This is a genomic window from Desulfoferrobacter suflitae, assembly GCF_022603395.1.
Lineage (GTDB): Bacteria > Desulfobacterota > Syntrophobacteria > Syntrophobacterales > Syntrophobacteraceae > Desulfoferrobacter > Desulfoferrobacter suflitae.
Genome location: NZ_JAIBKA010000003.1, coordinates 115,343 through 230,685 on the forward strand (window position 1 = coordinate 115,343; position 115,343 = coordinate 230,685).

93 protein-coding genes and 1 tRNA gene (2 of these 94 running past the window's edge) are annotated in these 115,343 nt (G+C 56.2%); 46 read left to right on the forward strand and 48 right to left on the reverse strand.

All coding sequences use genetic code 11. The annotated features are described in order from the left end of the window. Positions 1 to 4,605: the 5' portion of an Ig-like domain-containing alpha-2-macroglobulin family protein gene (locus tag K1V27_RS05995; RefSeq protein ID WP_258928681.1), read on the reverse strand. The gene continues 1,389 nt to the left of window position 1, outside the view; only the first 4,605 of its 5,994 coding nucleotides appear in the window; its start codon is at positions 4,603 to 4,605; its stop codon lies beyond the left edge, outside the window. A gap of 350 nt (positions 4,606 to 4,955) precedes the next feature. On the opposite strand from K1V27_RS05995, the gene K1V27_RS06000 reads away from it, so the two are divergent. The 3 genes from K1V27_RS06000 (at position 4,956) to K1V27_RS06010 (ending at position 9,895) form a co-directional block, all read left to right on the forward strand. Beyond that, complete coding sequence (locus tag K1V27_RS06000) at positions 4,956 to 7,031, forward strand: NAD(+) synthase (RefSeq protein WP_258928682.1); 2,076 nt, start codon at positions 4,956 to 4,958, stop codon at positions 7,029 to 7,031. Positions 7,032 to 7,159: 128 nt separating this feature from the next. Further along, positions 7,160 to 8,209 (forward strand): hypothetical protein, encoded by a 1,050-nt coding sequence (locus K1V27_RS06005; RefSeq protein ID WP_258928684.1) that lies wholly within the window; start codon positions 7,160 to 7,162, stop codon positions 8,207 to 8,209. Positions 8,210 to 8,242: 33 nt separating this feature from the next. Next, entirely contained in the window at positions 8,243 to 9,895 is a 1,653-nt protein-coding gene (locus K1V27_RS06010; RefSeq protein ID WP_258928686.1) for a SagB/ThcOx family dehydrogenase, read from the forward strand. A gap of 30 nt (positions 9,896 to 9,925) precedes the next feature. Here the strand turns inward: K1V27_RS06010 and K1V27_RS06015 are convergent, their stop codons facing one another. Next, positions 9,926 to 10,474 carry a hypothetical protein gene (locus K1V27_RS06015; protein ID WP_258928687.1) on the reverse strand — a complete coding sequence of 183 codons (549 nt, stop codon included), beginning with the start codon at positions 10,472 to 10,474 and terminating at the stop codon, positions 9,926 to 9,928. Between the two features lie 483 nt (positions 10,475 to 10,957). Here K1V27_RS06015 and fusA point away from each other — a divergent pair, with 483 nt between their 5' ends. The 3 genes from fusA to K1V27_RS06030 all read left to right on the forward strand — a co-directional run bounded on the left by fusA (position 10,958) and on the right by K1V27_RS06030 (position 14,245). Beyond that, positions 10,958 to 13,036 carry an elongation factor G gene (gene fusA, locus K1V27_RS06020; RefSeq protein WP_258928688.1) on the forward strand — a complete coding sequence of 693 codons (2,079 nt, stop codon included), beginning with the start codon at positions 10,958 to 10,960 and terminating at the stop codon, positions 13,034 to 13,036. 226 nt (positions 13,037 to 13,262) lie between these two features. Then, entirely contained in the window at positions 13,263 to 13,697 is a 435-nt protein-coding gene (locus K1V27_RS06025; RefSeq protein WP_258928689.1) for a hypothetical protein, read from the forward strand. Between the two features lie 2 nt (positions 13,698 to 13,699). Further along, on the forward strand, positions 13,700 to 14,245 hold the full coding sequence (locus K1V27_RS06030; protein WP_258928690.1) for a MogA/MoaB family molybdenum cofactor biosynthesis protein: 546 nt from the start codon (positions 13,700 to 13,702) through the stop codon (positions 14,243 to 14,245). 81 nt (positions 14,246 to 14,326) lie between these two features. On the opposite strand, the gene K1V27_RS06035 is transcribed toward K1V27_RS06030, so the two are convergent. Genes K1V27_RS06035 through K1V27_RS06050 form a run of 4 tightly spaced genes read right to left on the reverse strand, consistent with a single transcriptional unit; the run spans position 14,327 to position 17,629 of the window. Beyond that, the gene (locus tag K1V27_RS06035) at positions 14,327 to 14,731 is read right to left on the reverse strand and encodes a hypothetical protein (RefSeq protein WP_258928691.1); all 405 of its coding nucleotides are present in this window, start codon (positions 14,729 to 14,731) and stop codon (positions 14,327 to 14,329) included. 29 nt (positions 14,732 to 14,760) lie between these two features. Continuing rightward, positions 14,761 to 15,237 carry a Mut7-C RNAse domain-containing protein gene (locus tag K1V27_RS06040; RefSeq protein ID WP_258928692.1) on the reverse strand — a complete coding sequence of 159 codons (477 nt, stop codon included), beginning with the start codon at positions 15,235 to 15,237 and terminating at the stop codon, positions 14,761 to 14,763. Positions 15,238 to 15,239: 2 nt separating this feature from the next. Then, complete coding sequence (locus K1V27_RS06045) at positions 15,240 to 16,019, reverse strand: lipoprotein insertase outer membrane protein LolB (protein ID WP_258928693.1); 780 nt, start codon at positions 16,017 to 16,019, stop codon at positions 15,240 to 15,242. Next, positions 16,016 to 17,629, reverse strand: a complete 1,614-nt coding sequence (locus K1V27_RS06050) for a tetratricopeptide repeat protein (RefSeq protein WP_258928694.1) — start codon at positions 17,627 to 17,629, stop codon at positions 16,016 to 16,018. Before K1V27_RS06050 ends, K1V27_RS06045 begins: the two co-directional genes overlap by 4 nt. Before the next feature lie 282 nt (positions 17,630 to 17,911). Here K1V27_RS06050 and amrB point away from each other — a divergent pair, with 282 nt between their 5' ends. Continuing rightward, the gene (gene amrB / locus K1V27_RS06055; protein ID WP_258928695.1) at positions 17,912 to 19,141 is read left to right on the forward strand and encodes an AmmeMemoRadiSam system protein B; all 1,230 of its coding nucleotides are present in this window, start codon (positions 17,912 to 17,914) and stop codon (positions 19,139 to 19,141) included. A 72-nt stretch (positions 19,142 to 19,213) separates the two neighbouring features. On the opposite strand, the gene K1V27_RS06060 is transcribed toward amrB, so the two are convergent. The 3 genes from K1V27_RS06060 to efp form a co-directional block, all read right to left on the reverse strand. Continuing rightward, positions 19,214 to 20,413: an HD domain-containing protein gene (locus K1V27_RS06060; RefSeq protein ID WP_258928696.1), complete on the reverse strand. Its 1,200-nt coding sequence runs from the start codon at positions 20,411 to 20,413 to the stop codon at positions 19,214 to 19,216. Positions 20,414 to 20,557: 144 nt separating this feature from the next. Then, a complete protein-coding gene (gene epmA, locus K1V27_RS06065; protein WP_258928697.1) occupies positions 20,558 to 21,481 on the reverse strand; it encodes an EF-P lysine aminoacylase EpmA in 924 nt (307 codons plus the stop codon). A gap of 7 nt (positions 21,482 to 21,488) precedes the next feature. Further along, positions 21,489 to 22,049 (reverse strand): elongation factor P, encoded by a 561-nt coding sequence (efp, locus tag K1V27_RS06070; RefSeq protein WP_353740540.1) that lies wholly within the window; start codon positions 22,047 to 22,049, stop codon positions 21,489 to 21,491. 196 nt (positions 22,050 to 22,245) lie between these two features. Between efp and eno the strand changes: the two genes are divergently transcribed. Beyond that, positions 22,246 to 23,538 (forward strand): phosphopyruvate hydratase, encoded by a 1,293-nt coding sequence (gene eno, locus K1V27_RS06075; RefSeq protein ID WP_258928700.1) that lies wholly within the window; start codon positions 22,246 to 22,248, stop codon positions 23,536 to 23,538. Positions 23,539 to 23,577: 39 nt separating this feature from the next. Next, positions 23,578 to 24,999: a hypothetical protein gene (locus K1V27_RS06080; protein ID WP_258928701.1), complete on the forward strand. Its 1,422-nt coding sequence runs from the start codon at positions 23,578 to 23,580 to the stop codon at positions 24,997 to 24,999. 51 nt (positions 25,000 to 25,050) lie between these two features. On the opposite strand, the gene K1V27_RS06085 is transcribed toward K1V27_RS06080, so the two are convergent. The 8 genes from K1V27_RS06085 to K1V27_RS06120 form a co-directional block, all read right to left on the reverse strand. Beyond that, complete coding sequence (locus K1V27_RS06085; RefSeq protein ID WP_258928702.1) at positions 25,051 to 25,506, reverse strand: DNA polymerase III subunit chi; 456 nt, start codon at positions 25,504 to 25,506, stop codon at positions 25,051 to 25,053. A gap of 72 nt (positions 25,507 to 25,578) precedes the next feature. Next, complete coding sequence (locus K1V27_RS06090; protein ID WP_258928703.1) at positions 25,579 to 26,280, reverse strand: Bax inhibitor-1/YccA family protein; 702 nt, start codon at positions 26,278 to 26,280, stop codon at positions 25,579 to 25,581. 90 nt (positions 26,281 to 26,370) lie between these two features. Continuing rightward, positions 26,371 to 26,712 (reverse strand): Mth938-like domain-containing protein, encoded by a 342-nt coding sequence (locus tag K1V27_RS06095; protein WP_258928705.1) that lies wholly within the window; start codon positions 26,710 to 26,712, stop codon positions 26,371 to 26,373. A 64-nt stretch (positions 26,713 to 26,776) separates the two neighbouring features. Further along, positions 26,777 to 30,265, reverse strand: a complete 3,489-nt coding sequence (dnaE, locus tag K1V27_RS06100; RefSeq protein ID WP_258928707.1) for a DNA polymerase III subunit alpha — start codon at positions 30,263 to 30,265, stop codon at positions 26,777 to 26,779. Then, complete coding sequence (locus tag K1V27_RS06105) at positions 30,262 to 32,349, reverse strand: peptidase U32 family protein (RefSeq protein WP_258928709.1); 2,088 nt, start codon at positions 32,347 to 32,349, stop codon at positions 30,262 to 30,264. Before K1V27_RS06105 ends, dnaE begins: the two co-directional genes overlap by 4 nt. An 11-nt stretch (positions 32,350 to 32,360) precedes the next feature. Then, on the reverse strand, positions 32,361 to 33,659 hold the full coding sequence (purB, locus tag K1V27_RS06110; protein WP_258928710.1) for an adenylosuccinate lyase: 1,299 nt from the start codon (positions 33,657 to 33,659) through the stop codon (positions 32,361 to 32,363). Between the two features lie 77 nt (positions 33,660 to 33,736). Beyond that, positions 33,737 to 34,399, reverse strand: a complete 663-nt coding sequence (locus tag K1V27_RS06115) for a potassium channel family protein (protein WP_258928711.1) — start codon at positions 34,397 to 34,399, stop codon at positions 33,737 to 33,739. Positions 34,400 to 34,411: 12 nt separating this feature from the next. Then, positions 34,412 to 35,779: a TrkH family potassium uptake protein gene (locus K1V27_RS06120; RefSeq protein WP_258928712.1), complete on the reverse strand. Its 1,368-nt coding sequence runs from the start codon at positions 35,777 to 35,779 to the stop codon at positions 34,412 to 34,414. Between the two features lie 184 nt (positions 35,780 to 35,963). Here K1V27_RS06120 and K1V27_RS06125 point away from each other — a divergent pair, with 184 nt between their 5' ends. From K1V27_RS06125 to K1V27_RS06140, 4 genes are all read left to right on the forward strand, one after another. Further along, complete coding sequence (locus tag K1V27_RS06125) at positions 35,964 to 36,845, forward strand: deoxyribonuclease IV (protein ID WP_258928713.1); 882 nt, start codon at positions 35,964 to 35,966, stop codon at positions 36,843 to 36,845. Position 36,846: 1 nt separating this feature from the next. After that, positions 36,847 to 37,281 (forward strand): hypothetical protein, encoded by a 435-nt coding sequence (locus tag K1V27_RS06130; RefSeq protein ID WP_258928714.1) that lies wholly within the window; start codon positions 36,847 to 36,849, stop codon positions 37,279 to 37,281. A 145-nt stretch (positions 37,282 to 37,426) separates the two neighbouring features. Next, complete coding sequence (locus tag K1V27_RS06135; protein WP_258928715.1) at positions 37,427 to 38,980, forward strand: acyl-CoA carboxylase subunit beta; 1,554 nt, start codon at positions 37,427 to 37,429, stop codon at positions 38,978 to 38,980. Positions 38,981 to 39,311: 331 nt separating this feature from the next. Beyond that, complete coding sequence (locus K1V27_RS06140) at positions 39,312 to 40,484, forward strand: M20 metallopeptidase family protein (RefSeq protein ID WP_258928717.1); 1,173 nt, start codon at positions 39,312 to 39,314, stop codon at positions 40,482 to 40,484. Positions 40,485 to 40,511: 27 nt separating this feature from the next. Here K1V27_RS06140 and K1V27_RS06145 read toward each other — a convergent pair whose 3' ends face one another. The 3 genes from K1V27_RS06145 to selB all read right to left on the reverse strand — a co-directional run bounded on the left by K1V27_RS06145 (position 40,512) and on the right by selB (position 43,554). Further along, entirely contained in the window at positions 40,512 to 40,988 is a 477-nt protein-coding gene (locus K1V27_RS06145; RefSeq protein WP_258928718.1) for a DUF1285 domain-containing protein, read from the reverse strand. A gap of 45 nt (positions 40,989 to 41,033) precedes the next feature. Continuing rightward, a complete protein-coding gene (locus K1V27_RS06150; protein ID WP_258928719.1) occupies positions 41,034 to 41,324 on the reverse strand; it encodes a Dabb family protein in 291 nt (96 codons plus the stop codon). A 304-nt stretch (positions 41,325 to 41,628) separates the two neighbouring features. Continuing rightward, entirely contained in the window at positions 41,629 to 43,554 is a 1,926-nt protein-coding gene (gene selB / locus K1V27_RS06155) for a selenocysteine-specific translation elongation factor (RefSeq protein ID WP_258928720.1), read from the reverse strand. 271 nt (positions 43,555 to 43,825) lie between these two features. On the opposite strand from selB, the gene K1V27_RS06160 reads away from it, so the two are divergent. The 3 genes from K1V27_RS06160 to K1V27_RS06170 all read left to right on the forward strand — a co-directional run bounded on the left by K1V27_RS06160 (position 43,826) and on the right by K1V27_RS06170 (position 46,468). Beyond that, complete coding sequence (locus K1V27_RS06160) at positions 43,826 to 44,380, forward strand: hypothetical protein (protein WP_258928721.1); 555 nt, start codon at positions 43,826 to 43,828, stop codon at positions 44,378 to 44,380. 81 nt (positions 44,381 to 44,461) lie between these two features. Beyond that, a complete protein-coding gene (locus K1V27_RS06165; RefSeq protein WP_258928722.1) occupies positions 44,462 to 45,001 on the forward strand; it encodes a NapC/NirT family cytochrome c in 540 nt (179 codons plus the stop codon). A 30-nt stretch (positions 45,002 to 45,031) separates the two neighbouring features. Then, positions 45,032 to 46,468, forward strand: a complete 1,437-nt coding sequence (locus K1V27_RS06170) for a multiheme c-type cytochrome (RefSeq protein ID WP_258928724.1) — start codon at positions 45,032 to 45,034, stop codon at positions 46,466 to 46,468. A 69-nt stretch (positions 46,469 to 46,537) separates the two neighbouring features. Here K1V27_RS06170 and K1V27_RS06175 read toward each other — a convergent pair whose 3' ends face one another. The 5 genes from K1V27_RS06175 to glgX all read right to left on the reverse strand — a co-directional run bounded on the left by K1V27_RS06175 (position 46,538) and on the right by glgX (position 54,236). Further along, positions 46,538 to 46,852 (reverse strand): YkgJ family cysteine cluster protein, encoded by a 315-nt coding sequence (locus K1V27_RS06175; protein WP_258928726.1) that lies wholly within the window; start codon positions 46,850 to 46,852, stop codon positions 46,538 to 46,540. Positions 46,853 to 46,863: 11 nt separating this feature from the next. Continuing rightward, positions 46,864 to 47,331, reverse strand: a complete 468-nt coding sequence (locus K1V27_RS06180) for a ferritin family protein (protein WP_258928727.1) — start codon at positions 47,329 to 47,331, stop codon at positions 46,864 to 46,866. Between the two features lie 30 nt (positions 47,332 to 47,361). Then, positions 47,362 to 50,160: a malto-oligosyltrehalose synthase gene (treY, locus tag K1V27_RS06185; protein ID WP_258928729.1), complete on the reverse strand. Its 2,799-nt coding sequence runs from the start codon at positions 50,158 to 50,160 to the stop codon at positions 47,362 to 47,364. Next, a complete protein-coding gene (gene treZ, locus K1V27_RS06190; RefSeq protein ID WP_258928731.1) occupies positions 50,157 to 52,016 on the reverse strand; it encodes a malto-oligosyltrehalose trehalohydrolase in 1,860 nt (619 codons plus the stop codon). The genes treY and treZ overlap by 4 nt, the downstream gene beginning before the upstream one ends. Positions 52,017 to 52,082: 66 nt before the next feature. Beyond that, a complete protein-coding gene (gene glgX / locus K1V27_RS06195) occupies positions 52,083 to 54,236 on the reverse strand; it encodes a glycogen debranching protein GlgX (RefSeq protein ID WP_258928732.1) in 2,154 nt (717 codons plus the stop codon). A 174-nt stretch (positions 54,237 to 54,410) separates the two neighbouring features. Here glgX and K1V27_RS06200 point away from each other — a divergent pair, with 174 nt between their 5' ends. Beyond that, entirely contained in the window at positions 54,411 to 55,118 is a 708-nt protein-coding gene (locus K1V27_RS06200; protein WP_258928733.1) for an endonuclease/exonuclease/phosphatase family protein, read from the forward strand. A 76-nt stretch (positions 55,119 to 55,194) separates the two neighbouring features. Here K1V27_RS06200 and K1V27_RS06205 read toward each other — a convergent pair whose 3' ends face one another. From K1V27_RS06205 to K1V27_RS06220, 4 genes are all read right to left on the reverse strand, one after another. Next, the gene (locus K1V27_RS06205; RefSeq protein WP_353740541.1) at positions 55,195 to 56,271 is read right to left on the reverse strand and encodes an ABC transporter ATP-binding protein; all 1,077 of its coding nucleotides are present in this window, start codon (positions 56,269 to 56,271) and stop codon (positions 55,195 to 55,197) included. A gap of 248 nt (positions 56,272 to 56,519) precedes the next feature. Then, entirely contained in the window at positions 56,520 to 57,683 is a 1,164-nt protein-coding gene (locus tag K1V27_RS06210) for an extracellular solute-binding protein (RefSeq protein ID WP_258928735.1), read from the reverse strand. A gap of 20 nt (positions 57,684 to 57,703) precedes the next feature. Further along, entirely contained in the window at positions 57,704 to 58,504 is an 801-nt protein-coding gene (locus K1V27_RS06215; protein ID WP_258928736.1) for an ABC transporter permease, read from the reverse strand. A 9-nt stretch (positions 58,505 to 58,513) separates the two neighbouring features. Then, complete coding sequence (locus K1V27_RS06220) at positions 58,514 to 59,374, reverse strand: ABC transporter permease (RefSeq protein ID WP_258928737.1); 861 nt, start codon at positions 59,372 to 59,374, stop codon at positions 58,514 to 58,516. A 457-nt stretch (positions 59,375 to 59,831) separates the two neighbouring features. Here K1V27_RS06220 and K1V27_RS06225 point away from each other — a divergent pair, with 457 nt between their 5' ends. Continuing rightward, positions 59,832 to 62,300, forward strand: a complete 2,469-nt coding sequence (locus K1V27_RS06225) for a radical SAM protein (RefSeq protein ID WP_258928738.1) — start codon at positions 59,832 to 59,834, stop codon at positions 62,298 to 62,300. A gap of 101 nt (positions 62,301 to 62,401) precedes the next feature. On the opposite strand, the gene K1V27_RS06230 is transcribed toward K1V27_RS06225, so the two are convergent. The 4 genes from K1V27_RS06230 to K1V27_RS06245 form a co-directional block, all read right to left on the reverse strand. After that, positions 62,402 to 62,578, reverse strand: a complete 177-nt coding sequence (locus K1V27_RS06230; RefSeq protein WP_258928739.1) for a YqaE/Pmp3 family membrane protein — start codon at positions 62,576 to 62,578, stop codon at positions 62,402 to 62,404. A gap of 24 nt (positions 62,579 to 62,602) precedes the next feature. Then, a complete protein-coding gene (locus K1V27_RS06235; protein ID WP_258928740.1) occupies positions 62,603 to 63,142 on the reverse strand; it encodes a DOMON-like domain-containing protein in 540 nt (179 codons plus the stop codon). Then, positions 63,139 to 64,248, reverse strand: a complete 1,110-nt coding sequence (locus K1V27_RS06240; protein WP_258928741.1) for a phosphotransferase enzyme family protein — start codon at positions 64,246 to 64,248, stop codon at positions 63,139 to 63,141. Before K1V27_RS06240 ends, K1V27_RS06235 begins: the two co-directional genes overlap by 4 nt. Positions 64,249 to 64,318: 70 nt before the next feature. After that, a complete protein-coding gene (locus tag K1V27_RS06245; protein ID WP_258928742.1) occupies positions 64,319 to 66,130 on the reverse strand; it encodes an S-layer homology domain-containing protein in 1,812 nt (603 codons plus the stop codon). A gap of 255 nt (positions 66,131 to 66,385) precedes the next feature. Here K1V27_RS06245 and K1V27_RS06250 point away from each other — a divergent pair, with 255 nt between their 5' ends. Then, positions 66,386 to 67,282, forward strand: coding sequence for a YitT family protein (locus tag K1V27_RS06250; RefSeq protein ID WP_258928743.1), 897 nt, complete (start codon positions 66,386 to 66,388; stop codon positions 67,280 to 67,282). A gap of 284 nt (positions 67,283 to 67,566) precedes the next feature. Here the strand turns inward: K1V27_RS06250 and K1V27_RS06255 are convergent, their stop codons facing one another. From K1V27_RS06255 to K1V27_RS06280, 6 genes are all read right to left on the reverse strand, one after another. Further along, positions 67,567 to 68,916 (reverse strand): Ni/Fe hydrogenase subunit alpha, encoded by a 1,350-nt coding sequence (locus tag K1V27_RS06255; protein ID WP_258928744.1) that lies wholly within the window; start codon positions 68,914 to 68,916, stop codon positions 67,567 to 67,569. Positions 68,917 to 68,919: 3 nt separating this feature from the next. Then, positions 68,920 to 69,858, reverse strand: a complete 939-nt coding sequence (locus K1V27_RS06260) for an NADH-quinone oxidoreductase subunit B family protein (RefSeq protein ID WP_258928745.1) — start codon at positions 69,856 to 69,858, stop codon at positions 68,920 to 68,922. Positions 69,859 to 69,975: 117 nt separating this feature from the next. Continuing rightward, the gene (locus K1V27_RS06265) at positions 69,976 to 71,097 is read right to left on the reverse strand and encodes a Coenzyme F420 hydrogenase/dehydrogenase, beta subunit C-terminal domain (protein ID WP_258928747.1); all 1,122 of its coding nucleotides are present in this window, start codon (positions 71,095 to 71,097) and stop codon (positions 69,976 to 69,978) included. Between the two features lie 18 nt (positions 71,098 to 71,115). After that, the gene (locus K1V27_RS06270) at positions 71,116 to 71,547 is read right to left on the reverse strand and encodes a hydrogenase iron-sulfur subunit (RefSeq protein WP_258928748.1); all 432 of its coding nucleotides are present in this window, start codon (positions 71,545 to 71,547) and stop codon (positions 71,116 to 71,118) included. A 59-nt stretch (positions 71,548 to 71,606) separates the two neighbouring features. Beyond that, positions 71,607 to 74,654, reverse strand: a complete 3,048-nt coding sequence (locus K1V27_RS06275) for a CoB--CoM heterodisulfide reductase iron-sulfur subunit A family protein (RefSeq protein ID WP_258928749.1) — start codon at positions 74,652 to 74,654, stop codon at positions 71,607 to 71,609. Positions 74,655 to 74,737: 83 nt separating this feature from the next. Then, on the reverse strand, positions 74,738 to 75,268 hold the full coding sequence (locus K1V27_RS06280) for a hydrogenase maturation protease (RefSeq protein WP_258928750.1): 531 nt from the start codon (positions 75,266 to 75,268) through the stop codon (positions 74,738 to 74,740). 749 nt (positions 75,269 to 76,017) lie between these two features. On the opposite strand from K1V27_RS06280, the gene K1V27_RS06285 reads away from it, so the two are divergent. The 3 genes from K1V27_RS06285 to K1V27_RS06295 are packed head-to-tail and all read left to right on the forward strand — an operon-like array spanning position 76,018 to position 79,108. After that, positions 76,018 to 77,565 (forward strand): SGNH/GDSL hydrolase family protein, encoded by a 1,548-nt coding sequence (locus tag K1V27_RS06285; RefSeq protein WP_258928751.1) that lies wholly within the window; start codon positions 76,018 to 76,020, stop codon positions 77,563 to 77,565. Continuing rightward, positions 77,562 to 78,545 (forward strand): queuosine salvage family protein, encoded by a 984-nt coding sequence (locus K1V27_RS06290; protein WP_258928752.1) that lies wholly within the window; start codon positions 77,562 to 77,564, stop codon positions 78,543 to 78,545. The genes K1V27_RS06285 and K1V27_RS06290 overlap by 4 nt, the downstream gene beginning before the upstream one ends. Positions 78,546 to 78,595: 50 nt before the next feature. Continuing rightward, positions 78,596 to 79,108: a DUF3592 domain-containing protein gene (locus K1V27_RS06295; protein WP_258928753.1), complete on the forward strand. Its 513-nt coding sequence runs from the start codon at positions 78,596 to 78,598 to the stop codon at positions 79,106 to 79,108. On the opposite strand, the gene K1V27_RS06300 is transcribed toward K1V27_RS06295, so the two are convergent. Next, positions 79,066 to 79,623: a M48 metallopeptidase family protein gene (locus K1V27_RS06300; protein WP_258928754.1), complete on the reverse strand. Its 558-nt coding sequence runs from the start codon at positions 79,621 to 79,623 to the stop codon at positions 79,066 to 79,068. The genes K1V27_RS06295 and K1V27_RS06300 overlap by 43 nt on opposite strands. A 315-nt stretch (positions 79,624 to 79,938) precedes the next feature. Here K1V27_RS06300 and K1V27_RS06305 point away from each other — a divergent pair, with 315 nt between their 5' ends. The 22 genes from K1V27_RS06305 to K1V27_RS06410 all read left to right on the forward strand — a co-directional run bounded on the left by K1V27_RS06305 (position 79,939) and on the right by K1V27_RS06410 (position 100,049). Then, positions 79,939 to 80,883, forward strand: coding sequence for a tyrosine recombinase XerC (locus K1V27_RS06305; RefSeq protein WP_258928755.1), 945 nt, complete (start codon positions 79,939 to 79,941; stop codon positions 80,881 to 80,883). Positions 80,884 to 80,943: 60 nt separating this feature from the next. Next, the gene (hslV, locus tag K1V27_RS06310) at positions 80,944 to 81,483 is read left to right on the forward strand and encodes an ATP-dependent protease subunit HslV (protein WP_258928756.1); all 540 of its coding nucleotides are present in this window, start codon (positions 80,944 to 80,946) and stop codon (positions 81,481 to 81,483) included. Positions 81,484 to 81,487: 4 nt separating this feature from the next. After that, positions 81,488 to 82,870: an ATP-dependent protease ATPase subunit HslU gene (gene hslU / locus K1V27_RS06315; RefSeq protein WP_258928757.1), complete on the forward strand. Its 1,383-nt coding sequence runs from the start codon at positions 81,488 to 81,490 to the stop codon at positions 82,868 to 82,870. A gap of 50 nt (positions 82,871 to 82,920) precedes the next feature. Next, a complete protein-coding gene (gene argB / locus K1V27_RS06320; protein ID WP_258928758.1) occupies positions 82,921 to 83,796 on the forward strand; it encodes an acetylglutamate kinase in 876 nt (291 codons plus the stop codon). A 33-nt stretch (positions 83,797 to 83,829) separates the two neighbouring features. Then, the gene (locus tag K1V27_RS06325) at positions 83,830 to 85,023 is read left to right on the forward strand and encodes an aspartate aminotransferase family protein (RefSeq protein WP_258928759.1); all 1,194 of its coding nucleotides are present in this window, start codon (positions 83,830 to 83,832) and stop codon (positions 85,021 to 85,023) included. Beyond that, positions 85,020 to 85,940 (forward strand): ornithine carbamoyltransferase, encoded by a 921-nt coding sequence (gene argF / locus K1V27_RS06330; protein WP_258928761.1) that lies wholly within the window; start codon positions 85,020 to 85,022, stop codon positions 85,938 to 85,940. The genes K1V27_RS06325 and argF overlap by 4 nt, the downstream gene beginning before the upstream one ends. Before the next feature lie 26 nt (positions 85,941 to 85,966). Next, complete coding sequence (locus tag K1V27_RS06335; RefSeq protein WP_258928763.1) at positions 85,967 to 87,163, forward strand: argininosuccinate synthase; 1,197 nt, start codon at positions 85,967 to 85,969, stop codon at positions 87,161 to 87,163. Positions 87,164 to 87,188: 25 nt separating this feature from the next. Then, positions 87,189 to 88,619, forward strand: a complete 1,431-nt coding sequence (gene argH, locus K1V27_RS06340; RefSeq protein WP_353740542.1) for an argininosuccinate lyase — start codon at positions 87,189 to 87,191, stop codon at positions 88,617 to 88,619. A 36-nt stretch (positions 88,620 to 88,655) separates the two neighbouring features. Next, positions 88,656 to 89,744 (forward strand): fibronectin type III domain-containing protein, encoded by a 1,089-nt coding sequence (locus K1V27_RS06345; RefSeq protein ID WP_258928765.1) that lies wholly within the window; start codon positions 88,656 to 88,658, stop codon positions 89,742 to 89,744. Between the two features lie 134 nt (positions 89,745 to 89,878). Continuing rightward, positions 89,879 to 91,132, forward strand: coding sequence for a diaminopimelate decarboxylase (gene lysA / locus K1V27_RS06350; RefSeq protein WP_258928766.1), 1,254 nt, complete (start codon positions 89,879 to 89,881; stop codon positions 91,130 to 91,132). Between the two features lie 66 nt (positions 91,133 to 91,198). Beyond that, on the forward strand, positions 91,199 to 92,068 hold the full coding sequence (dapF, locus tag K1V27_RS06355; protein WP_258928767.1) for a diaminopimelate epimerase: 870 nt from the start codon (positions 91,199 to 91,201) through the stop codon (positions 92,066 to 92,068). Positions 92,069 to 92,079: 11 nt separating this feature from the next. Further along, positions 92,080 to 92,955 carry a 4-hydroxy-tetrahydrodipicolinate synthase gene (dapA, locus tag K1V27_RS06360; RefSeq protein WP_258928768.1) on the forward strand — a complete coding sequence of 292 codons (876 nt, stop codon included), beginning with the start codon at positions 92,080 to 92,082 and terminating at the stop codon, positions 92,953 to 92,955. A gap of 32 nt (positions 92,956 to 92,987) precedes the next feature. Beyond that, positions 92,988 to 93,797 (forward strand): 4-hydroxy-tetrahydrodipicolinate reductase, encoded by an 810-nt coding sequence (dapB, locus tag K1V27_RS06365; RefSeq protein ID WP_258928769.1) that lies wholly within the window; start codon positions 92,988 to 92,990, stop codon positions 93,795 to 93,797. A 71-nt stretch (positions 93,798 to 93,868) separates the two neighbouring features. After that, a complete protein-coding gene (locus K1V27_RS06370; protein ID WP_258928770.1) occupies positions 93,869 to 95,035 on the forward strand; it encodes an LL-diaminopimelate aminotransferase in 1,167 nt (388 codons plus the stop codon). Between the two features lie 4 nt (positions 95,036 to 95,039). Next, positions 95,040 to 95,534 (forward strand): 2-amino-4-hydroxy-6-hydroxymethyldihydropteridine diphosphokinase, encoded by a 495-nt coding sequence (gene folK / locus K1V27_RS06375; RefSeq protein ID WP_258928771.1) that lies wholly within the window; start codon positions 95,040 to 95,042, stop codon positions 95,532 to 95,534. Beyond that, a complete protein-coding gene (locus tag K1V27_RS06380) occupies positions 95,531 to 95,791 on the forward strand; it encodes an eL24 family ribosomal protein (RefSeq protein ID WP_258928772.1) in 261 nt (86 codons plus the stop codon). Before folK ends, K1V27_RS06380 begins: the two co-directional genes overlap by 4 nt. A 32-nt stretch (positions 95,792 to 95,823) precedes the next feature. Next, the gene (gene fsa / locus K1V27_RS06385; RefSeq protein WP_258928773.1) at positions 95,824 to 96,489 is read left to right on the forward strand and encodes a fructose-6-phosphate aldolase; all 666 of its coding nucleotides are present in this window, start codon (positions 95,824 to 95,826) and stop codon (positions 96,487 to 96,489) included. 36 nt (positions 96,490 to 96,525) lie between these two features. Next, positions 96,526 to 97,176, forward strand: a complete 651-nt coding sequence (locus tag K1V27_RS06390; RefSeq protein ID WP_258928774.1) for a lytic transglycosylase domain-containing protein — start codon at positions 96,526 to 96,528, stop codon at positions 97,174 to 97,176. 61 nt (positions 97,177 to 97,237) lie between these two features. Continuing rightward, positions 97,238 to 97,822, forward strand: coding sequence for a CDP-diacylglycerol--glycerol-3-phosphate 3-phosphatidyltransferase (pgsA, locus tag K1V27_RS06395; protein ID WP_258928775.1), 585 nt, complete (start codon positions 97,238 to 97,240; stop codon positions 97,820 to 97,822). 77 nt (positions 97,823 to 97,899) lie between these two features. Further along, complete coding sequence (locus K1V27_RS06400; protein WP_258928776.1) at positions 97,900 to 98,994, forward strand: putative NPN-dependent ornithine cyclodeaminase; 1,095 nt, start codon at positions 97,900 to 97,902, stop codon at positions 98,992 to 98,994. Between the two features lie 181 nt (positions 98,995 to 99,175). Further along, complete coding sequence (gene hisB, locus K1V27_RS06405; protein WP_258928777.1) at positions 99,176 to 99,769, forward strand: imidazoleglycerol-phosphate dehydratase HisB; 594 nt, start codon at positions 99,176 to 99,178, stop codon at positions 99,767 to 99,769. A 203-nt stretch (positions 99,770 to 99,972) separates the two neighbouring features. After that, positions 99,973 to 100,049: transfer RNA gene (locus K1V27_RS06410), tRNA-Met, on the forward strand. A 424-nt stretch (positions 100,050 to 100,473) separates the two neighbouring features. Here the strand turns inward: K1V27_RS06410 and K1V27_RS06415 are convergent. The 3 genes from K1V27_RS06415 to K1V27_RS06425 form a co-directional block, all read right to left on the reverse strand. Next, positions 100,474 to 103,356, reverse strand: coding sequence for a PAS domain S-box protein (locus K1V27_RS06415; RefSeq protein WP_258928778.1), 2,883 nt, complete (start codon positions 103,354 to 103,356; stop codon positions 100,474 to 100,476). A gap of 504 nt (positions 103,357 to 103,860) precedes the next feature. Further along, entirely contained in the window at positions 103,861 to 104,577 is a 717-nt protein-coding gene (locus K1V27_RS06420) for a response regulator transcription factor (RefSeq protein WP_258928779.1), read from the reverse strand. Then, on the reverse strand, positions 104,574 to 105,560 hold the full coding sequence (locus K1V27_RS06425; protein WP_258928781.1) for a sensor histidine kinase: 987 nt from the start codon (positions 105,558 to 105,560) through the stop codon (positions 104,574 to 104,576). The genes K1V27_RS06420 and K1V27_RS06425 overlap by 4 nt, the downstream gene beginning before the upstream one ends. A gap of 184 nt (positions 105,561 to 105,744) precedes the next feature. Between K1V27_RS06425 and K1V27_RS06430 the strand changes: the two genes are divergently transcribed. Beyond that, on the forward strand, positions 105,745 to 107,544 hold the full coding sequence (locus K1V27_RS06430) for a B12-binding domain-containing radical SAM protein (protein ID WP_258928782.1): 1,800 nt from the start codon (positions 105,745 to 105,747) through the stop codon (positions 107,542 to 107,544). Between the two features lie 399 nt (positions 107,545 to 107,943). Then, positions 107,944 to 108,192, forward strand: coding sequence for a hypothetical protein (locus K1V27_RS06435; RefSeq protein WP_258928783.1), 249 nt, complete (start codon positions 107,944 to 107,946; stop codon positions 108,190 to 108,192). On the opposite strand, the gene K1V27_RS06440 is transcribed toward K1V27_RS06435, so the two are convergent. The 5 genes from K1V27_RS06440 to acd all read right to left on the reverse strand — a co-directional run. Then, complete coding sequence (locus tag K1V27_RS06440) at positions 108,189 to 111,413, reverse strand: efflux RND transporter permease subunit (protein WP_258928784.1); 3,225 nt, start codon at positions 111,411 to 111,413, stop codon at positions 108,189 to 108,191. The genes K1V27_RS06435 and K1V27_RS06440 overlap by 4 nt on opposite strands. Further along, positions 111,406 to 112,569, reverse strand: coding sequence for an efflux RND transporter periplasmic adaptor subunit (locus K1V27_RS06445; protein ID WP_258928785.1), 1,164 nt, complete (start codon positions 112,567 to 112,569; stop codon positions 111,406 to 111,408). Before K1V27_RS06445 ends, K1V27_RS06440 begins: the two co-directional genes overlap by 8 nt. 20 nt (positions 112,570 to 112,589) lie before the next feature. Further along, complete coding sequence (locus K1V27_RS06450; RefSeq protein WP_258928786.1) at positions 112,590 to 114,047, reverse strand: TolC family protein; 1,458 nt, start codon at positions 114,045 to 114,047, stop codon at positions 112,590 to 112,592. Between the two features lie 146 nt (positions 114,048 to 114,193). Beyond that, positions 114,194 to 114,442, reverse strand: a complete 249-nt coding sequence (locus tag K1V27_RS06455) for a hypothetical protein (protein WP_258928788.1) — start codon at positions 114,440 to 114,442, stop codon at positions 114,194 to 114,196. A 105-nt stretch (positions 114,443 to 114,547) separates the two neighbouring features. Beyond that, positions 114,548 to 115,343 carry the 3' portion of a glutaryl-CoA dehydrogenase Acd gene (gene acd / locus K1V27_RS06460; protein ID WP_258928789.1) on the reverse strand. 362 nt of this gene lie beyond the right edge of the window, so the window shows 796 of its 1,158 coding nt (coding positions 363-1,158); its start codon lies off the right edge, out of view; the stop codon is at positions 114,548 to 114,550.

Here is a 115,343-nt window from a genome sequence, read left to right on the forward strand (position 1 = left end):
CTGCGGCGGGGCGTAGCCGTCCTGGCGCAGCCGGTTGAAGGCGAGAGCGGTGAAGGCACTGAGATAAGGACTGACGTACTCGTCTTTCGGCAGATAGAAGGTCATGCCGCCATTGGGAGCTTGATATCCGACGGCCAGGGCAAGGGTCTGTTCGACGATCTGCGCACTTTCTTCCCAGCTGAATCGGCCTTCGAGGTACGCTTTGAGTTTTTGATAGACGGCGGCGGCCAGCCCCCGGGAGAGTTTTTGCTCCCAGCAGTCGTAGGGATATTGGCGGAGAAATTCGAAGGTTCCTTCCAATCCTCCAATGATGGACGGTGCGACGGTTACTGCCAGAGTTCCCGATTCGGGCTGCATGCCTCGGGGAAAAGCCACCGCCTCGAGCGCTTCGGCACCCGTGGTCGACCCGTAAAACGCTGCGGTCAAAGGGGATTTCAGCCGATCCACGCGCAGCGTGGTTTTCAGACCGTCCCGATCGGTGTCGTCGGCCGCTTGCACCGTGAAGGTGATTTCCCCGTGAGAGGTGGTTGCCAGGGGCAGAAACACCGTGGTCCGTTGATAGGGCTTCAAAGTCACCCGCTGTGACCGGGTCACCGGCGACGGCCCGGCTGCGGGCGGGGATTGCTCCGCCGCGTCGCTGCGTACCGGGCCCTCGGCCTGCAGGGTGATTTCCAGGGTGCGGGTCGCATCCATGCGATTCATGATGGAAAAGCCGGCGTCGAAGCGGTCTCCTGCCGTGACCTGGTTGGGCAGGGCCGGGCGGATTTCTGTCGACTGGTTCACCGTGAAGACGGCGTCTCCGAGTCCCATCAGGTCTTCGGGGGAGACGGCCAAAACCAACACCCGCCAGCCTGTCAAATTGTCCGGTGCGGTGAAGTGAATTTGCGTTTTCCCCTCGTCATCCAGTGCCAGGGAGGGGTTCCAGTAGCTCACGAATTTGAAAAATGAGCGCATGCTGAGATCGGGTCCGCCTCCGCCCCCCGGACTGGCCCCTTTCTTCTCGAGTTTGGCCCGCCCGACCAGCTGCATGATGAGATTGTAGTTGGTCATATCCAGCGGATCGAGGCTGTAGAACCCCTGGTAGGGATCGAAAGTCTTTCTGCCTTGCGCCAGCAGATCGAATACCGCTTCATCCAAAACCGTGACGGCAAGTTCGATGGGCGGATCAGGGCCGGTCGCGACGGGCTGCAGCGGCTGCGCTCGTATGGCGACGGTCACCGAGTCGCCCGGCTTGTACGTCGCTTTTTGCGGCTCGACGCGAACGGCGATCTGCTTGTACGGATCCTGCACGGGAACCTGCACATAGCCCATGGCAAAGGTCGGCTTGCCCAGATCCTCATGCTCGTTTTCCGCCACTCGTTCGATCCGGGGGGCCATGACCAGCACGGATAGATAAAAACCCGGCAGGTAATCGGGCACCACCGGAACTTCAATGAACTCCGCGCTGCCGGCAAACGTCTGCACCCAGCTTTGCAGCACCCCGAAACGTTCCACCGTGATCAGTGCGCGGCTGCCCGGGAACGGATTCTGGGCCAGAAAGCGGGCCGTCTCCCCCACTTTGTAGAAATCCTTTTCCGGGTAGACGTTCATCATGTTGCCGGGGCTGGTCTGCCACAGGACGTGGCCGCTGCCCACCGCCCAGCGCTCGATGCTGGTCGTGTGCGGGCGGTTCAGGGTGTCGTCAATGCGTGCGGTGATTTTGAAAGTGCCGGCCCGATCGGGCGTGAACTCACAGGCCACCGGTTCAGGTGTCGATTTCAGTTCCAGCTGCTGCACGTCGACCCACTCCTGCACGTATTGCGTCACATACGCATCGCCCGCTTCCTTGACCCGCGCTGCTTTGGTTTGCTGCCTCTGTACTTTGACGGCGACGGGAACTTCGGCCACAGCCTGGCCGTTCTCATCCACCACCACGACCAGAATTCCGGCCGGCTTTCCCTGCTGCAGCACCCAGTCCTGCTGCAGCACTCCGACATAGCGGTCGCGCCCCTGGTAGGCCGCCTCAGCGCGATTGGCCACGGATTTGCCGCGATCGTCCCGCACCGCGCTTTCCACGGTCATACGTCCGTACAGCACCGGGCTCTCGACCACCTTGAACCGGGTGGCAAAGGTCCCGTGTTCATCCAGCCGGCCCTCCGTCTGGAAAATGGTTTGAGACGGCGGAGTGCGGTTTTCCCCCGGCTGCAGGACATCGAATTGATAGCCCTTGAGCCCGGGGTCTTCGGGGTGCAGGGAAGCGGCCTCCAGGGTGGCGACCAGGCGCACGGCTGCGTTGGCATAGGGGCCTCCCGCGTGGAGGGCGGCCCGGGTGGTCACAGCGACCAGGTCGTCTACGGCAAATTGCTTACCGTTCAGGTCCGTACTCACCCGGAAGGAGGCAGGGGTGAAGTCGCTCACCAATACCCGCATCGGCTCCCAGGTTTCTTCGCTAAACGAAGCCCCAAGCCGGAACCGGTACCATCCCACCGCGCCGTTGCCGGGCAGGGAGAACTCGCCGTCGCAGGCGCCGAATTCCGAGAGGGTAAAATCCTTGCGCTCGAAAACCACCTTGTCCATCGGGTCGAACACCTGGAGGGTGTAGACGTCCGGAGTGCCTGCTTCGACTCCCGGCGGCAGCACAAAGCGGCGATTGTTCTGATCGCGCACGTAGACTTTGTATTGCACCACATCGCCGACCTTGTAGATGCCCTGGGCGGTGGTTCCCCAGGTTCGGATGTGGCCGAAACGGGAGCGTATCCAGTCGGGAATGTATTCCCGGTTGGCCCCTTGCGCGTCCACTCTGAACTCGTAGGTCAAGGGCAACAAAGCCAGGTCGGCGTCCTTGCGGCAGCGCACAAAAAGCCGGGGAGCGCCGGTCTCATAGGCCCACAGCAGCTCCAATCGAGGATCGACCTTGTTCAGGCCGCCGATGGTGGCCAGCCCTTCCCGGTCGGTTGTGCCTTCAGAGAGAACTTCCTGATTGGCGGAAAAGTCGTCGAAGGTGTCGCGGCACAGTTGCACGGTCACACCGGCAACGGGTTGTCCCGATTGCAGATCGGTGACCCAGACCGTGGTGTTGTAGTGCCCCAGCTTGGCATGGACGGCGAAGGGGGTCACCTGGGCGAAAAACCAGCCGTCGGAAGGTTCTCGATGGGGGGTCGGGGGGGTGGGCGAGAGCACGCCGGTCACAACCCCGGACGGTGTTCCGAGCAGTCCGCGAATCCCCAAAGGTACCCTGGCGGGAGCGTCCAGCGCCCCGGGCATCGATAGAGTACTGGCCTGAGGGGATGATTTGCCCGTGGCCGTCACACTATGGTATTGCACCTGCATTTCCCGGAGGTTGGTCACGGCCAGGGGCAGTTCGCTGTCCAAACCTTTTTCCAGGACGCCCAGGGGCTTGAACAGAAAATAATCGGGCGGCATATGGTCGGTTTTGAAGGTCACGTCCAGGGCGCCGTGCAACGGTCGATCGAATTCATCCCTGAAGGCCCCGTGCGCCGCTTTGATGCGATAGCTGGTGAACGGTTTAATGGGCTCGGGCAGAGGGATCGCGTAGCTGTCACTTTTCTGGTGGGGTGCTGACAGTCCTGAGTACGAGTAAACATTCTCCCACGGATCGGAATCCGTATCGGCGGCGACCAGGTCAGGGGCTATGCTGATGCCTCCCTGGACCTGTTCCTTGAGGACAGGACTGGCAAAGAGCAGCGCAATTTCTTGTGTGGGATTGCACTTGTATCGAGAAGCGGCCGTCGCATTGGGAGGGATGGTGATGGTTTTACCGGCGTTGGTTTCACAGCGGATTCCGGTGAAGGCGAATTGCGGGAATGTGTGGAAAGATTCCAGGGGGCGCTTTTCGGCTCCTGGTTCGGATCCTTCAAGGGGTGCGATGCCCGGTTCGACGCGCAGGGATACCGGGCGGTCCGCAGGCAGTTCCTGCGCGGGGGTGACCAGCCAGACGGAGCCTTTTCGGTAACCGGAAGATTTCACGTAGTCGGGATCCTCTGTGAGCCGCACGGCGACTCTCCTTTTTTCATTCACCGTGAAATACAGGTGTTCAGCAACGGAGTTTTCCCGGACCGGCTGGTCGAAGCGGATTGCGATTTGCGGGGCGCCGGGGGAGAGCCAGGTCTTGAACCAGGTGCTTGATACCCGGGGACGCTGGGTGATGAAAACGTGGGTGTAGTCGCTCCCCAGGGTGGCGCCGTCTGCGGCCTGGAGGCCGGGGCGGACGGTGACCTGGTAGCGGGTCGCGGGCTTGAGGGCATCTGTTTCATTCAGCCGGCAGGCCAGGGCTGCCGAGTTGAGCCAGCGCCACTGGCAGTTGAGAGAAGGCTCGACGGTTACGGGAATTTCCGAAGCATCGCGCTCCATCCGTCCAAGGGGAACCACGGGCCGGTTGAATTCGATCACGATCTGACGGCCCGGCGGGACGTCTTCACCCGACGGGCTGATGCGCACAATCTGCAGCGGTTCGGCGGATCGGGGCCATGCCCGGGAGCTGGATTGTGCAGAGGCAAGAGCCGACCACCCCAGCAATACCGTGCAAATCCACACGCCCCACAGCAGCAAGCGCGGTCTTAACCCAGAACTGCCTGAACACCTTGTCATGCCATGTGCGCCTTCCATTCGGCCCTCCTTAAGCAATCCATAAGCCATGCTCGGTTATCCATGAACACAACTTTAAGCGGAATGCAGCCGCCGTTCCATACATTTTTTGCATGTGTGCAGTATTTCCGCTACCCGGACCTGTCGCCCGCTCAGATGATTTCACGCAATAGCTTTTAAGGGAGCAAACGTTCATTTGTGTGACCGCAGCCACTGATGGGTTTCGCTCCGCTTCACCCGTTCTGCATTCAGGGCCAATCGCGCACGGGGTCATGGGCAGGGGTGACGAACAAGCTTCTAGGTCTGGATTTTTGTGTTCAGCTATGGGAAACTGGGCACTGAGATTAACCTGGGAGGAAGCAGCAGTGGAGATGGCAGGCACAGACCGGGAGTTCTTCAATCTTTACAACCACAATTTCGTGCGTGTCTCGGTGGCCGTGCCGCAGGTGCGCGTGGCCGACCCCGACTACAATGCGCTGCAAACCGTTGCTCTAATGGAGCAGGCGGCGACGCAGAAATCCATTCTGACGGTATTTCCCGAACTGGGTCTATCGGCCTATTCCTGCGAGGATCTGTTCCATCAGCAGGCTTTGCTGGACGGCTGCCGGCTCGGCCTCCAGCGGATTGTGGACGCATCCCGCAGGATGAACACCATTGCCGTAGTCGGTCTTCCGCTTCAGGTCGACAGCCTGCTGTTCAACTGTGCGGTGGTGCTCTATCAGGGGAACATCCTCGGTGTGGCGCCGAAGACCTATTTGCCCAATTACCGTGAATTTTACGAACTGCGACAGTTTACGCCGGGAGATTTCATTGGCGAGCGGCACATCGAACTGTGCGGTCGGTCTAATATCCCCTTCGGGACGAAGCTGTTGTTCCAGGTCGAGGAACAACCGCTGCTCACTTTCTTTGTGGAAATATGCGAGGATCTCTGGGCGCCCGTCCCGCCTTCCTGCTATGCGGCCATGGCGGGAGCCGCGGTGCTCATCAATCAGTCCGCCTCGCCGGTGACCATCGGCAAATTCCAATACCGCCGGCAGCTGGCGGGGGGCCAATCGAGCCGGTGTCTGGCGGCCTATCTTTACAGTGAAGCGGGATTTGGCGAATCCACGACCGACCTGGCCTGGGACGGGCAGGGGATGATCTATGAAAACGGGACCCTTTTGCAGGAAACCGAGCGGTACAACTATGGCTCTCAGATTGTCAGCGCTGATCTCGATCTGGACCGGCTGCGGCAGGATCGCATGCGCCAGAACAGCTTTGCCCAGGCGGTGGCGCGCCATCGCCAAGTTTTGGCCGATTATCGAACCATCCGTTTTTCGGTGGATCTTCCTGCTGCCGGTCGGCTGCCGCTGCAGCGCATTTACGAGCGGTTCCCCTACGTTCCCAGTAATCCGGAAACGCGCGATGAGCGCTGCCGTGAAGTGTATGAAATTCAAGTGCAGGGTCTGGTCAAGCGGCTGCAGGCCATCAGCGCGGATAAGGTGGTCATCGGCGTATCCGGCGGTCTGGATTCCACGCAGGCACTTATGGTCTGCGCTCGAGCCATGGACCTCATGGGACTGCCGCGCAGCCACATTATCGCCTGCACCTTGCCGGGATTTGCCACCAGCGAGCGCACCCTGAGCCAGGCTCGCCGCTTGATCAGGGCCGTCGGGTGCAGCGCATTTGAAATGGACATCCGCCCCAGCTGCATGCAGATGCTGCAGGATATCGGACATCCCTATGCCGAAGGCAAAGCGGTATACGACATCACCTTCGAAAATGTGCAGGCGGGTGAAAGGACCAGTCATCTGTTCCGGCTGGCCAACCTGCATAACGCCCCGGTGGTGGGCACCAGCGATCTGAGTGAACTGGCGCTGGGGTGGAGCACTTACGGGGTGGGGGATCACATGGCCCACTACCATGTGAACGCCAGTGTTCCCAAGACTCTTATTCAATACCTGATCCGCTGGGTTGCCGGGGGAAATCAACTGGGCAGCGAGGCGAGCGCCGTGCTGAACGAGGTCCTCGAGACGGAAATCAGCCCGGAGCTCATTCCGGGCGAAGCGCCGGGGGATCAACCCGCACAGCGCTCGGAAGCAGTGGTCGGTCCTTATGAGCTGCAGGACTTCGTCCTCTATTACACCGTGCGCTTCGGTTATCTGCCGTCGAAGACGGCCTTTCTTGCCTGGCACGCCTGGCACGACAAGACGTCCGGCAATTGGCCCGACATTCCCGAGGCAAAACGGAACGAGTACGGGATCGCCGCCATAAAACAATGGCTGCGGGTGTTTGTTGAGCGGTTTTTCAAGCAAAGCCAGTACAAGCGCAGCGCCATTCCCAACGCGCCCAAGGTGGGTTCCGGCGGGTCTTTGTCGCCGCGCGGGGACTACCGCGCTCCAAGCGACAGCGAAGCGGCCGTGTGGCTGACCCAGGTGCAGCGTATTCCCGACGGCGAGGCCGAGTAGCAGCCGGGATGGAGCTGATCAAAAAAGCGGTTGAGAGAACATATTGACGGATTCAGGCTGTTTTTGCCGGCTCTCAAAGTGGAGCCGGAAAACCGGCAAAAACGGTAAAAAATGCAGGAGTGACCATCATGGGTGAAATTGGTTTCGAACGCCGACAGCAGACGGCACGTTTTCACAATCCCCTGAAAGGCGGAGAAGTGGATGAACAGGAAATCGAAGTGCGTGTCGATCCGCTGATGCGGCACCAGAGTATTTTCAACGCGGCGCTTTCGGACAAAACCTCCATCCTGTTTCCTCCCACCGATAAAGAATATCTGGAACAACGCGCGGAGGAGACAAAGCCCCAGTGTTTCCTGTGTGACGGCAAGTGGCGGCAGATGACCCCGCACTATCCGCAAACGATTCTCCCTGAAGGACGGTTGGTCAAAAATGATGTGGTGCTGTTTCCCAATCTGTTCCCTCTCGCCGCACACCACGCCGTGGTCATGTTGGGAGATGAGCATTTCCGTCCGTTGAATGAGTTTCCTGCAAGTATGATCGCAGACGCCCTGAGCGTATCTTTGCAATTCATACAGAGGTGTTACCGGGCTGATCCCGGCGCCGTGCATTTCACCATCAATGCCAACTATCTCTTTCCGGCGGGTTCCAGTGTGCTGCATCCGCACCTGCAGATCCTCGGTTCCCCCTTCGCGGGGACGCATGAGCGGACATTGCTGGAAAACAGCCGTCGCTACTTCGAGGAGCAGGGGAGTTGCTACTGGCTGGATCTGGCCGCAACCGAAAAGCGTATGCAGGACCGCTGGCTGGGGGAGTTGCAGGGCACCTGCTGGTTCACCGCATACGCCCCTTTGGGAGTGAATGAAGTCAACGCCATCACGCCCGATGCGCGCACTTTTCTTGACTGGGGCGATGCTGAAATCAACGGCATGGCCCAGGGCATGGCAAAAACCCTGGATACCTATTTCCATCTCGACTTCTCGACATTCAATTTTTCCTGCTACAGTGCTCCGTTGCCCGGAGAAAATCCGGGATTTCGCTGTCTTCTGCGTCTCATCAACCGCCAGAACGTGGCACCCCACTACCGTGCCGATGATTATTACTTCCAGAAGCTGCTGGGCAATGAGATCATCATTCATACTCCGGAGCACCTGGCATCGGTTCTGCGGAAACAGTTTTAAACCTGCCTGAAACTCGGTAAGTGGCCGGAGTTGATGGCCACACTTGAACAGGGTGGCGTAGTGGATCAACCAGCGTATATGCATCCCATTGCTTATCATGAGCGCACCAAGCACAATTTCGGGCGGTTTGCCAAATCGCCGGGTTATATGGACTGGCAAAACCAGCCCAATCCATTTCGCAGTTATGCGGGGTGCGACAGTTTGCCGCTCAAGTTTTTGCAGGAAGATCCTGCAGCCGACTATCGCGATTTGTATCACAGGAAAAACAACCGGCCTCAGCCGTTTTCCATGGATAATGTTGCCGCTTTGCTGGAATTGTCCCTGGGATTGTCCGCCTGGAAGAGTGCCGCCGGCAATCGTTGGTCCCTGCGAATGAATCCTTCCAGCGGCAATCTGCACCCGACCGAATGTCATCTTATCCTGCCGCCGACTTCATCATCGGAGTCGGGACTATTTCATTACAATGCGTTCACGCACTCTTTGGAATTGCGGGCGAGAGTACCCGCCGAGGTTTGGCGGAGAGTCATCCAACATTTCGGGACCGAAGGCTTTCTAATGGCGTTGACCAGCATTTTCTGGCGTGAGTCGTGGAAATACGGAGAGCGTGCTTTTCGCTACTGTAATCACGATGTGGGGCACGCTTTGGCGGCTGTCAGCTTCGCCGCCAACCTGCAGGGCTGGCAGGTCAAGTACTTGAACGCTGTTGCGGACGAGCAAACGGCGACGCTGCTGGGGTTTGACAGGGTCGCGTGGGTGGCCCAGGAAGAGGAGTGTCCGGAGCTTCTCTGCTTTGTCTGCAGCAGCGAGATCGAGGCCGTCCCGCGAGACCTTTCCAGCGACATTGTGACGGGGTTTTCCCATCTTTCCGTCACGGGGAAGCCCAACATTTTGAGTGGGGAAAGAGTTTCCTGGCCAATCATTGAGACGGTCGCCCGTGCCACCCAAAAACCTGCAACGGATGCAACGGTCATCGACTTTGGCCCGCGCGATGCCTGCCGGGAGGTGGTTTCGTCGCTCGGAGCGGCGAGAATCATCCGTCAGAGAAGAAGTGCACTGGCCTTCGCGGGGGAGAAGTCACTGGCGCGGGAACGGTTTTTTGCCCTGCTGGACAGGACTGTTGCGCGCAACCGCCACACGCCGTTTGACGTGGAACTGAGTGCTCCATCCGTGCACTTGATGATTTTTGTCCACAACGTTGAAGGTCTGGAACAGGGCCTGTATTTTTTTGTGCGCAACCCAGCCGATGCCGAGCCCATCCGCTCACTGGCGCGCAAGGAATTCTTGTGGCGGCAGGTGGAGCAAGGCTTGCCGCTCTACCTGCTGCAGACCGGCGATTTCCGGCGGCTCGCCGCAAGAATCAGTTGCGACCAGGAAATAGCCGGCTACGGGGTGTTTTCCCTGGGAATGATCGCCAGGTTCAGGCGCATAATTCGAGAAAACCCCTACCGATATCGGCAGCTTTTCTGGGAAAGCGGGATGCTCGGGCAAATTCTTTACCTGGAAGCGGAAGCGCACGGTTTGCGCGGAACCGGCATCGGTTGCTTCTATGACGACCCGGTCCATGAGATTTTGGGACTGAGCGACAATTCCTATCAGAGCCTCTATCATTTTACCGTGGGCGATCCCATCGAAGACCGTCGCTTGACCACGCATCCTCCCTACATGCATCTGCAGGATCGTCGCTGATGCCCGAGGGGTTAACATGCCGATAAGGGCTCAGGGATTGCATCGTTCTCCCCTGGCCTTCAAAAAGACCCGGGCAAACTGCTGCAGCAACTCGTCGAGGATTTCCCTGATGGCGGTGGGGACGGTTCTGCTGGAACCGTGGCCGAGCACTTCCTCCGACCAAATGTTTGGGTTTTGGAAACTGCCCGCATCGCAGCGCACATGATAGGCCATCGGGTAATCTTCGCCAATCACCCAGACGCGGAAGGTGATGAGGCCTATTTTTTTGTCTCTCAGAGCAATTGCCTCGGCCAGCCTGGAAGCGTCCTGCGACAAGTCCTGGTAGCGAATATTGCAGAAGTGTTCGGTGAATTTTTCGTCCAGGAAGCGTGTCAAAGACTGCTCGCTCAGACCGATCCGTTCCGCATCCCCGACGAGGGCCAGGGATATCAGTCCAAAGCTTTGAATATCTTTAAATAATCCATAGAAAAGATCGAATTCTTCTTCGGTTAAATCCATGGAAACTTTGCTTTGTGCAAGGGCGGGCGGTGTAAGGAAGAGGGGCACAAGCAACAAACCTACCATCCAGATGACTTTCATATAAATCCTCAAAAAACATCAGTAAATGCTGCCGCGAACCAGGAGCCGTGAATGGAAGCCTTCTGTGGAAACCTGTCTGCAGGCTTAGATTCTTGCCGACAATATATCACTAATCATTGTCGGAAGAAATGTCAGAATAGTGGAAAAAACGACGCCTCTTCCACCGGCTCTGTCCTGCGACGGGTATAATCCGGTGCGTAAATTTTCTTGACTTTTGTTTCGTGCTTCCATTAGCTTACACCTTTGTATTTTTCCAGGGCTCAATCGTACCGATTCCCGTCTTGCGGGGTGCCAGCGCATCTTTGGAGAAATACTCACACAAGCATCTGAAATGTGCATTAACGCACGTTTGCTCCATTACGCTCGAATACCGCTAATCATGTTTGAGGAGCTTGTTCGAGAACCCCCTCAAGGGGGAGAGGAATCTGCCGTTTCCGGACAACCTCCTGCTGCCGGACAGCAACGCGAGAAAGGACAGGGAATATGAAAGAGGACGTCGCAAGGGTTCGAACTTTCGCAATCATTTCTCATGGAGGTGCAGGCAAGACCTCTTTGGCTGAGTGCATGTTATTCAATGCAGGGACCACAACCCGCCTCGGCAAAGTGGATGACGGCACGTCCATTCTGGATTACGAGCCCGAGGAAGTGAAACGCAAGATCACCATAAGCACAGCCTTTAATACCTTTGCCTGGAAGAAACATAAATTGACTCTCATTGATACGCCGGGGGATTTCAATTTCATTTCCGAAACGAAGACCTCACTGCAAGGGGCTGACGCAGTTGTCGTGCTGATCGACGCCATCGACGGGGTACGCGTCCAGACCGAAAAAGTCTGGGAATTTGCCGACGAATTAGACCTTCCTCGCATCATATTTATCAGTAAAATGGATCGCGAACGGGCCGACTTTGAGAAAACGGTGGCGGACATCCAAGCCAATTTTGGAGCAGCCTGCGTGCCGGTGCAAGTTCCTGTCGGAGCGGCAGAAAATTTCAAAGGCGTGGTCGACGTTCTGACTCAGAAAGCATACCTCTTCACCCAGGGAGAGAGCGGCAAGTTTGAGGTCCAGGAGGCACCGGCGGATCTTCAGGGTCGGCTGGATCAGTATCGAGAGAGCTTGATCGAGAATGTGGCTGAGTCCAGAGACGAACTGCTGGAGAAATACCTGGAAGAAGGCGAACTGAGTGCTGAAGAGGTGAGAGAGGGATTTCGCGACGCCGTGGTGAGCGGTAAGGTTGTTCCTGTCGTCTGTGGCTCGGGGACGCTCAATGTGGGGATTCAGCTCCTGATGGATCTCATTGTGGAAAGCATGCCGTCGCCCGTGGATCGCGGAGCCAGGAAGGCGAAAGTGCCCGGCACCGATGAAGAGGTGGCGCGCGAACCCGATCCGGGAGCGCCCTTCAGTGCCTTGGTGATAAAGACCATCAGCGACCCCTATGCCGGTCGTCTATCGGTCATGCGCGTTTTTTCCGGCAGCCTGGAAACCGATTCCACCGTTTATAACTCTTCCAAAGAAATTAAGGAACGCTTCGGACAACTGCTGCAGCTCAAGGGCAAAACCCAGGAAAGCATTGAAAGTGCCGGCCCGGGTGACATTGTGGCCGTGGCCAAACTGAAGGAAACGGTTACCGAGGATACCTTGTGCGATGAAAAAAACCCCGTCGTTTATCCTACAGTGGAGCTTCCTCCCGCCATTTACTCGCTGGCCGTTGAACCCAAGAGCAAAGGCGATGAAGAAAAGATATTTTCCTCTCTGTCGCGTCTCATGGAAGAGGATTTGACGCTCAAGCTGGAACGTAATGAAGAGACCAAGGAAATGATTCTGTCCGGCATGGGAGAAATCCACATCGAAACGATTGTAGACAAATTGAAGAGAAAATTCGGCGTGGAGGTCAACCTGAGGCTGCCTAAAGTGCCATACAAGGAAACCATCAAGGGCAAGACGCGCCTGCAAGGCAAATACAAAAAACAATCGGGCGGGCGCGGTCAATACGGTGACTGCTGGATAGAAATGGAGCCGCTGCAGCGCGGGGAGGGCTTCCAATTTGTCGACCGGATCGTTGGAGGAGTAATTCCGCGGCAGTACATTCCGGCTGTGGAAAAAGGCATCATCGAGGCTTCCATGGAAGGGGGACTGGCCGGCTACCCGGTGGTGGACTTCAAGGTGGATCTGGTGGATGGATCCTATCATCCCGTGGATTCTTCCGAAATGGCGTTTAAGATTGCCGGCTCCATGGCCTTCAAGAAGGCTGTGATGGAGGCCAAGCCCACTTTGCTGGAACCGGTCATGCAGCTGGAAATCACGGTTCCCGACGATTGTATGGGAGATGTCATAGGCGATCTGAATTCCCGCCGTGGCCGCGTTCTGGGCATGGACACCCAGGGCAAGAAACAGATCATTCGTGCCAACGTACCGCTGGCGGAAGTGTTGAAGTACGCGCCGGACTTGCGTTCCATGACCGCCGGGCGAGGCATGTACACCATGAAATTTTCTCATTACGAGGAAGTTCCCGGGCCATTGCAGGAGAAGATCATCGAGGCGGCCAGGGAGGAGTCGGCGTAAGTGCGCCGGCCGGTCGGTGCGCGCAGCAATTCGTTTCATGTAACATCGAGGGCGGCCCGTGTGAGTCTCTTGCCCGCTTGCCGCGCAGCCCCCTCGATGAACACCAACCTTTGAATGAGACCGCCGGGCGGGATTGCCGATGACAATCCCGCCCTTTGTGCTTGTGCCTCAAGCTGGCATGGATGGCGGTAATAGTCTCCAGGAGGCTGCCTGGTCAGGAACGGCAATGGATCAAATAGAATTGAAGGAACCGGAAGAAACGCTATTCCAGAAAGTCCAGAGAATGTCCACCGCCGAAAAGGTTCGTTTTGCTTCCCGCGGTGATAAGGAAGTGCGCAGCCTCTTGATCAGAGATGGGGAGCGCACCATACAAATGGCTGTTGTCAACAATCCCCGCATATCCGACGGGGAAATCGTCTCCATTGCACATTCCCGGAACATTCATGAGGATGTGTTGCGCAAAATCGCAGCCAGCAGGGAATGGATCAAGCTCTATCCGGTGAGGGTCGCGCTTGTGCAGAATCCCAAAACGCCCATGACCATCGCCCTCAGGCTGCTGCAAACACTTATGCAGAAAGATTTAAGGGCCATCGGCAAGAGCAAGAACGTACCCAATGCCATTGCCCGTGCGGCCCTGCGGTCACTGAACAGGAGCGAGTGACTATGACGTTCTCCAACTCCGCACCCTCGATCCTGGAGCAGGGTCGGTCAGCGTTTGCGCGGTCGGTGGCCATCATTACGGTGAGCGACAAGGGCGCTGCAGGGCAGAGGCATGATGTTTCCGGCGAGGTTTTGGCCGAACGTTTGGCTGCCGCAGGCTATGACGTGCGGCATCGGGCCGTGGTGCCGGATGAGATGGAAGGAATAGCGCAGGAGCTGCGCAAGTATACGGATGAAAAACGGGTGGCACTGATTGTAACGACCGGAGGAACCGGGGTGTCCCCTCGAGATGTCACTCCTGAGGCCACGCTTATGGTGGTGACCCGCACCGTGCCCGGCATGGCTGAGGCCATGCGGGCCGCAAGCACGGCCAAGACTCCTCACGCCATGCTGTCACGAGCCGTTGCGGGAATTCGAGGCGCCACGCTCATCATCAATTTGCCCGGCAGTCCCAAAGGGGCGTTGGAAAACCTTACCGTACTGCTGCCCGCGATACCGCATGCGTTGGATAAGATCCAGGGTGACCCCGCGGAATGCGCATCGCACTGAACCAAACCTCGAAATCGGAATGTGGCCATTCCTGTTTCGCGTCCATCCCCGCGGGGCCGCACCGGTCGAGAAGCCTTCCGGCTACTCCACTTCTTCAGGCTGCTCGGAGCCAAGTGCCGCTCTCTTGGCTGAGTAGTTTTCTTTGATCTCGGCTTTTTTGCTCAAGTAATTGTTCCGGATGTTTTCGATGGACTCGTCCACCTGAAACACTCCGGATTCAGTCTCCTCAATGATTTTGAGCTCCTGCTGCACTGCCGGCATGTTTTTCCAGTCGGATGTGTCCCCTTGCTTGTAGAGCGAATAGATTTCCGCACCCAATCCACTGTAAGCCTTTTCCATTTTTTTCTGAGCACCGGCTCGTTTCATCTTTTGCAACTGCACATTGACCAGCTTGAGTGTCCATTGAACTGCGGTGTATCCGTACTGCATTACAAAGTAGCCGGATTTTTTCAGCAGTGCACCAGCCTGTCCTAAAATTCCACCCATGTTTCACTCTCCTTCCGTTGGATCCAATCCTAGAGAACCCATCCCAGTGTGTCGTTCAGCCGCTTCAACATGCGCTCTGGATGACTGCCCGGCCAATAGATTCTGCGGCAGCCCGGGCACTGAAAAAAGGTGCTTTGTGTCTCGAAAACATAATCAGGCACCAATCCAAAAGCATGTTCATGTGGAAGTTCTTCCAGCAAGTCGTTGCACAGGGTACAGCGCTTCAGGAAGCGAACCTCATCGGCTGTTATGGAAACCTGGGATACCACCTCTTGCAGCTGCTGCATCGGATCATTGGCAGCGATGCACAAGACTCCGGGGTAGTTGCCCCAGCGTCGATTCCTGGTAACCACGCAAAACCTTCGTGCGAGGTAGAATTCCAATTGAGCCGGCCGCGTCAAATGAATGTTACATGTATCGAAGCCGAGAGCACGCAGCCATTTTGCCATCTTTCCCAGCATGACATCAACCACAAAGCGCCTTTCGGGTTCTGCTATCGGCTGCATCGTCAGTAATCGAGCTTTACTTTGCGCACGCCGCTCGGAAAAGGCAGTTTGAACAGCGCGGGTTGTATCTGGCGGTTGGTTTGCATATGCGAGATGTCTGCTTCCATTTGCCAGTCCGACGAGAGAAACCGGATCTTGCCGGGTGTGTGTGCATGACCTATATCGACCGCGGGCGTGTAGGTTATGCTGTAGTCCCCTCGACGACTCTTAACCGTGATCGTTTGCAGCGCCGCCGGTTGCGCCAGAAACTGCCAGACCATCTGCACGCCGTCTGCGGGCAGGTATGCGTCAGCGGACCAGCCGGAGGGGGTGCGCTGTATTCGCCAAGCATCCAGTTGATACGGCGAAACGGATGCCGTCAAGCTGTAGCCGAAAAGCTGCAGCGGGATGGAAACTCCCAGAAAATGGCGGACCAGGTTTTCCGCCCGCTGGGCAACGTAGACCACCTTTTCAGAAGGGATCCACAGGCGCGACTCCCTTTCGTTGGCGGTCAGAACCCCGGCGGTTTGCCCCCATGTGGTGTAGGCTTCGAGTCTGAACTGGTTCGGCAGGCGGGACACAACCACCGACTGAAAGCGAAATTTGCCTTTTGCGCTTTCACCCTTGATCATGAGCCTGGCCTGGTAGTCTTTCCATTGCGCCGAGCGGAAGCGCAGTTTGGACAGCAGTTCCTGGGTCGAGATGGGAGCGGGTTTTTCGATCACTTCCGGGCGGCGGGCGCAGCCGCCATTCCAGACCGTCAGCATGGCAACAACGAAAAATACGCAGAATAAAGATTTCATGGAATGGCATTCAATTTTTTCTGGACTTCGTCCGGTTCACTGTGTTCGAATTTGAGTGCTTTTTCATAGGCTTCCCTGGCCTTATCCTTCTCGTTCAGCCGTAAATATATATCCCCCAGGTGCTCCTGGATCACGGGGTCCTGGGGCACCCGCTGGACGGCATCGAGCATGATTTCCAGTGCTTCCCGATAGCGCCCCTGCTTGAAGTAAACCCAGGCGAGGCTGTCCATGATGTAACCGTCATCCGGTTCCGCTTCGAGTGCCTTCAGCACCAGTTCTTCAGCCTCCCGCAGATTGATTCCCAGCTCTGCATAGGTGTAGCCCATGTAGTTCAAGGCGCTGGCGTTGCGCGGCTCAATCGTTAGAATCTCCTGCATCTGCTCCATGGCCTCTTGCTTGCGATCCATTTTGTCCAGGATGATGCCTTTGCGAAACAGCAGGTCGACATCCTGGGGAGCCTTTTCGAGCCCCTGTTCGACTACTTCGATGGCCCTGTCGAACTCCTGCTGCTCTTCGTAAATGATGGCCAGGTAAAGGTAATAGTCGGAGATTTCGGGCTGTTTTTCGATGGCCGCCGTCAGGACTTCGATGCTGCCCGCATAATCTTTGGCCCGGGCGAAGGTGAGCGCCAGACGGATCTGGGTCGCACTCCACAAGGGGCTGTTGCGTGGAATAAGTCGGAAGTTGAGAATTGCCTGCTTTATTTCCCCGCGTTCTTCGTAAGTCGAGGCGAGATAATACAGGGCCTGGTCATACTGGGGCTGTTCCTTCAGAAGGTAAGTGAAGTCCTCGATGGCATCGTCATATTTTTTTTGCTGAAAATGGATGATTCCGATTTTGAGACGGCTTTCCAGGTCTTTCCTGTTGACCTTGACGAGTTGCCCGAACTGTTCCAGGGCTTCGTCCAGCCTGCCCTCGCGCATGTACAGATTGCCCAGCCTGGTGTGTGCCTGCACACTGGTGGGGTTGAAAATCAATATTTCCAGATAGGTCTCTTCGGCTTCCATCGTTCGGTCGGACACTTCATAGATGTAGGCAAGATCCAGCAGTGCGTTTTCAAATGCGGGATCCAGATCGAGCGCCTCCCTGTAGACCGCCTCCGCCTGATCGTAGTATTTCATGTCCAGAAAGACGCGCCCCTTGTAGTAGAGGGCCACCGGATTGTCGGGCAGAAGATCCTGAAGGCGATTAAACATTTCGATGGCTTCGGTGAACCGGCCTTTTTGAGCGTACAGGGTGCCCAGCAGGAGGTAGACGTTTTCATTGGACGGGTTGAGCTGAATGACTCGATTATACGAAGCGATGGCTTTGTCGTTCCGCCCGAGCTCTGCATAGAGCTGTCCCATGAGCATGTAGGCGGCTTCATACCGGGCATCGATGCGCGTAGCCTTTTCCACCAGGCTCAGGGCCTGTTCAATCTTGCCCTGGCGTACGTAGAGGGATGACAGTTCGGTCAGGAGTTGCGGTGATTCGGGATCATCCTGTAAAGCGCGGGCGTATGCCTCGATGGCCTCTTCGATCTGGTTGACGCGCAAATAATGTTGCGCTAACAGATATTCGTAATATACTTCGGCGCGTGGTAACGGTGGTGTAGCTACGTTCAACTTCACGGGATTGTTGTCCGCGGTAGCGCAGCTGCTCAGGATCAGCAGTAAACAGAGTAGGGAGCATCGCAAGCTTTGGCAGCACATGGTCGTCCTTGTAGAGCATAAGGAACAAAGAATATTAAAAAAACGCCGAGTATAGAATCTTGCTCACCTAGCATATTTGCTGGGTTCAGTCAATTATTTCGCATTTTTCGATAAGGGCTTCAAACACTATATTTCAAACAATGCAATAAATTTTTTCAGCTACTGCGTGAGTGCCATCGACAGGGTTGGAGAGAGGGTTCAGTGAGAGACTACCCAAAGTTGCGTTATGGTCTGGAAGCTTTTCCCGTAGAGCATGAAGGGCAGAAAATGGTTCTGCTGCGGGATCGCATTGGCTTTTCACCAGCCCCGCTGCTGGTTTCCCCGATCCTGGCGGAATTGCTGCTGCGCATGGATGGAAACAATTCCCTGCGCGACCTGCAGACGCATTATATGCGCAGGACCGGTGAGCTTCTTTTTTCCGAAAAGATCGAAGCCGTGCTGGATATGCTGGATAAGCATTTTTTCCTTGAAAATGAGCGATTTTTGCAGCGCGCCGGTGAGGAGGTCGGGCGTTACCTGCAGGATCCGGTACGTAGAATGCAATACGCAGGAAAAAGCTATCCGGCTGATGCGCACGAGCTGATGCAACAACTGCAGGGCTTTTTCAGCTGTGCCTGCGGTGGGCCGGGTACGCCTGCGGTCGGCACGGATGAACGCAGTCTGGTTGGTTTGGTGGCGCCGCACATCGACCTGCAGGCGGGTGGTCCGTGTTTCGCCCATGCCTACAAGGCACTGCTGGAAGCGAAAACGCCACCCACCACCTGGGTCATTCTCGGGACCGGCCACGAACCCATTGAGAACTTCTTTGCCGTGACGCCCAAGGATTTCGAAACGCCTCTTGGGATGGTCAAACATGATGCGGACTTTTGCGCTGCATTGACAAGACTGGCTCCATGCGACCTGAGGGCGGGCGAATACAGCCATCACAGAGAGCATGCCATAGAATTTCAGGCGGTTTTTCTGGCATTCAGTCAGCCGGGGGCAAGCATCGTTCCGCTGCTCTGTTCATTTTCCCTGGAGGACTGGGATTCGCGCCAGGAATATATTGACTCGACAGCGAACCTGCTGAAAGAACTTGCGGTGGCCCGGGCAGGCCGAGTCGGCTTCATTGCCAGTGTGGATTTGGCCCACATCGGCCCGCGCTACGGTGATCGATTTCGGCCCCATGAGGGGACCCTGGCCCAGCACCTGAGGGCGGATCTGGAGTTGCTTAAATGTCTTGAAGCATGCGATGCCCGGCAGTTCATTCAAATTCTTCGGCGGGAGAGAAATCAGAGGCGGATTTGCGGGCTGGCTCCATTATATGTTCTGGCCAGGATTCTTGCCGGCCGTGCCATGGGGAAGCTGCTGGATCACAGCCATGTGACCGTGGATCAGGATAATTCCCTGGTCACTTTTGCCGGCATGGCATTTTACGCAACGGAGGCGTAGGAGCTGGTCCGAGGAGTCATCCTCTCACCCCAACCCTCTCGTTCGAGGGAGAGGGTTGCGGCAGGCAGGCTCCTAGCGAAAATCCGCATACAAGGAACCGATGGAAATGCCCGCGACGGTTTTCCCCTGATACCGCTCCTGCAGGTTGTTCATGGCCTCTTCCAGCTGTCTTGAGGTGATCCCTGAACTGGCCGACACGTACGCTTCCAGGTACGCTGCCAGATCGTCTGCCAGGCGGATGTATTCCCCGTCGATTGGATCGTACCGGTCGGCGTTGTAGCCCTGGTTGATGGCTTCACTGCCGATGCTTTGGATCGCGCCGTCCAGGCGCACCCTGCTTTGGAATTCGTCGCGTGTGAAATACTTCATCTCGTCGCGCCAGCTTGCCTCGATCAAGGGAAAGATCTCTTGCTCGGCCAGCTCTTCCTCAATTTTACTGATCACTTCAGGCATCCCCTGAACCGAGCGTTTGATGGGCGAGAGGATATCGCGCGTGACCACTTCCGGCAAATCGTGGAATAGAGCTCCAAAAAAATCATTGTAGACGCGTTTCGGGCAGGGTGCGGCCTCCTGGCAAAACATATAGCTGAAAATAGCCACCAGCAGCATGTGACCAAGCACCGAGGTTCTGGGTACACGCGGTATTTGTCCCCAGCGGATTTGAAAGCGCAGCTGACCGCACAGGTCAATAAAATCGGAAACTTTTTCCTTGCAAATGATACGGCGCATACCGGCGAGATCCAGGTAAGGCTCGATGCTGTTGTGCATGCTCTTGTCGATCTCTTTCATCTGGTAGCCGTTGGGATGTGCCTCGCGCAGCACCTGAAACTCCCAGAAGCTGGAAAAAAGATGGGCCGCTTCCAGGATCTTACGGGTGAGGTCGGTCTCCTCTTCGGCATGGAACAGGTAGTCCCTCAGGCCCTCCTTGAATGCTCCCGGCAGGGTTGCCAGAAATGTCATGAGCTGATTGTAGACCCATACGTTGAATTCATTGAAGACCTCCGGGTGAGACAATCTTATCTTCCGGTAGACGGGTGATTTGATGTCGGAGGTGATCACGCGTCGCAGGAGCTCAAAAATCCCGCCCTCGATGATCTTTCCCCAGGCCACAGGCCGGCCCTTGCTTTCCTCATATTTGCCAAGGCAATAGGCAATGATCATCTTGTGGGCGTGTTTATCCATCTCCGTCAATTCGACGGGGCGCAGCTTGTCGTTCCAGCGCTGAATGGAAAATGCCTCAAAAATTTTCAGTGCCAATGATTTGCGCAGCATGCAACTCCCTCTTCCCCATGGGTGTGTTATAAAATGCCGGTGTGATGTCAATCCGGTTCACTTCCCGCCCCGTCTCCCAGCCGCTGGCGTGTGGCCCCAAAACCTCTAACTGGAAGCTTATCCGGGAATGGAAACCGGCGGCGGTCAGGCCAGCTCGGGGGGGAAGGCCACCACGTGGTCCAAGTGATCGGCACCGCTCAGCAGCATGATCAGCCGATCGACTCCCAGTGCAACCCCGGCGCAAGGCGGCAGGAATTCAAGGCTTTTCAGGAACCGTTCGGGCAGCGGATAAACGGGATGGCCGGCGCAGCGGCGCTGTTCCATGCTCTGCAGGAACCGCCGGCGCTGTTCCCGGGCATCGACGAGCTCGCTGAAGCCGTTGGCCAGTTCGATCCCCGCCCAGTACAGTTCAAATCTTTCGGCCACCGTGGGGTCGTTGGGCTTGGAGCGAGCCAGAGCCGCCTGATAAATCGGGTAGTCGTACAGGATGCAGGGTTGTGGAAAACCAAGCTGAGGTTCCACCTTGTCGACCAGGTCCACATCGAACCGATCCGGCTCATGGCTCGCCGCCGGGTCCCAGCCGGCAAATCGCAGAAAAGCCTCGCGCACGCTGTAGTGTTGCCAATCCGTGTCCACCCGCAGGGGTCTATTGTTATAGTGCAGATTGGCGCAGCGATCGATCGCCGCACAGACATGCCTGAGCAGGTTATGGCAATCTTTCATGAGTGCGTGGTAGTCGCTTTCCAGTCGATACCATTCCAGCATGATGAATTCGGGATGGTGCAACCTGCCCCTCTCGCCTTTGCGGAAAGCGGGAGCCATCTGAAATATTCGTTCATATCCGGAGGCGAGCAAACGCTTCATGTATAATTCCGGACTGGTGCTTAAAAACCAGCCGTCCGCCGGAACGGCGTCGATGTGCGGTTCGGGAGCCGGGGCCGGGGTACGCAGTGGGGTTTGGATTTCGATAAAATCGTCATCCAGGAAAAAGGCGCGTATCGCCTGCAGGGCGGCGCTGCGCAGTTCCAGGAACGGCCGTTTGCCGGCAAGCATGGTGCGTTCCGCCATGGGCCGGTTATTTCACCCTTTCCACATACGAGCCGCTGCGCGTATCGACTTTGAGCAGTTCCCCTTCTTCGATAAAAAGCGGCACCTGAATGACAAAGCCGGTTTCCAGGGTCACCGGCTTGGTGGCACCCGCGGCGGTGTCGCCCTTGATGCCGGGGTCGGCCTGAACCACTTTGAGTTCAACAAAATTCGGCAGACTGATGCCGATGGGTCTGCCCTGAAACAGGAGCATGTCGACGACCAGATTTTCCGTGAGATAATTGATGGCATCGCCGACGTGCTCTTCCAGCAACTCGATCTGTTCGTAGCTGCTGGTATTCATGAAGGTGTAGCGGCTGCCGTCTTTGTACAGGAACTCCATCGACTGTTCTTCGAGATCGGCGGCGTTGAACTTGTCTCCTGAGCGGTAGGTGCGATCAAATTGCGCTCCTGTAATCATGTTCTTGAGACGGCAGCGATACAATGCCTGTCCCTTACCCGGCTTGGAAAATTCAAAATCCACTACCAGGTAGGGTTCTCCATCAATTTCCAGTTTCAAACCTTTGCGCAAATCACTTGCTGTCAGCACCGCTCCCATACATTATCCTTTCTTTCAGATTGATTAACCCAATCAAAAATTCTATTGTAATGAAATAAACGGCCAACGGTCAACATCCTTCAGCCCTTGCGCGAGGGCAGGTGCCGTGCTTGCAGGCGGCAAAAATGGTGGACAGTCTGTATTGGGAACCGGTGTTTGGGGGAAGTCTAAAAAGGAGGCAGGCTAGATGAGCGAGATTATTTCAGTGCGCGCCAGGGAGGTTCTGGATTCGCGCGGCAATCCAACGGTAGAGGCTGACGTTTATTTGGATACCGGCTTCAAGGGCAGCGCCATCGTACCTTCCGGAGCCTCAACCGGATCGCGCGAGGCGCTCGAACTGCGCGACGGAGATTCGAAGCGCTATCTGGGTAAAGGTGTGCTGCAGGCAGTGAACAACATCAACGACATCATCGCACCGCAGATTCTGGGATTCGACGTGCGGGACCAGGTCGCCCTGGACCGATTTCTCATCGGCCTGGACGGTACCGACAACAAGGCTCGACTGGGTGCCAACGCCATCCTCGCCGTGAGCATGGCGGCCGCCAGGGCGGCTGCCAGTGAAGCCGATTTGCCGTTGTACCGCTACCTCGGAGGCGTTGCCGCGTGCGTCCTGCCGGTCCCCATGATGAATGTGTTAAATGGCGGGGCTCATGCCGACAACAATGTCGATATTCAGGAATTCATGATTGTTCCGGCCGGTGCCGGCTCTTTTCGGGACGCGTTGCGGATGGGTGCGGAAACCTTTCATCACTTGAAAAAAGTTTTGAAGTCAAAAGGTCTCAACACTTCTGTGGGTGACGAAGGGGGCTTCGCCCCCAGTCTCGGTTCCAACGAGGAGGCGCTGGAAGCCCTCATGCAGGGCATCGAGGCGGCGGGATACAGACCGGGAGAGGACATCCATATCGCACTGGATGCTGCAGCCAGCGAGTTTTTCACCGAGGGAGACTACACCCTGGGGGCCGAGGAAAAACCCAGAAAAAGCCCGGCAGAGCTGATCGATCTCTATGAATCATGGACTACCCGGTATCCGTTGATTTCACTGGAAGATGGCATGGCTGAAGGGGATTGGGACGGATGGAAGGCCTTGACCGAGCGACTGGGGAAAAAGGTGCAAATTGTGGGTGACGACCTGTTTGTTACCAATACCAAAATCTTGGCTGAGGGAATCGCCAAAGGCGTAGCCAACAGTATCCTCATCAAGCTCAACCAGATCGGAACCGTCAGCGAGACCATGGAAGCCATCAATATGGCGTTCAAGGCGGGGTATACCGCGGTGGTGTCGCACCGTTCGGGAGAAACCGAGGATACCACCATAGCGGATTTGGCGGTGGCGGCTGGAACAGGGCAGATCAAGACGGGTTCTCTGTCGAGGACAGACCGGGTTGCCAAATACAATCAATTGCTGCGGATTGAGGAGGAGCTCGGGGATGCGGCGCAATATGCGGGTTTGAAAGCATTCAAAGGCGGAGCCCGAGATTAACCCGATACGAGACGATCCAGAAATTTGAGGGGGATGTATATGACGGAACTGGAAAGGCTTATCGACCGCATCATTGACCGAGTAAACATCAATCTTCGCGAGCCGGCCTTTGACGTCGGTCCGTATGTGAGGGGCCTGATTCCTCTCGAACAGTTTGCCAGGTTCTACGCTTTTTACGGGCTCACGCTCCATCATCCGCTGCATTTTCATTTCAAGCACTCCAGCCTGGCCGGGAGTTACTTTCTCGGGAAATGCATTGTCGATCATTCGGTCCTCTATAAGAGTGACATTCGCGGAGATGAACTGAAAGCCCAGGGCGAAATCTTTCCCTTTCAGGGACTGGAAATTCCTCTGCACGACGATGAGGTGATTCGCATCAAGGACAGTATTCTGATCAAGAACCTGGTGCACAACAACTCGCATGACCCGGAAAGCCCCGAGGAATTCCTCATTCAGAACACGGTATCCATGCATTACGCCAATATCCATGGGGCTCCCGTCGAAGGCAGCTTCCTCGGTCCCTTCAGTACGGTGGACCTGACGACGGTGCACGATTGCGTGATCGGCGCCTACGCCTATGTTCAGGTGGGCGAGCTGGCTCACCGCCTGATCGAGCCTGGCCGGGTCTGGATTCGTGCAGGCGATGCCTTTGACTTCAGCTACCTGTTTCCTCCTGAAGTGTTGAAGCGCTACGTCCATATGGAGGTTGGCAAGGCCCCTCAGGGAATCTTCATGGACTTTGTGGAGAGGCGCAAGAATGATTTTGAAAAAGTCTTTCAAGTGGTTCAATCGGAGGCCCCTATTGCCGTACCCAGGGGGGCGTCCCTCAGCAGGTATGCGGTGGTGAAGGGCGATTCCCAGGTGAGTGAAAATGTGCTGGTGGCCCAAAGGGCTTACCTGGAAGATGCCTTTTTGGGCAGAGGCTCCAACGCCCAGGAAAACTGCTATATTGTCGCATCGCGGTTGGAAGGGGAAAACATCACGGCGCATGGAGGCAAGATCATCCATAGCTGTCTGGGAAACAAGGTATTCGTCGGCTTCAATTCGTTCTTGCGCGGTAACTCCGGGTGTGATTTACGGATCGGCAGTGGGAGCATTGTGATGCCTCATACCATTATCGATCTTGAAGAGCCGTTGGAAGTGCCCGCGGGGCATCTGCTGTGGGGGCATATTCGCAAGCGGTCGGATCTGGCTGAACACAGCATCTCGCTAGAGCAACTGGCCCGTTGCGACGGCGAGCTGCAAATCGGGACGATGCGCTTCAAAGGGAACGGTTCAGAGTTTGTGCACACCTTTCAGCACAGGCTGGAACATATCCTCGAGGCAAACGGCGCCTATTTTGACGGGGAGGAGAACAGGGGACATGCGCAGAAGGGACGCAACATTTCCTTCAATATCATTCAGCCGCATCCCGAGGGTCCCCTCAAAGGGATTTATCCCACCATCGATATTTCCCCGTAGAGAGCGGGTTTCACGCACTGGCGCGGGAGTTGACCCGGCGCACGGGGTGCGTCACATGGGTTCTGCACCGGAAGAGTAGGGGACGTGCTGCAGCTGAACCCCCTGCTCTTTTGCTGCTTGCCATAGGAGGCGGCTTTCCTGGCGCTTTTCCTGATCGTCCAGCAGAACAAAATGAATTACCGTCCGGTACCTTGTCATGCAGTTCAGGTCCGCCGGTCCATCCAGTATGAGCACATCGTCATACCGCTCGAGGGGTAGGCATGCCGTGGTGATGACCACCGGTTCCGCAATGTCCTGCGCTGCCGCATGAGTAATGATGCGGTGGGGCACAAAACTCCCCTGGGAGAAGGTCCAGAGAAGCTCATCGAGGGTTTGAGCCGCCATGGTTGAATCGGTCAGAACGTGTACTTTACGCCCCGCTTCACAGAAGCGCTCGACCCATCGGCATAGCAGGGTGCGCTTCTCCTTTGAGCGGGTTTCCACGAACAGGATCTGGGCGGTTTCCATGGGTCACACAGAATTTTCCAGCCGAGGGCATGGGGTAATCAGGCGAGATGCCGACTCAAACCGCAGGCGCCGTCATTCTCTGCGGCCGCCAAACAATCTGAGCAGCAGCAGGAACAGGTTGATGAAATCCAGATAGAGCCGCAGTGCGCCGATGACGGCTCCTTTGCGCTCCATTTCTGCATTGCCGAAGCCCTGGTAGGCCATCTCCTTGATTTTTTGCGTGTCGTAAGCGGTCAATCCAACGAAAACGAGGACACCGCCGATGGTAACCACCCAGTAAATGGACTCACTGTGCAAGAAAAGGTTGACTACCGAGGCGAGGATGATCCCGATCAACCCCATGAACAGAAAGCTTCTCCAGGAGGTCAAATCGCGCTTGGTGCTATAGCCGTAAATGCTCATGGCGGCAAAAGTCCCCGCGGTGATAAAAAAGGTGCTGGCAATGGAGGCCTGCGTGTAGGCGAGGAATATGGCGGATAGGGTTAGTCCGTTGAGGGCCGAATAGATGAAAAACATGAGCGCGGCGGTGGAAGCCTGAAGGCGGTTGATGGCGGCGCTTAGCGCTATCACCAATCCCAGTTCGACAGCGATCAGTCCAAAAAACACCATGGGGGTTGCAAAAATGAGTTGCAGCATGGATTGGCTGGAGGCTGTGAACATGGCCACAAGTGCGGTGGTGGCGAGGCCGATTCCCATCCAGTTATACACCCGGCGGATGAACTCACTCTGGAGTTCTGCCGTGCGTTCTCTTTGGTAGTAAACTTCATTGTTCATTTGAGTGATCCCTTCTTCAATGTATACACCTGATGTGGCCCTTTACCGGAATATATACTGGTTGAGGATAAAAGGGTACCTTTTTGCCTGTCAGCACGTCAAATGGAAAGCCCCGGCAACGTCTTTCCCTTCCGCCCATAGTCTGTTGAAGGTCTCAACGGCAACGGCAGTGGGCTGTTCAATGAGCTCTATACCGGCTTGTGCCAGAGCTGAGCGCAAGGGATCCTCCACCCGCATGCGTCCCGGCTTTCCCGTACCCACCACCAGGACTTCCGGGCGGGCGGCAAAAATGTCGTCCATATCGAACACTGCAACACTATGGCCTTGGCTCCGCCACCAATGTGCAATCACTTTTCCCCGGATCATCTTAAGATCGTCCCTGTATTGCTTGCCGCCCACGACCATGCTGCCGAATTGATAATTGTCAATCATCGCTGTCGACCTCCTTGAGCTTCAGCAAAGCACCACGCACACAAAATATGACTGCTCCACAATTCTACCGGCGGCAAGTCTTGTGAATCGCTTCGACGGAATGGACGCCGAAGTGCTGGTTCATTTCCTCGAAAAACGCCGGGGTTGGGTTGACCTGCAGCTTCGAGCTGAGGGCGATGACCGCCTCGGCTTTGTCCTTCACATTGAGATGCAGGAAGGTTTTGCACTCGCCCGAATGGGTGATCAACAAGTGGCGCAACCGTGTCAAACCATCACGATCGAGGTTTTCCGCCTTCAGGTGTATGCGCAAAGCCTCTACACTATGGATTTGGGCGTCTTCAATGGTGACGATCTGATCGGCGATGACCTTGGTTCCTTTTTCGTCATGCTGCACTTTACCGATGACAACGCGTGGTTCGTCGCCTTCGAGCAAGGGCCTGGCCTGCATGAAAACGTTGGCGAAAGCCACCACTTCCACAATCCCCTGTTTGTCCTCGAGGGACAGAAACGCCATCCGATCACCCTTTTTTGTAGTGATTTCCTTGATGACACCCAGCATGCCGCACAGCACCACCTCAACTCCCTCATTCTTCTCCTTGATGGATTGCGTATCCGCCGAGCACAGGGTGGCAATCTGGCTCTGGTAGAAGTCCAGGGGATGTCCGGAGATATAGAACCCCAGCGCCTCTTTTTCGAACTGCAAGGTGGTGCGATTGTCCCAATCGGGAACGTCGGGAAGCGAGGGGGAGGGCACCTTCTTTTGCATTCGCAGCAGGTCGAACATATTCATTTGCCCCGATTGACGATCGCGTTGCACCATTTGGGCCTTTTCCAGAGCATCATCCAGAGCCGCCAGCACCTGCGCCCGATTGGCATGAAGCGAATCGAAGGCGCCGCATTTTATGAGTTGTTCGAGCACCCGGCGATTCACTCTGGCGATGTCCACCCGTCGACAAAATTCATAGATCGACTGAAAAGCGCCCTGTTCTTCACGGCTGTTGAGAATCACTTCGATGGCGGCCTCGCCCACGTTCTTTACGGCCCCCATGCCAAACCTGATCCTGCCCGCGGTTACGGTGAAGTCCTTGCTGCTGGCGTTGACGTCCGGCGGCAGAATTTCAATCGCTTTCTCACGGCACTGGTTGATGAGTTTGACCACCTGATCGGTGTTATTGAGGAAGCTGTTGAGCAAGGCCGCCATGAATTCGACCGGATAGTGTGCCTTGAGGTAGGCGGTCTGGTAGGCGATCAGGGCGTAGGCGGCGCTGTGTGACTTGTTGAAGCCGTAGCCTGCGAACTTTTCCATCAAATCGAAGATGTGATTGGCTTTGGCCAGATCGAGTTTGTTCTCTCTGGCCCCGGCAAGAAAGCGGTCTCTTTGCTGCGCCATGACTTCGGGGATCTTCTTGCCCATGGCACGGCGCAGGATATCGGCTTCTCCCAGGGTGTAGTTGGCCAGCACACTGGCAATTTTCATCACCTGTTCCTGGTACAGAATGACTCCGTAGGTGGGTGCAAGAATCGGCTTCAAGGTCTCCAGTTCATAGGTGATCTCGATTTGGCCATGTTTGCCCTGGATGTAGTTTTCCACCATGCCGCTTTCCAGGGGACCGGGACGGTACAGGGCCACCAGGGCAACGATATCGGCGAAGTTTTCCGGGCGCAAGCGCACCAGGATATCCCGCATGCCTGAGCTCTCCAGCTGGAATACTCCCGTGGTGTCCGCCCGGCAGAGCAGGGCGTAGGTGTCGGGATCATCCAGCGGAATGTCTTCGATGACGATCTCGACCCCGTGATTTTTGCGGATGAGTTGTACCGCATTGTTGATGACGGTCAGATTGCGCAGCCCGAGAAAATCGAATTTGATGAGACCCGCCTTTTCCACGTACTTCATGGAATATTGGGTGACCACTTCGCCGTCCTGGCCTCGGTACAGCGGCATATAGTCCACGATGGGCTTGTCCCCGATGACGACCCCCGCAGCATGGGTCGAGGCATGGCGGGTCAGGCCTTCCAGGGCAAAGGCGATCTCGAACAGTTCCTTGACCTGGGGATTTTCGCGCTGCTGATCGGACAGTCGCGGTTCCAGTTGAAAGGCCTTTTGCAGAGTCATACCCGGAGCGGACGGGATCAGTTTGGCGATGCGGTCGACATCGTTGTAGGGCATTGCAAGAGCGCGGCCGACATCGCGTATGACCGCTCTCGCCTGCATGGTCCCGAAGGTGGTGATTTGTGCCACGCGATCCTTGCCGTACTTTTCCGCCACGTAACGCAACACTTCCTCGCGCCCGTTCACGCAAAAATCGACGTCAATATCGGGCAGACTGACTCGCTCCACATTGAGGAAGCGTTCGAAGATGAGGCCATGTTCGATGGGGTCCAGATCGGTGATCCCCATGGCATAAGCGACCAGGCTGCCTGCTGCGGAACCGCGCCCGGGCCCTACCGGTATGCCCCTGTTCTTACCGTAATTGATGAAATCGGCAACAATCAGAAAATAGGCGGCGAAGCCCATTTGCCGAATGACTTGAATTTCGTAACGCAGTCGATCTTCGTATTCCGCTTCCTGATCGAATCCCGGCCTGCGTCTTCGAATCTGTTTCAATCTTTTGGCAAATCCGTCCCGGGCCGTTTTCTCGAAGGTTTCCTGCACGTCCTCACCCGGCGCCAAAGGAAAAATGGGAAAATGGTTCTTGCCGATCTCCAGCTCAAGATGACACCGATCGGCAATGACGCAGGTGTTTTTCAGGGCCTGCGGCACATGGGAAAATTCCTTGGTCATTTCGTCGGGCGATTTGAAGTAGAGCTGATCCGTTTGGAACTTCATGCGCTTGTCGTCCACAACGGTCTTGCCGGTTTGGATGCAGAGCAGAATTTCGTGGGCTCTCGAGTCGCTGCGCCGCAAGTAATGACAGTCGTTGGTGGCGACAAGGGGCAGGTCCAGTTCTTGCCCCATGCGAATGAGCGCATCGTTCACCAGGGCCTGCTCGGGAATGCCGTTCGCTTGAATCTCGAGAAAAAAATTATTCGCACCGAAGATCTGGGCATACTCGAGAGCAACTCTTTTGGCGGCCTCTTCCTGACGACGCAGCAGTAATGTTTGAATTTCCCCTTTGAGACAGCTGGAGAGGCCGATGAGCCCCGCGTGATGTTGCTTCAAAAGCTCTTTGTCGATGCGCGGCTTATAGTAAAAGCCTTCCAGATAGGCCAGGGTGACCAGTTTCAGAAGGTTTTGGTAGCCGGTCAAATTTTCCGCCAACAGCAGCAGGTGATAGTTGCGGTCCTCCTCGGCAGCGCCACCGTTTTCTGTCTTACTTTGCCGGTCGAAGCGACTCTTGGGGGCCAGGTAGACCTCACAGCCGATGATGGGTCTGATGCCCGCCTTATTGGCTTTCTCGTAAAATTCCAGGGCGCCGAACATGGTCCCGTGGTCCGTCACTGCTACCGCGGGCATCTTGTAGCTGCGTGCCGTGTCGAGCAGATCCTGCAGTCGTATGGCGCCGTCCAGCAGGCTGTACTGGCTGTGGACGTGCAAGTGGACAAATGAAGTCATGATTCTGCCTCTGCTTTAGATTGCGGCACGGGCTGCTTATCAAAGTTGAACAGCGAGTAGGGGCGGTCGGCTCTCTGCCGCTTGAAGCCGCTCAGAATTCGCTCAAAAGGATGAGCCTGGTCGCTCGGGCCGTCGCTCAGGTCGAGCATGAACGAGCGGAACCCATAGGCGCGCAGCAGTGAGATCTTTTCCATCCAGTTGATGGGGCTCTCGGGATAAATGAAAGAGAACTCCGAGCTCTTGCGATAGAAGTAAGCTTCTTTGCGTGGCGTCACGAAAGCTTTGCCTTCCAGCAGCTTCGGAGTGAGTCTCGATGAAAAAACCGGAGGCCAGGCATACACGATTACACTGGGTATCGCGCCGACTTTTTCCCGACCCAGGTGCTGCAGTTCTGTTCGCGTGATTTCCAGGGACAGGACCGCCTGCCGGCATCCTGCTTCCAACATCTCCGCCAGCGCCGCCGAATTCCTCACATTAAACCGGTGGCCGGCGATCAGTCGGATCCTTTCAGCGGCGCGGAAAAAATCAAAGTGACCCCAGTTGTTCAGCTCCCAATTGACAAAGCCCTTACTCCGATACCATTCAGTCGCCGCTCGATAGTAATCCATTTCCCGCTCGGCGATGAGTGGCGGCAGGGCCCATACCAGGCGCTTTTTTTGCGCTGTCATGAGCCTTTTGCGCGCCAGTTTCTCCAGGTTCGAGCGGCTGGCGGTGTAGAATATCCAGTCGGCGGGGGACTGAAATGCCTTGGCGAGATCGCTCGGCCGGTCCACTTTGATGATCAGCGTATCGGTTGCGGGAGGCTTTGCCGAAAGGGCGGGAAACTCCTGCAAGACTTTGGGATAACCCGGGAATTTGCTGCGGTAGGAGGCGACGCGGCGTCTCTGTTTTTTTACTTCGGCCCAGCCTTTACCCGTCGAGGACGGCTTTGAACCGACCCGAAAGAGCCGTTCGCGCGGCTGAAAGCTTCCTTTGACAGGGATCAGCAGGGTGCTTCCTGCCTGTCCACGGGTCAACGGGTTTCCTTCGGCCGACAGCATGTGAGTTACGGTGAACGCCGTCTTTTCCTTCCCTTCCGACGATTCCGGCCGCAGTCGATCGCCTGCCTCTATGTCGTGGCGCAGGACCACAGCCAACCTGCCGTTCTCGACCGCCTTCACCGTTCCCACCCAAAGGCCGCTTGAGCCGGAACGATGCGGCGTTAAGACCGCCTCACTGTTGTGCTTTTGCAGAAAACCCGATGTCAGGCGCCTGGCAGGTGATTGCGCCAATAGTTCCTGAGCTTCGGCAATGGCCTCAGCCTCTCTTTCTCTGGGTGCGTCCAACACCCTGCGGTAGGCTCTCACCACCTGCCCGATGTAAGCCGCCGGTTTCATTCTTCCTTCAATCTTGAACGCGGCCAGCCGCATTTGCTTTAACCGGGGAAGCAATGGGAGAGCACACAGATCATTGCAGGACAGAAAGAAACCTTGCTTTCGGCCCTGCCGGAAGCGCAATCGGCAGGGTTGCACACAGCGTCCCTGCAAACCGCTGTGCCCGCCTCTAAAACTGCTGGCGAGACACAGCCCGGAAAACGAATAACAGAGGGCGCCGTGCACGAAGACCTCGAGCTCTACCCGGGTTCCTGCGGCAATCTTCTCGATTTCCTCGAGGTTGAGTTCGCGGGCGAGAACCACGCGCCTAGCCCCCAGTTTTTCCAACTGGTTGACTCCGGCATGATTGTGAACGGTGGTCAGGGTGCTGGCATGGACTCGCAGGTTCGGGAAATAATGCCGGATCAAGTAGAAGAGGCCGGGGTCCTGCACGATCACCGCATCCACCGCCAGATCCGCCAGGGCCTGCAGCAGATCCAGGGTCTCGGGCACCTCCGAGGCGGTGATCAGGCTGTTTAGCGCTATGTGTACCTTGATGTGCTGCCGGTGCGCGTAGGGCAGCAGCGAGGCCAGTTCCGGCAGGGTAAAATTGGTCGCCGAGGCCCTGGCACTCCATTGCTTCAGCCCCAGGTAGACGGCGTCCGCGCCGTTTTCCAGCGCTGCGAAAAAACTCTCGATGTGGCCAACCGGGGCCAGAAGTTCAATGCTCATGAGTTGCTTGGTTACTCTTGTTCAAAGACTCTCTGAAAAATGCCGTCCACATGCTTGAGGTGATAATTCAGGTCAAAAACAGCGGCAATCTCTTCGGCACTCAGATGCTGCGTCACTTCGTCGTCCTGCTTGAGCCGCTCCTGCAACTCTCCTCCCTCCTGCCAGACCCGCATGGCGTTTCGCTGCACGAGCCGGTAGGCCTCTTCCCTCGAAAGGCCCTTGCGTGTCAAGGTTAACATGACCTGCTGAGAGAAGAAAAGACCTCCGGTCAGGGCAAGGTTGCGGCGCATGTTGTCGGGGTAGACCGTGAGCTTATCCAGCACGCGGGTCAGCCGAGCCAGCATGTAATCGAGGAGGATGGTGGAGTCCGGCGCAATGATGCGCTCCACCGACGAGTGACTGATATCCCTTTCATGCCAGAGCGCCACGTTTTCCATAGCTGCCAGGGCGTTTCCGCGCAGAACGCGTGCCAGCCCCGACAGATTTTCCGACGCGATGGGGTTGCGCTTGTGCGGCATGGCGGAAGATCCCTTCTGGCCTGCAGCGAAGAATTCCTCCGCCTCTCTCACCTCCGTTCGTTGCAGGTGCCGAATTTCCACGGCGATCTTTTCAATGGTGCAGCCGGTCAAAGCAATGCTGTTAAAAAACTCCGCGTGACGATCTCTCTGGATGATCTGGTTGCTGATAGGTGCCGGTTTGAGAGAAAGTCTTCGGCACACCTGCTGTTCAACAGCCGGATCTATATTGGCATAGGTGCCGACGGCTCCGGAAATCTTACCCACTCGCACTGTTTCTCTCGCGTGCTGCAGCCTTTTCCGGTTGCGCCGCATCTCGGCGTACCAATTGGCGAATTTCAGGCCGAAGGTGATGGGTTCGGCATGAATACCATGAGAGCGCCCGATCATGACGCTGTCTTTGAGTTCGTGGGCGCGTCGCTTGAGTACCCGCAAGAGTTCGTCCATATCGTCCAGCAGGATGTCCGATGCCTGGACCAGCAGCAGCGCCATGGCCGTATCGAGCATATCCGACGAGGTCATGCCCTGGTGAATATGGCGGGCAGCGGGGCCCACATATTCACCCACGTTGGTGAGAAACGCGATGACATCGTGGTGGGTGACCTGTTCTATTTGATTGATTCGATTCACATCAAAGCCGGCTTTCGACTTGATTTGGCTGAGATCCTCCGGGGGAATGACACCTCGTTCTGCGAGAACCTCGCATACGGCTATTTCCACTTCAAGCCATTTGCGGTAGCGGTTTTCCAGAGTCCATATTTGCCCCATTTGCGGGCGCGTGTAACGCTCAATCATGTTCTATTCCTCAGTCTGGATTGCTGAAAACATTGAAACGGCCACCTTGTCAACCAGTGGATTGACACCATTTACACTCATTCTTCAAATTCTTCGGAAAGCTTTTCCATCGCCTGGTTGGTGCCCAGCAACAGCAGCACGTGGTTCTCATTGATCTTGAAATCCGCCTTGGGAATGAAGGTAAAGGCGTTGTCATGGATGTGCTTAACGGCGATGATCTGGAGGCTGAATTGGTTAATGAGATCCAGTTCACGCAGCGTTTTGTTGAGAAACCCTCTGGGCGGGGTCAGTTCAAAAATGCCGTGATCCCCGATGGAAGGGAGGTATTCCAGCATATTCGGGTTTTCGATGTGGCGCGCCAAACTGATGGCCAGATCCTTTTCCGGAAAGAGAATTTCATCAGCTCCCATGCGGCTCAGAATCTGACCGTGTTCCTCGCTCAGCGCCTTGGCATAGACTCGATCCACCCCCATCTGTTTGAGGTGAAATGTGACCAGGATGCTCGCCAGCATGTTCGTTCCGATGGTCACTACCGCCAGATCCACATGGTCGATCCCCAATGCCATTAAAGTATCTTTGTCGGTTGCATCCGCTATGACCGCTTCGTTGAGGTCGTTTTTGACTTTGTGCACGACCTCCTGGTGAAGATCCAAACCGATCACGTCGAAGCCCTTGGAATACAGTTCCTTGGCCAGGTAATAGCCGAAATTCCCCAGTCCTATGACTGCAATCTGGCGCATCCCTCAATCCTCTCATCCGATCATCAAACGTTCTTCGGCGTAAAGAAACCTGGCCCTGGACGGGGCCGGCCGGATGGCCATGGCGATTACCAGGGGTCCCAGTCGACCAATGTACATGATGAGGATCAGTATGAACTTACCCCAGCCGGAAAGGTGCGGCGTGACCCCCATACTCAACCCGACGGTGCCAAAGGCCGAGGTGGCTTCAAAAAGCATTTCCATAAACAACCCCCTGGTTTCCTTGAAAGGGGTGTCTCCCGTCTCGGTAATGAGCAGGCAGGCGGTTCCCAACAGGACAATCATCACCGAAATGACAAAAATGGCAAATGCGCGATTGATGGTTCCCGAAGATATGGCCCTCTTGAACACGTGCACCTGGCCGGAACCGCTGATGCGGGCTCTGCTCAGCGCCAGCAGTACCCCCATGCTGCTGGTCTTGATGCCGCCTCCGGTGGAGCCCGGCGAGGCGCCGATAAACATGAGCATCATGGTGCCCAACAGTGTGATGTTATTCATGGCGCTGAAGTCAAGCGTGTTGAATCCGGCGGTACGGGGCGTAGCCGATTGAAACACGGCCGCGAGCCATTTTTCATCGGTCGAGAGGTCTCTCAGCGTGTCGTTCCATTCGCTGACCAAAAAAAAGATTGTCCCTCCAATGAGCAGGACTGTTGTCATGAGGATGACCATCTTGGTGTGCAACGAAAGCTGATTCCAGAAGTGACTGAATGTCGAGGCTTTGCTGAGGGTGCGGACAATTTCGTGAAGCACCATGAATCCTATCCCGCCCACAACGATGAGGACCAGCAGGGTAGAGTTCACCAGCACATCGCCCCGGTAGTGCATGAAGGAATCGGGAAACAGAGCGAAGCCGGCGTTACAGAAGGCGCTCACCGCGTGAAACAAAGCGTAATAGAAGGCGGTCGGGACATCAAACTGCTGCACGAATCGCATGAAAAGGAGGCCTGTGGCCGCCGCTTCAAAGCTCAAGGTGAAAAGCAGCACACGTCCGAGCAGGGTGTTCAAATCCGCCTGAGGGCTGTGGGTGAAGACGTCTTGAATGACAAAACGCGAGCGAAAAGTGATGGATCCTCCAAAAAGTAAAATCAGCACAGTCGAGAAGGTCATGATGCCCAGTCCTCCCAGCTGGATCAGCCCGAGAATTGTGAGCTGGCCCCAGGTGGAAAACTGTGTTCCAATATCAACCACCGACAATCCCGTTACGCACGTGGCCGATGTCGCCATGAACAACGCATCAATGGGAGAGAGGCGGGAGCCGTTTTGAGTTGGGAATATCAGCAGCAGAGCAGTCCCTGCCAGGATCAGAAACAAGAAGCTCAAAATCGGATAGAATGAGGGTGAAACCTTTTGCACATAGCGCATCGGTGATTAAATCCATGAAAGTTTTGGGCCTGGTCGCGAATTGTGAGAGTCGGATTCTAGCAAAAAAGGTGAGGCAATAAAAGCAAACTGGTGGCGCGGGAGAAAAGTGAAAAATTGAAGTGACCGGAAAGGGTTACCGCCCAATGAGCGGGTGAATTCGAGCAGCGTTTTACAAGGAGGTATTGTGCCGCGGTTAGGTGCCCACATGTCGATTGCCGGGGGGCTGCATCTGGCCTTTGACAGGATGCAGGAAGTGCAGGGCGAGGCGCTCCAGATCTTCACCAAAAACGAGAGACAATGGAAGGCTCCGCAGCTTGGCAGTTCCGAGGTGCAACTGTTTACTGAGAAATGGGCCGCGGTCGGGCGCCCGCCGGTGGCCGCCCATGACAGCTACCTGATCAATCTGGCGGCGCTCGATCCAACCAAGCTCGAGAAATCAATTGCCGCCTTCTGTGACGAACTGCAGCGTGCCGAGGCCCTCGGAATACCTTTTCTCATCTCTCATCCGGGTTCCCATCTGGGGCAAGGCGTTGAAGCGGGTCTGCAGAGTTTTGTCACCCATTTGGACCGCGCCGTCCAGCTTTCCAGGACCTCCACGGTTATGATTCTGATCGAGACAACAGCCGGGCAGGGCACCAATCTTGGTTCGAGCTTCGAGGAGATTGCATACATCTTGGACCGCTCCAGCCATAAGGAGCGCCTCGGGGTTTGCTACGACACCTGCCACACCTTTGCCGCCGGCTACGATCTGCGCACCAGAGAGGATTACGACAAAACACTGTCTCACTTTGATGCAGTGATCGGGCTGCAGCATCTCAAGTTTTTTCATTTGAACGACAGCAAGCAGGGACTGGGATCGCGGGTGGATCGTCACGAACACATTGGCCGCGGCTTTATCGGCCTGGAAGGGTTCCGACTGCTGCTGAACGATGCGCGGTTCAAGTGCCATCCGATGGTTCTGGAAACGCCCAAGGGAAAGGAGCTTAAAGAAGACAAGGAGAATCTGGCAACCTTGCGTTCTCTGGTTGTCAGTGATTACGCTTGTAGCTACAAGGAGGAACAATAAGATGAAAAATAAATGGGTGCTGCGCATTGATGACAGGCTATCCACTGCCAGTCCCTATGGGATCAACCTGGGATTGCAGGAAAGTGAATCAGACAAATCCATTCACCTGATCGGTCCTTGTGAGACACTCGATGATTTTCAGAAAGAAATCGCCCACCTCATTCTTGAATTGAATGAATTGTCGCAGCAGGCGAAACAAAAATTGGAATCCTTTGCTCGGCAACCGGGGGCTCAGCCAGCGGTTGATGCGGCACAAATATGGAAAGAGCTGGAAGCGTGCGGGACGGATCATGAAATGTTCGCGCTCTTCAATTCCTATGAGCCGGTTCAGAGGCAGGAAGTAGCGGAATATGTCTTCACTCACGTCAATATGTTCAAAGGGCGGGGCCCGGTATTTTCCGAACACTATGATGCGGCTTCCCATCTGTTGGACTAGAAAAACTTGCCGAGCCTGCTTGCCGCCTTCCTGGGAAAGCGCTTGACAACCCATGCTTAACCATTAGAATGGCCCAGATAATTCTACGAAGTGAGCAAACCGGGGGAATCTCTCAATTGCATAGATACGGATAGGAGAAGCGGAAATGGGAAGGGTTGCCGACAAGATCAAGGAACTGCGCGAGCGCGAAGCGAAAATTAAGGAAATGGGCGGCGCCAAAGGGGTGGCCACTCAGCACGAACGAGGAAAATTGACGGCCCGGGAGCGGTTGGATCACTTTTTTGACCCTGGTAGCTTTCGTGAACTGGACATGTTTGTGAAACACCGAGGCACTCTGTTTGGGTTGGACAAGGTGGATATTCCCGCCGATGGCGTGATCACCGGTTACGGAACGGTGAACGGCCGCCAGGTTTTTGCCTTTTCTCAGGATTTTACGGCGCGTGCCGGAACCCTGGGAGAACAGCATGCCAAGAAAATATGCAAGGTCATGGACCTCGCCCTGAAGGCGGGCAAGCCTTTTGTCGGCTTAAATGATTCCGGCGGGGCCCGCATCCAGGAGGGTGTGGATGCGTTGTCCGGTTACGGGCAGGTTTTTTATCGAAACGCCATTTCATCGGGGGTAATCCCGCAGATATCCGCCATTTTGGGTCCATGTGCCGGCGGTGCCGTCTACTCGCCGGCCATGACCGATTTTGTTCTGATGGTCAAGAACACCAGCTACATGTTCATCACCGGTCCGGACGTCATCAAGTCTGTACTGGGCGAAGTGGTTACCCAGGAAGAGCTGGGCGGTGCCATGACGCATGCTTCCAAAAGCGGTGTCGCCCATTTTGCCTGTGAAAACGATGCGGACGCCATCGAACATATCAAACGGCTGTTGAGTTTTTTGCCGGACAACAACATGGAAGATCCGCCCATCGTTCCCACCGATGATGACCCGAGGCGCATGGACGCGGCCCTTGACAGCATCATCCCGGATAATCCCATGGGGGCCTACGACATCAAGGATGTCATTCGATCCATCGCAGATCAGGGCGACTTCTTCGAAGTTCACGAAAATTATGCGATGAACATGGTGGTCGGCTTCATGCGACTCAACGGCAGAAGCATCGGGGTCATCGCCAACCAGCCCAAGGTTCTGGCAGGCTGTCTGGATACCGATTCGTCCGATAAGGCGACGCGCTTCATTCGCTTCTGTGATGCCTTCAATGTTCCGATGCTGACCGTCGCCGACGTACCCGGCTACCTGCCCGGCAAACAGCAGGAATGGGGCGGCATCATTCGGCATGGTGCCAAACTGTTGTGGTGTTATTCGGAAGCGACGGTGCCCAAGGTCACCCTCATTGTGCGCAAGGACTACGGCGGTTCTTACCTGGCCATGTGTTCCTCGGACCTTCGGGCGGACTTGACGCTGGCCTGGCCCAGTGCAGAAATTGCGGTCATGGGAGCGGAGGGGGCGGCCAATATTATTTTCCGCAAGGAGATCAAGGAGGCCGATGACCCCGTAGCGAAACGCAAAGAGAAGATCGAAGAGTACCGGGATTTGCTGTACAATCCCTACATTGCCGCGTCGCGCGGTTATATCGATGGCGTCATCGTTCCCAGTGAAACGCGTCCGCGTTTGATTGAAGCCTTCGAAATCCTGGCCAGCAAACGCGTTGCCCTGCCGCCCAAGAAACACGGCAATATCCCCATGTAGCGGGGGAGCTGCAAGGGAAAAAGTGTCAGCCCGACCTCATCGGATGTGAGCTCGGGCTTTTTTATTGTGCGCAACTGAAGGAGCTGCGCTGCCACCGTGCGGGAGTAGCGGGCAGCAACGACCTGCGGGATGGTGTCGGCGGACGTTCACCTGGGATAGCGCATTTTGAGATATAGCTTCCAAGATCATCTTTTGGGTGTGGGTTGGGGTTGAATCACGCGTGTCCCGTGACGAAACCCAACGCCTGTTTTGCCGGGTTTGGTACCTCAACCCAGCCTGCCTGGAGCCAAAAATATTTTCTTGAACGCTACAGTTTCTGAGGGTGCAGGGGATGATCGATTGTTTGTCAGAAGCTTTTCACGATTGGCTGGTCGAGCTTCGCCGCCATTTTCATCAATACCCGGAGGCGGCTTACCAGGAACGGCGGACGGCAGCCAGGATTGCGCAAGTTTTGGATAGCCTCCATGTGGGCTATACCAAAGACATTGCCGGGACCGGCATCGTGGCGTCCATGACGGCAAAGCAGTCGGGGCCTACACTTGCACTGCGCGGAGATATGGATGCATTGCCCCTGGTTGAGGCCAACGAGGTACCCTACAAATCGAAGAATCCCGGCTTGATGCACGCCTGCGGGCATGATGGACACATCACCATGCTCCTTGGAACCCTGCGCTGGTTGCTGGAAAGCGGGTGGCCGGAGACGGGACGAGGGAAAATCATATTCTTGTTCCAGCCGGCGGAGGAGAGCGGAGCGGGCGCAAAGGCCATGCTTGAATCGGGTATCCTGGATGCGCAGGAGATCTCCGCGATTTTCGCGGCGCACATGCACCCTGAACTTCCCACGGGAACGGTGGGGTTGACTTATGGAGTGGGCAATGCGGCTTCTACCGGTGTACGCATACGCCTGACGGGGCGTGGGGGCCATGGCGCGCATCCGCATCTGTGCGCCGATCCCATCGTGGCGGGAGCCTACCTGGTTGCACAACTGCAAAGTATCATCAGCCGCAATGTTTCTCCCCTGCAGAGTGCGGTGCTCAGCGTGGGCTGTTTTCAAGCCGGCACGGCGGCCAACATCATTCCGCAGGAGGCGTTGCTGGAAGGCACTCTGCGCACGCTGAACGATGCGGTATACCGTGTTGTGGAGACTCGCTTGAAGGCAATGGTGTCCGGAATGCAATCCTCCCATGGAGTGGCGGGGGAGTTGACCCTGACGCCGGGCTATCCCTTGCTGATCAACGATGATCGGCTGGTGGCATATTGCATCGAGCAGGCACGCAAATCACTGGGGGAATCGGCGGTGAAGATCGAGTCAGCGCGCATGGGAGCGGAAGATTTCGCCTACTTTTTGCAAAAATATCCCGGAGTCTTGATCCGCCTGGGGTGTCACGACCCGCAGCTGGGCTACCAGTACGGTTTGCATTCACCCCGCTTTGACTTTGATGAAAGAGCTCTGGACGTGGGAGTGCGCCTGTTCGCCAGGTTCCTGACCGGGTGGAGCGCATAACGGTCGGACTGACACGAGCTGAGGGGGTCATGGTTCGGGCCGGACGGGGTAGCGCCGGCGGTCAATCATGAAGTAGAAGCCGGCCCCCTCATCGTCGCTCTGAAGATACCGGGTGAGTTCATAGTAGGCCACCTTGCCGAAGCGGGCCTTGAGCCGGCGCCGCGTTGCCAGGCAGTACAGGGCATCATTGCCGGCAACGCTCAGGGTGTCCGCTGCAAGTGTTTCACGCCGTCCGTCTTCCAGTTCGATTTCGACCGAGGTGAGATTTCCCGAATCGTTGCCGGTTACATGCACGTAGCGGATCCACAAGGGAGCATCCGCCACTCGAACCGGGTGCACCTCACCTTCACAGCGCAGGAAATATTGCTTCCCCGCTCGATACAGCGAGCGACTGAGCTGGCGAAACAACTGCCTGTCGGTCACCGGGTTTCCTTCGCAAAACCAGTTGCCGTGCGCATCTATGTAGTAGTCATAAAGGTGTTGTTGGTCTGAACCATTGATCATGACAGGAACACGAAAGGGCAGCTTCACCGATTTCTAACGAACGGTTCACACCAGGTAATCAACCGCCCGAATGTCTTCAACCAGTTTTTTCACTTTCTCCAGCACGAGCATGTGCTCGGGGTGAAGCTGGTAGCCCTTGAGAGCGTCCAAGTCCTCGAAAGCAGAGACCAGGGCGAAGTCGTAGGATCTGTCAGTTTTTACGATGTCTCGTCCGAATTCATAGCCTTTGATCTCTGGAATCACGTCCGGCAGCGCACCGAGGGACTTTTCCAAATCCACGATATCGGCTTCCTGTGTGGTTGGCTTGAACTTCATGAACACTATGTGTTTCAGCATGAATCACTCCTTCTTAACCCGTTGCAAACGTCCTTATGTCATTCCGGCGAATCCCGGCTCGGGATCGCAAGCAAGTGCCGAAATCTCGAAAATCACTTGCATTCCCACCCCAGCCCTGTGCGACGGAAGGTATCTGTTGCCCACACATGGTTCCGCGGCATTCGGGGATCACTTTCTCTCCCCCCCCTCACGGGGTCGGGTTGTAGACAAGGTGTAGGTTGGGTAGAGCGCAGCGAAACCCAACATGGGCTGTGCGGAATAACGCTGTCGTTGGGTTTCGGCCGCTTGATTGCGCGGCGCGGCACTAGGCGGCCCGGGTGTCCCGCAGCCGGCGCACATCCCCCACCCGTACGGTCACCTTTTGCGTGTCGAAATATTCCAGCAGAGGAATGGTGTATTTGCGACTCGCCTGAGTAATCTCCTTGAACTGAGGGGCCGAGAGTTCTTCATTTTCCTTGAAAAATTCCATCAGCCGTCGCTTGAGGCTATCCAGTGCAGCCCTGTGAAAGTACAGATCTTCTTTGACCTTTATCAAAATCCCCTGCGAGAACATCCACTCGAGTACGTCCTGGTGCTGTCGGGGCGTGCCCGGCAGCCTGGCGGTGACCTCCCTGAAAAAAGGAGGCTGCAGCCCGGCCTGCAAATATTCACTTTCGACCCTTTGGCGGATAACCTCCTCATCTTTGGTCAGATCAATCTTGTGAGTCGCCAAACGCACCCATTCCATTTCCTGCACGAGCTGCTCATCTTCTGCCAGCTGGCGCAACAGAAAGTTATACAGTTTGACGTCCACCGGCCTGGGCAGCTGCGCCGCCAATTCCTCTTTGGGCATGCCGGTTTTTAAAGGGAAGCGCTGGTGATAATCGGCCAGACTCTCGAGGATGATATTCCTCAATTTCTCCATCACATCGGGGTGGATCAAGCGCCTGTTTTCCTTGTCGTACAGAATGGCTTTCTTTTGACTGATAAACTGCTGCAGGGTCTTCTCGAATGGCTTGGTGGCCACATTTACCCGGATTCGCAGTTCCTGTTCGCTCACTCCGCCCCAGCCTGCGTCCAGAATGTGCCACAGGATGATGCTCGGCTCATCCCCTTCCAGAAGGGTCGCCAGAGTCTTGGCCGCTGCGCGCTTATCGTGCCCCTTATGTTTGTGGGGCAGCGGATGCAGAATGCTTCCTCCGCCGATCGTCAGCACGGGGGAATAGGAGCGGATGACGAAACGGTCCCCCCGCAAGACGGCGATCGGTTCATCGAGGCGGATTTGGGCGAAGGATTTTTCCCCCGGCTTGAGCTCATCCTCGTTCAAAAGCACCAGCGTGGCCAGATTTTCCGAGGTGCCGGTATGAAAGCGAATTTTGGCCCGATTCTTGAGCACTCGGGGTGCGCTCGACAACAACTCCAGATGCACATCCACCATGTGGCTCGGGACCAGAGCCCCCGGTGTGGCCACCACATGACCCCGCTGGATGAGAGCGCGCTCGGTGCTCTGCAGGTTAACGGCAGTGCGCTGGCCCGGCAATACTTCTTCTACTTCCTCATTGTGCACCTGAATGCCGCGCACCTTGGTTTTGTGTCCCGAGGGGTAAACGATGACCGGGGCGCCGATGTGGAGTCTGCCCGAAATGCTGGTACCGGTCACAACGGTGCCGAAGCCGCGCATGCTGAAAACCCGGTCGACGGGCAGGCGAAAGGGGCCGTCGGCATTTCGTGGCTCGATGCTTTCCACCAGCCGGGTCAACACCCCCTTGAACTCTTCCATGCCTTCTCCGGTGGCGGCGGACAGCGGAACAATGGGCGCGCCTTCCAGGAACGTGCCGGTTAAGAATTCGGCCACGTCCTCCTTGACCATTTCGATCCATTCGGGGTCATCCACCAGATCGATTTTGGTCAGGGCCACCAGCCCCTTTTTGACCCGCAAAAGCTGGCATATTTCCATGTGTTCCCTGGTTTGCGGCATGACCCCTTCATCGGCCGCAATGATCAAAGCCACCATGTCGATGCCGGTGGCTCCAGCCACCATGTGGCGAACGAATCGTTCGTGGCCCGGTACATCGACTATGCCCAGACGGTCGCCGTTAGGGAGGTCGACATAAGCAAAGCCCAATTCGATGGTGATGCCCCTTAATTTTTCTTCCTTCAAACGATCGGTATCGATTCCCGTCATGGCACGAATGAGGGATGTTTTGCCATGATCGATGTGGCCGGCCGTACCCAGAATCACCTGTTTCATCGGTTTGCCTTCTCCGTACGCGGTGGTGTTAGCGCTGCGCTTATCTGCCATTGCGCAACTTAGCAGAACGCGCCCCCATTATTCAAGCGCATCCTTGTTCCACCCGGCAAGGGTCAGCCGCAATGATTCTTTTTCATATGCGCCTGCCTTATGCCGCAGCAACTTTATTGCATGTATCGAAAAACTCACCTATACTGTAGCCTCTCAGATCCTGTTTTCCATAGCCATTCAGCCGAACGACCAAGTCCCGTCAGCAAGTCAAAGGGGAAGCATGAGTGAAGCCATTGACCTCAAACAGGAATTCATCGCAGCGAAATCCAGGGAGATCATAATCGCATTTGCCGGGTTCAGCTTCAATTTTGCCGCTGCCGGCCAGTGGAGGGAAGGGCTTCTTGCCGTGTCGTCGCGCGAACGCAACGACGGGTCAGGCTACATCACCCTGACTTTCATGATTGATGCAGAGGGCGATCCGGCCGCCCATCGAAGCATTGTTCAGTCCTTCGACGCCCTCAAAAAGAAGGGGTTCAGCAACAGCCTCGGGAATGAGTTCCAGACTATGATCGAAGCGGAGGTTGATTTCGAGCGCAGCCAGAACTGGTTTATGGATTCGTTCACGTTCTATTTTGACCGCGTGCAGGAAATCAGAAAATATCATGTTGAAGGGAAGCTGATTCCAACCTTTGAAAGGTTTTTGCCGATCCGCATGGATCCCGTTGAATGGCTTCCCTCAGGTGCTTCCGTTGCGGTTTCCGGAAAAAAAAGCATGGCGGGTGAAGCTACCGTGAAGGGGTTCAAACGATTTCTCCAGGGTCTCTTTGGTAGATAGAGCCTTATTCCGGCCGCTCTCCCGGGCACATGTCCTGGGAGAGGCGGTAGCGGCAACGATTCGTCAAGTGGAGAAGACGCCATGAAAAAATACCTGTACGGCGCGATTCTGGTGGTGCTGGGCATTGTCATTGCCTTTCCCTTGTTCAGCATGACCTACTACACGATGGTGCGTACCTCGACCCCGCATTTTTGCGCCAGTTGCCACGAGATACAACCGGCCTACAACGACTGGAAGGTGTCCACCCACACCAACAACGCGCGCGGAGTTGTGGTTGACTGCATGGACTGCCATTTGCCGGCCCCACACGACACGTTCAATTTCTTTTTTGCCAAGACCTGGCATGGAGCCAAAGACGTCTACGCTCATTTTACCGAAGGGCCGGAAGGCTATGATCGGGCGAAGAACCGCGCCGCGGCTTACCGGAACATCAAAAACGACCAGTGTCAGAAATGCCATCGCAATATTCTATACATTCCTGCCAAGCGAGGCGCCATGCTGGCCCATCGCAGCGTCTTGTACCCGAGGCCCGGCTATGACAAGCAGTGTACGGACTGTCACCGCAATCTGGTGCATGTCCGAAGACCATTTTACAGCTATCTGCAGTGTTCCCAGCAATGACGAGGTTCATAAAAAAGGAGGAGGTGTCCGATGAAAAGGCGTTTTGTTCAATGGTTGGCGGCAGGGTCGATAATCATGCTCCTTTTCATGGGCCATGCGGCCGTGGCTCAGGAAGAACGGCAGAATGAACCGCAGGCGAAGGTGGAAAGCAATTTTGCCAAGACCAAGGAATTTCGCATGGAGCGAGGTATGAGCCCGCAGGCCCGGGCCTGTATCGAGTGTCATAAAGTGGAATCACCAGGACTTTTTGTTGACTGGGCCATGAGCCGGCACGCCTCGGCCAACATCACCTGTCTGGACTGCCATATAGCGGAGGATTTTGATCCGGATGTGAGCAAGAAGCACTACAAACAATATGAGCGCTCGGACAACCAGTGGGGGACGGCGGAATACCGCGTTGCAGTGGCGGGAGTGGTCACCCCGAAGGATTGTTCCCGTTGCCATCCGGACGAAGTCAAGCAGTACAGCAGGAGCAAGCATGCCAACACCATACAGATCATGTGGACCATCGATCCCTGGTTGAATCAGGGATTGAACAATGGCATCGAGCGCACCACCGGCTGTTTCAAATGTCACGGGACGGTCCTCAAAATGAATGAACAGGGGGAGCTCGACCCGTCCGTCTGGCCCAATGTGGGGGTCGGTCGAGCCAACCTGGACGGCAGCCTGGGCAGCTGCACCAGTTGCCACACCCGGCATCGCTTTTCCATCATGGACGCGCGCAAGCCGGAAGCTTGCGGCCAGTGTCATTTGGGTCCGGACCATCCGCAGATTGAAATTTATACCGAGTCGAAACACGGCGATATTTATGCCGCCTTCGGCGACCAGTACCACTGGAATGTGGCTCCAGGATTGTGGACCCCCGGAGTGGACTATCGCGGCCCTACCTGTGCCTCCTGCCACATGTCCGGAGCCGGACCCGTCCTCGGCACGCACGATGTGACCGAGCGCCTCTCCTGGGAAACCCAGGCACCGCTGACCGTTCGTCCCCAGGACTTTGCAGCGTTTCCGGCCGCCACCAATTGGGAGGTGGAGCGCAACAAGATGCAGGCCATCTGCAACCAGTGCCACAGCGACACCTGGACCAAAGACCATTACGCGAATCTGGATGAAGCGGTGATCCACTACAACGAGGCTTATTTCAAGCCCGCCAAGCAGACGCTGGATGAACTGTATGCAAAGAAGCTGCTTTCAGAGCCAGCGTTTTTTGATGAAAAGCTGGAGTGGGAATACTACGAACTGTGGCACCACGAAGGCCGCAGGGCACGCATGGGCGTGGCCATGATGGCTCCGGACTATGCCTGGTGGCATGGTTTTTACGAATGTAAAAAGCGCTTCGTGGAATTTATGGAAGGGGCGCATGAATTGCTGCAGTCAAACAAGCCCGCCTACAAGTACCCGAACTTTCCGGGAGCAGGCGGCGACACAGCCAAACCCGAACGGATATTTGCCGCACCAAAGCAGTAGTGATGCCGGCAACCAGGGTGGCAGTCCCGTGTCCGGGGGTTGCCGCCCTGATTTGCAACCGGCTGAAGCTTATTCATCCCGCTTTCTGCCGCCGGCGCAAATCATGCCCGGGCCGGGATAGCCCCGGCAGATCCAGGGGCGCACCGGATAGATCCTGCAGGCGGCCCTGCCGTGGTCATAGGTTAGAAAGGGGCAGGGCGTTACCGCGAATTCCGGGTGTTCGATTTCACCCGAGTAGCCGTTCACTCTGTAGCCATGGGCTTGCAGAAAGACGTCCAGCTCCATTTCTAGTTGTTGCGCGGCCAACACCGGATCCAGCTCAGACCAGGGAATTCCAATCTGTTTGCAGCAGCGCCCGCATCTTCGACAGTCAAAACGGGTCATGGTGTGTGATCTCAACCCCCAAGAGATGCCAGACGTTTTTTGAGGGATGCCAGGTGCTCCCGCTCTTCGGCGAGGATTTCGTGCACATGCTCGACGGTTATTGGATCATCGATGAAGCCGAGCAGGATTTCATAAAAGTCGATGCTGTCTTCTTCCAGCCCGATTCCTACCCGAATCAATTCCCGCTCGTCGCCAACGGCGTCGAATTGCACTTCTTCCAGGGAGAAGCCGCGATCCTTGACCAAACTCTGCAGTATCTCCTCTCCCATTTGCGCAGCCCACTGCTGACCCTTGGCCGTTTTGAGGGAGGACTTGATCTCGAGAAAGAACTTCTTGTGCTGCGCCTCTTCTTCGGCCAGCCATTGCCACAGTTCTTTCAAATCCGGTTTGAGGGCACTGTCTGAAGCTTGCCGGTAGAACTGCTGCCCATTTTCCTCGATCTGCACCGCCATCCCAAGAATTTCACCCGCTGTGAACATAACTCCCCCCCTCCATTTTTCAGTTCTGTGCTATGGCTTTTCGGTGCTGCCCAGCAGCAACGCGACGGGAAATCGCTGCAAAGCGTCGCCCACCGGCAAAATGCCGTCGTTAATGGTCAAGTCAAAGGACGCGATGGAGTCCTTCCAAGTCACGGGAGCATTCTCCGGAAAAGTGAGCCACGTTTCCTTCCAGATTTCTCTGCCGGTCGGATACAAACCTTGCTCCACCAACCCGGTGCAGTAACGCGGAGCTATGACGATGGCCCAAGATGTCCCTGCGTTGCGGGCAAAGGCAATGACATGGTCCTGGAACTCGCCTCGAGCCGGCAATGGAATGTATGCTCCTTTCTCAAACAGTGATGCATATTCCCGGCGCATTTGCAACGCACGGTATGTGAGAAACAGCTTGATCTTGCCGTCCTGCGGAGCCTGTTTGAGTGTTTCCAGGTAGCGTGGGTTTGCTTGGTCGTGCCGAATTTGCTTAAGAAAATTGCTGCATTTTTTGAAATCAACCGGCTGTCGATTGTCGGGGTCGACCAGGGTCAACGACCATAATTCGGTTCCCTGATAAAAGTCGGGAACACCGGGCATGGTGATTTTCAAAATGGTCTGTGACAGGGAATTGAGCATGCCGTAGTGGGCGACTTTCTGTTGAAAGGGCAAAAAGTCCAGAAGAAATTCATTTGCTTCGGTATGTTCCAGAACTCTATCGATAAACGCCAGGTAAGCCCCTTCATAATCGCTGTCCGGTTTCAACCAGCCCGTATGGACCTTGGCCTCACGAATCGCCTTGATAATGTAATCCTTGATTCGCTGCACAAAGGCTGAATGGTCGCGGGATTCGAACGGGTAGGCGCCGACCAAAGTCTGATAAAAGAAGTACTCGTCGTTGGCGTCGGGCACGGCGCGCCGCTTTATCCTTTTCTTTTTGCTGCGGTTCATGGAACGCCAGGCCTTAATCCGAGCCTCCCACTCTCTGGGTAATTCAGACAGCACGTGGATGCGTGCGCGTACATCTTCGCTTCTTTTGGTGTCGTGCGTCGAGCCGGCGGTCATGCTGTGAGGCCAATATTCGCCGCGATGCAGGTTGAACTGGTGAAACTGCTCGAGGGAAACCCCGAAATCGACCGGTTCAGCACCGACTTCGTTCAGCGAAATCAATCGGTTATAAACATACAGGGTGGTGTCCTCAAATCCCTTGGCCATCAATGGACCGGTGAACTGCTGAAAGCGCATTACAAAATGCAATCGTTCTTTTTGTTGTTCGGGGTCGAGGGAGTCCGGGAATTGCAATAAAAGAAACTTGCAAAGATAGTCCAGTTCGATGACCAGATCGGGACTTTTGGACTTGGCGCGAGCCACGGCTTCAACGATGACCCGCCGATCCGCGTCGCTAAAAGAATCAGGGCCGGCATAGGTGCGGTAGACTGGAAAATGCGCCAGCACTTCTCGAATGGCGCGCTTCAGGCCATACAGGGTGATGTCCCATCCTTCGCGATCTCTGCTCGAAATCCGCTTCATGAGATGGGCCAGATTATCCACATCGCCCGTCATATAACGTTCGATGATGAGCTGTTTCTTGCTGTACACCAGGTCGTCGTAATCAGCTTTAATTCCGGTAAAAGCGGCATAAATCTTGTCTATATCCTTCTTGTGCAGGGCCCTGCAAAAGATGCCGTTGATGACATTGAGGGCATCGTAACCTGAAGTGCCTTCTGTCTGCCAGTTCAGGGGCAGTTCTTCGGTGCAGCCCAAAATTTTCTCGACCGTGACATAGACGCCCCCGGTCTTTTCCTGCAGGCGCTGCAGATATTGTTTTGGGTCGTATAATCCGTCGATATGGTCGATGCGCAACCCGGTGAAGATGCCATCTCTGACGAATCGCGCAATCAGCTCATGACATTCATGGAACACCGCTTCCTCTTCTATACGCACGGATATGAGCTCGTTGATGTTGAAAAACCTGCGATAGTTGACTTCTTCGCCGGCCACTTTCCAGAAGGAGAGTCGAAAGTATTGATCGAACAGCAGTTCGTCCAGGAGATTGGAGGAGGTTGATTCTCTTCTGCCATTCAATTCATCCAGGTTCCTGTCGATGAATCGCTTGATTTCTCGATCTCCCTCGTAGAGTTCCCACAACATGCACTTGGCGAATTTTCGCTGGTCGTAGCGTTTGCCCGGCAGGTCCTGCCCGGGAAAAGTTTGCAGAACGTAGAGCATGCCTATAAATTTGAGATAGTTGGGGTGGTCGTTGCCGAGGCGCTTTTTGAGCCGATCGAGATTGAGGGAGAGTATTTTGGCGTAGGATTCCATCCTGACAGGGAATTCCCATCCGTAGTAATGCACGACGAAGCCGGAATCGCTGTATTCGACCTGGATTTCGCGCTCCTGGATGCATTCCCCGTAGGATCTTCCGAGGAACGGTGCCAGGAGCCTCCCCTGCATCGTTTCATAGGCATGCTCCCAGTCGATGTCGAAGAACTTGTAATAGGTGGAAGCCTTGCCGATTTCCAGGACGTCCATGAGCATGCGGTTGTCATGATCAAAGGCCATGTGATTGGGAATGATGTCCTGCAGCCATCCCATGCCGCGCTTTTTCACTTCCTGGGCCAGGGCGAAAAAATCGGATTCACTGCCCAGTTCCGGATTCAGTCGGGTGGGATCGACGACATCATAGCCATGCATGCTTCCCCGGCGTGCCTTAAAGATGGGGGAAGCATATACATCGGAGATGCCCAGGTCGGCCAGATAGCCGACGATCCGCTGTGCATCGCGAAAACCAAAGGTCGGATTGAACTGGAGCCGATACGTCGAGGTGGGAATTCTCATGGAAAGTCCTCTTGCCTGCCGCACACAACGGCGCTTTGCTTCCTCAGGGTTATGCTTTGATCCGCCCGCAATCGATCCGGCAGCAGAGTTCCCGGTCCTTGCCAGCGCTCCTCGGCGGAATCAAGCAGTCGCGACCACGTTCCGGAGGGCAGTTCATGGGCTCTCAAGATGACATCGCGGGGTGCGAAGTTGAACAGGCAGAGCACATTGCTTTCGCCCCACCAGCGCTTGAGCAGGATAACATCCTTGCTTGCTATGGCGTGCACTTCCATATGTGTTCTTTCGAGCGCCGAGAAGGCGGGCGATTCTCTGCGCATTTGCAGCAGAGCGCTGTGAAAATCGAGCAGTACTTTGTGTCTTCCCTGGTTGCGCTGATTCCAGTTGAGTTTGGATTGAAGAAAAGTCTCTACGTCGGCCGGATCGGGAGGCTCGATATTCCAGCCAAAAGCCTGGAATTCTTCCTTGCGGCCGTGCCTCACCGCATCGACAAGAGCTGGATCCTGGTGGCTGACAAAATAGAGAAAAGGGGCTTCTTCACCATATTCCTGTCCCATGAAGAGCAGCGGAATATAAGGCGACAGGAGCAGAACGGCTGCGGCCAGTTTCTGTGCTTCAAAGGAAATCAGGACCGCAAGCCGTTCACCGAGCATGCGGTTGCCGACCTGGTCATGATTCTGAGACGCGACCACAAATTGTTCCGGAGGCAGATCGAGCGAGCGGTTACCGTGGCGTCTTTTACGGTACGGGGAATGTTGGCCGGAATAGACGAAGCCTTCGGCCAATGCCTTCACCAACTCCTGAATACTACCGAAGTCTTTGTAATAGCCATCCTTTTCGCCGGTGATCAGAGCATGCAACGAGTGGTGAAAATCATCACACCACTGAGCGTCCAGCCCGCATCCGAAAACCTCCCGCGGGCGGATCAAACGGCTGTCGTTCAAATCACTTTCGGCGATGAGGTAGCGCTGCCAACCGTCGTTCATCCGCAATTCTGCAACGGCTTCGGCCAGTTCCTGCAGGAAGGGCACGGCGCTTTGGTCATAGATGGCATGCACGGCATCCAGTCGCAGAGCATCCACATGGTAGTGTTTGAACCAGAGGAGGGCGTTTTGAATGAAATAGTTGCGGACTTCATCACTGTATGCGCCATCGAAGTTCAGGGCTTCGCCCCATGGAGTCCGGTATTTTTTGGTGAAATACGGCCCAAAATCGCGCAGGTAGTTGCCTTCCGGTCCCAGATGGTTATACACGACATCGAGAATGACCGCCATGCCGTGCTTGTGGCATGCATTGATCAGTCGTTTGAACCCGTGCGGCCCGCCGTAGGAATTCTGTACGGCAAACGGGTAGACCCCGTCGTATCCCCAGTTTCTTTCGCCCGGAAACTGGGCCACGGGCATGATTTCGAGGACGTTGATGCCGCTCCGCTGCAATTCGCCAAGGCGGGGGATTATTGCCTCGAAGGTGCCCTCCGGTGTGAAAGTGCCCACATGCAGTTCGTAGATCACATGGTCGCACAGCGGGATACCGGTCCAGTGCTGGTCTTCCCAGGGAAAATCATGATCCACCACGGCGGATGCGTTGTGCACGCCTTGCGGCTGAAACTGAGAAGCCGGGTCAGGCCGCTGCTTGTCCCCATCGAGGCGGAAGAAGTATCGGCTGTCTGGCGGAATGTTGTCGACGAGAGCCGAATGATATCCGGAGTCCTCTTGGGCCAGGGAAACCAGTTTTGTTTCGCCTGTTTCCTGAAAAAAAATCTGCACCTCCACTCGCGGCACAAACGGCGCCCACACCCGAAAGCGGCACAGTCCTTTTTCCTGGTAGACGGCTCCAAGATCAATGCTGGCGTTCATCATTGCCCTTTCCTGCACGCCACAAGCGTGCATGAAGTCAAGAGACCCTTGGCAGTTGGCAACTGTCCTCTATTCTTCCTCTTCCTCCTCGGCGTGCTTGAAGCGGAACAGTGCCAGGGAGCGTGACACCAGATCATAGGTGCCATGGATGGCAATGCTCTGGTGCTTTCTTTTACCGGTCGAAGAGCGTGTGTCCATCACCAGTTCCCATTGGCCTTCATAGCCGAAGTGCTCGGGCAGAGTGAAGGGCACCGGTTCATGGTAGGCGTTCAGCATCAACAACAGAGAGTCGTCGGAAATTGCATTGCCGCGTTCGTCCACCTCGTCGATGGCTTCTTCGTTTCCTGCCAGGATCATTGCCAGGCAACGGGCATGTGGGTTGTTCCAGTCGTCTTCCGTCATTTCCTTGCCATCTGGCCTTAACCAACGAAGATCTTTATGTTTATCACCACGCATGAGACGTCCGCGGAAAAAATTCCGCCGGCGCAGAACCGGGTGTTTGCGCCGCAATTGAATGACAAATCGAGTGAATTCAAGAAGTTTGCTGCGCGCCCGGTTAAGATCCCAATCGAGCCATGACAGCTCATTGTCCTGGCAGTAGGTGTTGTTGTTGCCGTTTTTGGTGTGTCCGAATTCGTCCCCCGAGTGCAACATGGGAACCCCTTGCGAGAACAACAGGGAAGCCAGAAAATTGCGCTGCTGACGCGCCCTCAGTGCCAGCACTTTCGCATCATTGGTGGGGCCTTCGACGCCGCAGTTCCAACTCAAATTGTTGTCCGTGCCGTCGCGGTTTCCTTCATTATTCGCCTCGTTGTGTTTTTCGTTGTAGCTCACCAGATCCTGCAGGGTAAAGCCGTCGTGGCAGGTGATGAAATTAATGCTGGCGTACGGGCGCCGGCCGGTACGGGCATACAGATCGCTGCTTCCGGTGAGGCGGTAAGCCACGTTGCCCAACTGGGCGTCGTCGCCTTTCCAGAAGGATCGCAGGGTGTCTCGGTACTCACCGTTCCACTCGGTCCAGAGCACCGGGAAATTGCCCACCTGGTAACCTCCTTCTCCCAGATCCCAGGGTTCCGCAATCAGTTTGACCTGCGAGAGCAGCGGGTCCTGGTGGATGATATCAAAGAAGGCCCCGAGTCGGTCCACTTCGTGCAACTCACGTGCCAGCGTGGCCGCCAGATCGAAGCGGAACCCGTCCACGTGCATTTCCAGAACCCAGTAGCGCAGGCTGTCCATGATCAGTTGCAGGACACGCGGATGCGTCATGTCCAAAGTATTGCCCGTGCCGGTGTAATCCATGTAGTGGTGCGGGTCGCCTTCGACAAGCCGGTAGTAAGCGGTATTGTCGATGCCGCGGAAGGAGAGGGTCGGGCCCAGGTGATTGCCCTCGCCGGTGTGGTTGTAGACCACATCGAGTATGACCTCGATTCCTTCGCGGTGCAGCGTTTTGACCATGATCTTGAATTCTTCCAGTTGCTGACCGCGGTCGCCGGTGCTCGAGTACTCGCCATGTGGAGCGAAAAATCCTATGGAGTTGTAGCCCCAAAAGTTGCGCAACCCCTTTTCCAGCAGGTGCCGATCGTGGATGAAGTGGTGCACCGGCATCAGCTCCACGGCGGTGATCCCCAGAGAAAGCAGATATTCGATCACTGCCGGACTGGCCAGGGCCGTGTAGGTGCCGCGCAGCTTTTTGGGAATGGCCGGATGGAGCTTGGTGAATCCCTTGGTGTGCAGTTCGTAGATTATGGTGCGGTCCCATGGGATTTTCGGGGGCATATCTCCTGCCCAGCTGAAGGCGGGATCCACCACAACACATTTGGGAGCATATGGAGCACTGTCGCGCTCGTCCATGGAGAGGTCGGCTTCAGGATGGCCGATGGTGTATCCGAACAAGGCGTCGTGCCATTTGGGCATGCCGCTGATGGCTTTGGCATAAGGATCGATGAGCAGCTTTGCAGGATTGAAGCGATGCCCCTCCTGCGGTGCATAGGGGCCGTACACCCGGTATCCGTACAACTGGCCGGGACGCGCTTCGGGCAGGTAAAGATGCCAGACCATGTCCGTCTGGTCCTTCATCGCGATGCGTGTTTCGCGCTCTTCGTCACCGCTGTCGAACAGGCACAATTCCACGGCCGTTGCGTTTTCTGAAAACAGGGCGAAATTGACTCCGGAGCCATCCCACGTGGCTCCCAGAGGATACGGTTCACCTGGCCAGACTTTCATGCGGTACTCCTATCCTTGAGCAATTTGTGTTGGTCTCGCGGTCCATTATTCGTTTACCCGGCCGCATATGTCAACTCCCAGCTGGAGAACCGATGATGTCGCACGGGCGCAGCCGATTTCTTCGCCCGTCTGAAAATTTGGCGCCCGCAGCGCGCCGTGTTATGTTAAGCCATTATGAATTCTTGCATTAAGATTGCCAGCTACAACGTTCACCGATGCATCGGCACCGACGGCCGTTTCGACCCTGATCGGATCGCCGCGGTGATCAGCAGCCTCGACGCAGACGTAATCGGCATTCAGGAAGTGGATTCCAGTCCTGCCGGGTGCAGAGTAAGCAGTCAGTTGCAATACTTGGCCCAGGCAAGTGGTCTCGCTCCCATTGCCGGGCCGACCATCTGCCGGCCGCGCAGTCACTATGGAAATGCTTTGCTGACACGTCACCAAATCAGCGCCGTGCGTCGTGTCGATTTGAGCGTTCATAAGCGCGAGCCGCGCGGGGCGCTTGACGTCGATCTAGAGATCCATGGAACCACGGTGAGGTTCATTGTGACCCATTTGGGTCTGAGCATCCGCGAACGTAACCGCCAATTCCGCCAGTTGCAAGGTCTGTTGGATGTGAATGGAGGTGAGATGCAGGTTGTGATGGGCGACTTCAATGAATGGTATCCGTTCAGCCGGCCCATCGCCTGGTTGAACAGGCATTTCGGCAGGCCGCCCGTGAGGCTGACCTTTCCTTCGTGTTTTCCGTTGCTTCCGCTGGATCGCATCTGGGTGAGGCCGAGGGCGGCAGTGACTGAAGTGAAGATTCATGTCACCCCAATGAGCCGCGTAGCGTCCGATCATCTGCCCATCAGTGCCGTCCTGGTGGTTGCGCGTCCGTGAGGGCGCAGGAAAAGAACCGGGGCAGTGCAGTTTAGCGGGAAGGAAGTTGGCTCCAGCCACAGACTTAAACCGGCGCCTAGGTTTTTGGCAGCAGCCGGCAGTGTCTGGCAGCCACCACCAGTACGACGTCTTCTCCACGCCTGAAAGGGCGCGTTCGCACCATACTCATGGCGTGTATCACGGTCTTGTCCCGCTGTTCCACAAAATAGCTGACTTCGCCCCCCATATAACTGCGCTCGATGATGCGGCCGGGAAACGAGTTCATGTCCCGGGAGGCAGGGACCTCCAGATCGGAAAGAATCTGAAACTTCTGAGCCCGTACTACTGCTTCCACCTTGTCGCCCGGGAACCATTGCTGCGATGATGCGGCCAGTAGTTCACCGCCGTTTTCCAGCCTGACCCGCGTCGCATCTCCTTCGGCTCCGATCACGGTACCGTTGAGGAAATTTGAATGGCCGAGAAAGTCCGCCACGAAGTGATTGGCCGATTCGTTGTAAACTTCTTCCGGGCTTCCTTCCTGCTGCTTGCGGCCGTCTTTCATGACGACGATTTTATCCGACATGGAGAGGGCCTCGCGCTGGTCGTGGGTGACGAACAGGGTGGTGACACCGAGCATCTGCTGAAGATTGTCGATTTCGCGGCGCATCTCCTCGCGCAGATTTTCGTCCAGAGCCGACAACGGTTCATCCATCAGGAGCACATCGGGTTGGATGACAATCGCCCGGGCAAGGGCCACCCTCTGCTGCTGACCGCCGGACAGCTGGGCGGGCTTGCGATTGCCGTAACCCGGCAGACGGACCAGTTCGAGTGCCCCCTCGACCCGTGCCTTGACTTCGCTTTTGGCAACCTTGCGGTACTTGAGTCCGAAGGCGACATTGTCAAAAATCGTTTTGTGGGGAAAGAGTGCATAATTTTGGAAGATCATTCCCAGGTTGCGCTTGTGGATGGGTACGTCATTGATCCGTCTGCCCTTAATGAAGATATCACCCTCGGTGGGTTGTTCCAGGCCTGCGACCATGCGCAGCAGCGTGGTCTTGCCGCAGCCGGAGGGTCCAAGCAGCGTGACAAACGATCCCCTGGCGATATCGAGATCCATTTTCTCGACCGCCACCAGCTTGTCGAAACGCTTGACCACTCCCTTGAATTGCACCATTGGGTGATTCGGTTCCTGATTCACGTGGGTCTATTTCTCCTGTGTTGCGTGTCTAGCGCGGATCGTGCAGCACGCAGACTGCTGCAACGAGGCCTGCGGCCCCCCTCCTCACCCCGACCGGGTTCCCCCGCGCGCGGAAGAGGGAGTGTGCCCCGCGTGCTGCGGGGCCGTGTATGGCTAACGGTCAGCTTCCAAAGGGAAAGAGAACACTCAACCCCCTCGATTTCGTGTGCACGCCTGACTGCCCGCTATGCTCCGGATTTGACCCGGTCCCATTTTTCCGACCATTCCAGCTGATGGCCGTTCCAGTATACCGGATCGGCAAACAGATAACCTTCGAGTTTGCCGGTGGGATCGAATGCCGGCAGCTTCTGGATGGATTCGGGCATAGGAACCTTGGTGGGATCGAGGCTGGGCGGATATTTCTGGCCTTCGGCCACGGCTATCGCGGCGCTTGGTTCCAACATGAAATTGAGCAGCTTTTCAGCTGCCCTCAGATCGGTTCCTTTGAGGACAAAAATGCATTCCTGCCAGGAATAACAGTTCTCGGGAGCCAGAAAACCGATTGGGTGCCCCTGTTCCTGCAGATGCGCCACCCGGCCGGACCATGCCACCGTGGCGTAAATTTCTTCATTGGCCAGCAGGCTCATGAGTTCAGCACCGGAGCCCCAATATTTCTTGATCATTCCCTGCTGCGCCTTCAGAGCATCCCATACGGCATCCATGTCCTCTATATCGTTGGGATTCTGGTTGGTGTAGAGGGCCCCATACCAGATGTTGGTGCGCCAATCGCCCCAGCTGCCCAGCTTCTTGTCAAGCTCCTTGTCCCAGAGCAACCCGGCTCCAAGCTCGTCAGCCTTTTCCTTGGGAATATGCTTGGTATTGTAGGCAATCCCTGTTTGTCCCAAATCGTAGGGCACCGCCGACAGCTTGCCATCGGTTATTGCCCGGTACGGGGCGGTCATAGCCGCCATCACGTTTTGCAGGTTGGGGATTTTGCTCTCGTCAAGCTGCGTAGCATATCCGAGGTCCACGTAGCGCGCATAATCGAAAACGCCGCTCAAATGAGCCAGATTGAACTCTCCTCCCGGCGGAAAGGAAGCTTTGACCCGGGTCAAATAGGTGTCCATATCGCCGAATTCGCCGTCGACCACCTTGATGCCGGTCGCTTTGGTGAACGGCTCGAAGGCATATTTCCTGAAAGCCTCGGAGGTGGTTCCGCCCCACCCGTCAAAACGGATGCTCTTGGTTTCAGCCCGGGCGGAGCGCGTCAGCCTGCCGAAAGGTCCGCCCACCAGCCCGATGGATGCGCCGGCGAGTGTGAGAAACTTGACAAAACTGCGCCTGCTCAGCCGGCCCTTGTGGAGACACTCGTGAGCCGCATCGATTTTCTCATTCCAGTCAATCTTCATGATTTCCTCCTTAGTGGGTTTTAGTTAATGGTTCCTCCTCTGGCAAACTTTCGAATCAGGTAGCCGGCAATGAGCGGAGTCGAAATGGTCAGGACGATCATGACGGTTCCCAGTGCATTGATTTCGGGGCTGATGGAATTCCGCAGCATACCGAATATTTTGACCGGTACGGTCTGGTTTTGTGCGGTGGCCCAAAAGAGGGTGGCCGTCACATCGTCGAAGGAAATGGTAAAGGAGAACAACATGCCCGCCAATACGGCCGGCGTGAGCAGCGGCAGGGTGATTTCTTTGAAGGTCTGCAGCGGGTTGGCCCCGAGCGACATGGCGGCTTCTTCGTATACCCTTTTGATGCCGACGAGCCGTGCCTGGACGACCAGCAGCACGTAGGGCAGAGTGATCACAACGTGTCCCATGAGGAGCAAAAGAAAGCTTTTGGGCTGCTGCAGCCAGCGAATGAACAGCAGCAGAGCGACGCCGAGCACCACCTCGGGGATCATGATTGGGGTCAGGAGGAGCGTGTTGAGCGTGTTCTTGCCGGGAAAATCATAGCGCACAAAAGCCATGGCCGCTGGAATGGCCACCGCCGTCACCGTGACGGCGGTGAGAGAACCGAGCAGCAGCGAGTTCTTGAACGCCGACAGAATGGCCTCATTTTGGACCAGTTTCAGGTACCACTGGAAGCTGAAGCCTTGCATGGGGAACGAGCCGAATTGCTGCGGATTGAATGACAGGATGACCACGGCCACAATGGGCGCAAACATGAAAATGTAGACGAGCAGGGTATACAGTCGAATCAGCGACCAGCCGGAAATTCTAAACATGTCTCAGGCTCACTGCAGGCTTTTGAATATCTGGTTGATTCCCAGATAGCGATTGTACGTGTAGATAATGATGATGAGCAGCGTCAGCAAAACCACACTGATGGCCGAACCGAACGGCCAGTCCAGCGTACCGATGACCCGCTTGAAAATCAAATTGGCGATCATTTCGTTACGCGGTCCGCCCAGAATCATGGGCGGCAGATACGTCCCCGAGGTCAGCACGAACACCAGCAGACACCCGGCACTGACTCCGGGCAAACTGAGGGGCAGGGTGACCTCCCTGAAGGCCTGCCATTCAGTGCAGCCCAAACTGCGTGCCGCCTCCAGCAGACTCTTGTCAATTCCTTCCAGGCTCACGTACACATTGAGAATCATAAACGGCAGCAGATACTGGATCAGACCCATCAGCACAGCCCCTTCGTTGTAAAGCATGTTGAGAGGTTCGGAAATGATGCCGACCCGGACGAGCACGTGGTTGATGAGGCCGGTGTCGCCCAGGATGTTGATCCAGCTGAGGGTCCTGATGATGAAGCTGATCCAGAAGGGAATCATGATGAGCAACAGCAGCACGGATTTGTGTCGGGTTTTGCTGCGATAGAAGAAATAGGCCGGGATGTATCCCATGAGAAGACAAAGAACAACCGTTTCGAAAGCCACCCGTATCGTTCTGAGAAGAATCGACGGATAAAAAAAGTCGGCCGCGAATTTTTTGTAATTGCCCAGCTGAAAAGCCGCAATGTCGGCTCCTGTCGGAGCCCGCAGCCAGAAGCTGTACACCACGATGAAGCAGAGCGGCACCAGCAGCAGCAGGAAAACTGCAGTGAGGGAAGGAGCAAGCAGTGCCCATGGGCGCCAGGATGATTTTTGCATAAAATTTAATAAATCCAGATGCTTACTGATAAGTATCCGAGTAAACTAGTTTATTGACGCAACGATATTGATTTCTACTGAAAGTTTTTTCCAAAGTCAAGGACAAATCCCGGAACCTGGGCAGTTGCGCTGGGAGCATTGCCGAGCAATGGTGTTCCAACGGGTGCCAATCGATTTCGTGATGTCTGCCTTTTTGGCGTCATTGGGGCGGGGTGGCGAAGGTGAGGGGTGACAGCGGCGGGGGGCCGGCTTTGTGAACTTTACAGGTGGGATTGGGCTGACGCTGGTTGACGCCGCCGGGCCGCTTCTAGTATTAATGGGGCATTGCGGGCCACGACGCGGTTGTCTGGCGGGCGCACATGGATGACAAAAGGCGGGTTTGGCGCGGCGAATCATAAGCTAAATCGATTGCATGCGTCCTGGTTTCTTCCATTGAAGCGGGGCGAAGGAGTTCGCGATGGAATTCGGTCAGACTATATACAAGGTGGCTTTCAAGAATTCGGGAGAGACTTCAGAGGTTTCCCTTGCAACCCTTGGTGACGGCCTCACTGATTTTCTCGAACATTATGCGGAAGAATCGCTGGTGGGCAAGGAATTTTATTCTATTGTCGCAAGCGGCAGTGGAGAAGCGCGCTTTATGCGGCTGCTTGAAGCGGCAGGCTGTGCCGGTGATCCGCAGCGTTTTTTTACGATCCTCATCGAACAACTGCAGCAGGCCAACGGCAACGGCAGCAAGCCGATCGCCGTCAATGGCGTGACTCTGCCGCATATGCTGCTCGTCGCCCTCCTGGAGAAAATAATGCCCCAGGACAAATTTTACACGGTCAGGGATGTGAAGAAACTGGAGAGCCTGACCAACATTGCCGTGGCCGAGGAGGATCGAGCTCCCCTGCAAAAAGTGCTCGAAACCTACCCCGTGCGTCTGTCCGCACACACCATCCGGCAGATGCGGGTCTCCAGAGCCGTCTCGTACCAGTACCTTCCCTTTGTGGAGGAACTGGATCCCGTCGGCCATGTGAACACCTGGATCGGCCAGTTCCACCAGGGACTGCTGGAACAGATGTACCAGAACCGGGTCATTTTTCTGACTAACATGACCTGTCCGGTCTATTGCCGGTTCTGCTTCAGGAAACATAAGGAATCGCGCAATCAGAGCAACCCGACGGCCGCTGACGTGGCGAAGGCCGTCGAACATGTGAGGAATTCCCCCAGCATCAAGGAAATTGTGGTCACCGGCGGGGACCCCTTTCTCAATCGAGGGAACCTTGCCGCCGCCATCGACGGGCTCAAGGACATCCCCCATGTACAGACCCTGCGGCTGGCAACCCGTTCCATCGCTTACTATCCACAACTGTTTTACGCCGGGCGGTCGTCGCTGCTCAATTACCTGAAACAGAAGCACCTGGAGCTCCAGCAACGGGGGAAGCGCGTCGAAGTGGCCACTCACTTCATTCATCCCGATGAGGTTTCACCCCAGTCCCTCGATATCATTTCAGAGCTGGTAAGAAACGGCATTGCCGTCTATGTGCAGACCCCGTTTTTGAGGGACTGCAATGATGCAGGTCCGGAATTGACCAGATTGTATGGTTTATTGCGCGGCGCCGGTGCCGAGCTCCACTACATTTATATTCCATGCAGCCCGATTCACGGCAACAGTGTCTATTGGACACCGCTTTCCAAAGGAGTTCAGGTCGCCAATTACCTGCGTGCGCATCTATCCGACCGGGTCATTCCCAGAATCTGCACGGCTACGCCCATCGGCAAGATGGACTGGCACAGCAGCGGCTGGGCGGTTGAAAAGGACAAGGAGAACGAAAATTTTGTATGGATCAGAACGCCGTATACGCCGGAATATTTTAAAGCATTCGCACCGGTTGCCAACGACCTCGATATCGTGCGGGTCAACGCCGAGGGAACCCTCGATGCCAGATATATGGCAAAGATCGGTGATGAACGCCTGTTTTTCGGGGCAAGGCCGGCGCGGCCCGCCGCCGACAGGGACTCGCATCTTGCAGCTCTGAGGCAACTGCAGGCCGGTGCGCTGCAGGATCAGCGGCTGAGGCGCTCCATCGTCTCCACGCCATCCGATGTCCTGGGCAGACTTCACGAAACTCGCGTGGAACTGGACGCGCAAACGGGTTCTGCAGAAATCGAATACATTGGGCATGATTCCAGAATAACCGACGTGGTCATCGCGTCGCGCAAGGACGCGCTGGAAAATCTTTATCACATCGCTGCAATCATTGAAAAGCTGCGCGGCATTCACCACGTGAATGCGGTCCGCCTGAAAAGTCTGAAATTCAATTATGCGCCGCAAAAATATACCCCGGCCGTCATCGACAGGCTTGCCAATTTGAACAAACTGAGTGTCGTCAATCCGCTCAGGCTGGAAATTGAGACGCAGTTTCTGCATCCCTGCGAATTTCGCCCGGAACATGCGCACTTAGCAAACGCCTTACGCAACAAGGGAATCACGGTCTACAGCAACACGCCTCTGCTGGGGGGGATCAATGACACGGCGGAAAGTATTCAGCAGCTCGCTTATGAGTGCCGCGCCGGCGGCATCGAATTCCACCACCTCTACATTGCCGGCTTGCCGTTGCAGCTCGAGTGGAATGTTCACCACCCCATCGATCTTTACGATGTGATCGACATCGCCACCCGGGTGCGAAGGGAGGGCAGCGGCAGAGAAATTCCCCGCTACATGGTATGGACCGAACTGGGAGAAGTCGACTATGGACTCACCTCTCAGGTGATCGGGGTGAACGGCAAAGTTGCGTTGAAACTTCTCCCGTATTCCCTTGAATATTTCAGGGCTATGCAGCCGACATTCGCCTGGCCGGACGGAGTGGAGACGGCTGACGATGGCAACCCTGTCGTGAACCTTTCAGGGGTGGTAAAGAGCACTGATTTTGCGCTCTGCTGACAGGTTTCCTGCCAACGGCCGATGCGGTTTGTTCGGATGCCGCCGTCCGCCGACTCACGGGCAGCCGGCCTGAGCTCACCGTTCAGCTCAGCGGGAGAGCTTTACCCGACCTTGGCGATCACCCACACCGCATGGATGATGCCCGGCAGATAGCCGAACAGGGTCAGGATGATGTTGATCCAGAAGTGCTTTCCGATGCCCACCTGGAGGAACACTCCAAGGGGAGGTAAAAGCACCGCCAAAAGAATTCTCAGAAAATCTTTGGCTCCTTCAGACATAGATGCTCCTTTCCAGGGACACTGTCACAAGGTGATGATATGGCCCTCGCGGTGGTGAAAATCGGGGTGAGCGGCGCAATGCTTCAAAGCCCAATAAGAAATATCGCCGTCCACCTGCTTAACGACGGCGCTGATGCCTATTTTCAGCGGTTGATGGCAGTCGACGATTTTTTGCAGGCCCACATCCAGTGAAAGTGCCAGACCCGTGCTCATTTTTCGAACCGTGAACGGGAGTCCGGTGAAGCGTGGCTCGTTCCGCATGCCTCGACGATAGTCGGTGAAGCGGTAGACATTCCAATGACCCGACGGCGCCATGTTGAATTCCCAGTATGCGGGGGCATCGCCGCGGGCCAGGAACAATTCCAGGCAGGTGTCCCGCCATAGCTGATCGCGGCGCTCCGGATGGCGGCAAGACGCGGGTATGGAAAGCCCATCCACATTTCCCTGAATCAAGTAGTCCAAAATAATCCTGTCCCCATGGCGGGCAATGTCACCCAAAACGCGCAACTGCGGCACAACAGCCGGTCGCGCAAATGGCTGGAGGTGAAAGCTGCTCTGTTTCATCGCGTGTTCTGAATCAGTGCCTGAATTGCTGCCGCCTGCATTCCGATACTGGCGCACAGTTTAAACTGAACGAGGGCCCGGTGAAGATTATGTTCGCTGTGGTTGACTTTGAAGTACACGTTGCCCTCCAGGTAGTCGGTAAGAAATCTTAAACCGAGCTCAAAGGCAATGATGCGCGTTGCATGGTAAATGTATGGGTAGTCGCTGGCGGCAAGGAATTTGTCTGCCATTGAAAAATACCCTTGCAGGATGGCACGGCAGAACTCCAGGTCGAAGTAGACCTTTTCCCACTGTTCGGTCTCTTCTCCCAGAGGGTTGCAGCAGGAGCGCAGACAGTCACCGATGTCGTACTGGATCAGGCCGGGTTTGACCGTATCCAGATCCACCATGCCGACGGCTTGTCCGGAGTCGCTGTCGATCATCACATTGTTGACCTTGGGGTCACCGTGAATCGGGCGCAACTGGAGTTTACCCTCGGCCCTGGCTTGCTCGAGGACATGTGCCGCACCCCTCTGCCGGCGCACGAATTGTGAACAATAATCAACTTCCCGGGATTCCCGAGGTGGCTTTTCCCGCCGGACGTCGTCGTAGTGCTGCAGGTAGCGGGGTGTGATGTGAAAGCCCGGCAGCGTGTCCGCAAGCTTGTCCAGGGGCAGGTCGTGCACCATGTGGTGGAAGGTACCGAGGGCCCGGCCTACTTCGCGTGCGTGTCGTTCATGCTGCACGGTATCGAAAGCGAGTGCGCCGCCGATGAAGCTGAGCGCACGCCAGAACGAACCGTCCTCGGCAACCAACAGATCCTGGCCGTGGCGAGTGCGCAGAACGCGGGGCAGTTGCCAGCAGCCTCCTGCTTCAAGTGGCGCAGCGGCCATCCTTCGCTCAACGTGCTCGGTAACGCAGCGCATATTTTGCATGACCAGTTCGGGTCGGTGGAATACGCGGGTGTTGATGCGCTGCAGGATGAAGTGATCGTCGTGAGGCGCATCGACAGTCACGAGGTAGGTATCATTGACGTTTCCGTTGCCAAGCTCCTGGATGCTCTCGATAAGTTTTCCGCCTGGTTGAAAATGCTCTGCAATAACGATCAATGAATTCAAGAGCTGCATCTTCAGGTTCACCGATCAAATTTCGTAACTCGCAACCAAATTAAAAGCCTCTGCGGGAAGGATAGGCCGCTCAGTAATCAAAGGTGCGTACCACAAAAGCTGCCATTTCCGCCCGGGTAACCGAACCTTCCGGGCAATACTTGAGCGGGTACGCCGAACAACCGGTGGTGACCTTTTCCTGATATATTTCGTCGATCCAGGGGCTCGCCCAATAATCTGCCGGCACGTCGGTGAAAATGTCCATCGGTGCGGGCGGTTGATAGCCGCCCCCATATTTTGCCCGCAGCAACAGGACCGCCATTTCCGCCCGCGATACGGGGCTGAGTGGGCAGTACAGGAGGGGAGCGCTATTGCAACCCTGAGTGATGCCGTCCCAGTAGGATTGCTCTATCCATCCGCAGGCCCAGAAGCTTGTCGGTACGTCTTCGAATATTCCTTTGGGTTCGGGCGGTTGATAGCTGCCGGTATATTTGGCACGCAGCAGAAAAACCGCCATTTCCGCCCTGGTTACAAGATCTTCCGGACAGTAACGATCGTTGCCGCAGCCCTGGGTGATTCCCGCCTGATATAATTTTTCTATGGAGTCATAGGCCCAGTAGGAAGGGGGGACATCCACGAAAGTGCCCCCGGGATGCCATTGCATCCATTCGGTGATGTTGTGCTGATTAGCGGCAACCAACCGTGTACCGCCATTGACGTTGATTTCGCCGAAGGTATGGATGGCCACCACCCGGCGGCTGTCAAGATAAACCGGGCCTCCGCTGTTGCCGCCGGAGGTGTCCGCCGTATAGCGAATGATGCGATCGCTGATATCATACACACTGCTGGAAGATCGCCACATGGTCTGGCTGTTGAATTCGCTTTGAACCTGAAGAGGGTATCCGACCACATTGATCCAGTTGGGGGTGGCGTCGAACTGTACCGGCATGAAGGTCGATATGGAGCTGAACGGTTTATCAAACATGACCGCCCCGTAGTCGTAGGCAAACCCGCCACCTGCCAGATACGCGTTGTTGGTGTGCAATTCCGCGGCATACGTCTGCCCGTAGGGTCGGTACACGGTACCTCCCGGATACGCCTGGTACTGGCCCGGGGCCAGCAGAAAATCATAGCTCCAGCTGAAAAGGCCGGCATCGTAGACGTTGTGTCCGGCGGTGAGGGCCACGTAGGGGGACACCAGAAACGCCGTCCCTCGATACCTCAAACCCAGGTTGGAAAAGCTGACATAGCACACGGTGTTAAACGGATAGATCTGGGTGTTGTCAACCCGCATGCGCTCGTCGGAATTGACCGTGTTTTCAAGGCTCAGGAGCTCAACGGCGGAGCGCTCAGCGGTTTTTTTTTGAGGCCCGGGAGTTGCCTCCAGTTTGTGAAAGACGTCCGCTTCCGGTTGCAACGGCGGATTGACCCTCTCGTCCGAAACTGGAGGAGTTACCGCAGGAAGGTTTAAACTGGGGTCGGAGGGAGGCAGAGTGATCATCCGGTCGGGATCCGCAACAGTTTCTTTCCATGTCTCGGAAGCGCTCAACAGAATCTGCGCGTCCTGTCTTGACAGAGGGCCGAGCCGCGGCTGAACGACCACAATACAAACTCCAGCCCCACCGTTGGCCGCCACAACATCGTATTCGTGCCAGCGGTAAAATTTTTTCTCGATGTACTGGACCACGACACGATCGGGTCTCAACCGGCTTATGCCGTCCGGGCATTCGGTGAGGGAAAGATGCTCAAGCGGTATCAATTTCCCGGCTACCGCAGCGGCGAGCTCCTGCAAAGCACTGTTCTGAGCCTGCAAGGAAGCGCCTGCCAGGCAACTGAGGAGCACCAGGAGGATGGCCAGTGACACACGAGCTACAAACGACGATTTTCTCGATTGAATTGCCATGATGGCTCCTGAAGGCCATGTCGTAAAGTGTAAGGGTTCGCTTTCATTGCGCAGTCTATCGGCGAAAACAGGGGATTTATAACAAATGAGAACAAGAATGAGAATCACAATCGTACCCGCTGTTGGTTACGTTTGCCCCTTGTCGATGCGTCGATTTATATCTATATGGTACGCTCCGACCGTTTCGGAGGAAATTGAGGCGCGCTCTCGGACTGAACGAAAATAACCGCCAGGCATAAGGAAAAAGAAATAAAAATGAGTGCAGTAAGGCTGTACAAGCCTTTTGAGAGAATGTTCAAGGGTTTTTCCATCCGTTCCATATTAGTTAACTGCGGGTTGATCATTGCCGGTTCCATCATATTTGTGACCGGAATGAATTCCGTGCTGGTACCTCAGAAGCTCCTGAGTGGTGGCTTGGTCGGTATATCGCTCATTGTGCACTACTTGATCCCGTCCCTTGACGTTGGACTGGTCTATTTTGTTTCCAATATTCCTCTGCTCCTGCTCGGATGGTTGCACGTAAGTCGCAGGTTCATGTTGTACACCATCTTTGGAATGGCCTTTTTCTCTCTGGTGGCGAATCTGATCCGGCCTCCCGCAGTGGATATTCAGGATCCCATGCTGGCGGCGCTGTTTGCGGGAGTCATCTGCGGGGTCGGCGGGGGCGTCATCCTCCGCTCTCTGGGCTCCGCAGGAGGTTTGGATATTCTTGCGGTATACACGAATAAACGATGGGGCCTGCGCCCCGGGATCGTCATTATGGCCAGCAATGCTCTGGTGCTGCTTGCCGGAGCTCTCTATTTCAATATCGAGCTCGCTCTCCACTCGTTGATTTTTGTGTACACCAGCAGCCGGGTGATCGATGTGATACTGACCGGATTCAACCGGCGCAAGGCTCTACTCATCGTGTCCAAGGAATCTCACAAAATTGCCGACGACATCCTGTTCCGGATCAACCGTGGGGTCACTTACCTGAAGGGGAAAGGTGGATACACGGGCGAAGACAGTGATGTCATTTTTACCGTCACCACGTTGACAGAGCTGCCGAGGATGAAAGATATCGTCTATGGTATCGATCCCGAGGCGTTCATGGTCGTCAACGACACCCTGGAAGTTCTCGGCAAGCGCCACGGAACCAGGAGGGTCTATTAGCCCGGCAATACCGTCTTGTGTGCTGCCGGCGGCAGGCCGGGAGGTCCTCGGCAAGTTGACGCGGCACGCTTCTCAGCCATGGCCGAGAAGGCAGGAATCCTGACATCACGAGCTTCCATGGATTCCTGCCGTTTTCTGGAGTTGCTGCCTCGGAATGAGGGGTTCGACGCATGCTCGCACAGTTCCCCGGGCTACGACCAGCTCCTGATGACTCGGCCGCCGGAATCTTTGATTTCGATGGAAATTGCATGATCGCCGTCCAGGCGATGAGTGGCGCAGGAAATTCACGGGTCGTAGGCACGTACCGCCATCTCGATTCGGTTGAGAGTGCCCTCGCTGATCTCTCCGTTCTTGATGAGAGATCGGGCGGCCTGGTTGACGCTCATGTTGATGGGCCCAAGATTGTGGGTGGTCCCCACAATCATGTTGGCGCGGGTGATGAGGCCGTTTTCATCCGTCGCATAGTCGTGGATGAGGGTGCCGCGCGGCGCCTCGAGGCAACCGACTCCACGGCCGGCTTTGGGCTCGACCTTGGCGCGAATGTTGGTGTCGGTAATTTCCGGGTCCTCGAGCAGTTCGATGGCGTGCTCACAGGCATACACTTCCTCGATCAGCCGCGCCCAGTGATAGAGCAGGGTCGCCTGGGCGGGTCTGCCGAATTTTTCCCGGAATTCCTCCAGCTCCGCCTGCGCGCGCGGGGTCGCCATTTTGTCCGCCACATTCACCCGGGCCAGGCAGTTGGAGCGATAAATGCCTCTGGGCTCGGCCAGGTCCAGGGAAAAACCCTCGTTCCAGCAGCGCGCATAGGGCAGCTTGCCGTAGGAATAGGGTTCGACGTGCTCACCGATGTAGTCGGCATAGTCCTGTGAATCAAATTCGATAAAGCTCATATCGGGCTTCATCAGGCGGATTTTGCCATCGTACAGATCGAGTGCGCCGTCGTCGTCGACGGTGCCGATGAAGCCGGTCTTGATCGCCCCGAGGGAAGTGATGGTGTCGAGGTACTTGGGAAATATCTCGGTTTTGGCAAAGTCGATGGTGAACAGTGCAAAGTCCAGCAGTTGATGCATCTTGGCCAGAAATTCTTTACGTTCCGCTTCCAGTAAAGGCTTGGAAAAACCGCCGACCACTCCGGCTATCGGATGAATGGCCTTGCCGGCGAACTTTTCCAGCATCATCTTCGCCATATAGCGCATCTGCACCACTTTTCTGGCCAGCTCCGGGTTGGCCCTGGCGATGCCGATCACATTGCGCACCGCATAGTCGCTGTCCGGACCGATGACAAAATCGGCCGCCGCCAGAAAGAAAAAGTGCAACAGCTTGTCTTCTGCATGTGAGATGGTTTGCATGAGCTCGCGCAGCTTGCGTCCGGCAGGGGGCGGCGTGACGCCGAAGCAGCGATCGACCGCCTTGTTGGAGGCCAGATGATGCTGCCAGGGGCAAATGCCGCAGATGCGATTGACGATCCGGGGTAGCTCTTCGGCCGGTTTGCCTTCCACAAATTTTTCGAAACCCCGCAGGGACATGATATGCACTTTGCTGTCCTGTACATTGCCGGCGTCGTCCAGTTGGATGGCAATGGACGCGTGCCCTTCGATGCGGGTGATGGGAGCTATGGTGATCGTTTGTGACATGTATCAGGACTCCTTTCCTTGCCTCGCGGGCCTTAGTAGCCGATGCGCTCCGGAAAACCTGAGAAGCGACGGGTGCTCGGGCAGTGAGCCGATTTCAATACCGTTCGATGCCAGTGCATTGAGCATATCCAGGAGTTGATTGCCATCCTGTTTGACCGGCCCGTAACAGCCGCGGCACGGAACTCGCGCCGCGATGCAGCGCGGCGTCGTCTTATCCCCGCCACAGCCCGCCCGTGTGACCGGCCCCATGCACAGAAGACCCTGTTCCAGCAGGCAGCGCATCTTATCCAAAGGCTCCTGCGGCGAGCCATAATGAGGCGCCTGCAGAAAGCGCCTGAGCTGTTTCAGCTGGCCCTTGCCCGCGCGCATCGTCGGGCAGGTGTCACAGACGCTGCGGGCGGGCAGGACCGGCGTCGTCCCTTCGAGTAGAGCCGCCAGAGCCGCATAGACATGGTCGGGATGCGGCGGGCAGCCGGGCAGGTAGATGTCCACTTTGATTTTTTCATCCAGAGCGTAGCAGGCATCGAGGCAGGCAGGCACTCCGTCGTCCGGCCAGTGATCCGGCTTATCCGTCGTTTCCGTCGAATAGTAGCGCTCGAGCACGGCGTCCGTGTGGTAGGCATTGGTCAGAGCCGGGATGCCGCCATGCGTGGCGCAGGTGCCGAGGGCAGCGATAGTCCGGCATTTGGAGCGCATCTCCTGGGCCACTTCGAGATGTTCTTCGTTGCGAATGCCGCCGCTGATGATTCCAACGTCCGCCTCCGGTATCTCAATGTGCCGGCCGTCTCCCAACTGTCCCAGGTACTTGTGGTCGAGCAGCACCGGGATGTGCACAAACTCCGCTTTGTCGAGGATATCGAGCAGCCGCTGCCCCATGTCGACGATGGCTATTTCGCAGCCGGAACAGGAGTTGAGCCACTCTTCTGCAATTTTTGCCGTCATGTGACGACCTCCATTGTATGAGAATTCAGAATTCAGCAGTCAGAATTCAGCAGTCAGAATTCAGAATACAGACCCGTCGTGGCGCGATTCGTGGGGAGCTTTCAGAACACGAAGCGCTCACGACTTTACCGTCACTCCCTTTTTCACCAGTGCGTCGCGGTTTCGCTCCGCTTCATCTTTCTTTCGTTCGGACCATTCCAGGATCATTTTCAAGACGTGTCTGGAATGGTGGGGATCGTCCGGGTCGCGATACTCGTCGATGACTTCTTCCTTGGCGTTGGCGTAGATGGCTCTGCCGAGCGGCGAACGGATGATCACCGTGGTCCAGCCTTGGGGCGCCCCAATGCCGCCGAACGAAATGTCGGCATATTCCCCCGAATAATCATCGCAGTAGCGACAGGCATAGCGTTTCATGAAGGCCAGCCGGTCCAGGGGAATGGTCTTGACTGTGCCATCTTGCAGGTGAATTTTGAGGTTTCTCTTGATGTTGATCTTGCGCACATCGTCCCAGTTGAAGTTGCCGATCTCCTCGAGCTGTGCCGCCTGTTCCGGGCCGAACTCGAAGTTGCCGGAACAGAAAAGCCCGAAGTGGTAGCGGATGGCATGGGCGGGCACCACGCCGAGTGCTTCCATTCTGCGCAGGGCCTTGATCTGGCAGGGCGTGCCCACAAACGCCACGCGATGCAGCCCAAATTTGGCCATGGGGCCGAGCTCCAGGATGGAAGGGACATAGGTCGAATAATGATCGCTGAAATGATGCATGCCGGCAGAGGTGTCAAAGTGAAACCCGGCGGCCTCGATGATTTCCTCCCGCGACCGGGCGAGCCACGGTTCCCGCTGAAACGGTTCGGTCTGGCGGGTGACGATAGCCCCATCGATGAACCCCAAATCGAACAGGTGAACCAGCAGTGCCGTCACCACGCCGCCGTCTGTAGCCACTTCACGGATGTTCGCTGCGCGTGCTCGCGCCACCCTGGTTTCCAGAACTCTACCGATCGGTTCACTCCAGGAGGCGACTTTTTTCTGTTCTTCATCAAGCTCATGGATTTCCGGACAAATGAGGTAGCACAGGCCGCACTCGATGCACTTTTCCATGTCCTTGAAACGCGGTCTGCCGTTTTCATCCAGTTCCAGTGCGCCGTAGTTGATGGCCGTGCAAAACGTTACGCAGCCGCCGCAGTGGTGGCACAGCCCAGGTTTTTGGACTTCCTGGATCAAATTGAAAAATGTTTTGGTCATCGCTTTCCTCCCGCCTGTCTAAGCGCTCATGGCTTTGGCCGGGCGCATGGGATTGGCACCCAGGGACCGGATCTTTTGCGTAAAATTCGTCACGACCTCGGCGAATCTTGGCGCCTCGGCGGAGGAAACCCATTGGATAGCGAAACGCTCGGAATCGATTCCGAGATTTTCCAAAACGATCTTGATGGCATCGGCGCGGGCCAGGGCTTTGTTATTACCATCCAGGTAATGACATTCACCCAGGTGTCAGCCCATCACGATAACGCCGTCCGCCCCCTGGGTCAGCGCTTCGACCACAATGTCCGGGTGCACCATGCCGGAGCACATCACCCGGATGGGGCGCATATTGGGAGGATACTGCAGCCGTGAGACGCCGGCCAGGTCGCCGCCGGCATAGGCGCACCAGTTGCACAAGAAGCCTACGATGACAGGTTCGAAGTTGTCAGACATCGATTGCTCTCCTCATCGTTATAAGTGTGTGATCCACAAGGTTTGTCGTGAAAGGTCCTTCAAATCGCCTCGAGGGCGGAGTGCACCTGGGCCTTCAGTTGCCCCAGGGTGAACCCGTGCACATAGACGCCTTCCTTCGGGCAGGTCGCCTGGCACAGGCCGCAGCCCTTGCACAGGGCGCTGTCGGTCACGATGCGCTTATGCGTGGCCCCATCGCGCTGGTACTCCTCCAACTTGATCGCCCGATAGGGGCAGACATCCAGGCAAAGGGCGCAGCCGTCGCATTTTTCCGTGACGAAGGACTTGATGGCGTCCAGCTCCATGGTGGTCTTGGAGAGGATCACGTTGGCCCGGGATGCCGCCGCCTTGGCCTGGCCCACCGCCTCGTCGATGGGCTTGGGGTAGTTGCACAATCCCGCCAGGAACAAGCCGTCCACCGTCATGTCCACCGGGCGCAGCTTGGGATGGGCCTCATTGAGGAAACCATCCTCGTTCTGGCCGCACTTGTAAAGCTCCACCAGTTCGTGGTTGTCGTGCGGCACGATGGCTGACGCCAGCACCAGATAGTCGGCGGGGAGCTGGATGTCGCGCTGCAAAATGGGATCGAACACGTCCACGGCAAGTGCGCCGCCATTCTGTGACGCCTTCGGTTTGCGCTCCACCTCGTAGCGGATGAAGATGACGCCCCGCTCGCGCGCTTTCACGTAAAGGTCCTCCCGTTCACCGTAGGTGCGCACGTCGCGGTTCAGAACATAAATGTTCATGTCCGGATTGAGCTCTTTCAGCTTCAACGCGCTCTGCACCGAGTGGGTGCAGCAGACGCGGCTGCAGTAAGGTCGCTCCGGCTCGCGGGAGCCGACGCACTGGATGAAGACCACGTTTTGCGCCGTTTTCACCTGCGCCGGATGGTCCCTCAGTTCGGCGTCGAAATCGAGATGGGTCATGACCTTCGGGTGCTGACCGTAGAGGTATTCCGTCGGCCTGTGCTCTTTGGCCCCGGTGGCGATGACGGCAGCCCCGTAAGTGACCGCGCGCATCTCGCCGTCGATTTCGACCTTGCTGACAAAATTGCCCACCGAGCCGATGCAGGTCTTGATCTGCGCGTTCTTGTAGACGGTGATGCGCGGATGGCCCTCGACCTGGGCGATCATGTCTTCGAGCAGCGGCCTGAGCGGGGTCCCCCTCCAGGTTTCATTGATGTGCCAGGTGTTGCCGCCAAGCCTCTCGCTCCGCTCCAGCAGCACCACCTCGTGCCCCTGATCGGCAAGGCTGATCGCCGCGGTCATGCCGGCCACCCCGCCGCCGATCACCAGCGCTTTCGGGTTGACCTTCACTTCGAGATTTTTCAGCGGATAGTTCAACGAAACCTTGGCCACCGCCATGCGCACCTGGTCCTTGGCCTTCTCTGTGGCGCGCTGCGGGTCCTTCTGATGAACCCAGGAATTGTGATTGCGGATATTGGCCATCTCCAGCAGGTAGGCATTCAAACCGGCCTCCCGCAGCGTGTCCTGAAACAGTGGTTCATGGGTTCTCGGTGTGCAGGCTGCCACCACGATTCGGTTGAGCTTGTGGCTCTTGATGATGTGTACGAAATGTTCCTGGGCGTCCGTTGAACAGGAAAACAGATTGTTTTCCACGTGGACCACGTAGGGCAGGGTGTGCGCATAATCGACCACCTGCTTGACGTCAACCACACTGGCAATATTGATGCCGCACGAACAGACAAAGACTCCTACTCGTGGCTTTTCACCACTCACATCATGTTCGGGGGGATAGGTTTTTTGCCGGGTGAGCGTCCCCCTGGCGGAAACCAGCGCGCGCGATGCTTCTGCCGCTGCCGCCGAAGCTTCCGTTACGGCGCGGGGAATGGCCTTGGGAGACTGCATGGCTCCGGTGACGAAGATGCCCGGTGTGGTGCTGGTGACCGGGTCAAAGCTGCTGGTCGTGACGAACCCATGCTGATCCAAGGCGAATCCGATTTTTTCAGCCAGCATCCGGACGTCCTCGGACGCCTCGATGCCGGTGGAAAGGACCGCCAGATCAAAGTTTTCGATGAAAGTTCGACCATCTTCCAGGCAATAGGAGATGTTCACACCGATGTTGTTCCTGCCTCCCTCGATGGTGTGCGGACGGGCGCGAACAAAACGGATCCCTTTCCCTTTGGCGTCTTCGTAATAGCGTTCGAATTCCTTGTTGTGGCTGCGGATGTCCATGTAAAAAATGGTCTGCTGCAACTCCTTGTTCGCGGTGTGCTCGGCTGTCACCAAGGCTTGCTTAATGGCGTACATGCAGCACACACTGGAGCAGTAGCTGTGAGTGGTGCGGCTGCGATCGCGCGAACCGACGCATTGGATCCAGGCGATCTTTTGCGGCTCCTTGCCGGTGGACGGCTTCACCAGATGACCCATACACGGCCCGCTGGCCGACAGCATACGCTCGTATTGCAGGCCGGTGACCACATCGGGGGCGTGCTGGTAAGCAAAATGATCATATGGAGTCGGATCGAACGGCTTATAACCGGCTGCCAAAATGATGGAGCCGACATTGAAAGTGAAGATCTTCTCGGAGTCATGGAAGTTGATGGCGTGGGTCGGGCAAAATTTTTCGCACGCCCGGCATTTGCCGCGCGTGAGATACAAGCAATGTTGTGCGTCGATGGCGTACTTGAGGGGAACCGTCTGACCGTACTTGATGTAGGCCGCTTTCCTCTTGTTGATGCCCATGTTGTATTCGTCATCAACCTTTTTGGGGCATTTCTCGCTGCACTGGCCGCACGCAATGCATTTTTCCATGTCCACGTATCGCGGCTTCTGTCTGACCGTGGCGGTGAAATTGCCGGCTTCACCGGAAACATCGATCAACTCGGAAAGGGTCATCAGCTGAACGTTCAAGTGCCGACCGCACTCGACCAATTTGGGCGAGAGAATTCACATGGCGCAGTCGTTGGTCGGGAATGTCTTATCGAGTTGCGACATCACGCCGCCGATGCCGGTGCTTTTTTCTATCAGGTAGACATAATATCCGGACTCGGCCAGATCCAGGGTGGCCTGAATGCCGGCTATGCCGCCTCCCACGACCATGATCGACCCAACGGGCTGTTCCGCCATGAGTACCTCCTCACCAACAAAGTGTAATGGTTGAAGCCAAATTCAGCGCACTGTGCAACATCTGCCTGTAGACAAAGTGCAGACTACCCGACGTCAGCATTTGTCTCTTGACCTATCGACTCGATCTCTACCAGGATCTGCTTTTGAAGCCACTCACAACAAGCCTCGATTTGTTTCTCTACTGCAGGGGAAAGCCCCGGTTGCACCTTCTCGGGAATCTCCTTGACCTGCACCGCCAAAATGCGAATCTTAACGCCGCCAAGATTCTGCAGCTCGAGCAGAAGATTGACCGAAGGGAATTGATGCAGGGAAAAGTCGGTCTTCTTGGGCAGGGGCATATCTTCGATGGACAATTCAAACAGTGCACCCGGTTCGCGGCCCGGCTGACTCACTGCATCAACTATGAAAATGCAGGAGGGTTTCGGTTCGATCAGCGCCAGATCGAACAGGTAGCTGCCTATGCCGGTTCCCACATCTGCCGCTAAAACAGATGGGGGCAACGGATAGTTTTTTTGCAGGGCTTCAATGACCTTGGGGCCAAATCCATCATCCCCAAAAAGAGGATTGCCGCATCCGAAGACGACAATGGGGCTGTGAAGAATTTCTTTGATCAATACCTGGACCCCCATTTTCAGGTGAGGTCGTTACCCATTTCGACATGCGTCGGCCGTTGCTTCCTTGGGGTTGCATGCCGGGTCGCAATGATGCCGGTGGCTGTTCAACATCAAGCGCCAAATTCAGGTCACATAAAGTGGCAGCGGCCGTCCGCCCGCACTGCGGTGCAAACCGCATGGCTCCGATTGCCACACCTCGGGGTCATCCTGACGCTGTCCAGTTAGCTTATAGAAACAACGCTTGACCATGTCAACGACAATGAAGCCAAGTATGTGCGAGGCGTAGGTTGTGACGCAAATAGTTGACAATGGTCGATTCGGGAAAGCGTACAATTGAAGCTGCATTCCCCGATCGGTGCCAGGCGGTTGATCGAGAGGTGACCGATCATCATGCACCTTTTTATGAACCGCAAACCCGGTGCAAAGGACGCCGGGCTTTGCAGAGGTTGAATCCATCAGGGAGGACCCTTTGCGTGTCTTTCGTCGCTTCACGGTGCACCACTGCGGTGCTCGGTTGCGGGTTTACCGGCGGTGAGGAAAATGAGAAGAGCGCACGGGCCCCCTGTAATATGCTGGATTCTTCAATCCGACTTTTGTATGCTGCTGCCGCTTGCTGAATGCGGCTTGCAGGTGTACCCCCTTTGCCCCGTTCGTGACCGATTGCGAAATTTCAGCCTGAAGCTGCAAGGGCCCCAGTCGGAAAGTCTGCACGACTGTTTTGGAGAGTTTGGAATACAAGGAGAGAAGTGATGTTCGAGATGCCTGCAACAGGATTCAGGGTGCGAAATGGGCGACCGAGTGCCGTCACACCGAGGCAAGGGATCGCCAGATGGTTGATTCGCACTGCGGCTGCCCTGGTTATCGTTGCCGTAAGCGCATTGCACGCCCACGCCTTCAGTAGAATCATCGTGTTTGGCGACAGCCTGTCCGATTCCGGCAACGTGTATTTTGCTACCGGTAAATTGATCCCGGCCGCGCCGTATCATGAGGGGCGCTTCAGCAACGGCCTCAATTACGCCGATCTGCTGGCGTCAAATCTTGGTCTGAGCCTGAGGCCCGTTCTAGATGGCGGCACAAATTACGCGGTCGGGGGCGCTAAAACAGCTTCCTTCCCGGATCAGCTTCCCTATAATTTTCTCTCCCAGGTTGCGATGTTTCGCAGTCAAATTGCTTTGGGCACTACGGAAAAGCCTGATGAGGACGCCCTCTATGTTGTCTTTATCGGGTCAAACGACATGCTGGATGTTGTTCCCGAAGCACTCGACGATCCGGCCAATCAAGCAGCCATCGTCGGGGCGGCGGTCGAGGAAATTGTGGGAGATATTGAAAAGGGCCTGCAGGGTATCAGGGATGAAGGCGCGGTCAATATCCTGGTCCTTTACCTGGCCAACCTGGCGAGGACCCCCCGTTATGTGCAGAAAGAGGCTGCCAGCCCCGGGACGTTCGCTGTGGTAACGGCGGCCACGCTATCTTTCAATCACGCTCTGGATGACATGCTCGATTCCTTTTCCGATCTCAATATCATTCGCTTCAATACTTTTGAGCTTTTCGAGCAGGCCATATCCAATGGGGCAACTCTTGGTCTGACCGACGTAATCACTGCATGTTACACCGGAGACGGCAGCTTTATGGGAGGTGGCACCGTCTGTTCGGATCCGGCCGGTTATGCCTTCTGGGATACCATTCATCCCTCTGCGCGCTCCCACTCCATTCTGGCACAGGAATTAAACATTACGCTCCATGGCTGGTTTGGGGATGTCTGCTCGTTCTACTGGGCCTACGACCACATTCAGAAATTGAGCGCTGCGAACGTCACCAGGGGCTGCGGCAACGGTTTTTACTGTCCTGAAGATCTCGTCACACGGGCCGAAATGGCTGTATTTATCGAGCGGATCATCAAAGAGGACGCGTTTTTGCCGCCCCCGGCGGTCGGCATCTTTGTTGATGTTCCGACGGATTACTGGGCCTCCGCCTGGATCGAACAATTTTTTCAGGACGGCATAACGGCCGGATGCGGAGAGAATACATTGCAATATTGTCCTGAACAGCCTCTGACGCGGGCGGAAATGGCCGTTTTTCTGTTGCGCGCCAAACATGCCGGTGGCTATTCTCCCCCCGAGCCCGGTGGGATATTTGCCGACGTCCCGAAGGATTACTGGGCCGCCGGCTGGATTGAACAGCTTTACCTTGCAGGCATCACCACCGGATGTGGAGAGAATCCCTTGCGGTATTGTCCGGATGACGAGGTCACACGAGCTCAAATGGCGGCCTTTTTGGTGAGGACTTTTGGACTGTGAGCAACTGCGCGACGGCAGCGGATCCCTTGGCTGAAGTGCGCGCTGCATGCCGGCTGGTTGCCGAGCGGGCGGAGCAGGTAACAATCAACCGGCCCGCCGTTGCGGCATACGTGCAAGCGCTGCCTCTGGAGCAGGCAGCGCTTCCCGCTTTGGATGCCGAGGCGCATTACGTTGGGTTCGGGGATGATACGGTGGCGTTCCTTGTGACCCTGGATGCCATCAATTTCGGTTCGGGATATTTCCCGCATTTGCGTAAAAAACCAAACCGATCCGGCTACTTCACCATAGCCACGGCACTCACCGAGTTTTACCGGAACCACGGTCCACTGTCGGCCCGACAGTTGGTCCGGCTCAGCCCGGAAGATTGCGCCCGGATATTTGGGCAGGATTTGAGCAATGAGCCCGTTGCCGAGCTGATGCGGCTTTTTGCGTCAGCCCTCAATGACCTGGGCAGGTACCTGCTGGATCGATTTGCCGGCAGCTTTATCCGTCTCATCGAAGCTGCGGCGGGATCTGCCGCCAGGCTGACCAAACTGCTCACAGAGATGCCGTTCTTCAATGATGTGCTGTCCTATGATAAATTGCGTGTACCGTTCTTTAAAAGAGCGCAACTCACCGCCGCGGATCTCGCCATCGCCTTCGAGGGTAAAGGGCCCGGGCGGTTCAACGATTTGCAGCGGTTGACCCTATTTGCAGACAATCTGGTCCCGCATGTGCTGCGGGTCGATGGACTGTTACTGTACACGGAGCAGCTGGCTGCGAGAATTGATGCGGCACAGCTGATCCCGCGTGGTTCCAAAGAAGAAGTGGAACTGAGAGCTTGTGCCCTGCATGCGGTGGAACTTATGGTTGCCGAACTGACCCGTGCGGGGCGGGAGATCAGTCCCATGCAGCTTGACTATCTATTGTGGAATCGAGGACAGCAGCCGTACTATAAGAAAATCCATCCGCGTCACAGAACCAGAACGGTTTTTTATTGAGAGCATACGGCAGCCTAATGTGAACACCCGAAACGACAGAGAGACGGTGCATGGTGGTCAGGCTATTGAATGTGATATCCATTCTGATGAGTTTTCTCGGATTGCTGGTTCTCAGCTTTGGGGTATTTCTGGGTTGCATGGCGTACAGCACAAAGTCATGGCGGACCGCCGATGCATGGATCATCGCATCCGAAGTAGTTGAAGTGCGTACCGGGACCGGTTTCAGCTATCGGCCATCAGTACAATACAAGTACACGGTGAATGGGGAAGAATATACGGGGACCTCGATACGGTTCATCGACTTCAACCACTGGGACCGCGCCGCTGCCCTGCGGGTCATTGAGCTCTTTCCCATGGGAAAGAGAGTGGAGGCCAGGTACCACAGGAACTACCCGAAAATGACGGTGCTTGACCCCGGGGCTCATGCCTCGGACCTGCTGGTTCCCGTTGCGGGTATTGTGCTCATAGTGGCCGCTTTCACGCTCAGATATGTGCGCAAGCGGCTGTTGCGGCAGCAAAGTCAGTCATCATCGATGGCTTCTAACCCAACTGCCATGAGATAGCCTCTTGCCCGCTCCGCTTTTGGATAGCGTTTGACCAGTCGCCAGAAGTTGCTGCTGTGGTTCGGTTCCAGCAAATGGCACAATTCATGGATCAACACGTAGTCCTGGACGAACCTCGGCATGGCGGCGATCCTGTGCGAGATGCGAATGGTGCCGCGGTTGTATGTGCAGCTGCCGAGACGTTTCTCCTGATTACTCACCCAGCGGATGGACTCCCACTTCAGTTGGCCGTCAAAATACAGTTGATTCAACGTTTCGGCCCGCTCGAGCAGTTCTTCATTGTCCAGGGTGGCGGCCTTTTCCCGCCGCACCAAACGCTTCTGCAAATGTTCAATGTGCGGTTTCAATTGCTCGTCGGACAGGTGCGCCGGTGCAAGGATTTCAAGCACCCCATTGACGTTGCGTGCCTGCACCGTCTTCTTGCGCCTGGCGCTGCGGGTAATGCGTATTTCCATGATCTCACCAACCTGTTTGCTGTCTCGCTCGACACTCAACCACTTTCCGTCGTGCCGCATGCCGTGCCATGATCATCGCAGGGTGCCCGGTTTGCTTTTCCACAGGAATAAATTCAGTGCCCGGGTCTGCCCTTGTTTGTCCAAGGCCGATCCTTATACCCGGCTTGATTCAAACGCAACCACAAATAACACCTGAAGACCGGTAACTCTCATTTTGCACACGGACATACGGCACGGTGGGTCAAGTCATGCGGCACGCGGGGCAACCCACCATATTCTGCAAATTTTCATTGATTTTTTCGGCTCTTATGCTAAGTATTTCGTTTCTCTTGAAAATTATTGTGAGGCGAGGGGATCGCTCAGGGCGTGCGACGGATGGAAAATTCAATCACTTTAAAGCAATCGGCAGACTCATTTTTGGTTTATCTCGAACACGAGCGAGGTTTGAGCGCTCAGACCCTGCGGGCATATGCCGGCGATCTGGCGCAACTGCAGCACTACGCCGGGGAAAGAACCGGCAAGCGGCCGGTACTGATGACCGATATCACGCAGGATCTATTGCGTGGTTTTATCGCTTCGATGCACAAGAGCAGGGAAAAGACAAGCCAGGCGAGAAAGCTCTCCACGCTGCGCTCCTTTTATCGGTTTCTGAATGATCGAGGGACAGTCGAAGACAATCCGGCGGCTCTGGTCGCTCACCCGAAAATCAAAGCGCGCATTCCTTCTTTTTTGGGGGTCGATGAGCTGTTCCATTTTCTGGACGGCCTGCACCGCATGTGCCTGAGCCCCGCCGCTAGCTGGAGAAAATGGCGCAACCGGGCGATGTTTGAGTTTTTGTATTCCTCGGGTGTGCGGGTGAGTGAAATGGTGAACCTGAACGAGCATGACCTAGCGGATGTCGACGGCATGGTGAGAGTCCTTGGCAAGGGGAGCAAGGAGCGCATCGTACCGGTTGGGAAAACTGCATTGAAGGCCGTGAAGGAATATCTTGCCGTGTTGCAGCAGCAGTATCCGCAAGGGAGAGCGAGAACCGCGGCGCTTTTTCGGAACGCTCGTGGGGGAAGGCTTAGCGCCCGTTCGGTGCATCGCATCCTCCAGGCCGAGCTCAAGCGCTGCGGCCTCTGGCAACACCTCAGCCCGCATGGGCTGCGGCACAGCTTTGCGACTCACCTGCTCAATTCGGGTGCGGATCTGCGGGCCATCCAGGAGATGCTCGGGCACTCGGCGCTCTCCACGACACAACGCTACACACACGTCCATATGGACCAGCTCATGAAGATTTACGATGCGGCGCACCCGAGGAGCCGAAAACGGCCATAAAGCGGATCGATGCCGGGGCGTATGGGCGGATTGCAGACACTCTGGGAGACAGGTTTCATCATGACACAAAAACAAATGCACGGCACTACCATCCTTGCAATGCATAAGGACGGCCAGGTGGTCATGGCGGGGGACGGTCAGGTGACGCTGGGCGACACCGTGGTCAAGCATCAGGCCAAAAAAGTGCGCAAAATGTACCACGATAAAATTCTCACCGGCTTTGCAGGTGCTACGGCGGATGCCTTCACCCTGTTTGAAAGGCTGGAGGGAAAGCTGGAACAATATAACGGCAACCTCAAGCGTGCCGCCGTCGAACTGGCCAAGGACTGGCGCATGGATAGGGCTCTGCGCCGCCTGGAGGCGCTGCTCATCGCCGTGGATCGAAACGACTGCCTTATTTTGAGCGGCAGCGGGGATGTGATCGAACCCGATGACCACATTGCTGCGGTGGGATCCGGCGGATCCTATGCCCTGGCTGCCGCACGGGCTTTGGCGGCCCACTCCCAGCTGTCCGCCCGGCAGATTGTCGAGGAGGCCATGCGGATTGCTGCATCCATCTGCATCTACACCAACAGTGAATTCACCATCCAGGAGCTATAGCCCAATGCAACAACCTCTTACGCCTGCGGAGATCGTAAGCGAGCTCGACAAATACATCATCGGCCAGAAGGAAGCCAAGAGAATGGTGGCCATAGCCCTGCGTAATCGCTGGCGCAGGCAGCAGGTACCGGAACCTCTGCGGGACGAGATCACCCCCAAGAACATCATCATGATCGGACCCACCGGGGTCGGCAAAACGGAGATCGCCCGCCGCCTGGCGCGACTCGCTCAATCGCCCTTTTTGAAGGTTGAGGCGAGCAAATTCACCGAAGTGGGGTATGTCGGCCGGGACGTCGAGTCGATGATTCGAGACCTGACCGATTTGGCGGTCAACATGGTCCGATCCGAAGAGATGGAGCTGGTCAAAAAAAAGGCCGAAGAGATTGCCGAGGAAAAGCTCCTCGATATTCTGCTGCCCCCCAAGCGCCAGACAGATTCGCGCGATCAGCAGGCGCTTCCCGAACCGGCTACCATTGAAGCCGCCCGGGAAGAAGCGACACAGGCCGACAGCACGCGCGAAAAGCTCAGGAAGCTGCTGCACAAAGGAGCTCTCGATGACCGTTATGTGGACATTGAAGTTCCCGACCGCAACTTTCCAAATATTGAAATCTTTGCGGGAACGGGCATGGATGACATGGACTACAACCTGCGTGAAATGATCGGATCCATGATGCCGCGCCGCACCAAGAGGCGTAAAGTGAAAATTCCCGAAGCTCGTGAAATCCTCATTCAGGAAGAGTCCCAGCGGCTCATTGACATGGATAAGGTGATGAAGACGGCCATCGAAAGGGCGGAGCATTCGGGCATCATCTTTCTTGATGAAATTGACAAAATCGCCGGGCGTGATGCCGCAGGGAAAGGACCCGATGTTTCGCGCGAGGGTGTGCAGCGGGACTTACTGCCCATTGTCGAGGGCTCCACCGTCACCACCAAATACGGCATGGTCAAGACGGATCACATTCTGTTCATCGCTTCGGGAGCGTTCCACATTTCCAAGCCGTCGGATCTGGTCCCCGAACTGCAGGGCAGGTTTCCCATTCGGGTGGAACTGCAATCCCTCAATAAGGAGGACTTCATTCGCATCCTTACCGAACCGGAAAACGCTCTCATCGTGCAGTACAGAGCGCTTCTGAAAACGGAGGAAGTGGAGCTTGAATTCAACGACGACGCCATCGATGAAATTGCCGGCATTGCCTATCATGTCAATTCCAGGACGGAAAATATCGGAGCGCGGCGGCTGCATACGGTGGTGGAAAAGCTGCTGTCGGACATTTCCTTCAACGCGCCGCAAATGAAGGGGCAAAAGATCCCCATCACACGCGAATATGTGCGCCAAGTGCTGCAGGATATCATTAGAGACGAAGATTTGAGTCGTTACATCCTCTAACACAGGTGGCAGGAACAGCAAACACTGCCCAGTCAAAGGCGAGGGGGACCATGATAGAGAAGGCTGAAATTCTTGTCGAAGCGCTTCCCTATATTCGTCGTTTTTATCAAAAGACCGTAGTCATTAAGTACGGCGGCCATGCCATGGTGGCCGACGCATTGAAGGAAAGCTTCGCCCAGGACATCGTCCTCATGAAATACATCGGCATGCATCCCGTGGTGGTGCATGGCGGCGGGCCGCAGATAGGAAAGATGCTGGAGCGCATTGGAAAAAAAAGCGACTTTCGCGCCGGCATGCGGGTCACCGATGCGGACACCATGGACATTGTCGAAATGGTTCTGGCCGGCAAGATCAATAAAGAAATCGTCAGCCTGATCAATCGCCACGGCGGCAAGGCGGTGGGGCTCAGCGGCAAAGACGGACAGCTGATCGAGGCGCGCAAGCTCCATCTTTTTCGCTACCAGGGTGACGATCAACCCCCGGAAATCATTGACATCGGGCTGGTGGGGGAAGTACACCGAATCCACACCGAGATTCTGCGTACCCTCGGCAACAGCGACATGATTCCCATCATTGCCCCGGTAGGGGTTGGAGAGAACGGGGAGACGTACAACATCAACGCCGATCTGGTTGCCGGACGCATAGCCAGCGCCCTGCAGGCCAAAAAATTGCTCCTCATGACCGACGTACAGGGGGTCATGGACGCACAGGGCGAACTCATATCCAGCCTGACCATTGCCGAAGCGGCTGACCTCATACAGGACGAAGTGCTGCGCGGGGGTATGATACCCAAGGTGCAATGCGCCATAGACGCGGTACAGGGAGGCGCTGAAAAGGTGCACATCATCGATGGCCGGGTTCCGCACGCAATTCTTCTTGAAATTTTTACCGATGCGGGTATTGGAACCCAGATTGTCACGCATTGAGGACATCAGATCAGAGAGGTAGAAAACTTTTTAATGGACGACATCCGATCATCATGCCAAAGGAATATCTGCAGTACCTACGCACGGCTGCCGGTGCTGTTTGTGCGCGGACAGGGCTGCCGATTGTGGGATGAAAACGGCACAGAATACCTGGATTTTCTCGCCGGCATCGCCGTTTGCAACCTGGGACACAGTCACCCGGAGATTGCTCAGGTTTTGTGTGACCAGGCCAAGCAGCTGATTCACGTCTCCAACCTGTTCTTTACCGAGCCCCAGGTGAAACTGGCCGCAGAACTCACCCGACTCTCCTTTGCCGACAAGGTGTTCTTTGGCAACAGCGGCGCTGAAGCCAATGAAGCGGCCATCAAACTGGCTAGAAAATACAGCCAGGACCGTCACGGCCCCGGCCGATTTCATGTCATCAGCATGAGGGGGAGTTTTCACGGGCGCACACTGGCAACCCTTTCAGCCACGGGACAGGAAAAGGTGCACAAGGGCTTTGAACCGCTGGTCGAGGGCTTCACCTTTGTTGATTTCAATTCAGTCGACGCCGTCCAGGCGGCCCTCACCGAGCACACCTGTGCCGTGCTGGTGGAGCCGATCCAGGGGGAGGGCGGCATCAACCTTCCCAAGCCTGGTTATCTGGCAGATTTGAAGGTCCTGTGCAAACGGCACGATCTGCTGCTCATCTTCGATGAAGTGCAGGTGGGCATGGGCCGAACCGGCACTTTGTTTGCCTACGAGCAGGAAGGCGTCACGCCCGATATCATGACGCTTGCCAAAGCATTGGGCAACGGCCTTCCCGTGGGAGCCATGCTGGCCTCCGACGAAGTGGCCCAAGCCTTTGCCCCCGGGACTCACGCCACCACCTTCGGCGGCACGCCCTTGGTCACTTCGGTGGCGTTGCGCGTGCTGCAGTTGATCTCACAGCCCGACTTTCTGAAAAGGGTGCGGCAAAACGGCGGTTATCTGAAACAGTGCCTGGCTGATCTGCAATCCAGGCATGCGTCGTTGATCAAGGATGTCCGGGGAAGAGGTCTGATCGTGGGCATGGAGCTTGACAGGCCGGGGCAACAATTTGTCGAGGCCTGCCTGAAGCGTGGAGTGATCATCAATTGTACTCACGACACGGTCCTGCGCATGGTTCCGCCCCTCATCGTGGAACGTCGGGATATTGATCGTCTGGTGAGCGTGTTGGACGAGGTTTTTCAGGAGGAGACGGCATGAAGCGGGATCTTTTGACCATTTTGGATCTTTCCGCCGACGAGATCCACTCCCTGCTGCTCAAGGCCGAACAGATGAAGAAGTCGCTTCAAAAGCGCCGTGACCACTTCAACGGCAACTTGCCCGGACGGGTACTGGGGCTGATTTTTATTAAGCCCTCCACACGCACCCGGGTTTCTTTTGAATCAGCGATGTACCGGCTGGGAGGCGACTGCATCTTCATGACCCCGAAAGAGACGCAGATTTCGCGCGATGAAACCCTGGCGGACACATCCAGGGTGCTGTCTCGCTACGTGGATGGCCTGGTCATCCGCACCTTCGCCCACGCAGACGTGGAAGAACTGGCCCGATTTTCCACTATCCCCATCATCAATGGTCTGACGGATCAGTTCCATCCCTGCCAGGTGCTAAGCGACCTGCTGACCGTCAAGGAAAAGCGCGGGAGCCTTGAAAATCTGCAGGTGGCGTGGGTTGGGGACGGCAATAACGTGGCTCATTCATGGATCAATGCCGCCGGTGTTCTGGGATTCAATCTGGTGCTGGCCTGTCCCGCAGGATACCTGCCGGACGAGGACGTTTTGCAGCGGTTTTCCGGGCACAGCAGCATCCGGGTCATTCATGACCCCCGACAGGCTGTGGCTTCGGCGGATGTAATCTACACCGATGTGTGGGCAAGCATGGGACAGGAACGGGAGGCCGCCGAGCGCCGTCAAGTTTTCCAGCCCTACCAGATCAATGCGGACCTGCTGGCTGCGGCACCGCCCCATGCCATGGTGTTCCATTGCCTTCCGGCTCATCGCGGGGACGAAATCACCGATGAAGTGATTGACGGGCCGCAGTCCGTTGTTTTCGATCAGGCGGAAAACCGCATGCATCTGCAGATGGCTCTACTCGACTGGCTGCTTGGCGAAGCAAGCTGACCGATTCAAAGGAGATCGACTCAATCATGGGAATTCACAAAGCAGTATTGGCCTATTCCGGCGGTCTTGACACCTCGATTATTTTGAAATGGCTCATCGAAACCTACGGATGCGAAGTGATTGCCTTTGCCGCCGATCTTGGCCAGGGGGAAGAATTGGACGGCCTGGAGGCCAAGGCAAAGGCCACCGGAGCAGTCAAGGCACGCATTGAAGACCTCAGGGAAGAGTTTGTCAGAGATTTCGTTTTTCCGGCCTTTCGTGCCAATGCCATCTATGAAGGACAGTACCTGCTCGGAACATCCATAGCCCGACCACTGATCGCCAAACGACAGATCGAAATCGCCCGGGAAGAAGGGGCCGATGCCGTCAGCCATGGTGCTACCGGCAAAGGGAACGACCAGGTCCGATTCGAGCTCACTTATATGGCCCTGGACCCGAGCATCAAGGTCATCGCCCCGTGGCGGGAATGGGATTTGAAGTCGCGCACGGCACTGGTCGAGTTCGCCAGAAAGCACAACATCCCCGTGCCGGTGACTCAGGAAAAGCCCTACAGCAGCGACAGAAACCTGCTGCACATAAGCTATGAAGGGGGGATCCTCGAGGATCCCTGGCTGGAACCCGAAGCAAAGATGTTCACTCTAACGGTCGCACCACAGGACGCCCCCGATCAGCCCGAGGTGGTCGAGATCGAATTCGAGCGCGGCGATCCCGTAGCCGTCAACGGCGAACGTCTCACTCCCGCAGATTTGCTGCAGCGACTCAACGAACTGGGAGGAACGCACGGCATCGGGCGCGTCGATATGGTGGAGAGCCGCTTTGTGGGGATGAAATCGCGAGGGGTATACGAGACGCCGGGGGGAACGATCCTGCGCAAGGCCCACATGGCGGTTGAATCCATCACCATGGATCGGGAAGTGATGCACCTGCGCGATTGCCTCATTCCCCAATATGCGCGCATGGTTTATAACGGCTTCTGGTATGCTCCGGAAATGCGTCTCTTACAGAGCACGATGGATATGGCACAGGAAAATGTCTACGGTACAGCCAGGCTGAAGCTTTACAAGGGGAACTGCCAGGTGACGGGCCGCAAATCCGACCGCTCTCTCTACCAAACCAGTTTTGCCACCTTTGAGGAAGACGAAGTCTATCAGCAGAATGACGCCACGGGTTTCATCCGACTGCAGGGACTTCGGCTGCGAATCGAATCCCTGGTGCGCGGATAAGTGACCAGTTAAAGGAGAATTCTTTATTATGGCGGAAAAGCTCTGGCAGGGACGCTTCGATCAACCAACCAATAAGCTGGTGGAAGAGTATTCGGCTTCCATTCACTTTGACAGCAGGCTCTATCGCTACGACATCGAGGGTAGCATAGCCCATTGCAGAATGCTTGCCGAGTGCAAGATCATCACCCACGACGAAGCATCGCTGATCATCGAAAATCTGGGGGAAATTCAAAGAGAGATCGAACGCGGCAAACTGCAGCTGGAATCTTCCCAGGAAGATATTCATATGGCCGTCGAACAGCGCTTGATCCAAAAAATCGGCGAAGTGGGGGGCAAGCTGCATACGGCGCGCAGCCGCAACGACCAGGTGTGCCTGGACATGCGCCTGTACCTGCGCGACGTGCTCTGCCTGACGCGCACTCTGCTGCTCGATGTTCAGAAAACCCTGGTGCTCCTCGCCGAGCAGAACCTGGACGTCATCATGCCCGGCTACACCCATCTGCAACACGCTCAACCGATCCTGCTCGCACACTACCTCATGGCCTATTATGAAATGTTCGAACGTGACGACGCGCGCATGGCCGATTGTTATGGGCGCACCAATGTCCTGCCTTTGGGGTGTGCCGCGCTGGCCGGCACGACCTTTCCCATAAACAGGGAATTGACGGCCCAGTACCTTGGATTTCCAAAGATCAGTGCAAACAGCATCGATACCGTGAGTGATCGAGACTACCTGATCGAATTCAATGCCGCCGCCGCCATACTGATGTCCCACGTCAGCCGCATGGCGGAGGAGTTGATTCTGTGGTCGACCTCGGAGTTTGCTTTCATCGATATCAATGATGCCTTTTGCACCGGATCAAGTATAATGCCGCAGAAAAAGAATCCCGACGTGCCCGAGTTGATGCGTGGCAAGAGCGCCAGGGTTTTCGGCAATCTCATGTCGCTGCTGACTCTCACCAAGGCGCTTCCCCTTGCCTACAATCGTGATTTGCAGGAAGACAAGGAGCCGGTCTTCGATACGGCCGATACGGTTCTGAACACGTTGAGGCTGTTGGCAAAACTGCTGCCGGAAATTCAGTTCAAGCGCGAGCGCATGGTCGAGGAAGCCAGGCAGGGCTTTATTCTGGCAACCGATTTGGCCGATTATCTGGTGCACAAGGGAGTGCCGTTTCGCCGAGCGCATCACGTGGTGGGACAAATTGTGCAGACCTGCATCCAGAACTGTAAGAACCTGGAGGATTGCACCTTGGATGAATTGAAGAGCTTCCACAAGGCGTTTGGTCCCGATGTGTTTGCGCTGCTGGATCTTGCCAATGCCGTCAACCAGAGGACCTCCGCCGGGGGAACCGCTACTTCGCGGGTTGAAGAAGCCGTCCGCCTGGCACGGCAGGTATTGCAGGTGAAACAGGAACGGCTGGACGGCAAGTTCATCAAGACCAACGGCAAAATCTGAAATATCCTCTCGCAAGCCATATCAGGGACTGTATACATGCACGTAACGACAAGATTGACCATCCCTTGCAATGTTTTTGTCGCATTCACCATAGTATGCGCCGCAGCGCTGCTCGTTTCAGGCTGTGGAAAAAAGAGTGCGCCGCGCCCGATATTGCCGGCGGCACCGCCTGAAATCAAGAACCTGGAAGCACGTGTGCGCGCAACCGGCGTCGAGCTCAGTTGGTCGCTGTCACACTTGGACATGGAATCAGACGACGACCACGCTTATGGCCTGGCTGTGCTCAGGGCTCAGGTCCCCTGGGATAAGCGCAATTGCCTCGAATGTCCGGTCATGGCCCAGGAGGTTTTGCAGCGGCTTGAGTTGCCCCGCACGGATGCGGCGGCTGCACAAGATCACAAGATGACCTTGATCGATGCGCAGGTCATGAGCGAGCATGCCTACCGCTACCAGATTGCATTCCAGGATGACAAGGGTCGGGTCCTATCCCTGTCGAACCCAATCATAGCCAAAGTGCTTCCGCCTCCTCAGCCGCCGCTCGATTTCAAAGCAAACGAGCAGGACCAGGGCATTCAATTGCATTGGAAGATTCCGCGCAAGAATGTCGAGCAACAGACCATCGCTCAGGAGCTGCAGTTCGACGTTCAGAGACGTTCCCAGGAAGGGGCCTGGGAGAGCATTTCTCCGGCTCCGGTCAAGGGCAGTACCTTTTTCGATTCGGCGGTCGCCTCCAATCAACTCTATGATTACCGGGCGTTTTCGGTTCTTTCTTTCGAAGGGACTGCGATATTGAGCGAGCCGTCGCCCGTTCGCCGGGCAAAGGCCCCGGGAGCCCTGCCTGCGCCGCCGCCGGGAGCCGTTTGGGTAATTCCTGCAAAGGGTGCCCTGGAAGTCAACTGGACTCCCAGTGACGGTCAAGTCAAGGGCTATCATGTGTACCGCCGGGAAGGCAAAGACATTGTCCGGCTGACCGCAGACCCCGTTGAAAATCCGCCATACGTGGATCACGCCGTCCAGCCGAACCGGGTCTATTTTTATGCCGTATCAGCCGTCGGGATTGAACCGCCCAACCAGGAAGGGCTCCTTTCCAAGTGGCAGGAGATACGCAACGTCCAGTTCCAGTGAATGGATGTCACAGCTGCGGCGCAATCAAGCTTCACTCCGCCCGGAGGGGGGCTTCCCATCGAGTGAAAGAAGGGCGCCATGGGGTTGCTGCACAAACGCATTCGTCGTTCTGATCTGTTTGAATCGAGGTGAAAATGCATCATTTTGAATACAAACAAGGTGAACTCTATTGTGAAAATCTGCCTCTCGACCAGTTGGCCCAACAGGTGGGAACACCCTGCTACGTCTACAGTTATGCAACGCTGCACCACCACTTCAAGGTTTTCGATGAAGCCTTTCGGGATGTACCCCATCTCACCTGCTTTTCCGTAAAAGCGAGCTCCAACATTGCCATTTTAAAGCTGTTTGGGTCCCTCGGGGGCGGGGTCGACATCGTTTCCGGTGGCGAGCTGTTTCGAGCGCGCAAGGCGGGCATCCCCGGCGATCGAATTGTCTATTCGGGTGTGGGCAAAACGTGTGAAGAGATTGATTATGCCCTGAGGGAGAACATTCTGCTGTTCAACATAGAATCCCCCCAGGAACTGGAAGCCATCAACGAGCGGGCCTCACATCTCGGCTGTAAGGCGCGAATCGCGCTGCGCGTGAACCCGGATGTCGATCCCAGGACCCATCCGTACATTTCCACCGGGATGAAAAAAAATAAATTTGGTATTGATATCGAGGGGGCGATAACAGAGTATAGGCGAGCCAAAACTCTGAGCAATGTAGAAATCATAGGGATCGATTGCCATGTCGGCAGCCAATTGACCGAAATAAGTCCCTTTGTCGATGCATTGCGACGATTGCGCATGCTCATGGAGCGTCTGGAAGCCGAAGGAATCGTTGTCCAATACCTGGACCTTGGCGGTGGGTTGGGAATCACCTACGATCAGGAGGCTCCGCCGCATCCCAGGGAATACGCCCGGGCCATCCTGCAGGAACTGCACGGGCTGCCCTGTACCTTGATTTTCGAACCGGGCCGCGTTATCGTGGGCAACGCCGGGGTCCTGCTCACCAGGGTGCTCTACACCAAGCAAACACCGAGCAAGAACTTTGTGATTGTGGATGCGGCCATGAACGATCTTATCCGTCCGAGCCTGTACGGCTCCTATCACCACATTCAACCGGTACGCCCCATGGGAGAAGAAGCACAGATGGTCGACGTGGTGGGCCCAATTTGCGAATCCAGCGACTTTCTGGCGCGCGACCGGGGTCTCCCGCCGGTGCAGGCGGGAGATTGCCTGGCGGTCATGAGCGCCGGCGCGTATGGGTTCAGTATGAGCTCCAACTACAATTCCAGGCCTCGAGCGGCGGAAATCCTGGTGAAGGGGGAGCGGTTTTATACCATTCGAGAACGGGAGAGATGGGAAGATTTGATCAAAGGAGAGGCAATTCCGGGGTTTGTTTGAGTTGAATTGAGTCGCACCGCCCGGATGCGCCCCGCTTGGCCCCTCAAAGGAGATGATTAGAAGCATATGACAACAGACGACACCCCCCGGCGCATACGTTTTTTCAAAATGACCGGCAGCGGTAATGACTTCATCATCATTGACAATATGGATGGGCGATTCTCCTCGGCTGATTCCCCGGCACTGGTGCGCCTCGCCTGCCGCAGGAAGTTGTCCGTGGGTGCCGATGGTTTGATTTTTATCGAACCGGATGCACAGGTGGATTTCTGCTGGAGGTTCTACAATGCGGACGGCAGTGCAGCGGAAATGTGCGGCAATGGAGCCCGCTGTGCGGCGCGCTTTGCGTACCTGCGGGGAATCGTCCGCAAGCCGCGGATCGCCTTTCGCACCGTGGCGGGAATCATCCATGCGGAGATCGTTGATGCGCGGGTCAAGATCCAGGTGTCCCCGCCGCATGGGCTGGAGCTGAATTTTCCGCTGGATGTGGAGGGAAAGCCGTTCCGCTTGAACTTCATTAATACCGGTGTGCCTCATGTGGTGCATTTTCTGGCGGATAGGCGACAGCTTGATGCCGCCCAGGTGTTCACCTGGGGGCGGGCGTTGCGCTTTCATCAGCGTTTTCAGCCGGCCGGGGCCAACGTCAACTTTGCAGCCGTGGAAGCCGTTCATCGCATGGCGGTGCGCACCTATGAGAGGGGAGTCGAAGACGAGACCCTTGCCTGCGGAACCGGATCCATTGCCGCAGCGCTGATTGGGGCGGCGCTGGATCAAGTGGAATCCCCGGTGGAGGTGGTCACCCGAAGCGGCGAGACACTCACTGTTTATTTCACTCGAGAGCGGCAGGGGAATGATATCCGCTTCAGGGAGGTGTATTTGGAAGGAGACGCCAAAGTCGTTTATGAAGCAGACCTTTGGGATGAGACACTGAGAGAATAGGGAGGTAAGCTATGTTCCAGGGTGCCATGGTAGCCATTGTCACACCGTTCAAGAACGGGCAGTTGGATGAGTCGGGACTGCGCGACTTGATCGAATTCCAAATTGCCAACGGAACCCATGGCATCGTGCCATGCGGAACTACCGGTGAATCGGCGACTCTTTCCTTCAAGGAGCACGAACGGGTCATCGAGATCACTGTGGAGCAGGTCAACAAGCGTTTGCCGGTCGTGGCGGGAACGGGCTCCAACAATACCGAGGAAGCCATCCGCCTCACCAAACATGCCAAAGACGCGGGGGCTGACGGCGCACTGATGATCTGCCCGTACTACAACAAGCCCACTCAGGAAGGGCTCTATCGACATTTTGAAAAGGTGGCTCGGGCCGTCGATATCCCGATTATTCTGTACAACATCCCGGGACGCAGCGCGGTCAACATGGAACCGGACACCATCGCCCGACTCGCCAAAATCAGCAATATTGTGGGTGTGAAAGAGGCTTCCGGGTCCATGAAACAGATAACCGATATTATGGCGCGCTGTGGAGACGATTTTGCCGTCCTTTCCGGCGAGGATTTCCTGACCTTCCCGCTTCTCTGCGTGGGGGGGAAGGGGGTCATCTCGGTTTCATCCAACATTGTGCCGCGGGATATGGCCGAGCTGTGCAACCTGTTCTTTGGGGAAAAATTCAGTGAAGCCCGCAAACTCTACTACAAGCTGCTTCCCTTGTGCCACGCCCTGTTCTACGAGACCAATCCGGCTCCGGTCAAAGCGGCTTTACTCATGATGAAAAAGATCGCCAGCGACGAAGTTCGGTTGCCGCTGGTGCCCATGTCGGAAACCAATCGGGAGCGGCTGCGCAAGGATTTGCAGCAGTATGGACTGCTGTAACCGGTCAATTCTTTCATGCAGAGGAGGGCACCATGGTGCGTGTGGCAGTAGCCGGCATTGGGGGCAGGATGGGCTCGCGAATCGCCCAGCTGGTTCGCGAGACGGAAGCAATTGAGCTGGTGGCCGGTTTTGAACACCCGGATCATCCCGGGGTCGGGAAAGATCTTTCCGAAGTGACAGGGGGAGCCCCATGCGGGCAAACCGTGACAGGCAACATCCTCCAGGTGCTGGACAGGGCGGATGTCGTCATCGACTTCACCAATGCTGCCAGTTCTCTGGCGCACATGCGTGCAGCCGCCGCATCACACAAGGCCATGGTGATCGGGTCCACGGGTTTTTCCGCGGAACAGCTGCAGGAGGCGCAGGTCCTGGCGCAGAATTTCCCCTGCGTATTGGCCCCCAACATGAGCGTCGGGGTCAACGTACTGTTCAAGTTGGTTGCGGATGTGGCGACACTTTTGGGTGACGACTTCGATGTGGAAATCGTCGAGTCGCACCACCGTTTCAAAAAAGACGCGCCCAGCGGCACCGCGTTGAAATTGGCTCAGGTGATTGCCGATGCGCTCGGCAGGGATCTCGACAAATCCGGCGTTTTCGCTCGGCACGGCCTGATCGGAGAACGGAAAAGCGACGAAATTGGAATCCAGACTTTGAGGGGTGGGGATATCGTCGGCGAGCATACGGTCATGTTTGCGTCCCTGGGAGAACGGATTGAACTGACGCATCGCGCACACAGTCGTGACAACTTCGCCCGAGGGGCGGTGCATGCCGCTCAATGGGTGGTCAAGCAGCCCGTCGGCCTGTACGACATGCACGATGTGTTGGGAATCAGAACGGCATAACTTTTATTGCGGGTCGGCGGGAACAGCCCGACTGCACCCAGGGTAACGTGATGACTGTCTCGGAGAACACTATGGCATTTGAAAAAGCAACCCGTTTGAAGCGATTGCCTCCCTATCTGTTTCAAGAGATCGATCGATTGAAAGCTGAGCTGCTGCGCAACGGCGTCGATGTGATCAATCTCGGAGTCGGAGATCCCGACCTCCCAACCCCCCGGCATATCATCGAGAAGCTCCAGCAGACCGCCGAAGATCCCGTCAATCATCAATACCCTTCCTACTCGGGTATGAACGATTTCAAGGTGAGCATTGCCAACTGGTACCAATCGAGGTTCGGCGTGGAATTGAATCCGGCCGACGAGGTGCTGACCCTGATCGGCTCCAAGGAAGGCATCGCCCATCTTCCGCTGGCCCTCATCAACCCGGGGGACCTTGCGCTGGTGCCGACGCCGGCTTATCCCGTGTACAATGTGGCGGTGCTTTTTGCCGGAGGAGAATCGCATTTTATGCCCCTTGTGCGGGAAAACCATTTTCTGCCGGATCTCCAGGCCATCGCTCCGGATGTCGCCCGCCGCGCCAAATTGATGTTTATCAACTATCCCAACAATCCAACCGGGGCGACGGCGGAGCGCGACTTTTTCCGGAAGGTCGTGGATTTTGCCAAGCAATACGATGTGATCGTGTGCCACGATGCGGCCTACACGGAGATGGCCTTTGACGGCTATCGGCCAATGAGCTTCCTGGAAGTTCCCGGCGCCAAAGAAGTGGGCATTGAGTTTCATTCGCTCTCCAAGACTTACAACATGACGGGCTGGCGCATAGGCAGCGCGGTGGGCAATGCTCAGGTGATCGACGCCCTCGGACAGATCAAGAGCAACATCGATTCAGGCGCCTTTAACGCCGTTCAGTGGGCGGGCATTGCGGCCATTGAAGGGGATCAGAGCTGTGTCGCCGAAATGCAGAAAACCTATCAGGAACGACGCGATGTCTTGATCGCGGGTCTGCGCCGCGCCGGGATCGAGGCGCAGAGCCCCAAAGCCACTTTTTATGTGTGGTGCCCGGTCCCCGCCGGGTACAGTTCCAAAGAATTCTCATCTCTGCTGCTCAAAGAGGCCGGTATCGTGACCACGCCGGGCAGCGGATTCGGCGAGCCCGGGGAAGGCTACATCCGTCTGGCTCTGACCGTCTCCAGGGAGCGCATTGAGGAAGCGGTTGAACGCATCCGGAAATTGTCCTTTTGAGACCATGCGCGTGGTGTTTATCGGCTTCGGCAGCAACCAGGGAGACTCGCTGCGGATATGCCGTGAAGCGGTGCGGCGGTTGGGGCAAAATGCGGACATCGAAATCCGCAGGGTATCGTCTTTTTATCGCACGGAGCCGGTGGGCTTCGAGGACCAGCCATGGTTCGTTAACGGGGTGGTGCAGTGTGTGACGGACCTGGAGCCGCAGGCGCTGTGGGAGGTTCTCGCCGAAATTGAGAACCATTTCGGAAGAATTCGCGCAGAGCGCTGGGGACCCCGAACCCTGGATCTGGATATCCTGGCTTACGGCAATGAGATCATCCGACTGCCCGATTTGACCATCCCTCACCCAAGAATGCATGAGCGCCTGTTTGTGTTGGCGCCGCTGCAGGAAATCGAGCCGGGCTGGCTTCACCCCGTGCTGCATGTTGGCGTAGTGCAGCTGGTGGAAAGACTGGGCGGGAGCGGCAAGCAAGTGGTGCGCATAGAGGTCCAATGATTCGGCTGGTTCTTTACATTCTTCTCATCTATCTGGCTTACCGGCTGGTGAAATCGTTTGCTGGGTCGCTATTCCAACCGGGGGAGCGACGCGACGATACCCCCCGCGCCGACACCGATCTGATACAGGATCCATACTGCGGCGCTTACTTTCTGAAACAGACGGGTGTAAAGGCCGACATTGACGGCAAACCCACCTACTTTTGCAGTGCCACGTGCCGTGATGCATATTTGCTGAAACATCAAGGACGGCAGTAGAGATTTTGTGCCGGCTCAGACAGGAGGAGCTAATGAAATTCTTCATTGACACCGCGAACCTGGATGAAATAATGGAAGCTCATAGCCTTGGAATCCTGGACGGAGTCACAACGAATCCATCCCTGATCGCCAAGGAAGGAATCGGCAACAGAGAAGGCTTTGAACAGCACATCAAGGCCATCTGCAATGTGGTGCATGCTCCCGTCAATGCCGAGGTGGTGAGCACGGAGCATGAACGGATGGTGGTTGAGGCGCGTAGACTGGCGGCAATCGATGCCCACGTGGTGGTCAAGATTCCGATGACCACAGACGGGCTGAAAGCGGTCAAACAGCTTGCCGAGGAAGGCATAAGGACGAACGTCACCCTGGTTTTTTCGCCGTTGCAGGCGCTGCTGGCGGCAAAAGCCGGTGCGAGCTATGTCAGCCCGTTTGTCGGCCGACTGGATGACATTGCCCATGACGGCATGGATCTGGTTGAACAGATCGTTGATATTTATGCCAATTATTTATTTGAAACGGAGATTATCGTGGCCAGTGTGCGCAACCCGCTGCATGTTTTGGCTGCGGCCAAAATGGGCGCGGATATTGCCACCATCCCCTTCAAGGTGATTGGGCAACTGGCCCGGCATCCACTCACCCAAGCCGGGCTGGATGCGTTTTTGCGGGACTGGCAGAAGGTAGAAAAGGCATCCGCTTGATACAGGTTCGCTCTGGAGCCAAAAGGGAGGGGGGCAATGAAGCCTGTTGCGATTCGGCACACATCTGCACTCTTGATGACTTGGCTTGTATTGGGATTGATTTTCGCGGCAACCGTTAGCGCAGAGTTCTACAAATATGTCGACAAGGACGGCGTGGTGCATCTCACCAATATCCCCACCCAGCCAATCTTCGAGAAGATCGACCGGTCCCGCTACTGTACCGTTACCAAGGGATCCAACTGGATCAAAATCAGTCCCAACAAAAAGATCGTTTTCCCGCGAATAAAGCCTTCGAGGAAGAATTCGTCCTATGACAAGCACATCATCAGCGCCTGCAAGCGCCATGGCATGGATCAAAAGCTGGTCAAGGCGGTCATCAAGGCGGAATCGGCCTTCAATCCGGTAGCCGTTTCTCCCAAAGGAGCTGTAGGATTGATGCAGTTGATGCCCGCTACCTCCAAAGATCTGGGAGTGGTCAATCCATTCGATCCGGTGGAAAATATCGACGGAGGAGTCCGCTACCTCAAGACCCTGCTGAATCGCTTCAAGAACAACGTCCCCCTGGCGCTCGCCGCCTACAACGCCGGCCCCGAAGCGGTCCAGCAGCATGGGGGCATTCCTCCCTACAGTGAAACCCAGACATACGTTCGCAGGGTCCTGGATTTCTACGCATTGTCCGTACCCTGATAAAAACAGAGTTTTCAAGTGTTACTGGTAACTTGGCTGGCAGATAAGGGTTGCAATATCGATGAGCGGTTTTTCGCGTCAGAACTTCCTGAATTTACCCAATCTCTTGACTTACCTCAGGATTGCCATCATACCGCTGATCCTTTACTTCCTTAATCCTCCGGTTTCCGCAAAATCCTACAACTTTGCTTTTCTGCTGTTCGTTTTGGCCTCCATTACCGACTATCTCGATGGAATTCTGGCCCGTCGCCACAACCTGGTGACCTCCGTGGGTAAGCTGCTGGACCCGCTGGCCGACAAGCTGCTGACTTCCGCCGTTCTGATCATGCTCATCGCCTCCGGTAAGGTGCAGGGCTGGCTGGTGTTTCTCATCATCGGCCGGGAAATCACCATCACCGGGCTGCGCTCCATTGCCGCCAGCCAGGGACTCATTCTGTACGCCAGCCGTACGGGCAAAAACAAGCTCATCTCGCAGACGGTGGGCCTGCTGTTTCTGCTTTTGTACATTCCCAAGATCGGATTCGTGTTGGACTGGATAGGTGTTTTTTTCCTGTGGGCTTCGGTGGTCCTTGGATACTGGTCTGCCATGGCCTACTTTGTCTATTTCTACAAGGAAGTCACCAAGCAGGAACAAAATGCCCGGTGAGCGGCGATCGGAGCTTCCGGCGAATCGAGCTTTTACGCCGTCCCACCCTTGCAGGCGGCGGATGATGAGGTTTTTTCATGGCCTTTGTGTTACCTGAGTTCAGTCCCCCTGACTTTGCCCATCCTCCTCTGCGCGATGCTCCTCTGGTGACCTTCAAAGAAGTCGTGCAGCCTGGGGTTGCCCCGGAAAACTACCACGCGACCACGATTTTTCCGGAATACTTTCAGATAGCCAAAGGGCAATGGCGGCTGCCGCTGGAATCGCGCATGGACTGCGTTGTTGTGCTGGAGCCCGATGACTCCCTGAGTGTCAAGGAATTTCGCCGTCTGCGGGTGGGTGAGCTGGTGGCGTGCGGACGCGGGGAAAACGGTGAAGACGGAATCTTCGTTCATACGGGAGCCTTCGCTTTTCCTCGGCATGTCATGGAAAAATTTGCATTCCGCACGCATACGACGCGCGAAACGGCGTTTTCCATTGATTACGACGAACTCTACGAACTGCTTGCATACGAGCGCGACAACGGTTTTATCCTGTGGGTGCTCGGACCTGCCGTCGTGTTCGATCACGATGCGCGCAACGCCTTTGTGGACATCATCCATGAAGGATACGTCCACGCAATTCTGGCGGGCAATGCGCTGGCCACCCACGACGTGGAAGGCTCGCTCTATGGCACGGCCCTCGGACAGGACCTGTATTCCAAGCAGCACGCCAAGGCGGGACATTACAAACACCTGGATGCCCTCAATCGCATCAGGCAGGTCGGATCGATGGAAACGGCCTGCCGCCAGGGCCTCATCCGGGACGGAGTCATGCGGGCGCTGATTGACAGGCAGATCCCCTGCGTGTTGGCCGGCTCCATTCGCGATGACGGGCCCATGCCGGAAGTGCTTGCCGATGTGTACCGTGCCCAGGATGACATGCGCTCGCTGGTGCGCCGCGCGACCACGGTGCTCGCGCTGGCCACCCAGCTGCACGGCATTGCTGCCGGCAATATGACGCCGTCCTACAAAGTGGCAGGGGGCGGGGCAATCAGGCCGGTGTACTTTTACAGCGTGGATATGTCCGAGTTTGCCACCAACAAGCTGGTGAACCGCGGGTCCTTGACCGCCCGCACCATCCTGACCAACGTGCAGGATTTTGTGGTGACCCTGCGACGGGGTCTGGGAGGTTGACCGACAACGTTCAGTGCCTTTCCCCCTTGCGGGCTGACATTGACCCAAACATGGCCCCAGGGTACTCGGGGCGCGCTTCCTCTCCCCCGCAGGGGGTGCGGCGGAGACCTCGCAGAACCCCTGGATCGTCTGGACTTTATGGCGGGCACAAACCCATTAAACAGGAGTGGATATCATTCTCATGGCGGATTCAAGACGCGGGCGGGTGACCAGGGAGACCAGGGAAACTCAAATTCGGTTGACCCTGGATTTGGATGGACAGGGATCGGTCCGACTCACAACCGGAGTCCCTTTTCTCGATCATATGCTGACGCTGTTTGCGGCCCACGGCTTGTTTGACCTGGATGTGGAAGCACAGGGCGATCTGGAAGTGGACGCCCATCATACGGTCGAAGACCTCGGCATTTGTCTCGGGCAGGCGCTTTCCCGGGCGCTCGGCGAAAGACAGGGGATACGTCGCTACGGACACGCCGTAGTGCCCATGGATGAAGCGCGCGCGGCGGTAACCCTCGACCTCTCCAATCGACCCTTTCTGGTCTATCACACTCCTCCCATGTCTTCGCGGGTGGGGCAGTTCGAAACGCAGCTGGTCCCGGAGTTCTTGCGTGCCTTCTGCCAGCACGGCGGCATCACCCTGCACATTGAAGTGCCGTGCGGAGCCAACACGCACCACATCCTGGAAGCGATCTTCAAGGCCCTGGGCAGAGCCCTGGACGAAGCGACGGCCTTTGACCGCAGACGCCGAGGCGTTCCCTCATCGAAAGGCTCCCTCTGATTCAAGAGCGTCTGCCGGATTGCCGGGTTTTGTACCTGAACCCAGCCCGCCTGGAAGGCAAAATCATTTTCCTAGAAACGGTAGTGTCGCGATGAAATTCCGGTACCCGGCACCCTGCCAACACAAAGATCGAAACTTTCTCAAGAAAAATTTTAAAGCGTCTTGACGGGAAGCCGCGTTTGAGGTACCTTTAGGCATCTTGTCGCGGGGTGGAGCAGTCAGGTAGCTCGTCGGGCTCATAACCCGAAGGTCAGAGGTTCAAATCCTCTCCCCGCTACCAGAAAAACTTAAAGAAAATAAGGGGCTTGGCCAAATCGGTCGGGTCCTTTTTTTTATTGCTCGCGAGGATTCAGTGGCGGCTAGATTGCGTTTTTGACCCCGTTCCCTAAGCCACTTCGAACATACCGCCCCGCCAGACGCAAAGCATAATTTCATGGGCGTCCCTCATCACATCCTGATGGGTTTCGTCACGCTTGGGCGCGACTCTACCCATCCTACATCAAAGTGGTTACGGGCAAGTGCAGCAATCCCGTAGGATGGGTGCAGCAAAGCGCAACCCATCAACAAGGCCTGCAAACAATGAAACATCTAATGCTTAACCGGTATAGCAGTCATCAACGCGAAAATATCATGCGGGGGTAAACGCGAGCGGCTCATGCCTGAAAGGAAGAGTGCCGGGGGCATCGCGCATATGCAGAATGGGCTCAGCCATTGCCCTCCAGCGCCTTGCGCACCACCGTTGCCAATTGTTGCGTATCGAGTGGCTTCAGAGCATATTCAAGGGCTCCCAGTGCATGAGCGGCTTCCTCATTGATTTTCTCGCTGTAGCCGGTACACAGGATGGTTTTCATTGCGGGGCGAATCTGCAGCACCTTGCTTATCAGCTGGTCGCCCGTCAACCCGGGCATGGCCATGTCCGTTATGATCAAATCGAATTTCCCGGGCTCGGCGGCGAAAACTTCCAATGCTTTTTTGGCATCGGTCTCGATGTGCACGGCATAGCCGAGTCTTTCCAGTATCGATTTTCCTATGGCGGCTATCGATTCTTCATCGTCCACGAAAAGGATTCGTTCGCATCCGGTGGGGACCTGCTGCGTTGTCTCTTCAAACGATTCATATTCCTTTGGCGCCGCGGGAAGGTAAATCGTAAAGGTTGTGCCCGCGCCTGCACGACTCTCCACCTGGATGCTGCCGCCGTGGCTTTCAACAATTCCATGCACCACGGCAAGACCCATTCCCGTTCCTTTGCCCATTTCCTTGGTGGTGAAATAGGGCTCAAAAATGCGGTTCACAACGTCGGCCGGGATGCCATGCCCGCTATCGCTCACCTTGAGCATCACGTATTCGCCGGGCTGCAGTCTTGCAGCGAAATCCCGGTTGTCTCCGTGCAGGGTAAAGTTTTGAAGAGCGAAGTGCAGGATTCCCCCATGTTCTTCCATGGCGTGGAGTGCGTTGGTGCCGAGATTCAATAAAACCTGATGGATTTGTGTCGGATCAGCCGCAACCGCATGGCATTGTTCAGATATATTCTGCCGGATTTCGATATTGGTCGGGATGGAGGATCGCAAAAATCTGACGGCTTCCTGCAGCAGCGAAGCCAAGTCGACGGAGCGTCGATTTTCTTCCGCTTTGCGACTGAAAGCCAGCAGTTGCCGGACAATATCCCTGGCGCGAAAGCTGGCGGATTTGATTTCGGCCATATTCATGCTGACAGGGTTCCAGTCGGGAATATCCGCAGCGGCCAGTTCAGCATTGCCCAAAATGATGCCCAGTATGTTGTTGAATTCGTGGGCTATTCCTCCCGCCAGCGTACCTATGGCTTCCATTTTGTGTGCCTGGAGCAACTGTCTTTCCAACTTTTGCTGTGCCTCTTCGGCCCTCTTCCGGGCGGTGCTATCCTCATAAATCGCGACCAGTTCCTCACAAGGCAGCTTGCAAACGTAGTTTTCGACCCAGAGCTCCAGCTGGTCGTCCTTATAGATGCCGGCCGGATGATGTTCCGGCTTTCCCGTTTTCCATACCCGCCGGAATACCTCCAATAGCCCCAGGGCCTCAACACCAGGAAAAATCTCGCGCACGTCTTTGCCGATAACCTGCTCTTTTTTCTTTTGGCCGTACTCCAGTCCGGCCCTGTTCAGATCCTTGAAAACAAAGCTTTGACCGTTGTCCGGGCTATCGTATATGGCAACGCCGGAGCGCATGTTGTCAAACAGTTCCCTGAAGCGCAGTTCACTCTCTTCCAGCTGCAGCTTGGACTGTTTGTGCCCGGTGATGTCGATCACTATTGGAATGTAATAGGATGAAGTTCCATCAGGGTTTTCGACGGCACGCACGGAAAGGCTGCCCCACACGATTTGACCGTCTTTTCGCAGATAGCGTTTCTCGATGGTATAGTGATCGATCTCTCCGGCCACCAGGCGCTTTGCCTGTTCCATATCCGCTGTTATATCGTCAGGATGGGTGATGTCGGCCCAGGTCAACTGCTCCAGTTCCTCAGCCGAATAGCCGGTAAAACGGCAAAATTCCTCATTGACCTTCTGCAGTCGAAAATCTGCACTCGCTATGGCTGCACCCACAGGAGCCTTGTCAAAGGTCACACGAAAACGCTCTTCGTTTTCTCTCAGGGCCTCTTCCATGCTTCTGCGCTCGCTGATCTCCCGCAGGAGTTTCCTATTCCAGTAAAGGGACAGGGCGAGGATAAGGACAAAAACTGCGCTGACGCCGGCAACCCAGCGAAAGATGGTCGACCAGTCCGTTCTGGTCTCAATCGGTACCTTAAACCACTTGTGGATGATGGCATCGACTTCTTCGTTGGGCGTTCCCGCAATGTCTTTATTGATGATGCCGACGAGTTCGGGCAAATCTTTGCGCACCATGTACAAATAAGATTGGCGAGACACACCGGCGGAACCAAGGATTTTCAGGGTCGGATAGTCCTGCAGCAGATGCCCCATCATGACCATGGCGCCCATGGTGGCATCGGCTTGCCCGGACGTCACCGCAGCCAGTGCTTCCTCGAGCGTGTCCGTCGGATAGATTTCGATGTCCGGAAAATCCTTCAATAGGTGAGTGTATATTCGAATGCCCTTGACCACCGCCATTCTTTTTTTGTGCAAGGCGGAAAGACCGTAGATCGGCGGCATATCGCTGCGGCCCACCACAAAAACGTCAATGTCCATGAGCGGCAGGGTGGTCAGAACATGGCCTTCCCGTTCGGGAATCGCAAAGGCCACGGACATATCAATTTTGCCTTCCAGCACATGGTCATCCAGGTGATGGGCGGGGATGCGGACAAACTCAAATGTCACTCCGGCACGTTCGCCTATCAGCCGAAGATGATCCGGATTGATACCTTTGATGACGTCGCCTTCAGTGAAAAAGAGCGGCGCAAAGTCTCCAGGAAATCCCACTCGCACCGGACCATGTTCGGCAATCCACCGTTTTTCTTGCGTGCTCAGCCGGATTTCTCCGGCTTGCTCGGTTGCCTCCAGGGACAAAACCGCCAGCGCAATCAGCAAAACCGTCAAACACATCACCTGCAGCCACAGCAGTCGATGTGTTGGTGCGCCTGCAGCGCCTGTAGACATAGGAATTCTCCATTGTGACAGTCCCTTGAGCAGCCGGGGACCATCCTTCCCATAACAAGTACATCATCGGTCGACATGCTTAACCCGCTTGAGAAGGCTCTGAAATCAGACGGCAAATGAGCTGTTCAGCGGTTTGCACGGTTCTGTAAAATGCGCCACAGCATATGAGCTGATAGGGCGATCCCGATGATCATTTTCCGCTGGCTGTCACAAGTTGTCAACACCCGATCCACAGACTAGCCAGGCCTTCCCTAAGGCCGTACTCGAAGCCATTTTTTAGGTATTGGCTAGTGGCTATTGAGAGGAGGGTTATAGTGCTTTTCAAAATCAGAGACCTGGCGGGGTTAAAACCTTGCTTAGATGGGTTTCTTCAGGTAGTCGGGATGGAGTTGTCCAACTATACTGTTCACGAAAATGATTTTGGCTACACCAAAACATTATCTTGCAAGCCATGGTTTGATGATCGGCAGATTGCCTGAAAACCTTTAATGCAATACCGGCGGCTTAGTCTTCGTGATCAAAAATGTAGCCTACGGAGCGCAGGCTCTTGAAAAAAACCGGTTCCCGGGGATTCTCCTCGAAGTACTTGCGAAACCGCATCACAAAGTTATCCACTGTCCGGGTGGGTGTATTTCCCGTGTATCCCCAACCCACCTCAAGGATTTCACGCCGTGTTAGAGGCTTACCCCGATGGGCGACAAACAGCTTGAGGAGTTTCACTTCCTGCTCGGTCAGGTTGATCTCCCCCTCGCGGCAGGTCGCCCGGAAGCGCTCGAAATCGATCCGATTGCCGCCGAAGGCGTAGGTGCCCTCGGGCGCTGCACGCTCCCCGCCCACGTCTCTTGTCGCCCGTGCCAGGAGCCTTTCCACGCGCAGCAGAAATTCATCCAGGTTGAAGGGCTTTGGCAGGTAGTCATCGGCGCCGAGGGCAAGCCCTTCAACTCGCTGCTCCGGGTCTCCCCGGGCAGAAAGAATGAGGATGGGCGGCATCTCACCTTCCAGTCGGATGTTGCGCAGAACCTTCAGTCCATCGATTTGGGGCAGCATGATGTCGAGGACGATCAGATCCGGTTTCCATTCCTTCCAAAGCTGAAGGGCGGTGATGCCATTAGCAGCAATTTTCGCTTCATAGCCCTTGAGTGCCAGGTTGAGCCGCAATCCTTCGGCAATGTGCCGGTCATCCTCGACCACGAGTACGCGCTTGTTCACCGGCTTCTTCATGCGGCCACCCGCCGGGTCCAGTCGACTCCCTTGGGCGGACGCAGACGCAAGATGAAGACAGATCCATTCGACGGACCGTTGCTCTCCGCGTAAATCCGAATCTTGTGCAGCCGGGCGATCTGCTTGACGAGGTAGAGCCCGATGCCGCTTCCCCGCGTCGTCATGTCGTCGGATTTTCCCGCCCGGTAATACTTCTTGAAAATCTTGCCCAGTTCCTTGTGCTCGATCCCGATGCCATTGTCCTCGAAGCGGATATCGAGCCCTTCGGGGTGCGGCTCAAAGCGGATATTGAGGCGGGGCTGCGGCGAATCATTGTAGCGCATGGCGTTGGAGAAAAGATTCATGAGGAGGGTGTCGAAGAGTTCCACGTTAAGGTTGAACGGGAATGGACGCGGTGCCGGATTGTCGATGGTGACGACGCCATTGGGGAACAGGGCTGCACTGTTGTCTCGGAAGCGCTCGATCAATGCCGCCAGATCGGTTTGCACGAATTCTCTGGGATAGCTCCCACTCTCGATCCTGGCCAGTTGGAGAATGCGGTTGATGTTATCGAGCAGACGATCTACGTCGTTGAGCATGAAATCGATGTACCGGATCTGATCATCACGCGGCAGTTCGTGATGTTTGAAGGTTTCCAGGTAGAGCCGCAGAGAAGCCACGGGCGTCTTCAGTTCGTGCGTGAAGCTGTCGATAAAGTTGCGCTGCAGACGATAAAGACGCCACGTTTTCTGGTAGTAGGCAAAAATGATGAATACCCCCACGACGATGAGCCCGACCAGGATGGAAAGGACCAGAATGACCACCCAGGTCTTGAACTCGAATAACCGCTCCTGGTCAAGTTGGTAGGTCATGACGATGCGCTGCAGCCCCGCGCTGACTTTCAGGTACCAGTAGATGTAGAGTACCAGCGACGCGGCCAGGGCTACGACGGAGAGAATAAAAACCAGGATCGGGTGGATGAACCATCTTGCGCTGCGTGTCATGCTCATGATTGCTACACCGGTGGAATTCGCTTTGTCAATGTCAATTGCCGTTATCCCCTGACGGGTTTGTCTCCAACATTGTAAAACTATTGTAAAAGCTTGTAATCCTTCTTTCTTTCCCGTCGGTTTAGGTGTTACCAAAGACCCGTCCCATGCATCAACCCACTCGAAAGGAGCCTATTGTATGGATAGCACCGCAATCGCCCGTCATCCCAAGGGAACAGACGCCAGGATCCTCCTGAGCAGCGTCTTTGGGCCGTTTGCCCACGACGACCAGTTCGGAAGCCGGCGCCTTAACCCCATGGAACTGTATCATAACCAGGTCACACGTTTGCAGGCTGGATTTTCCCTGCGCATGTTCCACCGTTCCTTCGGCCTGCTCATGCTGCAGGCAAATGTCGAAGCCCCGTGCACGGTCCTCGACTTTCCCACGCTCGATTCCTTCACGCGCGAGATCCGCCAGTCCCCTTACGACATCGTTGGAATTGGCGCCATCGGACCTAATGTGGAAAAAGTCGGGACAATGTGTGCCATTATCCGCCGGGAGCGGCCGGAGGCGACAATTGTTGTTGGGGGCCACGTCGCTGCGCGCGAAGACCTGCACCAGATCATCGACGCCGACCATATTGTCCGTGGGGACGGCATCGCCTGGTTGCGCAAATTCCTCGGCCAGGACGAAACGCAGCCGGTCCGCCATCCAGCCGTTCTCTCGGGGTTTGGGGCGCGCATTATGGGCATCAATCTGCCAAAGAGGAAAGGTCATACGGCCGCCATCCTCATTCCTTCTGTCGGGTGCCCGGTGGGTTGCAACTTCTGCTCCACGTCGGCCCTTTTTGGAGGCAAGGGAAACTTCGTCAATTTTTTCGAAACAGGCGACCAGTTCTTCTCGGTCATGTGTCAAATCGAAGAAAAGCTCGGCGTGAATTCCTTTTTCGTCCTGGACGAGAATTTTCTGCTCCACCGGCAGCGTGCCCTGCGCCTGCTCGAATTGATGCAGGCGGCGGAAAAGAGTTGGGCACTTTACGTGTTCAGCTCCGCCCGGGTCATCGCCTCGTATACGATCGAGCAGCTCCTTGGGCTGGGTATCGGCTGGGTGTGGATGGGACTCGAGGGGGAAAACAGCCGCTACCGCAAGCTCAACGGGATAAACACTCATGACCTGGTGGAGACCCTGCAGTCCAATGGGATCCGCGTCCTCGGTTCAACCATCATTGGACTGGAAGAACACACACCGGACAACATCGGTGCCGCCATCGATTATGCCGTAAGCCATGATACCGTATTTCACCAATTCATGCTCTATACCCCCAACCCGGGCACTCCGCTCCACCAGCAACACCGGCAGGCGGGGACCCTGCTGCCCGAATCCGCCATGCCTCCGGCAGACAGTCATGGGCAGTACCGCTTCAATTACCGCCATCCGCATATTCGTGATGGAATGGAGGAGCAGTTTCTGCTCGAAGCCTTCCGCCGGGATTTCGCGTGCAACGGGCCGAGCCTCTACCGCCTCATCCGGACCATGCTGGCCGGGTGGCGGGCGCATGGTCGCCATCCCGAGGGCCGCATCCGGAAACGCTACGAATGGGACGCGGCCCCCCTGCGGTCAGCCTATGCAGGGGCGGTCTGGGCCATGAAGAAATGGTATCGCGGCAACGAGCGGATGCAGAAAAAACTGGGTCAGCTGCTGGAAGAGATCTACGACACATTCGGCTGGAAAACGCGACTGATTGCGCCTCTGTTTGGCCGCTACGCGCTGGCCTGCCTGTCTCGCGAGGAGAAGAGGCTGAAGCGGGGATGGACCTATGAGCCTGTCGGCATCCTGGAAAAAAATGCGGCGGCGGTCGCCCTGGAGAGGGCCGAAGGCAGGATGAAACCATTCAGGGATTTTTGGGCCGGGGCCTTTGGGACTGGGCGTCAAGGATGTTTGCGACCGGATTTTCTGGTCTGTGAAGACCGCAGTCGCCCCGACGCGATGCGCTGGTGAAATGACTATTTTTTCAACCCACCGTCGCCCCGATCTACCTGATTTTCATGACCCTGTCTTTGACCATGCGCGCATTACAACGCTCACGACCCTTGCGGGAGGATGAAATAAATATCAATGAGATCATGACGGAAACCATCAACGACCGGGAAAGTGCGGCCATCGGCGGCAGATTTCAGATGTAGTTCGAGCTTCGCCGCCGGCTGAACAGGCGCTGTGTTCAAATCATATCTCATCCCTGGTTTGGGCGCCTGTTAGTCGGCGGATTTGTTGTGTTTGGAGCAGCGGCCATGTTTACGGTGCTTGGATTCCTATTTGGGACCCGGTCAAGTCGCTGACGATACCTGTTGCCGGGTCGGCATCGACCCTGATCGGCAACGTATTCATCTGGGCCGGCATATGGCAGTTGAGGAAGTCGCGTTTGGCCGGCTGCCGTATGTTCGAGCGATCCATCCTGGTGCATCTTTTTGTCACTCAAGTTTTCCTTTTTTATCACTCGCACAGTTCGGGGCGCTCAGCGGTTTTGCCGTGAATCTGCTGATCTACGCGGCACTGCGCTATTTCATCCGGCGCGAGCAGATGATGGGCCAAAGAGAAACGGCCCACAAAGATGACCTTTCCTTAACCAACAATGTGGTGAACGGTTAGGCGTACTTTCTGCCGTAGATCATGTAGTAGACGGTGGGAACAACAACCAGGGTGAACAGGGTGGAGGCAAAGAGCCCGAAAATCAGCGCCCAGGCAAGCCCCGAAAAGATCGGGTCGAGGGTGATGGGCCAGGCGCCAAGCGCCGTCGTTGCCGCAGTGAGCAGAATCGGGCGCAGCCGCACCGCACCGCTTTCCAGGATGGCCTCTTTGAAGGGCAGTCCCTGGGCTACCGCATCGTCGATGAATTCAATCAATACCACCGAATTGCGCACCACAATTCCCCCCAGCGCTATCATTCCGATCATGCTGGTGGCGGTAAAGAACACCAGGCTCTGGTAGCCGCCGATTTTGCCCCCCACCACTAGATTCAACAGCCAGAATCCGGGCATGATGCCGATCAGGGTCAGGGGAATGGCCGACATGATCACCAGGGGTATCAGGTACGACCCGGTCTGGATGATGAGGAGCAGATAAATGCCGAGCAGGGCGACGCCGAAGGCAATGCCCAGGTCCCGGAAAACCTGCAGCGTGATCTGCCATTCCCCTTCTCCCGACCAGTGGGCGCGAAGGCCATCCGGCAGCGGTTCCCCGGCAATCTGTGCCTGCATGTCGAGAATCGCCTCAGCCGGGGCCCGTCCCGCCATTTCCCCATAGACATACACCACTCTTTCCAGATTCTTGTGATATATCGTCTGATCTTCGGAAATTTGCACAAAGTTGCCGATTTCTCCCAGGGAGATCAGGTGACCGCTCCGGGTTTTCACCACAATCCGGGAAAGCTCGGCCATGCCGGAGCGCTCCTCCCGCGGCAGCACCAGCCTGACCAGCAGCGGCTGCCGCTCATCGGCCAGATGCACGGTGCTCGGCGACACACCGCTCAATGCCAGCTGTAGAGTCTGAACCACCTGGTCGGGATGGACCCCGTGCACGGCGGCTTTTTGCTTGTCGATGAGAAAGTCGATCTTGTTTCTTGGCGTTTCCACCGTGTCGTCGATGTCCGTCACACCAGGCTCTTCGGCCATAACGCGTTTGACCTGCTGAGCGGCCGCAATGAGCTCCGCATAGGTCTTATCCGGCGCACCGTAGATCTCGGCCACGATGGTGGCCAGTACCGGCGGCCCGGGAGGCGTCTCCACGATTTGAATAGTGGCCTGCTGCCTGCGCGCAATTTCCTCCAGATCGTTGCGCAGGCGCAGCACTATCTCGTGGCTTTGCTGCCGGCGCCGTTCCTTGTCCGCCAGGTTGATGCGGATATCGGCCACGTTGGGTCCCTGCCGCAGATAGTAATGGCGTACCAGACCGTTGAAATCGATGGGCGATGAGGTCCCCACATAGGATACGAAGTGGGTTACCTCGGGCACCTGGCGAAGATAGGCTTCAAAGGCCGTGACTACCCGATTGGTGGCTTCCAGTGTGGTTCCTTCCGGCATGTCCACGACAATCTGGAATTCGCTCTTGTTGTCAAACGGCAGCATTTTCAGCGGCACCAGGCGCAGCAGGGCGAGTGAGGCAGAAGCCAGCAGCAGCACGACTATTGCCGTCAGCAGCAGAGTCCGTTGGAAGCGCGACTCGAGGAAGGGTTCAAGAATCCGCCGATACCCGCTTTTCACCCATTGGGGAACGACATCCCGCCCTCGATCCCGATCTTCCCCTTCACTGCCGAATCTTTTCAGCAGGTGATACGCCAGCCAGGGGACCACGGTGAGCGCCCCGACGGTGGAGAAGGTCACCGCCAGCGGCACATTGATGGCCATGGGCGCCATATACGGCCCCATCATGCCGGTGATGAAAAACATGGGAGCAAAGGAAACGATGATGGCCAGGGTGGAGATGATAACCGGAGGCAAAACCTCGTTTACTGCGTAGAGTGTGGCATCATGCGGATTTTTCTTGCGCATCAGAATGTGGCGCTGGATGTTGTCCACGTTGGTGACGGGGTCGTCGACCACCAGTCCCAGGGAGAGAATCAGTGCAAATAGAGTCACCCGGTTGATGGTGTAGCCCACCATGTAGTTCACGAACAGGGAAAGGGCGAAGCTGACCGGCACGGATACGGCCACCACCAGACCTTCCCGCCAACCCATGGTGAAGGCGATCAACCCTACCACCGTGATGATGGCAAAAAACAGGGAAGAGAGCAGATCGTCCACTTTGGCATCGGCGGTGCGACCATAGTTCCTGGTCACCTCAACCCTCACGTCGTCCGGGATGACCGTCCGCTGCAGCTCCTCCAGCCGATCCAGTATATTCTGCGCCACATCGACGGCGTTGGTTCCCTTTTTTTTGGCCAATGCCAGAGTGACGGCGGGGAAAACCGCGGCCGGGGAGGATTGGCTGCGCTCCCGCAAATCGTGATGGGAAAATCCAATGCGCGAGTAATTGCGCACCTCTTCGGGCCCGTCAATCAAGCGCGCCACATCACGCACCTGCACCGGGCGACCGTCATGAACACCAACCACCAGCGCTCCAACCTCCTCCACCGAGGTGATGAAAGCATCCGAGCTGACGGTGATGTGTCTGTCCAGCTGTTCATAGGACCCGGCCGTGATGGACACATCGGCTCCCTGCAAAGTGCGCTGCACTTCAAGGGGCGAAACCTGAAGGCCGGCCATCCTTTCCGGGTCCAGCTCAACCCTGATTTCTCTGGTTCGCCCCCCGACGATTCCGGTTCTCGAGATATCTTCGATGCTTTCGAGCCTGGCCAACACCTCCTGACCGATGCGGTGCAGCTCGTGATCGTCATATCGGTCCGAATACAAGGTCAGATTGACAATCGGCACATCATCGATCTCCACCGGCTTGATCACCCAACCGCGCACGCCGGGCGGCACGGCATCGATATTCATACTGATCTTGGTATTCAGCCGCACCAGCGATTGGACCATGTCCTGGCCGACAAAAAAGCGCACGGTGACGATAGCCATATCCCGCCGCGACATGGAGTAGACGTATTCCACCCCTTCGATTTGCCAGAGCAGCCTTTCCAGGGGAGTGGCCACCAGCTTTTCCACTTCTTCGGCGCTGGCGCCGGGAAACTGAACGAACACATCGGCGAGCGGGACCACGATCTGCGGATCTTCTTCGCGCGGCGTGGCAATGATGGCGGCGCTACCCAAAAACAAGGCGAACACCAGCAGGATGACAGACAACTGCGAAGTGAGGAACTTTTCGACAATCCCGGCAATCAGTCCCAGTCTGGCAGGCGGCTGACAATCATTCATCGGCTTGCATCCACAGCGCGACCGTTTCGTTTCCGGAAAGGCCCGAGAGGATCTCCACCGAGTCGTCGATGCGCCGACCGACCTTGACGTACAGATCCGTCCAGACACCGTCCAGTTGCGCGCGCACCACATCGAGCTGCCCGATGCGGCGCAGTGCTGCGGCCGGCAGCAGAACGGCCCGGCGCTCCTCAATGGGAACATAGAGTCTGCCGAACATGCCGGAATATAGGCCGTCGGCAGCAGGCAGGCGCACCTTCACCAGGAAAGTACGACTGGCCGCATCCCCCAAGGGGACCACTTCCTCCACCACACCCTCCAGCCGGACCTGTAATGCGTCTATGAATACGGCCAACTTTGACTGGAGCAGCAGCTTGCCGATCAAACCCTCGCGCACATGCGCTTCCAGCCTGAGCACATCGGTCGACTGCAGGATCAGCAAAGGCTTGCCCGGGGTGGCCAAATCGCCGGGGTCAACCAGGCGCTGGGCGATCTGCCCGGTGCGCGGGGCCACAATCCTGGCATAGCCCAGGTTGATTTGGGCCTCTTCCAAAACCTTCCTTGCCCGCTCCACCCCGGCCGCAGCGGCGGCAACCGCACTGCCGGCCTGTTCCACTCCAGCCGCGGCCTGCCGATAACCCGCTTCCGCCCGCTCCAAATCCTGCCTGGTGGCCGCCTCCTGCTCGGCATAGGTCTTGATCCGGCGGTAATTTGCCTGCGCTTCCGCATGGGCCGCCCGAGCGGCAATCAAAGCCTGCTCGAAGCGTCGTTTATCGGCTTCAACCGCATGCAGAGCCTGGGAGGCCTGGTCGAGCCGCGCCGTGAGGTCCCGGTCGTCGATTTGCACCAGAGCGGCCCCTTCTTCCACCATGTCGCCGGGGCGCACCGCAACCGCAATGATTCGGCCGCTCACCCGGGCTGAAATGGCCGCTTGCATCTCCGAGCGGACCGTGCCCACTGCCTCATAATACTGCGGGATCATCGCCACAGTGGCGCGCACCGTCCGCCCGGGAGGCGGTTCCTGTCGTTCGGCCTCCACCCGGCCGGGTTGAATGACTCCCGTGCGGAACACTCCCGCCATATAAAGCATCAATGCAACGAGGAGTATAACCGCCGCAATGAGCGGCATGGTTTTGCGTAATTCAATCTGCACAGGCATTGGCATTTCCCCCTCAGCCATCATCGTCCTGCTGCCGCAAACCCGCGGCTGCCGAAATAGCCCAACGCCCGACCCATATCGGCCTGCGCTTTTCTCGCGTCATAACGCGCGGAAGTATCGAGGATTCTGGCTCTGTTGCGCGCCAGTTCGACGTCCATGTAGCGAACGATGGTGGCGGAACCTCCTTCGTATTCTCGCTGAACCAGCCGCAGAGCCTCTTCAGCTTGAGCCACACTGGCCCGGGTTACCGCCAGCCTGGCCTCGGCTTCGGATTTCCGCAGGTAGGCGGTTTTTACATCCAGTTGAATGGATTGGGTCGCCTTGCGGTCGGCGGCCAGCATTTCGTCCAGCACGGCTCTCGCTCGATTGAGCCTGGCGCCGGTACTGAAGCCGCTAAACAAATCCCAATTGAGAATAACGCCCACGGTCCAGTTCACCCTGTCGGCATCGTAGGCTAAATCCGCGTCATCGAAATAAGTCTTTGCCTGCAGATCGACCTGGGGCAGGTATTCACCCCGCGTCTCGTCCAGGGACATCTTGGCAGCGATCAATTGCTGCCGGACCTTCAGCAGCTCCGGCCGCATGCCCAAAGCCCGCTCCATGCCGCTCTCATAGTCCACGGGGAGTTGAGGCGGCTGCCACTCTTCCCCCGTGAGCCTGATCGGGGTATCGACATCGCCCCCCAGAAGATTAGCCAGCGAGGCCAAAGCAAGATCATAGTGGTTTTGCGCCTGAACCAGCTCCGCTTCGGCCTGCGCCAGACGCACCTGCAGTGACAGCACCTCGGATTTTAAGGCGCCGCCCGCCTGGTATTTTACGGTGACATCTTTGAGCTGGGCGCTTACCGTATCGATTGAATCGGCGGCGATCTCCTTGAAATCCTTCGCTGCCAAAGTCGAGTAGTAAGCCTGGATGACCGATGCCACCAGGGCGTTTTCCACCGCACTCTTGTCCAATTCACTGATTTCCATGCCGGTCTCGGCAATCCTTCTCCTGAGCAGGTCTCTTCCGCCGCGATAGAGATTATACCTGGCGGCGATTCCGCTCTCGAAGTTGCGAAAAAATCCGGGATCGTTAAAATCGGCATTGGGCGGCAACTGCCGCTCGTCTATTTTTTTGAACAGATAGGCAGACGGTGCATCGCCCGCCAAAAATTCGGTGTAGATGCCAAGAGACGGCCAGAAAGCTGCATTCGCCTCATCGATCATGGTTTCCGATTGGCGAATGCGCGCGGCAGCCATTGCGACATCGGGATTGTTGTGCAGTGCGATGCGAACCGCATCGGCCATCCCGATGGGCTGTTCCAGGAGGGCCACATCGGGTTTGCATTGCGGCTGTGCGGCGAGAGCCGCAGCGGCAGGCTGCGGGCCGTACTCGGCAACGATTTCTTCGTAGTTGTAGGCACGCTGTGGAGTGCACGCTCCCAGGAGTCCGCCGACCAGAGCAAGCGCAAAAATTATATGGGCCATTCTTACCATTGATCCCTGCTCTAACCATGATCCAGCCGCGCTGCAGAGGTGGATCTCAGAATTCACATTACCGCTTCAGTAAGCCAGCCATACAGAGCCCCTTATCACCGGTGCACTGCGGTCCCAAAAGGTTGAGTGCACTGCTTCAGGATCAGCTATAACCCGGAGAGTCCCTTTCTATACCTTATCGAGTGTAGGGTCAATTGCAGTCGTTTCCTTTTGTGCCCCACCAGCAGCCATAGGGATTGTCCGCACGAAACCGCTCCATTCTCTTCAAACAGCGCGAACCGCATCAAGAACTGCCCGTGGGTGAGTCCGATCGAGGCCGGGCTGTCCTGATAAGCACGGGTGAGCTTCCGCCTGGGCGTACCGAGTCTGAAACAGATGCAATCCTTGAAAAGCATGAGCCAATCTCCGTGGGACAGATGTCAACTCAAATCGGCTCGGCAAAGGACTTTAATGATATTGTGGACGTATGGAGCTCACCATCCTGTCACACGCCTGAATCTTCATCGGTTGGGGGAATGCCCGCAGGCAATGCCGCCAATGATGAGCTTTTGAACGTTGCTTGTGCCCTCCACCATCTGGTAGGATTTCACGTCCCGGTAGAAACGGGCAATGGGATATTCGGTGGAAAACCCATAGGAACCAAAGATCTTCATAGCCTCGTTGGCCGCCTTCACTGCCGATTCGGAGGCAAAGTACTTGGCCACCGAAGTCTGAAGCTGGTTGGGAAGACCACGATCTTTCAAGAAAGCGGCATGGTAGACCAGGAGTTGCGCCGCCTGATGCTCCGCTACCATATCCGCGATTTGTCCCTGGATCAGCTGGAATTTGGAGACCGGCTGCCCGAACTGAGTCCGTTCGTTGGCATACTTGATGGCCAGTTCCACGCATGCTCCACCCACTCCCAGTGCTCCGGCGGCACAGCTGATGCGGGTGTTGCCAAGCATCCACATGCAGATTTTGAAACCGTCGCCCGGTTTTCCCAGGAGCGAATCCTTGGGAATTCGAGCATCTTCACAGATGATCTCACCGGTGGGAGACGAGAACAGTCCCAGTTTGGTTTCGATGGCCGAGGTGGTGATTCCCGGCGTGTTCTTCAGGTCCACCACAAAGCAGCTCAGTCCTTTGTGTTTCTTCTCCCGGTCCGTGCAGGCGTAGAGCAGACCGTAATCGCCCACGGGTGCATTGCTGATCCACATTTTCTGGCCGTTTAACAGCCAATGATCGCCGGCGTCCCTGGCAGAGAGCTTCATACCGGCCACATCGGAACCCGCGTCTGGTTCCGAGATGGCGAAAAAC

What these genes read in the sequence shown, in the direction of transcription:
- K1V27_RS06000 (WP_258928682.1), top strand. Translation starts at nt 4,956, where the DNA reads ATGGCAGGCACAGACCGGGAGTTCTTCAATCTTTACAACCACAATTTC.
- K1V27_RS06005 (WP_258928684.1), top strand. Translation starts at nt 7,160, where the DNA reads ATGGGTGAAATTGGTTTCGAACGCCGACAGCAGACGGCACGTTTTCAC.
- K1V27_RS06010 (WP_258928686.1), top strand. Translation starts at nt 8,243, where the DNA reads ATGGCCACACTTGAACAGGGTGGCGTAGTGGATCAACCAGCGTATATG.
- K1V27_RS06015 (WP_258928687.1), bottom strand. Translation starts at nt 10,474, where the DNA reads ATGAAAGTCATCTGGATGGTAGGTTTGTTGCTTGTGCCCCTCTTCCTT.
- fusA (WP_258928688.1), top strand. Translation starts at nt 10,958, where the DNA reads ATGAAAGAGGACGTCGCAAGGGTTCGAACTTTCGCAATCATTTCTCAT.
- K1V27_RS06025 (WP_258928689.1), top strand. Translation starts at nt 13,263, where the DNA reads ATGGATCAAATAGAATTGAAGGAACCGGAAGAAACGCTATTCCAGAAA.
- K1V27_RS06030 (WP_258928690.1), top strand. Translation starts at nt 13,700, where the DNA reads ATGACGTTCTCCAACTCCGCACCCTCGATCCTGGAGCAGGGTCGGTCA.
- K1V27_RS06035 (WP_258928691.1), bottom strand. Translation starts at nt 14,731, where the DNA reads ATGGGTGGAATTTTAGGACAGGCTGGTGCACTGCTGAAAAAATCCGGC.
- K1V27_RS06040 (WP_258928692.1), bottom strand. Translation starts at nt 15,237, where the DNA reads ATGCAGCCGATAGCAGAACCCGAAAGGCGCTTTGTGGTTGATGTCATG.
- K1V27_RS06045 (WP_258928693.1), bottom strand. Translation starts at nt 16,019, where the DNA reads ATGAAATCTTTATTCTGCGTATTTTTCGTTGTTGCCATGCTGACGGTC.
- K1V27_RS06060 (WP_258928696.1), bottom strand. Translation starts at nt 20,413, where the DNA reads ATGCTGCGCAAATCATTGGCACTGAAAATTTTTGAGGCATTTTCCATT.
- epmA (WP_258928697.1), bottom strand. Translation starts at nt 21,481, where the DNA reads ATGGCGGAACGCACCATGCTTGCCGGCAAACGGCCGTTCCTGGAACTG.
- eno (WP_258928700.1), top strand. Translation starts at nt 22,246, where the DNA reads ATGAGCGAGATTATTTCAGTGCGCGCCAGGGAGGTTCTGGATTCGCGC.
- K1V27_RS06080 (WP_258928701.1), top strand. Translation starts at nt 23,578, where the DNA reads ATGACGGAACTGGAAAGGCTTATCGACCGCATCATTGACCGAGTAAAC.
- K1V27_RS06085 (WP_258928702.1), bottom strand. Translation starts at nt 25,506, where the DNA reads ATGGAAACCGCCCAGATCCTGTTCGTGGAAACCCGCTCAAAGGAGAAG.
- K1V27_RS06090 (WP_258928703.1), bottom strand. Translation starts at nt 26,280, where the DNA reads ATGAACAATGAAGTTTACTACCAAAGAGAACGCACGGCAGAACTCCAG.
- K1V27_RS06095 (WP_258928705.1), bottom strand. Translation starts at nt 26,712, where the DNA reads ATGATTGACAATTATCAATTCGGCAGCATGGTCGTGGGCGGCAAGCAA.
- dnaE (WP_258928707.1), bottom strand. Translation starts at nt 30,265, where the DNA reads ATGACTTCATTTGTCCACTTGCACGTCCACAGCCAGTACAGCCTGCTG.
- K1V27_RS06105 (WP_258928709.1), bottom strand. Translation starts at nt 32,349, where the DNA reads ATGAGCATTGAACTTCTGGCCCCGGTTGGCCACATCGAGAGTTTTTTC.
- purB (WP_258928710.1), bottom strand. Translation starts at nt 33,659, where the DNA reads ATGATTGAGCGTTACACGCGCCCGCAAATGGGGCAAATATGGACTCTG.
- K1V27_RS06115 (WP_258928711.1), bottom strand. Translation starts at nt 34,399, where the DNA reads ATGCGCCAGATTGCAGTCATAGGACTGGGGAATTTCGGCTATTACCTG.
- K1V27_RS06120 (WP_258928712.1), bottom strand. Translation starts at nt 35,779, where the DNA reads ATGCGCTATGTGCAAAAGGTTTCACCCTCATTCTATCCGATTTTGAGC.
- K1V27_RS06130 (WP_258928714.1), top strand. Translation starts at nt 36,847, where the DNA reads ATGAAAAATAAATGGGTGCTGCGCATTGATGACAGGCTATCCACTGCC.
- K1V27_RS06135 (WP_258928715.1), top strand. Translation starts at nt 37,427, where the DNA reads ATGGGAAGGGTTGCCGACAAGATCAAGGAACTGCGCGAGCGCGAAGCG.
- K1V27_RS06140 (WP_258928717.1), top strand. Translation starts at nt 39,312, where the DNA reads ATGATCGATTGTTTGTCAGAAGCTTTTCACGATTGGCTGGTCGAGCTT.
- K1V27_RS06145 (WP_258928718.1), bottom strand. Translation starts at nt 40,988, where the DNA reads ATGATCAATGGTTCAGACCAACAACACCTTTATGACTACTACATAGAT.
- K1V27_RS06150 (WP_258928719.1), bottom strand. Translation starts at nt 41,324, where the DNA reads ATGCTGAAACACATAGTGTTCATGAAGTTCAAGCCAACCACACAGGAA.
- selB (WP_258928720.1), bottom strand. Translation starts at nt 43,554, where the DNA reads ATGAAACAGGTGATTCTGGGTACGGCCGGCCACATCGATCATGGCAAA.
- K1V27_RS06160 (WP_258928721.1), top strand. Translation starts at nt 43,826, where the DNA reads ATGAGTGAAGCCATTGACCTCAAACAGGAATTCATCGCAGCGAAATCC.
- K1V27_RS06165 (WP_258928722.1), top strand. Translation starts at nt 44,462, where the DNA reads ATGAAAAAATACCTGTACGGCGCGATTCTGGTGGTGCTGGGCATTGTC.
- K1V27_RS06170 (WP_258928724.1), top strand. Translation starts at nt 45,032, where the DNA reads ATGAAAAGGCGTTTTGTTCAATGGTTGGCGGCAGGGTCGATAATCATG.
- K1V27_RS06175 (WP_258928726.1), bottom strand. Translation starts at nt 46,852, where the DNA reads ATGACCCGTTTTGACTGTCGAAGATGCGGGCGCTGCTGCAAACAGATT.
- K1V27_RS06180 (WP_258928727.1), bottom strand. Translation starts at nt 47,331, where the DNA reads ATGTTCACAGCGGGTGAAATTCTTGGGATGGCGGTGCAGATCGAGGAA.
- treY (WP_258928729.1), bottom strand. Translation starts at nt 50,160, where the DNA reads ATGAGAATTCCCACCTCGACGTATCGGCTCCAGTTCAATCCGACCTTT.
- treZ (WP_258928731.1), bottom strand. Translation starts at nt 52,016, where the DNA reads ATGATGAACGCCAGCATTGATCTTGGAGCCGTCTACCAGGAAAAAGGA.
- glgX (WP_258928732.1), bottom strand. Translation starts at nt 54,236, where the DNA reads ATGAAAGTCTGGCCAGGTGAACCGTATCCTCTGGGAGCCACGTGGGAT.
- K1V27_RS06200 (WP_258928733.1), top strand. Translation starts at nt 54,411, where the DNA reads ATGAATTCTTGCATTAAGATTGCCAGCTACAACGTTCACCGATGCATC.
- K1V27_RS06205 (WP_353740541.1), bottom strand. Translation starts at nt 56,271, where the DNA reads ATGGTGCAATTCAAGGGAGTGGTCAAGCGTTTCGACAAGCTGGTGGCG.
- K1V27_RS06210 (WP_258928735.1), bottom strand. Translation starts at nt 57,683, where the DNA reads ATGAAGATTGACTGGAATGAGAAAATCGATGCGGCTCACGAGTGTCTC.
- K1V27_RS06215 (WP_258928736.1), bottom strand. Translation starts at nt 58,504, where the DNA reads ATGTTTAGAATTTCCGGCTGGTCGCTGATTCGACTGTATACCCTGCTC.
- K1V27_RS06220 (WP_258928737.1), bottom strand. Translation starts at nt 59,374, where the DNA reads ATGCAAAAATCATCCTGGCGCCCATGGGCACTGCTTGCTCCTTCCCTC.
- K1V27_RS06225 (WP_258928738.1), top strand. Translation starts at nt 59,832, where the DNA reads ATGGAATTCGGTCAGACTATATACAAGGTGGCTTTCAAGAATTCGGGA.
- K1V27_RS06230 (WP_258928739.1), bottom strand. Translation starts at nt 62,578, where the DNA reads ATGTCTGAAGGAGCCAAAGATTTTCTGAGAATTCTTTTGGCGGTGCTT.
- K1V27_RS06235 (WP_258928740.1), bottom strand. Translation starts at nt 63,142, where the DNA reads ATGAAACAGAGCAGCTTTCACCTCCAGCCATTTGCGCGACCGGCTGTT.
- K1V27_RS06240 (WP_258928741.1), bottom strand. Translation starts at nt 64,248, where the DNA reads ATGCAGCTCTTGAATTCATTGATCGTTATTGCAGAGCATTTTCAACCA.
- K1V27_RS06245 (WP_258928742.1), bottom strand. Translation starts at nt 66,130, where the DNA reads ATGGCAATTCAATCGAGAAAATCGTCGTTTGTAGCTCGTGTGTCACTG.
- K1V27_RS06250 (WP_258928743.1), top strand. Translation starts at nt 66,386, where the DNA reads ATGAGTGCAGTAAGGCTGTACAAGCCTTTTGAGAGAATGTTCAAGGGT.
- K1V27_RS06255 (WP_258928744.1), bottom strand. Translation starts at nt 68,916, where the DNA reads ATGTCACAAACGATCACCATAGCTCCCATCACCCGCATCGAAGGGCAC.
- K1V27_RS06260 (WP_258928745.1), bottom strand. Translation starts at nt 69,858, where the DNA reads ATGACGGCAAAAATTGCAGAAGAGTGGCTCAACTCCTGTTCCGGCTGC.
- K1V27_RS06265 (WP_258928747.1), bottom strand. Translation starts at nt 71,097, where the DNA reads ATGACCAAAACATTTTTCAATTTGATCCAGGAAGTCCAAAAACCTGGG.
- K1V27_RS06285 (WP_258928751.1), top strand. Translation starts at nt 76,018, where the DNA reads ATGTTCGAGATGCCTGCAACAGGATTCAGGGTGCGAAATGGGCGACCG.
- K1V27_RS06295 (WP_258928753.1), top strand. Translation starts at nt 78,596, where the DNA reads ATGGTGGTCAGGCTATTGAATGTGATATCCATTCTGATGAGTTTTCTC.
- K1V27_RS06300 (WP_258928754.1), bottom strand. Translation starts at nt 79,623, where the DNA reads ATGCGGCACGACGGAAAGTGGTTGAGTGTCGAGCGAGACAGCAAACAG.
- K1V27_RS06305 (WP_258928755.1), top strand. Translation starts at nt 79,939, where the DNA reads ATGGAAAATTCAATCACTTTAAAGCAATCGGCAGACTCATTTTTGGTT.
- hslV (WP_258928756.1), top strand. Translation starts at nt 80,944, where the DNA reads ATGACACAAAAACAAATGCACGGCACTACCATCCTTGCAATGCATAAG.
- hslU (WP_258928757.1), top strand. Translation starts at nt 81,488, where the DNA reads ATGCAACAACCTCTTACGCCTGCGGAGATCGTAAGCGAGCTCGACAAA.
- argB (WP_258928758.1), top strand. Translation starts at nt 82,921, where the DNA reads ATGATAGAGAAGGCTGAAATTCTTGTCGAAGCGCTTCCCTATATTCGT.
- K1V27_RS06325 (WP_258928759.1), top strand. Translation starts at nt 83,830, where the DNA reads ATGGACGACATCCGATCATCATGCCAAAGGAATATCTGCAGTACCTAC.
- argF (WP_258928761.1), top strand. Translation starts at nt 85,020, where the DNA reads ATGAAGCGGGATCTTTTGACCATTTTGGATCTTTCCGCCGACGAGATC.
- K1V27_RS06335 (WP_258928763.1), top strand. Translation starts at nt 85,967, where the DNA reads ATGGGAATTCACAAAGCAGTATTGGCCTATTCCGGCGGTCTTGACACC.
- K1V27_RS06345 (WP_258928765.1), top strand. Translation starts at nt 88,656, where the DNA reads ATGCACGTAACGACAAGATTGACCATCCCTTGCAATGTTTTTGTCGCA.
- lysA (WP_258928766.1), top strand. Translation starts at nt 89,879, where the DNA reads ATGCATCATTTTGAATACAAACAAGGTGAACTCTATTGTGAAAATCTG.
- dapF (WP_258928767.1), top strand. Translation starts at nt 91,199, where the DNA reads ATGACAACAGACGACACCCCCCGGCGCATACGTTTTTTCAAAATGACC.
- dapA (WP_258928768.1), top strand. Translation starts at nt 92,080, where the DNA reads ATGTTCCAGGGTGCCATGGTAGCCATTGTCACACCGTTCAAGAACGGG.
- dapB (WP_258928769.1), top strand. Translation starts at nt 92,988, where the DNA reads ATGGTGCGTGTGGCAGTAGCCGGCATTGGGGGCAGGATGGGCTCGCGA.
- K1V27_RS06370 (WP_258928770.1), top strand. Translation starts at nt 93,869, where the DNA reads ATGGCATTTGAAAAAGCAACCCGTTTGAAGCGATTGCCTCCCTATCTG.
- folK (WP_258928771.1), top strand. Translation starts at nt 95,040, where the DNA reads ATGCGCGTGGTGTTTATCGGCTTCGGCAGCAACCAGGGAGACTCGCTG.
- K1V27_RS06380 (WP_258928772.1), top strand. Translation starts at nt 95,531, where the DNA reads ATGATTCGGCTGGTTCTTTACATTCTTCTCATCTATCTGGCTTACCGG.
- fsa (WP_258928773.1), top strand. Translation starts at nt 95,824, where the DNA reads ATGAAATTCTTCATTGACACCGCGAACCTGGATGAAATAATGGAAGCT.
- K1V27_RS06390 (WP_258928774.1), top strand. Translation starts at nt 96,526, where the DNA reads ATGAAGCCTGTTGCGATTCGGCACACATCTGCACTCTTGATGACTTGG.
- pgsA (WP_258928775.1), top strand. Translation starts at nt 97,238, where the DNA reads ATGAGCGGTTTTTCGCGTCAGAACTTCCTGAATTTACCCAATCTCTTG.
- K1V27_RS06400 (WP_258928776.1), top strand. Translation starts at nt 97,900, where the DNA reads ATGGCCTTTGTGTTACCTGAGTTCAGTCCCCCTGACTTTGCCCATCCT.
- hisB (WP_258928777.1), top strand. Translation starts at nt 99,176, where the DNA reads ATGGCGGATTCAAGACGCGGGCGGGTGACCAGGGAGACCAGGGAAACT.
- K1V27_RS06415 (WP_258928778.1), bottom strand. Translation starts at nt 103,356, where the DNA reads ATGTCTACAGGCGCTGCAGGCGCACCAACACATCGACTGCTGTGGCTG.
- K1V27_RS06420 (WP_258928779.1), bottom strand. Translation starts at nt 104,577, where the DNA reads ATGAAGAAGCCGGTGAACAAGCGCGTACTCGTGGTCGAGGATGACCGG.
- K1V27_RS06425 (WP_258928781.1), bottom strand. Translation starts at nt 105,560, where the DNA reads ATGACACGCAGCGCAAGATGGTTCATCCACCCGATCCTGGTTTTTATT.
- K1V27_RS06430 (WP_258928782.1), top strand. Translation starts at nt 105,745, where the DNA reads ATGGATAGCACCGCAATCGCCCGTCATCCCAAGGGAACAGACGCCAGG.
- K1V27_RS06435 (WP_258928783.1), top strand. Translation starts at nt 107,944, where the DNA reads ATGGCAGTTGAGGAAGTCGCGTTTGGCCGGCTGCCGTATGTTCGAGCG.
- K1V27_RS06440 (WP_258928784.1), bottom strand. Translation starts at nt 111,413, where the DNA reads ATGAATGATTGTCAGCCGCCTGCCAGACTGGGACTGATTGCCGGGATT.
- K1V27_RS06445 (WP_258928785.1), bottom strand. Translation starts at nt 112,569, where the DNA reads ATGCCTGTGCAGATTGAATTACGCAAAACCATGCCGCTCATTGCGGCG.
- K1V27_RS06450 (WP_258928786.1), bottom strand. Translation starts at nt 114,047, where the DNA reads ATGGTAAGAATGGCCCATATAATTTTTGCGCTTGCTCTGGTCGGCGGA.
- K1V27_RS06455 (WP_258928788.1), bottom strand. Translation starts at nt 114,442, where the DNA reads ATGCTTTTCAAGGATTGCATCTGTTTCAGACTCGGTACGCCCAGGCGG.